This is a genomic window from Streptomyces sp. NPDC054975 (assembly GCF_053609105.1).
Map to the genome: position 1 here is coordinate 190,618 of NZ_JBSGWV010000002.1, position 111,303 is coordinate 301,920.

105 protein-coding genes and 2 pseudogenes (2 of these 107 cut by a window edge) are annotated in these 111,303 nt (G+C 72.5%); 53 read left to right on the top strand and 54 right to left on the bottom strand.

Going from position 1 to position 111,303, the window contains the following annotated elements; all coding sequences use genetic code 11:
• Together ACWF79_RS03295 and ACWF79_RS03300 are read right to left on the bottom strand one after the other, a co-directional pair.
• Positions 1-393, bottom strand: the beginning of a protein-coding gene (locus tag ACWF79_RS03295) for an aldo/keto reductase (RefSeq protein ID WP_453726336.1). The gene continues 597 nt to the left of window position 1, outside the view; the window shows 393 of its 990 coding nt (coding positions 1-393); its start codon is at positions 391-393; its stop codon lies off the left edge, out of view.
• An 86-nt stretch (positions 394-479) separates the two neighbouring features.
• Positions 480-1,052: a MarR family winged helix-turn-helix transcriptional regulator gene (locus ACWF79_RS03300; protein WP_453726337.1), complete on the bottom strand. Its 573-nt coding sequence runs from the start codon at positions 1,050-1,052 to the stop codon at positions 480-482.
• A gap of 34 nt (positions 1,053-1,086) precedes the next feature.
• On the opposite strand from ACWF79_RS03300, the gene ACWF79_RS03305 reads away from it, so the two are divergent.
• Positions 1,087-1,557, top strand: coding sequence for a carboxymuconolactone decarboxylase family protein (locus ACWF79_RS03305; protein ID WP_453726338.1), 471 nt, complete (start codon positions 1,087-1,089; stop codon positions 1,555-1,557).
• Between the two features lie 18 nt (positions 1,558-1,575).
• Here ACWF79_RS03305 and ACWF79_RS03310 read toward each other — a convergent pair whose 3' ends face one another.
• The gene (locus tag ACWF79_RS03310) at positions 1,576-2,271 is read right to left on the bottom strand and encodes a GDSL-type esterase/lipase family protein (RefSeq protein WP_453726339.1); all 696 of its coding nucleotides are present in this window, start codon (positions 2,269-2,271) and stop codon (positions 1,576-1,578) included.
• 77 nt (positions 2,272-2,348) lie between these two features.
• Here ACWF79_RS03310 and ACWF79_RS03315 point away from each other — a divergent pair, with 77 nt between their 5' ends.
• Complete coding sequence (locus ACWF79_RS03315) at positions 2,349-3,332, top strand: WD40 repeat domain-containing protein (protein ID WP_453726340.1); 984 nt, start codon at positions 2,349-2,351, stop codon at positions 3,330-3,332.
• On the opposite strand, the gene ACWF79_RS03320 is transcribed toward ACWF79_RS03315, so the two are convergent.
• Positions 3,298-4,101: a TetR/AcrR family transcriptional regulator gene (locus ACWF79_RS03320; RefSeq protein WP_453726341.1), complete on the bottom strand. Its 804-nt coding sequence runs from the start codon at positions 4,099-4,101 to the stop codon at positions 3,298-3,300. The genes ACWF79_RS03315 and ACWF79_RS03320 overlap by 35 nt on opposite strands.
• Before the next feature lie 75 nt (positions 4,102-4,176).
• On the opposite strand from ACWF79_RS03320, the gene ACWF79_RS03325 reads away from it, so the two are divergent.
• From ACWF79_RS03325 to ACWF79_RS03335, 3 genes are all read left to right on the top strand, one after another.
• Entirely contained in the window at positions 4,177-5,208 is a 1,032-nt protein-coding gene (locus ACWF79_RS03325; protein ID WP_453726342.1) for an ATP-binding cassette domain-containing protein, read from the top strand.
• Entirely contained in the window at positions 5,205-6,071 is an 867-nt protein-coding gene (locus tag ACWF79_RS03330) for an ABC transporter permease (RefSeq protein ID WP_453726343.1), read from the top strand. Before ACWF79_RS03325 ends, ACWF79_RS03330 begins: the two co-directional genes overlap by 4 nt.
• Positions 6,072-6,150: 79 nt before the next feature.
• Positions 6,151-6,516 (top strand): hypothetical protein, encoded by a 366-nt coding sequence (locus ACWF79_RS03335; protein WP_453726344.1) that lies wholly within the window; start codon positions 6,151-6,153, stop codon positions 6,514-6,516.
• Between the two features lie 66 nt (positions 6,517-6,582).
• Here ACWF79_RS03335 and serC read toward each other — a convergent pair whose 3' ends face one another.
• Positions 6,583-7,701, bottom strand: coding sequence for a phosphoserine transaminase (gene serC / locus ACWF79_RS03340; protein ID WP_453726345.1), 1,119 nt, complete (start codon positions 7,699-7,701; stop codon positions 6,583-6,585).
• Between the two features lie 50 nt (positions 7,702-7,751).
• Between serC and ACWF79_RS03345 the strand changes: the two genes are divergently transcribed.
• From ACWF79_RS03345 to ACWF79_RS03355, 3 genes are read left to right on the top strand one after another with little or no spacing between them, the layout of a single operon-like run.
• Positions 7,752-10,565 carry an FAD-binding and (Fe-S)-binding domain-containing protein gene (locus ACWF79_RS03345; RefSeq protein ID WP_453726346.1) on the top strand — a complete coding sequence of 938 codons (2,814 nt, stop codon included), beginning with the start codon at positions 7,752-7,754 and terminating at the stop codon, positions 10,563-10,565.
• 9 nt (positions 10,566-10,574) lie between these two features.
• Positions 10,575-11,306 carry a TetR/AcrR family transcriptional regulator gene (locus ACWF79_RS03350; protein WP_453726347.1) on the top strand — a complete coding sequence of 244 codons (732 nt, stop codon included), beginning with the start codon at positions 10,575-10,577 and terminating at the stop codon, positions 11,304-11,306.
• On the top strand, positions 11,245-11,832 hold the full coding sequence (locus ACWF79_RS03355) for a DUF2867 domain-containing protein (protein ID WP_453726348.1): 588 nt from the start codon (positions 11,245-11,247) through the stop codon (positions 11,830-11,832). Before ACWF79_RS03350 ends, ACWF79_RS03355 begins: the two co-directional genes overlap by 62 nt.
• 58 nt (positions 11,833-11,890) lie before the next feature.
• Here ACWF79_RS03355 and ACWF79_RS03360 read toward each other — a convergent pair whose 3' ends face one another.
• Positions 11,891-12,874: a GlxA family transcriptional regulator gene (locus ACWF79_RS03360; protein ID WP_453726349.1), complete on the bottom strand. Its 984-nt coding sequence runs from the start codon at positions 12,872-12,874 to the stop codon at positions 11,891-11,893.
• An 82-nt stretch (positions 12,875-12,956) separates the two neighbouring features.
• Between ACWF79_RS03360 and ACWF79_RS03365 the strand changes: the two genes are divergently transcribed.
• Entirely contained in the window at positions 12,957-13,550 is a 594-nt protein-coding gene (locus ACWF79_RS03365) for an MBL fold metallo-hydrolase (RefSeq protein ID WP_453726350.1), read from the top strand.
• 34 nt (positions 13,551-13,584) lie between these two features.
• On the opposite strand, the gene ACWF79_RS03370 is transcribed toward ACWF79_RS03365, so the two are convergent.
• Positions 13,585-14,460, bottom strand: a complete 876-nt coding sequence (locus tag ACWF79_RS03370) for a LysR family transcriptional regulator (protein WP_453726351.1) — start codon at positions 14,458-14,460, stop codon at positions 13,585-13,587.
• A 164-nt stretch (positions 14,461-14,624) separates the two neighbouring features.
• On the opposite strand from ACWF79_RS03370, the gene ACWF79_RS03375 reads away from it, so the two are divergent.
• From ACWF79_RS03375 to ACWF79_RS03415, 9 genes are all read left to right on the top strand, one after another.
• Complete coding sequence (locus ACWF79_RS03375; RefSeq protein ID WP_453726585.1) at positions 14,625-15,587, top strand: EamA family transporter; 963 nt, start codon at positions 14,625-14,627, stop codon at positions 15,585-15,587.
• Positions 15,588-15,768: 181 nt separating this feature from the next.
• Positions 15,769-16,560 (top strand): TIGR03084 family metal-binding protein, encoded by a 792-nt coding sequence (locus tag ACWF79_RS03380; protein ID WP_453726352.1) that lies wholly within the window; start codon positions 15,769-15,771, stop codon positions 16,558-16,560.
• Positions 16,557-18,251 carry an acyclic terpene utilization AtuA family protein gene (locus ACWF79_RS03385; RefSeq protein ID WP_453726353.1) on the top strand — a complete coding sequence of 565 codons (1,695 nt, stop codon included), beginning with the start codon at positions 16,557-16,559 and terminating at the stop codon, positions 18,249-18,251. The genes ACWF79_RS03380 and ACWF79_RS03385 overlap by 4 nt, the downstream gene beginning before the upstream one ends.
• Positions 18,248-19,846 carry an acyl-CoA carboxylase subunit beta gene (locus ACWF79_RS03390; protein ID WP_453726354.1) on the top strand — a complete coding sequence of 533 codons (1,599 nt, stop codon included), beginning with the start codon at positions 18,248-18,250 and terminating at the stop codon, positions 19,844-19,846. The genes ACWF79_RS03385 and ACWF79_RS03390 overlap by 4 nt, the downstream gene beginning before the upstream one ends.
• An 11-nt stretch (positions 19,847-19,857) precedes the next feature.
• Positions 19,858-21,768: an acetyl/propionyl/methylcrotonyl-CoA carboxylase subunit alpha gene (locus ACWF79_RS03395; RefSeq protein WP_453726355.1), complete on the top strand. Its 1,911-nt coding sequence runs from the start codon at positions 19,858-19,860 to the stop codon at positions 21,766-21,768.
• Positions 21,765-22,916, top strand: coding sequence for an acyl-CoA dehydrogenase family protein (locus ACWF79_RS03400; RefSeq protein ID WP_453726356.1), 1,152 nt, complete (start codon positions 21,765-21,767; stop codon positions 22,914-22,916). The genes ACWF79_RS03395 and ACWF79_RS03400 overlap by 4 nt, the downstream gene beginning before the upstream one ends.
• A 57-nt stretch (positions 22,917-22,973) precedes the next feature.
• Positions 22,974-24,545 carry a 4-coumarate--CoA ligase family protein gene (locus ACWF79_RS03405; RefSeq protein WP_453726357.1) on the top strand — a complete coding sequence of 524 codons (1,572 nt, stop codon included), beginning with the start codon at positions 22,974-22,976 and terminating at the stop codon, positions 24,543-24,545.
• 10 nt (positions 24,546-24,555) lie between these two features.
• Positions 24,556-25,263, top strand: a complete 708-nt coding sequence (locus tag ACWF79_RS03410) for an enoyl-CoA hydratase family protein (RefSeq protein ID WP_453726358.1) — start codon at positions 24,556-24,558, stop codon at positions 25,261-25,263.
• A complete protein-coding gene (locus ACWF79_RS03415) occupies positions 25,251-25,910 on the top strand; it encodes a TetR/AcrR family transcriptional regulator (protein ID WP_453726359.1) in 660 nt (219 codons plus the stop codon). The genes ACWF79_RS03410 and ACWF79_RS03415 overlap by 13 nt, the downstream gene beginning before the upstream one ends.
• Here the strand turns inward: ACWF79_RS03415 and ACWF79_RS03420 are convergent.
• Positions 25,877-27,532 carry an FAD-dependent monooxygenase gene (locus tag ACWF79_RS03420; protein ID WP_453726360.1) on the bottom strand — a complete coding sequence of 552 codons (1,656 nt, stop codon included), beginning with the start codon at positions 27,530-27,532 and terminating at the stop codon, positions 25,877-25,879. The genes ACWF79_RS03415 and ACWF79_RS03420 overlap by 34 nt on opposite strands.
• A 275-nt stretch (positions 27,533-27,807) precedes the next feature.
• On the opposite strand from ACWF79_RS03420, the gene ACWF79_RS03425 reads away from it, so the two are divergent.
• Positions 27,808-28,905: an isopenicillin N synthase family dioxygenase gene (locus tag ACWF79_RS03425; protein WP_453726361.1), complete on the top strand. Its 1,098-nt coding sequence runs from the start codon at positions 27,808-27,810 to the stop codon at positions 28,903-28,905.
• A 19-nt stretch (positions 28,906-28,924) separates the two neighbouring features.
• Here the strand turns inward: ACWF79_RS03425 and ACWF79_RS03430 are convergent, their stop codons facing one another.
• A complete protein-coding gene (locus ACWF79_RS03430; protein ID WP_453726362.1) occupies positions 28,925-30,034 on the bottom strand; it encodes a citrate synthase 2 in 1,110 nt (369 codons plus the stop codon).
• A gap of 287 nt (positions 30,035-30,321) precedes the next feature.
• Between ACWF79_RS03430 and pdxH the strand changes: the two genes are divergently transcribed.
• Positions 30,322-30,948 carry a pyridoxamine 5'-phosphate oxidase gene (gene pdxH, locus ACWF79_RS03435; protein ID WP_453726586.1) on the top strand — a complete coding sequence of 209 codons (627 nt, stop codon included), beginning with the start codon at positions 30,322-30,324 and terminating at the stop codon, positions 30,946-30,948.
• Here pdxH and ACWF79_RS03440 read toward each other — a convergent pair.
• Positions 30,940-31,818, bottom strand: a complete 879-nt coding sequence (locus ACWF79_RS03440) for a winged helix-turn-helix transcriptional regulator (RefSeq protein ID WP_453726363.1) — start codon at positions 31,816-31,818, stop codon at positions 30,940-30,942. The genes pdxH and ACWF79_RS03440 overlap by 9 nt on opposite strands.
• A 146-nt stretch (positions 31,819-31,964) precedes the next feature.
• On the opposite strand from ACWF79_RS03440, the gene ACWF79_RS03445 reads away from it, so the two are divergent.
• The 4 genes from ACWF79_RS03445 (at position 31,965) to ACWF79_RS03460 (ending at position 36,320) form a co-directional block, all read left to right on the top strand.
• Positions 31,965-32,768: an ABC transporter permease gene (locus ACWF79_RS03445; RefSeq protein ID WP_453726364.1), complete on the top strand. Its 804-nt coding sequence runs from the start codon at positions 31,965-31,967 to the stop codon at positions 32,766-32,768.
• A 1-nt stretch (position 32,769) separates the two neighbouring features.
• Positions 32,770-33,744: an ABC transporter ATP-binding protein gene (locus tag ACWF79_RS03450; protein WP_453726365.1), complete on the top strand. Its 975-nt coding sequence runs from the start codon at positions 32,770-32,772 to the stop codon at positions 33,742-33,744.
• Complete coding sequence (locus tag ACWF79_RS03455) at positions 33,741-34,574, top strand: ABC transporter permease (protein WP_453726366.1); 834 nt, start codon at positions 33,741-33,743, stop codon at positions 34,572-34,574. The genes ACWF79_RS03450 and ACWF79_RS03455 overlap by 4 nt, the downstream gene beginning before the upstream one ends.
• 423 nt (positions 34,575-34,997) lie before the next feature.
• Positions 34,998-36,320 (top strand): PAS domain-containing protein, encoded by a 1,323-nt coding sequence (locus tag ACWF79_RS03460; RefSeq protein WP_453726367.1) that lies wholly within the window; start codon positions 34,998-35,000, stop codon positions 36,318-36,320.
• Between the two features lie 24 nt (positions 36,321-36,344).
• Here ACWF79_RS03460 and ACWF79_RS03465 read toward each other — a convergent pair whose 3' ends face one another.
• From ACWF79_RS03465 to ACWF79_RS03480, 4 genes are all read right to left on the bottom strand, one after another.
• Positions 36,345-37,526 carry an ABC transporter permease gene (locus ACWF79_RS03465; RefSeq protein WP_453726587.1) on the bottom strand — a complete coding sequence of 394 codons (1,182 nt, stop codon included), beginning with the start codon at positions 37,524-37,526 and terminating at the stop codon, positions 36,345-36,347.
• 248 nt (positions 37,527-37,774) lie between these two features.
• Positions 37,775-38,470 carry an ABC transporter ATP-binding protein gene (locus tag ACWF79_RS03470; RefSeq protein ID WP_453726368.1) on the bottom strand — a complete coding sequence of 232 codons (696 nt, stop codon included), beginning with the start codon at positions 38,468-38,470 and terminating at the stop codon, positions 37,775-37,777.
• A complete protein-coding gene (locus ACWF79_RS03475) occupies positions 38,467-39,528 on the bottom strand; it encodes an efflux RND transporter periplasmic adaptor subunit (protein ID WP_453726369.1) in 1,062 nt (353 codons plus the stop codon). Before ACWF79_RS03475 ends, ACWF79_RS03470 begins: the two co-directional genes overlap by 4 nt.
• On the bottom strand, positions 39,525-40,055 hold the full coding sequence (locus tag ACWF79_RS03480) for a hypothetical protein (RefSeq protein WP_453726370.1): 531 nt from the start codon (positions 40,053-40,055) through the stop codon (positions 39,525-39,527). The genes ACWF79_RS03475 and ACWF79_RS03480 overlap by 4 nt, the downstream gene beginning before the upstream one ends.
• 89 nt (positions 40,056-40,144) lie before the next feature.
• Here ACWF79_RS03480 and ACWF79_RS03485 point away from each other — a divergent pair, with 89 nt between their 5' ends.
• Together ACWF79_RS03485 and ACWF79_RS03490 are read left to right on the top strand one after the other, a co-directional pair.
• Complete coding sequence (locus ACWF79_RS03485; RefSeq protein WP_453726371.1) at positions 40,145-40,804, top strand: response regulator transcription factor; 660 nt, start codon at positions 40,145-40,147, stop codon at positions 40,802-40,804.
• A gap of 35 nt (positions 40,805-40,839) precedes the next feature.
• Positions 40,840-42,024, top strand: a complete 1,185-nt coding sequence (locus ACWF79_RS03490; RefSeq protein WP_453726588.1) for a sensor histidine kinase — start codon at positions 40,840-40,842, stop codon at positions 42,022-42,024.
• 127 nt (positions 42,025-42,151) lie between these two features.
• On the opposite strand, the gene ACWF79_RS03495 is transcribed toward ACWF79_RS03490, so the two are convergent.
• Positions 42,152-42,919, bottom strand: a complete 768-nt coding sequence (locus ACWF79_RS03495; protein WP_453726372.1) for an SIS domain-containing protein — start codon at positions 42,917-42,919, stop codon at positions 42,152-42,154.
• Between the two features lie 160 nt (positions 42,920-43,079).
• Here ACWF79_RS03495 and ACWF79_RS03500 point away from each other — a divergent pair, with 160 nt between their 5' ends.
• Both ACWF79_RS03500 and ACWF79_RS03505 read left to right on the top strand, forming a co-directional pair.
• A complete protein-coding gene (locus ACWF79_RS03500) occupies positions 43,080-43,772 on the top strand; it encodes a metal-dependent transcriptional regulator (protein ID WP_453726373.1) in 693 nt (230 codons plus the stop codon).
• 574 nt (positions 43,773-44,346) lie between these two features.
• Entirely contained in the window at positions 44,347-45,207 is an 861-nt protein-coding gene (locus ACWF79_RS03505; RefSeq protein ID WP_453726374.1) for an alpha/beta fold hydrolase, read from the top strand.
• Positions 45,208-45,210: 3 nt separating this feature from the next.
• Here the strand turns inward: ACWF79_RS03505 and ACWF79_RS03510 are convergent, their stop codons facing one another.
• Together ACWF79_RS03510 and ACWF79_RS03515 are read right to left on the bottom strand one after the other, a co-directional pair.
• On the bottom strand, positions 45,211-46,467 hold the full coding sequence (locus tag ACWF79_RS03510) for a serine hydrolase domain-containing protein (protein WP_453726375.1): 1,257 nt from the start codon (positions 46,465-46,467) through the stop codon (positions 45,211-45,213).
• A 223-nt stretch (positions 46,468-46,690) separates the two neighbouring features.
• The gene (locus tag ACWF79_RS03515; protein ID WP_453726376.1) at positions 46,691-47,074 is read right to left on the bottom strand and encodes an SH3 domain-containing protein; all 384 of its coding nucleotides are present in this window, start codon (positions 47,072-47,074) and stop codon (positions 46,691-46,693) included.
• 245 nt (positions 47,075-47,319) lie between these two features.
• Here ACWF79_RS03515 and ACWF79_RS03520 point away from each other — a divergent pair, with 245 nt between their 5' ends.
• Positions 47,320-47,847 (top strand): NUDIX hydrolase family protein, encoded by a 528-nt coding sequence (locus tag ACWF79_RS03520; protein WP_453726589.1) that lies wholly within the window; start codon positions 47,320-47,322, stop codon positions 47,845-47,847.
• Here the strand turns inward: ACWF79_RS03520 and map are convergent.
• From map to ACWF79_RS03545, 5 genes and pseudogenes are all read right to left on the bottom strand, one after another.
• The gene (gene map, locus ACWF79_RS03525; RefSeq protein WP_453726377.1) at positions 47,844-48,623 is read right to left on the bottom strand and encodes a type I methionyl aminopeptidase; all 780 of its coding nucleotides are present in this window, start codon (positions 48,621-48,623) and stop codon (positions 47,844-47,846) included. The genes ACWF79_RS03520 and map overlap by 4 nt on opposite strands.
• 72 nt (positions 48,624-48,695) lie before the next feature.
• Positions 48,696-49,571: an arginase family protein gene (locus ACWF79_RS03530; protein ID WP_453726378.1), complete on the bottom strand. Its 876-nt coding sequence runs from the start codon at positions 49,569-49,571 to the stop codon at positions 48,696-48,698.
• 88 nt (positions 49,572-49,659) lie between these two features.
• A complete protein-coding gene (bla, locus tag ACWF79_RS03535) occupies positions 49,660-50,592 on the bottom strand; it encodes a class A beta-lactamase (RefSeq protein WP_453726379.1) in 933 nt (310 codons plus the stop codon).
• 234 nt (positions 50,593-50,826) lie between these two features.
• A pseudogene (locus tag ACWF79_RS03540) lies at positions 50,827-51,264 on the bottom strand (pyridoxamine 5'-phosphate oxidase family protein); the annotation flags it as partial.
• Between the two features lie 24 nt (positions 51,265-51,288).
• Positions 51,289-51,642 (bottom strand): annotated as a pseudogene (locus ACWF79_RS03545) (VOC family protein); the annotation flags it as partial.
• A gap of 157 nt (positions 51,643-51,799) precedes the next feature.
• Between ACWF79_RS03545 and ACWF79_RS03550 the strand changes: the two are divergent.
• On the top strand, positions 51,800-54,673 hold the full coding sequence (locus tag ACWF79_RS03550; RefSeq protein ID WP_453726380.1) for a LuxR C-terminal-related transcriptional regulator: 2,874 nt from the start codon (positions 51,800-51,802) through the stop codon (positions 54,671-54,673).
• 101 nt (positions 54,674-54,774) lie between these two features.
• On the opposite strand, the gene ACWF79_RS03555 is transcribed toward ACWF79_RS03550, so the two are convergent.
• Together ACWF79_RS03555 and ACWF79_RS03560 are read right to left on the bottom strand one after the other, a co-directional pair.
• A complete protein-coding gene (locus tag ACWF79_RS03555; protein ID WP_453726590.1) occupies positions 54,775-55,836 on the bottom strand; it encodes a methyltransferase in 1,062 nt (353 codons plus the stop codon).
• A 62-nt stretch (positions 55,837-55,898) separates the two neighbouring features.
• Positions 55,899-56,747, bottom strand: a complete 849-nt coding sequence (locus ACWF79_RS03560; protein WP_453726381.1) for a helix-turn-helix domain-containing protein — start codon at positions 56,745-56,747, stop codon at positions 55,899-55,901.
• 186 nt (positions 56,748-56,933) lie between these two features.
• Here ACWF79_RS03560 and ACWF79_RS03565 point away from each other — a divergent pair, with 186 nt between their 5' ends.
• Together ACWF79_RS03565 and ACWF79_RS03570 are read left to right on the top strand one after the other, a co-directional pair.
• Positions 56,934-57,368: a VOC family protein gene (locus ACWF79_RS03565; protein ID WP_453726382.1), complete on the top strand. Its 435-nt coding sequence runs from the start codon at positions 56,934-56,936 to the stop codon at positions 57,366-57,368.
• Between the two features lie 154 nt (positions 57,369-57,522).
• On the top strand, positions 57,523-58,743 hold the full coding sequence (locus ACWF79_RS03570; RefSeq protein WP_453726383.1) for an FG-GAP-like repeat-containing protein: 1,221 nt from the start codon (positions 57,523-57,525) through the stop codon (positions 58,741-58,743).
• A gap of 104 nt (positions 58,744-58,847) precedes the next feature.
• Here ACWF79_RS03570 and ACWF79_RS03575 read toward each other — a convergent pair whose 3' ends face one another.
• The 4 genes from ACWF79_RS03575 to ACWF79_RS03590 form a co-directional block, all read right to left on the bottom strand.
• Positions 58,848-59,291 (bottom strand): subtilase-type protease inhibitor, encoded by a 444-nt coding sequence (locus ACWF79_RS03575; protein ID WP_453726384.1) that lies wholly within the window; start codon positions 59,289-59,291, stop codon positions 58,848-58,850.
• 281 nt (positions 59,292-59,572) lie between these two features.
• Positions 59,573-61,213 (bottom strand): transporter, encoded by a 1,641-nt coding sequence (locus ACWF79_RS03580; protein ID WP_453726385.1) that lies wholly within the window; start codon positions 61,211-61,213, stop codon positions 59,573-59,575.
• Complete coding sequence (locus ACWF79_RS03585; protein WP_453726386.1) at positions 61,210-62,058, bottom strand: ABC transporter ATP-binding protein; 849 nt, start codon at positions 62,056-62,058, stop codon at positions 61,210-61,212. Before ACWF79_RS03585 ends, ACWF79_RS03580 begins: the two co-directional genes overlap by 4 nt.
• A 61-nt stretch (positions 62,059-62,119) precedes the next feature.
• Entirely contained in the window at positions 62,120-62,797 is a 678-nt protein-coding gene (locus ACWF79_RS03590; protein ID WP_453726387.1) for a bifunctional DNA primase/polymerase, read from the bottom strand.
• Between the two features lie 292 nt (positions 62,798-63,089).
• On the opposite strand from ACWF79_RS03590, the gene ACWF79_RS03595 reads away from it, so the two are divergent.
• On the top strand, positions 63,090-64,472 hold the full coding sequence (locus tag ACWF79_RS03595) for a transcriptional regulator (RefSeq protein ID WP_453726388.1): 1,383 nt from the start codon (positions 63,090-63,092) through the stop codon (positions 64,470-64,472).
• Between the two features lie 30 nt (positions 64,473-64,502).
• Here ACWF79_RS03595 and ACWF79_RS03600 read toward each other — a convergent pair whose 3' ends face one another.
• Positions 64,503-65,264, bottom strand: coding sequence for a helix-turn-helix domain-containing protein (locus ACWF79_RS03600; RefSeq protein WP_453726389.1), 762 nt, complete (start codon positions 65,262-65,264; stop codon positions 64,503-64,505).
• Positions 65,265-65,498: 234 nt separating this feature from the next.
• Here ACWF79_RS03600 and ACWF79_RS03605 point away from each other — a divergent pair, with 234 nt between their 5' ends.
• The 3 genes from ACWF79_RS03605 (at position 65,499) to ACWF79_RS03615 (ending at position 68,626) form a co-directional block, all read left to right on the top strand.
• Complete coding sequence (locus tag ACWF79_RS03605; protein WP_453726390.1) at positions 65,499-66,170, top strand: DUF4097 family beta strand repeat-containing protein; 672 nt, start codon at positions 65,499-65,501, stop codon at positions 66,168-66,170.
• 444 nt (positions 66,171-66,614) lie between these two features.
• Positions 66,615-66,887 (top strand): hypothetical protein, encoded by a 273-nt coding sequence (locus ACWF79_RS03610; RefSeq protein ID WP_453726391.1) that lies wholly within the window; start codon positions 66,615-66,617, stop codon positions 66,885-66,887.
• Positions 66,888-67,084: 197 nt separating this feature from the next.
• The gene (locus ACWF79_RS03615; RefSeq protein WP_453726392.1) at positions 67,085-68,626 is read left to right on the top strand and encodes a hypothetical protein; all 1,542 of its coding nucleotides are present in this window, start codon (positions 67,085-67,087) and stop codon (positions 68,624-68,626) included.
• Positions 68,627-68,677: 51 nt separating this feature from the next.
• On the opposite strand, the gene ACWF79_RS03620 is transcribed toward ACWF79_RS03615, so the two are convergent.
• Positions 68,678-70,000, bottom strand: a complete 1,323-nt coding sequence (locus tag ACWF79_RS03620) for an ABC transporter substrate-binding protein (protein WP_453726393.1) — start codon at positions 69,998-70,000, stop codon at positions 68,678-68,680.
• 203 nt (positions 70,001-70,203) lie between these two features.
• Between ACWF79_RS03620 and ACWF79_RS03625 the strand changes: the two genes are divergently transcribed.
• Positions 70,204-70,650, top strand: coding sequence for an SCO4402 family protein (locus ACWF79_RS03625; protein ID WP_453726591.1), 447 nt, complete (start codon positions 70,204-70,206; stop codon positions 70,648-70,650).
• Positions 70,651-70,696: 46 nt separating this feature from the next.
• A complete protein-coding gene (gene purU / locus ACWF79_RS03630; RefSeq protein ID WP_453726394.1) occupies positions 70,697-71,548 on the top strand; it encodes a formyltetrahydrofolate deformylase in 852 nt (283 codons plus the stop codon).
• A gap of 3 nt (positions 71,549-71,551) precedes the next feature.
• Here the strand turns inward: purU and ACWF79_RS03635 are convergent, their stop codons facing one another.
• Both ACWF79_RS03635 and ACWF79_RS03640 read right to left on the bottom strand, forming a co-directional pair.
• On the bottom strand, positions 71,552-72,811 hold the full coding sequence (locus ACWF79_RS03635; RefSeq protein WP_453726395.1) for a maleylpyruvate isomerase N-terminal domain-containing protein: 1,260 nt from the start codon (positions 72,809-72,811) through the stop codon (positions 71,552-71,554).
• Positions 72,808-73,389: a sigma-70 family RNA polymerase sigma factor gene (locus ACWF79_RS03640; RefSeq protein ID WP_453726396.1), complete on the bottom strand. Its 582-nt coding sequence runs from the start codon at positions 73,387-73,389 to the stop codon at positions 72,808-72,810. Before ACWF79_RS03640 ends, ACWF79_RS03635 begins: the two co-directional genes overlap by 4 nt.
• A gap of 219 nt (positions 73,390-73,608) precedes the next feature.
• Between ACWF79_RS03640 and ACWF79_RS03645 the strand changes: the two genes are divergently transcribed.
• Positions 73,609-73,983: an STAS domain-containing protein gene (locus tag ACWF79_RS03645; RefSeq protein ID WP_453726397.1), complete on the top strand. Its 375-nt coding sequence runs from the start codon at positions 73,609-73,611 to the stop codon at positions 73,981-73,983.
• A gap of 51 nt (positions 73,984-74,034) precedes the next feature.
• A complete protein-coding gene (locus ACWF79_RS03650) occupies positions 74,035-74,547 on the top strand; it encodes an EF-hand domain-containing protein (RefSeq protein ID WP_453726398.1) in 513 nt (170 codons plus the stop codon).
• On the opposite strand, the gene ACWF79_RS03655 is transcribed toward ACWF79_RS03650, so the two are convergent.
• The gene (locus tag ACWF79_RS03655) at positions 74,534-76,069 is read right to left on the bottom strand and encodes a class I adenylate-forming enzyme family protein (RefSeq protein WP_453726399.1); all 1,536 of its coding nucleotides are present in this window, start codon (positions 76,067-76,069) and stop codon (positions 74,534-74,536) included. The genes ACWF79_RS03650 and ACWF79_RS03655 overlap by 14 nt on opposite strands.
• Positions 76,070-76,218: 149 nt before the next feature.
• Here ACWF79_RS03655 and ACWF79_RS03660 point away from each other — a divergent pair, with 149 nt between their 5' ends.
• The 4 genes from ACWF79_RS03660 to ACWF79_RS03675 all read left to right on the top strand — a co-directional run bounded on the left by ACWF79_RS03660 (position 76,219) and on the right by ACWF79_RS03675 (position 80,352).
• Positions 76,219-77,409 (top strand): amidohydrolase family protein, encoded by a 1,191-nt coding sequence (locus ACWF79_RS03660; RefSeq protein ID WP_453726400.1) that lies wholly within the window; start codon positions 76,219-76,221, stop codon positions 77,407-77,409.
• The gene (locus tag ACWF79_RS03665; protein ID WP_453726401.1) at positions 77,409-78,551 is read left to right on the top strand and encodes an acyl-CoA dehydrogenase family protein; all 1,143 of its coding nucleotides are present in this window, start codon (positions 77,409-77,411) and stop codon (positions 78,549-78,551) included. The genes ACWF79_RS03660 and ACWF79_RS03665 overlap by 1 nt, the downstream gene beginning before the upstream one ends.
• Before the next feature lie 5 nt (positions 78,552-78,556).
• Positions 78,557-79,414, top strand: a complete 858-nt coding sequence (locus ACWF79_RS03670) for an acyl-CoA dehydrogenase family protein (RefSeq protein ID WP_453726402.1) — start codon at positions 78,557-78,559, stop codon at positions 79,412-79,414.
• 482 nt (positions 79,415-79,896) lie between these two features.
• Positions 79,897-80,352 carry an ATP-binding protein gene (locus ACWF79_RS03675; RefSeq protein WP_453726403.1) on the top strand — a complete coding sequence of 152 codons (456 nt, stop codon included), beginning with the start codon at positions 79,897-79,899 and terminating at the stop codon, positions 80,350-80,352.
• Between the two features lie 170 nt (positions 80,353-80,522).
• Here the strand turns inward: ACWF79_RS03675 and ACWF79_RS03680 are convergent, their stop codons facing one another.
• On the bottom strand, positions 80,523-81,449 hold the full coding sequence (locus ACWF79_RS03680) for a cyclase family protein (RefSeq protein WP_453726404.1): 927 nt from the start codon (positions 81,447-81,449) through the stop codon (positions 80,523-80,525).
• A 101-nt stretch (positions 81,450-81,550) separates the two neighbouring features.
• On the opposite strand from ACWF79_RS03680, the gene ACWF79_RS03685 reads away from it, so the two are divergent.
• From ACWF79_RS03685 to ACWF79_RS03695, 3 genes are read left to right on the top strand one after another with little or no spacing between them, the layout of a single operon-like run.
• Complete coding sequence (locus ACWF79_RS03685) at positions 81,551-82,492, top strand: SDR family NAD(P)-dependent oxidoreductase (protein ID WP_453726405.1); 942 nt, start codon at positions 81,551-81,553, stop codon at positions 82,490-82,492.
• Entirely contained in the window at positions 82,489-83,544 is a 1,056-nt protein-coding gene (locus ACWF79_RS03690; RefSeq protein ID WP_453726406.1) for a Zn-dependent alcohol dehydrogenase, read from the top strand. Before ACWF79_RS03685 ends, ACWF79_RS03690 begins: the two co-directional genes overlap by 4 nt.
• Before the next feature lie 60 nt (positions 83,545-83,604).
• The gene (locus ACWF79_RS03695; RefSeq protein ID WP_453726407.1) at positions 83,605-84,927 is read left to right on the top strand and encodes an MFS transporter; all 1,323 of its coding nucleotides are present in this window, start codon (positions 83,605-83,607) and stop codon (positions 84,925-84,927) included.
• A gap of 144 nt (positions 84,928-85,071) precedes the next feature.
• Here ACWF79_RS03695 and ACWF79_RS03700 read toward each other — a convergent pair whose 3' ends face one another.
• The 15 genes from ACWF79_RS03700 to ACWF79_RS03770 form a co-directional block, all read right to left on the bottom strand.
• Positions 85,072-86,376, bottom strand: coding sequence for an MFS transporter (locus tag ACWF79_RS03700; protein ID WP_453726408.1), 1,305 nt, complete (start codon positions 86,374-86,376; stop codon positions 85,072-85,074).
• 44 nt (positions 86,377-86,420) lie between these two features.
• Positions 86,421-86,981, bottom strand: coding sequence for a DUF3291 domain-containing protein (locus tag ACWF79_RS03705; protein ID WP_453726409.1), 561 nt, complete (start codon positions 86,979-86,981; stop codon positions 86,421-86,423).
• 80 nt (positions 86,982-87,061) lie between these two features.
• A complete protein-coding gene (locus ACWF79_RS03710) occupies positions 87,062-87,475 on the bottom strand; it encodes a hypothetical protein (protein WP_453726410.1) in 414 nt (137 codons plus the stop codon).
• A 166-nt stretch (positions 87,476-87,641) separates the two neighbouring features.
• A complete protein-coding gene (gene ectB / locus ACWF79_RS03715; RefSeq protein WP_453726592.1) occupies positions 87,642-88,913 on the bottom strand; it encodes a diaminobutyrate--2-oxoglutarate transaminase in 1,272 nt (423 codons plus the stop codon).
• A 218-nt stretch (positions 88,914-89,131) separates the two neighbouring features.
• The gene (locus ACWF79_RS03720; RefSeq protein ID WP_453726411.1) at positions 89,132-89,338 is read right to left on the bottom strand and encodes a hypothetical protein; all 207 of its coding nucleotides are present in this window, start codon (positions 89,336-89,338) and stop codon (positions 89,132-89,134) included.
• 186 nt (positions 89,339-89,524) lie between these two features.
• Positions 89,525-89,791: a hypothetical protein gene (locus ACWF79_RS03725; protein WP_453726412.1), complete on the bottom strand. Its 267-nt coding sequence runs from the start codon at positions 89,789-89,791 to the stop codon at positions 89,525-89,527.
• A 137-nt stretch (positions 89,792-89,928) separates the two neighbouring features.
• Entirely contained in the window at positions 89,929-91,050 is a 1,122-nt protein-coding gene (locus ACWF79_RS03730) for a hypothetical protein (protein ID WP_453726413.1), read from the bottom strand.
• Positions 91,047-92,714: a methionine--tRNA ligase gene (locus ACWF79_RS03735; RefSeq protein WP_453726414.1), complete on the bottom strand. Its 1,668-nt coding sequence runs from the start codon at positions 92,712-92,714 to the stop codon at positions 91,047-91,049. Before ACWF79_RS03735 ends, ACWF79_RS03730 begins: the two co-directional genes overlap by 4 nt.
• Positions 92,715-92,792: 78 nt before the next feature.
• Complete coding sequence (gene epsC, locus ACWF79_RS03740; RefSeq protein WP_453726415.1) at positions 92,793-93,638, bottom strand: serine O-acetyltransferase EpsC; 846 nt, start codon at positions 93,636-93,638, stop codon at positions 92,793-92,795.
• The gene (locus ACWF79_RS03745) at positions 93,625-94,836 is read right to left on the bottom strand and encodes an NAD(P)/FAD-dependent oxidoreductase (RefSeq protein ID WP_453726416.1); all 1,212 of its coding nucleotides are present in this window, start codon (positions 94,834-94,836) and stop codon (positions 93,625-93,627) included. The genes epsC and ACWF79_RS03745 overlap by 14 nt, the downstream gene beginning before the upstream one ends.
• Entirely contained in the window at positions 94,833-95,276 is a 444-nt protein-coding gene (locus ACWF79_RS03750) for a cupin domain-containing protein (protein WP_453726417.1), read from the bottom strand. Before ACWF79_RS03750 ends, ACWF79_RS03745 begins: the two co-directional genes overlap by 4 nt.
• 94 nt (positions 95,277-95,370) lie before the next feature.
• On the bottom strand, positions 95,371-96,714 hold the full coding sequence (locus tag ACWF79_RS03755) for a SidA/IucD/PvdA family monooxygenase (RefSeq protein ID WP_453726418.1): 1,344 nt from the start codon (positions 96,712-96,714) through the stop codon (positions 95,371-95,373).
• Positions 96,715-96,779: 65 nt separating this feature from the next.
• Positions 96,780-98,147 (bottom strand): lysine N(6)-hydroxylase/L-ornithine N(5)-oxygenase family protein, encoded by a 1,368-nt coding sequence (locus tag ACWF79_RS03760; protein ID WP_453726419.1) that lies wholly within the window; start codon positions 98,145-98,147, stop codon positions 96,780-96,782.
• A gap of 444 nt (positions 98,148-98,591) precedes the next feature.
• On the bottom strand, positions 98,592-99,593 hold the full coding sequence (locus tag ACWF79_RS03765) for a helix-turn-helix transcriptional regulator (RefSeq protein WP_453726420.1): 1,002 nt from the start codon (positions 99,591-99,593) through the stop codon (positions 98,592-98,594).
• 21 nt (positions 99,594-99,614) lie between these two features.
• On the bottom strand, positions 99,615-100,409 hold the full coding sequence (locus ACWF79_RS03770) for a hypothetical protein (RefSeq protein WP_453726421.1): 795 nt from the start codon (positions 100,407-100,409) through the stop codon (positions 99,615-99,617).
• 886 nt (positions 100,410-101,295) lie between these two features.
• Here ACWF79_RS03770 and ACWF79_RS03775 point away from each other — a divergent pair.
• From ACWF79_RS03775 to ACWF79_RS03790, 4 genes are all read left to right on the top strand, one after another.
• Complete coding sequence (locus ACWF79_RS03775) at positions 101,296-101,781, top strand: hypothetical protein (RefSeq protein ID WP_453726422.1); 486 nt, start codon at positions 101,296-101,298, stop codon at positions 101,779-101,781.
• Positions 101,782-101,809: 28 nt separating this feature from the next.
• Positions 101,810-102,169 carry a hypothetical protein gene (locus ACWF79_RS03780; protein ID WP_453726423.1) on the top strand — a complete coding sequence of 120 codons (360 nt, stop codon included), beginning with the start codon at positions 101,810-101,812 and terminating at the stop codon, positions 102,167-102,169.
• Between the two features lie 67 nt (positions 102,170-102,236).
• A complete protein-coding gene (locus tag ACWF79_RS03785; protein ID WP_453726424.1) occupies positions 102,237-102,611 on the top strand; it encodes a hypothetical protein in 375 nt (124 codons plus the stop codon).
• A 47-nt stretch (positions 102,612-102,658) separates the two neighbouring features.
• Positions 102,659-103,030 carry a hypothetical protein gene (locus ACWF79_RS03790; protein ID WP_453726425.1) on the top strand — a complete coding sequence of 124 codons (372 nt, stop codon included), beginning with the start codon at positions 102,659-102,661 and terminating at the stop codon, positions 103,028-103,030.
• A 149-nt stretch (positions 103,031-103,179) separates the two neighbouring features.
• Here ACWF79_RS03790 and ACWF79_RS03795 read toward each other — a convergent pair whose 3' ends face one another.
• From ACWF79_RS03795 to ACWF79_RS03810, 4 genes are all read right to left on the bottom strand, one after another.
• Entirely contained in the window at positions 103,180-103,761 is a 582-nt protein-coding gene (locus tag ACWF79_RS03795) for a flavin reductase family protein (protein ID WP_453726593.1), read from the bottom strand.
• 196 nt (positions 103,762-103,957) lie between these two features.
• The gene (locus ACWF79_RS03800; RefSeq protein ID WP_453726426.1) at positions 103,958-104,746 is read right to left on the bottom strand and encodes an enoyl-CoA hydratase/isomerase family protein; all 789 of its coding nucleotides are present in this window, start codon (positions 104,744-104,746) and stop codon (positions 103,958-103,960) included.
• Positions 104,747-104,755: 9 nt separating this feature from the next.
• Entirely contained in the window at positions 104,756-106,987 is a 2,232-nt protein-coding gene (locus tag ACWF79_RS03805) for an acetate--CoA ligase family protein (RefSeq protein ID WP_453726427.1), read from the bottom strand.
• A 141-nt stretch (positions 106,988-107,128) separates the two neighbouring features.
• Entirely contained in the window at positions 107,129-108,283 is a 1,155-nt protein-coding gene (locus ACWF79_RS03810; protein WP_453726428.1) for a flavin-containing monooxygenase, read from the bottom strand.
• Positions 108,284-108,454: 171 nt separating this feature from the next.
• Here ACWF79_RS03810 and ACWF79_RS03815 point away from each other — a divergent pair, with 171 nt between their 5' ends.
• Both ACWF79_RS03815 and ACWF79_RS03820 read left to right on the top strand, forming a co-directional pair.
• A complete protein-coding gene (locus tag ACWF79_RS03815; RefSeq protein ID WP_453726429.1) occupies positions 108,455-108,907 on the top strand; it encodes a DoxX family membrane protein in 453 nt (150 codons plus the stop codon).
• A complete protein-coding gene (locus tag ACWF79_RS03820; protein WP_453726430.1) occupies positions 108,904-109,305 on the top strand; it encodes a Zn-ribbon domain-containing OB-fold protein in 402 nt (133 codons plus the stop codon). The genes ACWF79_RS03815 and ACWF79_RS03820 overlap by 4 nt, the downstream gene beginning before the upstream one ends.
• Positions 109,306-109,383: 78 nt before the next feature.
• Here ACWF79_RS03820 and ACWF79_RS03825 read toward each other — a convergent pair whose 3' ends face one another.
• Positions 109,384-111,303 carry the 3' portion of a serine/threonine-protein kinase gene (locus ACWF79_RS03825; protein ID WP_453726431.1) on the bottom strand. The gene runs 54 nt beyond the window's last position, so the window shows 1,920 of its 1,974 coding nt (coding positions 55-1,974); the start codon falls outside the window, past its right edge; its stop codon occupies positions 109,384-109,386.

The window sequence follows — 111,303 nt, forward strand, 5'->3', positions numbered from 1 at the left end:
GTGGTGGAACTGGTAGACGTCGATGTGGTCGGTGCCGAGCCGCTTGAGGGAGGCGTCGACGGCGCGGCGGATGTTCAGGGCGGAGAGCTTGTCCTCGTTGGGCCAGGTGTCGCCCTCGCGGGACATGGAGCCGTAGACCTTGGTGGCGAGGACGGTCTTCTCGCGCCGCCCCCCGCCCTGGGCGAACCAGCTGCCGATGATCTCCTCGGTGCGGCCCTTGTTCTCGCCCCAGCCGTAGACGTTGGCGGTGTCGAAGAAGTTGACGCCCGCGGCGAGCGCGGCGTCCATGATCGCGTGGCTGTCGGCCTCGTTCGTCTGCGGGCCGAAGTTCATCGTGCCGAGGACGAGTCGGCTGACCTTGAGTCCGGTGCGTCCGAGCTGCGTGTACTTCATGGTCCCCAAGCCAACGCCTTGGAGCGCGCTCCAGGCAAGGGGGTTCCTGGGAAGGCCCGTTGACCGCGCGCGGGTGCCTGCCGCCGTCACGCGCCGCCGAGCCAGCTGGTGGCGTCGAGGCGGTACGTGGTCTCCGGCGGGACGACCTGGCGGAGGGCGTTCTCGATGTCCCGTACGTGTGCGGCGCCCAGGGTGCTCGTCCACTCCGCGCGCAGCTCGTCGAAGATCGCGGCCGAGCGGGCGAGGGCGTCGAGGCCGTGCGGGGTGAGGCGGACGAGCTTGCGGCGGGCGTCGGCGGGGTCGTCGGCGCGTTCGGCGTACCCGAGGGCGAGGAGGCGGTCGACGGTCTTGCCGGCGGCCTGCTTGGAGACGCCGAGGTGGCGGCCGATGTCGCTGGCGGTCGCGCCCCGGGGCCCGCCCGCGGCGATGGCCTGGAGGGCGAAGCCGTGCGCGGGGCGGAGGTCGGGGTGGCCCTGGCGGGAGAGTTCGGCGTGGAGCCGGTCGATGAGGGTGCGGAAGCCGGCGAAGAGGAGGAGGGGGAGCTCGAATCCGGGCACGGCTTCGCCTGCGCGGGGCTCGCGGGCGTCCCTCCTGCGGGATTTCCCCTTGCCCTCATCGACAACCTGGTTTACGTTTCTCGCATCGAACTGGTCAACCATGTTGACGATTCTACTCTCTTCCTCAGGAGCCGCCTTGTTCACCGATCACACCGTGGAGACCGCGCCCGCCGCCTCCCGCCCCTCGATGGAGGGCGTGGCCGCCGCCTGGGGGCAGCTTCCGCAGGCCGTGGCCCGCATGGCCGAGTCCCCGCACGCGCTGGACGGCTTCTTGAAGATGAGCGCGCTGTTCGAGGACACGACCCTCGACCCGCACTCCCGCGAGACGGTCGTCCTGACGGTCGCCGAGCGCAACCAGTGCCATCTGTGCATCCGGCTGCACGAGGCGAAGCTCGCCAAGCTCGGCCCGGCCGAGAACCCCGAACGGCTCGACGCCGTACGGCGGTTCACGCACCAGGTCCTCGCCGCTGCCGGAGCTGTGAGCGACGAGGACCTGGAGGCGTTCTTCGGTTGGGGCTACACCCGCCGGAACGCTCTGGAGGTCGTCCTCGGCATCGGCGCGTACACGCTGTCGACCATGGCGAACCGGCTGACCCGGTCGGCCTGAGCCTCACCTGCCGCTCCGTCAGAGGCCGTCCGTGCGAGGGGTGTACGGGCCGCCGAGCCCCCACGCCTGATGCATCGCCGAGGCGAAGGCGGCCGCGAGTTTGTGCTCGCCGGAGGGGCCGGGGTGCGTGCCGTCGTACGTGTCCGTGTCGAGGTCGTACGTCGCCGGTGTCGTCGCGAGCAGCAGCGGCGACGCGCCCGTGTCCAGGTCGGCGACGGCCTTCGCGAGCAGCTCGTTGAAGCGCTCGCACTCGGCGGCGAAGGGCGCGTCGTACGTGGCGCGGACGTTCGGGATGACCGGCATGACGACGATCCGGACGTGCGGGTTGGCGGCACGGGCGGCGGCGACGAAGGCGCGCACGTTGTCGGCGGTCTGGGCGCTGTTGGTGTAGAAGCCGAGGTCTATCAGGCCCAGGGAGACCAGGAGTACGTCCGCCCCGGTCGCGGCGACCGTCTCGCCGATCAGCGGCGCCATGTGCAGCCACCCCTCGCCCCAGCCGGCCAGATGACGGCGGGCGGGCGCGGGGAAGTCCGGGTCGGCGTAGGCGTGCGAGAGGGGCGCGTCGGCGCCGGAGTCGTACAGCTCGGTGCGCGGTCCGACGATCTCGTACCGCCCGGGCAGCACGGTGTCGAGGTGCTGCCACATCCGGTAGCGCCAGGTGTGGTCGCCGGCCTGTCCGATGGTGCAGCTGTCGCCGACGAACATGAAACGCATGGCCCCATCATCCCGGAGCCCGGCCGTGGCCTGCGACGTGATCCCGGCCACCCCGCGCGCATGGCAGGCTTGAGGGCATGCGATCTCTCCTGGGCGCCGTCGGTGCCGCGACCGTGGTCCTGGCCCTGGCGGCCGCCCCCGCCATGGCCGCCGAGGGCGCGGACCAGGATTTCAGGATCAAGGACGCCCGGATCAAGGAGTCCAGCGGCATCGCCGCCAGCCGCGCCCACCCGGGCGTCTACTGGACGCACAACGACCAGGACGCCCCGCTGATCTACGGCATCGACTCCCGTACCGGCGAGACGGTCGCGACGCTCACCATGAAGGGCGTCGGCACGCCCCGCGACATGGAGGCCATCTCCGTCGGCCCGGACGGCGACATCTACGTCGGCGACATCGGCGACAACAGGGACGGCACCTGGGACCACGTCTGGATCTACCGCTTCCCCGAGCCCAAGCGGCTCGGGGACCAGACGGTCAAGGCGAAGCAGTACGACGTGAAGTACGCCGACGGGCCGCGCAACGCCGAGGCGCTGATGGTCCATCCGAAGACCGGCCGGGTCTACATCGCCAGCAAGAACGAGAACACCGGCGGCCTCTACGCGGGCCCGGAGCGGCTCTCGACCTCCGGTACGAACGTCTTCCGGCGCGTCGGCGACGTGCCGTGGGTGACCGACGGCGCGTTCTCGCCGGACGGCGAACGGCTTCTGCTGCGCGGCTACTTCAGCGCCAGGGAGTACGACTGGAAGGGCGGCCGCCTCGACGGCGACGGTACGAGCGTGGGGGCGCCCTTCCAGGGGCAGGCGGAGTCGGCGACCTACACGACGGACGGCTCGGCGATGATGTTCGGCTCCGAGGGCGTGAACAGCGGTGTCGTCCGGGTGGACCGGCCCGAGGTCGAGCGCCCGACCGGGAGGACCCCCGGCGCGACGCCGCCGAAGGAGTCGGGCAGCACGCCCGCGACCCCCGAGGAGCGGGGGAACTTCACCCTCGGCGTGATCGTCCTCGGCACCGCGACCGCTCTGGTCATCGGCGCGAAGCGCCTCCTGCGCCGCCGCTGACGCCTCCTGCGCCGTCGCTGGAGTCCTTGGCCGCCTCGACCCGGCCGACGAGGGTTTCGAAGCCGTCGAGGAGGCGGTCGAGGCCGAAGGTGAAGTGGTCGAAGTCGCGGGCGAAGGTGTCGTCGGCGAGGGCCGCCATGTGCGGGTAGTCGCCGGAGGCCATCGCCCTTTCCAGGAAGGGCTGTTGCCTCGTCCAGAACTCCTCGTCGCTCACGCCCGTCTCCTTGGCCGCCTCGACGGCCTGGATCTCCATCCGCGCGATGCCCGCGACATAGCTCTGCACGGTGATGACGACCCCGATGGTCTCGGGGTCGCTCAGCCCCATGCCGTGCGGCCCCTTCAGGCCCGAGAGGCAGAGTTCGAGACCGCGTAGCGCGCTCGGGCCGAGGACCGAGCGGGCCTGGTTGACGCGGAGCAGCCAGGGGTGGGCCTGGTAGAGCTCGCGGTAGGAGCGCGCGAGCTTCTCGACGGTGTCGCGCCAGTGGGTGGGGACCTGCGGCTCGTCCTCGAAGGACTCGCCCTGCACGCGGTCGAGCATCAGGTCGAGCAGCTCGGTCTTGCCGGGGACGTACCGGTAGAGGGACATCGTCCCGACGCCGAGCTCCGTCGCCACGCGCCGCATGGAGACGGCGTCGAGCCCCTCCGCGTCGGCGACGGCGACGGCGGCCGTGACGATCCGGTCGAGGGTGAGGCCCGGCTTGGGGCCGCGGCTGGGGCGTTCGCCCGTGCCCCAGAGGAGATCCAGGCTGCTCGTCGTCGCGTCCTTCATGGCCTCACCCTAAAACTGAGTACACCGTACTCTGAATCGGGTACGGTGTACTCAGTTTCGCTGAGCGGAGGTTCCATGCAGCAGCACGTGTACGAACACGCGGTCCTCACCGAGGGCCTGCGCAAGCAGTACCGAGGCAAGGGGAGGAGCAAGGGCGCCGGCACCCCCGCCCTCGACGGCCTCGATCTCGCCGTCCGCCCCGGCACGGTCCACGGCCTCCTCGGGCCCAACGGAGCCGGGAAGACCACCGCCGTACGGGTCCTCGCCACGCTCCTGACCTCCGACGGCGGCCGCGCCGAGGTCGCCGGGATCGACGTCGCCCGCGAACCGCGCGCCGTCCGCGCCCGTATCGGTCTCGCCGGGCAGTACGCCGCCGTGGACGAGGGCATCAGCGGCCGGCAGAACCTGGAGCTGTTCGGCCGCCTCTTCCACCTGGGCGCCCGCCGGGCCCGCGCCCGCGCCGTCGAACTCCTCGACCGCTTCCAGCTCACCGAGGCCGCCGACCGGAACGCGGACACCTACAGCGGCGGGATGCGCCGCCGCCTCGACCTGGCCGCCTCGATGATCCTGGCGCCCGACGTCCTCTTCCTGGACGAGCCGACCACCGGACTCGACCCGCGCGGCCGGGGCGAGGTCTGGGACGCCGTCCGCGCCCTGGTCGCGGGCGGGACGACCGTGCTGCTCACCACCCAGTACCTGGACGAGGCCGACCGGCTCGCCTCCCGGATCACCGTCATGGACCGGGGCCGCGCCATCGCCGACGACACCCCCGACGGGCTGAAGGACCGGGTCGGCGGCGACCGGATCGAGGTCGTCGCCGCGGACCCCGCCGACCTGCCCGCCGTACGCGAGGTCCTCGCCCGCGTGGCCACCGCCGAACCGGCCGTGGACGAGGGTGAACGGCGCGTCCACGCCCCCGTCACCGACCGGGTCGCCGCCCTGACGGAGGTCGCCCGAAGCCTTCAGGACGGACGGATCGCGGCCGAGGACATCGGCCTGCGCCGCCCCAGCCTGGACGACGTCTTCCTGACCCTGACGGGCCGCCCCACCACCGACGGGCCGGGAGAGGCGACCCGCCCCGACGACGAAGGAGCCGCAGCCGCATGACGACGACCGCCGCCACGAACCCGAACCCGACGCCCACCCTCACCCCGCGGCCCCCGGTTCCGGTCATGAGCCGGGGCCGCGCCTACTGGGCGCTGGCCGACTGCGCCACCCTCGTCCGCCGCACCCTGCTCAACTACCGTCGCCATCCCGTCGCCATCGTCTGGCAGCTCGGCTTCCCCATCGTCTCCGTCCTCCTCTACGGCTTCGTCTTCGGCAGCGCGATGGTGGTGCCCGGAGGCGGCGACTACAAGGACTTCCTCATGCCGGGGATGTTCACCATGACGATGGCCTTCGGTCTCATGAACACCGCCTCCGCCGTCGTCGCCGACTCCGGCAAGGGAGTCATGGACCGGTTCCGTTCCATGCCGATGGCCCCCTCCGCCGTCACCACCGGCCGTGGCGCCTCCGACCTGCTGATCGCCTCCGCCGAACTCGCCATCCTCGCCGCCACCGCGCTCGCCATCGGCTGGACCTCCGACGGCGGCGTCGGCGGCACGCTGCTCGGCTTCGCCCTGCTGCTCCTGCTGCGGTTCAGCCTGATCTGGGTGGGCGTGTGGTGCGGGCTCGTGCTGCCGAACACCGAGGCGGCCGGCGCGCTCTACGCGGTGATCTTCCCGGTCACGATGATCTCCAGCGTGTACGTGGCGCCCAGCCTGATGCCCTCGTGGCTGGCGCCCGTGGCGGCCTGGAACCCGATCTCCTCGACGGTCGCCGCCACCCGCGAACTCTTCGGCAACCCGGGCGCGGCCGGGGCGAGCTGGGTGGAGCAGCACGCGGCCTTGATGGCGTTCGTCTGGCCGCTGGCCATCACGGCCGTCTTCCTGCCGCTGGCGGTCCGCAGGTTCCAGCGGCTCAGCCGCTGACCTGCGGCTCCTCTCCCCGCGTCGACCCGGTGCGGCCGCGGGTCGAGACTGGAAGGAGACCATCGGCCGTGGAGGCATCATGACGGGATTCACTCGCGAGGACACGCCTGTCGCCATGGAGGGCGACGGCCTGGACTTCCGTATGCAGGAGGCCGGGGGCGACATGAGCGTCGCCTTCATCCACCTCCCGAAGGGCACCGACATGGCGCCGGCGCTCAAGGGCCTGGAGGGCGACCTGTGCCAGTGCCCCCACTGGGGGTACGTGCTCAAGGGCCGGATCAGGATGCGGACCGCTTCGGGCGAGGAGACGTACGAGGCCGGCCAGGCGTACTACTGGGGGCCCGGTCACGCCCCCGAGGCCCTGGAGGACGTCGACATCGTCGAGTTCTCGCCGACGGCCGAGTTCAACGCCGTGATCGACCACGTGAAGGCGCAGGCGGGGTGAGCGCACGGACGCACGAGGGCCCGGCATCGACCATGTTCCGATGCCGGGCCCTTCGTACGTGAATGGCTAGAGCTTGTCGATCACGTAGTCGATGCAGGCCGTCAGGGCCCGCACGTCCGCCGGGTCGATCGCCGGGAACATCGCGATCCGCAGTTGGTTGCGGCCCAGCTTGCGGTACGGCTCGGTGTCCACGATGCCGTTGGCGCGCAGCACCTTGGCGACCGCCGCCGCGTCGACGTCCTCGGAGAAGTCGATCGTGCCGATGACCTGCGAGCGCTTGGCCGCGTCGGTGACGAACGGCGTCGCGTGCTTGGACTCCTCGGCCCAGGTGTACAGCGCCTGCGAGGACTCCTTCGTCCGGGCCACGGCCCAGTCCAGACCGCCCTGGCCGTTGATCCACTTCAGCTGCTCGTTGAGCAGGAAGAGGGTCGACAGAGCCGGGGTGTTGTACGTCTGGTTCTTCAGCGAGTTGTCGATCGCCGTCGGCAGGGAGAAGAACTCCGGGATGTGCCGGCCCGACGCGTGGACGCGGGCCGCCCGCTCCAGGGCGGCGGGGGAGAAGGCCGCGAGCCACAGGCCGCCGTCGGCGGCGAAGGACTTCTGCGGGGCGAAGTAGTAGACGTCCGTCTCGGTGATGTCGACCGGCAGGCCGCCCGCGCCGGAGGTCGCGTCGACCAGGACGAGCGCGCCCTCGTCGGCGCCCGCGACCCGCTTGACCGGGGCCGCGACACCCGTGGAGGTCTCGTTGTGCGTGTACGCGTACACATCGACGCCCGCCTCGGCCACCGGCTCCGGGTGGGTGCCCGGGTCGGAGGAGATCACGGTCGGCTCGGCCAGCCAGGGGGCCAGCTTCGCGGCCTTCGCGAACTTGGAGGAGAACTCGCCGAAAGTGAGGTGCTGCGACTTCGACTCGATGAGCCCGTGGGTCGCGATGTCCCAGAAGGCGGTGGAGCCGCCGTTGCCCAGGATCACCTCGTAGCCCTCGGGCAGCGAGAAGAGGTCGCGCACGCCGGCCCGTACCTCGCCGACCAGGTTCTTGACCGGAGCCTGGCGGTGGGACGTGCCGAGCAGGGAAGTGCCGGTGGCGGCCAGGGCGTCCAGCGCCTCCGTACGCACCTTGGAGGGGCCCGCGCCGAAACGGCCGTCGGCGGGCTTGATGTCAGCGGGAATCTGGATCTCAGCCACGAGGCGGAGCGTATCGGGTCGGACCGCACACGGCCGACGATGTCCGCCGGATGAGACGCCAGGTGAGACATCCTGGCGTTGTGCGAAAACACCACGAGCGGTCCGAGCTGGAGGCGGCGCTGCGTGCGGCCGTGACGGGAGACGTCGACTTCGGCGCCAAGGCGAGGGCCCTGACGACGATGGACGCGTCCAACTACCGCCGGGTGCCGACGGGTGTGGTCGCGCCCCAGGACGCAGCCGACGTGGCGGCGGCGCTCGCGGTCTGCCGCGCGCGGGGCGTACCGGTCGTGGCGCGGGGCGGCGGCACGTCGATCGCGGGGCAGGCGACGGGTACGGGGGTGGTGCTCGACTTCACCCGCCACATGCGCTCCGTGGTGTCCGTGGACCACGAGGCGCGGACGGCGGTCGTGCAGCCGGGGGTGGTCCTGGACCGGTTGCGGGACAGGGTTCGCCCGTACGGGCTGACCTTCGGCCCCGATCCGTCCACCCACAGCCGGTGCACGCTCGGCGGCATGATCGGCAACAACGCGTGCGGCGCGCACTCGGTGGCGTGGGGCACGACCGCCGACAACGTGCTCGGCCTTGACGTCCTCACCTACGCAGGCGCCTCGCTCCGCCTCGGGCGGGACTGGCAGGGCGCGCCGGCGGGGCTGCGGGAGCTGGTGGACCGGAACCTGGCGCTGCTGCGGACCGGGTACCCGGAGGGGCTGCCGCGCAGGATCTCCGGGTACGCGCTGGACGCGCTGCTGCCGGAGCGGGGCGGGGACGTGGCCCGGCTGCTCTGCGGGAGTGAGGGGACGCTCGGGGTGGTGACGGAGGCGACGGTACGGCTGGTCCCGCTGCCGGCCGCGCCGGTCCTGGTGGTCCTCGGGTACGCGGACGAGAGCGCGGCGGCCGACGCGGCGGCGGGGCTGCTTCCATGGGGGTCCCCCCGCTCGAGCGAAGCCGGGAGTGGGGGAAGGCCGCTGACGGTGGAGGGGATGGCCGAGGACCTGGTGCGGGGCGCGGCGGGGGCCGCGCTGCTGCCGCGCGGGGGTGCGTGGCTGTTCGTGGAGGTCGACGGGGAGACGGCGGCGCGCGAGCTGGCGGGCGCGGCGGACGCGCTGGACTCCGTACTGGTCGTGGATCCGGCCCGGCAGCGGGCGCTGTGGCGGATCAGGGAGGACGCGGCGGGGACGGCGACGCGGATGCCCGGGGGCACCTCCCTGACGGGGTCTGGGGGAGGTGTCACGGAGGCCTGGCCGGGGTGGGAGGACTGCGCGGTGCCGCCGGCGCGGCTGGGTTCGTACCTGCGGGCGTTCCGTGCGCTGCTGGCGGAGTACGGCCTCCGGGGAACCCCGTACGGGCACTTCGGGGACGGCTGCATCCACGTCCGTATCGACTTCGACCTGTACACGTCGGCCGGGGTGGGCCGTTTCCGGGAGTTCTCGGGGGCGGTGGCGGAGCTGGTCGTGGCGCACGGAGGCTCGCTGTCGGGCGAGCACGGGGACGGCCGGGCGCGGGCGGAGCTCCTGCCGAAGATGTACGGCTCCGAGCTCGTGGGTCTCTTCGGCGCGGTGAAGGACCTGTGGGATCCGGAGGGGGGCCTGAATCCGGGGATGCTGGTGCGGCCGGGGCGGCTGGACGAAGGCCTGCGCTTCACGGGCCTGCCGGTCGAGGCGCGGGACGTCGCACGCTGTGTGGGGGTGGCGAAGTGCCGGGTGGAGGGGCCGACGTCGGGTCCGGGGGTGATGTGTCCTTCGTACCGTGCGACGGGGGAGGAGCAGCATTCGACGCGGGGCCGGGCGCGGCTGCTGCACGAGATGGCGCTGGGTGAGGTGATCACGGACGGCTGGCGCTCGGAGGAGGTGCGGGAGGCGCTCGACCTGTGTCTGTCGTGCAAGGGGTGCCGGAGCGACTGTCCGGTGGGCGTGGACATGGCCGCGTACAAGGCGCGGTTCCTGGACCGGCACTACGCGGGCCGGCGGCGGCCGTGGTCGCACGTGACGATGGGGCGGTTGCCGCAGTGGCTGCGGCTGTTCGGCCCGGCGCTGAACCTGGCGCGGATGCTGCCCCGCGGGGCGGCGGCCCGGCTGGCGGGGATCGCTCCGGAGCGGGAGCTGCCGAGGGTGGCGTCGCGGACGTTCGTGTCGTGGTTCGGGACGCGGCTGGAGACGGCCTCGGACGTGTGGCTCTGGCCGGACACGTTCACGAACCACATGGCGCCGCAGGTGGGCCGGTCGGCGGTCCGGGTCCTCGAGGCGGCGGGGGTACGGGTGGGGCTGCCGCCGGGGCGGGTGTGCTGCGGGCTCACGTACGTCTCGACGGGGCAGCTGGACCGGGCGCGGAAGGTGATGCGCGGGACGCTGGACGTGCTGGACGCGGCGCCGGAGCATCCGGTGGTGGTCCTGGAGCCGTCGTGCGCGGCGACGTTGCGGACGGACCTGCCGGAGCTGCTGCCGGAGGACCCGCGGGCGGAGCGCCTGGCGGCGTCGGTGCGCACGTTCGCCCAGGCCTTGGAGGAGTTCGCCCCGGCGTGGGAGCCGCCGCGCCTTGACCACCCGGTGGCCGGTCAGACCCACTGCCACCAGCACGCGGTCCTGGGCGACGCGGCCGAACGCCGTCTGCGGGAACGCGCGGGTCTGACGGGTGACCTGAGCGGCGGCTGCTGCGGCCTGGCGGGCAACTTCGGCTTCGAACCGGGCCATTACGAGGTCTCGGTGGCCTGCGCGGAGGACCAGCTGCTTCCGGCGGTGCGTGCGGCGGACGACAACGCGGTGCTCCTGGCGGACGGCTTCTCCTGCCGCACCCAGCTCGCCGAGCTGGCGGGGCGCCGGGCCCGTCAATTGGCGGAAGTCCTCGCGGAGGCGCTCCGCGAGCAGTAACATACATACATGAATGTACGTGAGCACTCCGGCTCACCCGGGCCTCGCCGTTCCACGCAGGCCGAGCGCCGGGAGCGCACGCGGGGGGCGCTCCTGGAGTCGGCGGCCCGGGGTCTCTCCCGGCACGGCTACAGCAACCTCGTCCTGGAGCAGGTGGCCAGGGACGCCGGGTACACCCGCGGCGCGCTCTACCACCAGTTCAAGGACAAGCAGGACCTGACCCTGGCCGTGTCCGCCTGGGTCTTCGAAGCCTGGGACCGGGAGGTCGGGCACCACGTCGAGCGGGAGTCGGAGCCGCTCGCGGCGCTGCTCACGCTCGCCCGCGCGCACACCGTCTTCTGCCGACGGGACATCGCGCGGGTGGCGGTGGCGCTCCGCCTGGAGTTCTCCGGGCAGGACCATCCGATCGGACACCGGGTGGAGGCGGGCTACCGCGCCCTCGTCGACCTCTGCACCGGCCATGTCGAGGCCGGGCGCGCGGCGGGAACCATCCCCGCCGGCCCGCCGGCCGGGGACGTCGCACTCGCCTACGTCGGCGCGCTCGAAGGCACCTCGATCGCCCTGGCCGGCCGCGTGCCCGACGACGCGTCGCTGGTCGTGGCCGCCGTCTCGGGGGCCCTGGGGCTCGACCCCCGCACCACGCACTCCTCTGTACGGACCGAACCGCAGGAGGCAACCCATGGAACTGCCCAAGTCCGCGCACACGTCCCGCCCGTGGCGGATCCACGAGCTGACGCCTGACTTCCGGCTCTACGACGTCTGGGCGCTGCCCACGCCCGGTGGACCCGACGACTTCCCGCGCCTGGTGCGGAACTTCGCCGGGGGCGACACGGACGACAACTCCTCGGGGGTCGCCCGCCTGCTCTTCGCGATCCGGTGGAAGCTCGGCAAGGTCCTCGGCTGGGACGACCAGGACAAGGGCCTCGGCTCCCGGGTGCCGACCCTGCGCGACCGGCTGCCGCAGGACCTCCGTGAGGGCCCGGCCGGACCGGAGTTCGACCTGCTGCCCTTCCGCTCCGTCTACCTGAGGGACGACGAGTGGGCGGCGGAGATGGCCAACCGGACCATGCACGGTGTGATGCACCTGAGCTGGGTCCCCGACGGCTCGGGCGGCCACCGCGGCCAGATGGCGGTCCTGGTGAAGCCCAACGGCGTGTTCGGCAAGGCCTACATGGCGGCGATATCCCCGTTCCGGCACCTGATCGTGTACCCGCCGCTGATGCGGGACATCGGACGCGAGTGGCGGGAGACGGCGGGGCGGGGGTGAGGGCCTGTCCGGGGCCGGCGCGGGCGTCGCGAGCCCGGCCTGATCCAGAAGACACTCCCTAGCCCCGCCGGGCCCCCGTGCCGTCGGCTTCCGTCCTGGTGAACGTACGGCGGTAGGTGCGGGGCGGTACGCCGCGGCGGCGGACGAACTGTTCGCGCAGGACGGCCGCGCTGCCGTAGCCGACGAGGCGGGCGATCTCCTCGACCGGGAGGTCGGTCGTCTCCAGGAGCTCCTCCGCCCGGCCGAGCCGCAGGCCGAGGAGCCAGGCGTGGGGCGTGGTCCCGGTCGCGGCGCCGAACCGGCGGGCGAAGGAGCGGCGGCTCATCAGGGCACGGCGGGCCAGTTCGGCCACGGGCAGCGGCTCGTGCAGGTGCTCGCGGGCCCAGGCGAGGACGCCGCTCAGCCGTTCGTCCTCGCAGTCCTCGGGGACGGGGGCGGTGACGTACTGCGCCTGGCCGCCGTCGCGGTGCGGCGGCAGGACCAGGTCGCGCGCGACGGCGTTGGCGGCGGCCGCTCCGTACTCGCGGCGCAGCAGATGCAGGCAGAGGTCGAATCCGGCGGCGGCCCCCGCGCCCGTGAGGATCCGGCCCTCGTCGACGTACAGGGCGTCCGGCTCGACGGTGACGGACGGGTGGCGCCGCGCGAGCAGGTCGGCGAACCGCCAGTGGGTGGTGGCCCGCAACCCGTCGAGCAGCCCGGCCGCGGCGAGCGCGAACGCGCCGACGCAGTGCGACCCGACGAGCGCGCCGCGCGCGTGGGCCGCGCGGAACGCGTCGAGCACGGGGGCGGGCGGTGGGGTGCGGAAGTCGGCCCAGGGGAGGGCGAGTACGAGATCGGCGGAGGCGAGCCGGTCGAGCCCGTGGGTGACGGCGAGCGGCACGCCGAGGTCGGTGGGGACCTGCCCGGGCCGGTCGGCGCAGAGGGCGAAGTCGAAGCGTGGCAGGCTCGCGGGCGGGGCGCTGAAGACCTCCGAGACGAGGCCGACGGCGAGCATGCCGACGCGGGGCGGGGTGTAGGCGGCGACGTTCAGGAACGGCGGCATGCCCGGGAGTGTGGCACGAAACCCGCGATGAGCGGCAGAAGGGCCACTCGTCGGCGGTCCTCCGCCCGGCGAAGCTGAGGACATGACAGACCAGCCGCGCGGAAACACCGCCACCTACACCGTCCTGACCACCGGTTACACCCTCTCGACGGGCCCGGGCGTCGCCGCCACCGTCTCGTACGTGACGGACGGCGACCGTCATGTGATCGTCGACCCCGGCATGGTGGCGAGCCGCGACCGCATCCTCGGCCCGCTGGCCGAACTCGGTCTGGGGCCCGACGACATCACCGACGTCGTGCTCAGCCACCACCACCCCGACAACACCATGAACGTGGGCCTGTTCGGCCGGGCGCGCGTCCATGACCACAAGGCGGAGTACCTGAACGACCAGTGGACGGACCGGGACGCCGAGGGCCACGAACTGACCCCTTCGCTACGCCTGATCCGCACCCCGGGCCACAGCCCGGAGGACATCACGCTCCTGGCCGGCACGGCCGAGGGCGTCGTCGCCTTCGTGGGCGACCTGTGGTGGCGCCCGGACGGCCCGGCCGACGACCCGGTCGCCCCCGACCGCACCCAGCTCCGCACCTCCCGGCTCCGGGTCCTGAAGACGTCCGCCGTCATCGTCCCGGGCCACGGGAGGCCGTTCCCCGCGGGGGACGAGGCGGTGCTCTAGAGGCGCCTGGGGGAGGTCCAGGTGGGCGAGGGGGTCACTCGCCCCGGACGATCTGTCGGGCCAGTGCCACCAGCAGGGGTGTCGCCGGGTGGGGCGAGGTGTCGCGCCAGGCCAGGAGGACGGGGACCTGGGGGGCGTCGGTGAGAGGGCGGTAGGTCACGCCTGGGTGGGGGTGCATGGCTGCCGTGGAGGCCGAGGAGACGCCCACGCCCCGGCCCGCCGCGATCGCCGTGAGCCAGTCGTCGGTGTTGCCGACGGTCAGGGTCGTCGCCGGGCGCAGGGCCGCGGGCCACAGGGACGGGGTGGTCGTGCCCGAGACCGTGTTGAGGACGATCGTCTCGCTCGCGAGGTCCGCCAGGGTCAGGGACGTACGGGACGCCGGCGCGCTGTCCGTCGCCACGGCGGCCACCCGGTCCTCCGTGGCCAGCTCCTCCGTCGCCAGGCCCGGCGCGTCCACCGGTCCCCGCAGCAGCGCCGCGTCCACCTCGCCCCGGACCAGGCCCGCCGTGCGGTCGTCGATGCGGAGGAGTTCGAGCGGGGTCTCGGGGTGCTCGCGCTGCCAGCGCCGTAGCAGCGGGGTGGTGTACGGGCCGAACGCCGACCACGCGTGCCCGAGCCGCAGCGGCCGGTGGCGCAGCCGCTCCGGGTCCAGGGCCGCGTCGAACGCGGCGACGGCCGCCGCCGCCCGGTCCCGGAAGGCGCTGCCCTCGGCCGTGAGCGCGAGGTGGTGCGTGGAGCGGTCCACGAGCCGGACGCCGAGGTGTTTCTCCAGGGCGGCGAGCGTGCGGGAGACCGCGGGCTGGGTGAGGTGGAGCCGCGCCGCCGCCCGCGTCACGTTCCCCTCCTCCGCGATGGCGAGAAAGCAGCGCAGGTGGCGGAGCTCGATGCCCGAGCGACTCCCTTGACTCATGCGCCCGGAGCATAACCGCAGCCCAATCGGCATTTCACGCGCCGCGCGCGGGCGCTTAGCGTGAATCTGGGAGCACGCTTGACGAGTCCAGTATTCTGGACTCGTAAGTGCAGTTGAGTGAACCATTCGCAGGGAGTGAGCCGGTGGACAGTCCGGTCAGGGACATCGCCGACGTCGGCGCACCGAGCGGCGAGTCGCCGGCCACGGCGCGCGCCACCGGCCTCGGGTCCGGCCGCCTCGGTTCCAGTCGGCTCGGTTCCGCCCGGCTCGGGCCCGTCGCGCTCGTCGTCGCCGGCGGTCTCTCCGTGCAGTTCGGCTCCGCCGTCGCCGTCCTGCTCATGCCCCGCGCGGGCGCCCTCGGCGTCGTGACCCTGCGGCTCGTCCTCGCCGCCGCCGTGCTGCTGATCGTCTGCCGCCCCAAGGTCCGCGGATACCACCGCGCCGACTGGGGCACGATCGTCGCGTTCGGCACCGCCATGGCCGGGATGAACATCTTCATCTACCAGGCCGTCGACCGGATTCCTCTCGGCGCCGCCGTGACCCTGGAGGTCCTCGGTCCGCTGCTGCTCTCCGTCATCGCCTCCCGCCGCCTGATGAACCTCCTCTGGGCCGGGCTCGCCCTCGGTGGCGTCCTCCTGCTCAGCGGCATGCTCGGCGGCGGCGGCTTCGACCGGCTCGACCCGGTCGGCGCCGGCTTCGCCCTCGCGGCGGGCGCGATGTGGGCGACGTACATCGTCTTCAGCGCCCGCACCGGCCGGCGCTTCCCGCAGGCGGACGGACTCGCGCTCGCGATGGCCTTCGGCGCCGTCCTGAGCCTGCCCTTCGGCCTCGCCGAGGCGGGCGGCAAGCTCCTCGTCCCCTCGACGATCGCGCTCGGCCTCGCCGTCGCCCTGATGTCCTCCGTACTGCCCTACACCCTCGAACTCCTCGCCCTGCGCCGCCTTCCCGCCCCCACCTTCGCCATCCTGATGAGCCTCGAACCGGCCATCGCCGCGGCCGCCGGCTTCCTCGTCCTCAGCCAGGGCCTCTCCCTCCTGGACGCGCTCGCGATCGCCCTCGTCATCGCGGCCAGCATGGGCGCCGTCCGCACCCAGGCGAAGCGGAGCCGCGCGATCCCGGAGGCCTGAGGCAGCGCGAGGGGGCCGATAGTCGGTGAGCCCGGAGGCCCGAGGCGGCCCGAGGCCGCCCACGGCCCCAGCCCGTGGCCGTCCGTGACTTTTCCCGGCCATACAAGCAAGCACGCTTGATTGTTTCTGTCGCCGCTGCCATGCTCCTCGGCACACGCCCGTGTCCCGAGGGGAGCGCACCGTGTCCGACCCCGCCGTCGTCCTCGCCGACCTACGTGGTGAGAGCGAGGAAGTGGACCAGCTCGTCGCCGGGTTGAGCGACGAGAGATGGGTCGCCCCCACCCCCGCCAGAGGCTGGACCATCGCCCACCAGGTCGCCCACCTCGCCTGGACCGACCGCGCCGCGCTCCTCGCCGCCACCGATCCCGAGGGGTTCGGAGCGGAGGCGGAGAAGGCCCTCGCGGCGCCGGAGTCGTTCGTCGACGACGGCGCGGCGGAGGGCGCCGCGCTCTCGCCCGCCGAACTCCTCGGCCGCTGGCGCGTCGGCCGCGAGCGGCTGTGGACGGCCCTGGACCAAGCCCCGCCCGGCGCCCGTTTCCCCTGGTACGGGCCGCCCATGAGCGCCACCTCGATGGCGACCGCCCGGCTCATGGAGACCTGGGCCCACGGGCAGGACATCGCCGACGCCCTCGGGGTCGTCCGCGTGCCCACCGCCCGGCTGCGCCACGTCGCCTTCATCGGCGTCCGCGCCCGCGACTACGCCTATCTCGTCCGGGGGGCCACCCCGCCCGCCGAGCCGTTCCGGGTCGAACTGACCGGCCCCGAGGGCGACGTGTGGGCGTTCGGGCCCGAGGACGCCGCCCAGCGGATCACCGGCCCCGCCCTCGACTTCTGCCTCCTGGTCACCCAACGCGTCCACCGCGACGACACCGCCCTCGCGGCGACCGGCGCGGACGCGGCGCACTGGCTCACCATCGCCCAGGCCTTCGCCGGGCCGCCCGGAACCGGTCGCGCCGCGCGGGAGCGGCCGTGATCCTCCGTATCGGCAACGCCTCCGGCTTCTACGGCGACCGCTTCGACGCCGTCCGCGAGATGCTCACCGGCGGCGAGCCCGGCTCCCTCGACGTCCTCACCGGCGACTACCTCGCCGAACTCACCATGCTCATCCTCGGCCGCGACCTCCTGAAGGACCCGAGGAGCGGGTACGCCAAGACCTTCCTGCGGCAGATGGAGGAGGGTCTCGGCCTCGCCCACGAACGGGGCGTGCGGATCGTCACCAACGCGGGCGGACTCAACCCCGCCGGACTCGCCGAAGCCCTCGACGGGCTAGCCGACCGGCTCGGTCTGCCCACGCGCGTCGCCTACGTCGAGGGCGACCGCCTCCCGCCCCGTGACGGAGTGCTGACGGCCAACGCCTACCTCGGCGGCGCCGGTATCGCCGCCTGCCTCACCGCCGGCGCCGACGTCGTCGTCACCGGCCGCGTCACCGACGCCGCCCTCGTCACGGGTCCCGCGCAGTGGCGGTTCGGGTGGGGGCCGGAGGAGTACGACAGGCTCGCGGGCGCGGTCGTCGTCGGGCACGTCCTGGAGTGCGGTACGCAGGCCACCGGCGGCAACTACGCCTTCTTCCGCGACCACGACCGGGAGACGCTCCGCCGCCCCGGCTTCCCGATCGCCGAACTCCACCCCGACGGCACCGCCGTCATCACCAAGCACCCCGGCACAGGCGGCCTCGTCGACGTCGGCACGGTCACCGCCCAGCTCCTGTACGAGACGGGCGGCGCCCGCTACGCCGGACCCGACGTGACCGCCCGCCTCGACACCGTACGGCTCACCCAGGAGGCCCCCGACCGGGTCAGGATCGACGGCGTACGGGGCGAGGCGCCGCCGCCCACCCTCAAGGCCGGGCTCACCCGGATCGGCGGCTACCGCAACGAGGTCGTCTTCGTCCTCACCGGCCTCGACGTCGAGGCCAAGGCCCAGCTCGTGCGAGACCAGGTCGAGGACGCCTTCGAGCGGACCAAGTGTCGCCCCACCGAGGTCCGCTGGGAACTGGCGCGGACGGACCGGAGCGACGCCGACACCGAGGAGACCGCGAGCGCGCTCCTCCGGCTCGTGGTCCGCGACCCCGCCCCCGAGCCCGTCGGCCGCACCCTCAGCGGCGCCGCGATCGAGCTCGCCCTCGCCAGCTACCCCGGCTTCCACGTCACCGCCCCACCCGGCAAGGGCGCCCCCTACGGGGTCTTCGAGGCCGTGTACGTCCCCGCCGCCGACGTCCCGCACGTCGCCGTCCTGCCGGACGGCAGCCGCGTCCACCTCTCCGCGCCCGTCCACACCCGGGAACTGGAGCCGGTCGCCGAACCCCCGCTGCCCGAGCCTCCCCCGCAGGGGCCGACGCGACGGGCGCCCCTCGGGCTCGTCGCCGGGGCCCGGAGCGGGGACAAGGGGGGCGACGCCAACATCGGCGTCTGGGTCCGTGACGACGAGGCATGGCGGTGGCTCGTCCACACCCTCACGGCCGAACGACTGAAGCAGCTCCTTCCGGAGACCGCCGGTCTGGACGTCGTACGGCACGTCCTGCCGAACCTGCGCGCGGTGAACTTCGTCGTCACCGGAATCCTCGGCGAAGGCGTCGCCTCCCAGGCCCGCTTCGACCCTCAGGCCAAGGCCCTCGGCGAGTGGCTCCGCGCCCGCGAACTCGACGTACCGGAGGAACTCCTGTGACCGTCCTCGCCTCCGCCCTCGACACGGGCGGCCCCGACCACAAGGTCAACCGCTCCGCCATGCTCGACAAGCTCGCCGCCCTCGACGGCGAGCACGCCAAGGCGCTCGCGGGCGGCGGTGAGAAGTACGTCCAACGCCACCGCAAGCGCGGCAAGTTGCTCGCCCGCGAACGCATCGAGCTGCTCCTCGACCCCGACACGCCGTTCCTCGAACTCTCCCCGCTCGCCGCCTGGGGCAGCGACTACCCGGTCGGCGCGTCGATCGTCACCGGCATCGGCGTGGTCGAGGGCGTCGAGTGCCTGATCACCGCCAACGACCCGACCGTGCGCGGCGGCGCCTCCAACCCGTGGACGCTGAAGAAGGCCCTGCGGGCCAACGAGATCGCGTACGCCAACCGGCTCCCGGTCGTCTCGCTGGTCGAATCGGGCGGCGCCGACCTGCCGTCGCAGAAGGAGATCTTCATCCCCGGCGGGGCGCTCTTCCGCGACCTGACGCGGCTGTCGGCGGCCGGGATCCCGACGATCGCGGTCGTCTTCGGCAACTCGACGGCCGGTGGGGCGTACGTCCCCGGCATGTCCGACCACACCGTGATGATCAAGGAGCGGTCGAAGGTCTTCCTCGGCGGCCCGCCGCTGGTCAAGATGGCGACGGGGGAGGAGAGCGACGACGAGTCGCTCGGCGGAGCGGAGATGCACGCCCGTACCTCCGGTCTCGCCGACCACTACGCCGTGGACGAGGTCGACGCCCTGCGCCAGGCGCGCCGGATCGTCGCCCGCCTCAACCACCGCAAGGCGCACGCCGACCCGGGGCCCGTGGAGGAGCCGAAGTACGACGAGGACGAGCTGCTCGGGATCGTGCCGGGGGACCTGAAGACGCCGTTCGACCCGCGTGAGGTGATCGCCCGGATCGTCGACGGCTCGGACTTCGACGAGTTCAAGCCGCTGTACGGGCCGAGCCTGGTGACCGGCTGGGCGCGGCTGCACGGCTACCCGGTGGGGATCCTGGCCAACGCCCAGGGCGTGCTGTTCAGCGCGGAGTCACAGAAGGCGGCGCAGTTCATCCAGTTGGCGAACCAGCGTGACATCCCGCTGGTCTTCCTGCACAACACCACCGGCTACATGGTCGGCAAGGAGTACGAGCAGGGCGGGATCATCAAGCACGGCGCGATGATGATCAACGCGGTGTCGAACAGCAAGGTCCCGCATCTGTCCGTGCTGATGGGCGCGTCGTACGGCGCCGGGCACTACGGCATGTGCGGCCGGGCCTACGACCCGCGCTTCCTCTTCGCCTGGCCGAGCGCCAAGTCGGCCGTCATGGGCCCGCAGCAGCTCGCGGGCGTCCTGTCGATCGTGGCGCGGGCGTCGGCCGCCGCGAAGGGCCAGCCGTACGACGACGAGGCGGACGCCGGGCTGCGCGCGATGGTCGAGGCGCAGATCGAGTCGGAGTCGCTGCCGATGTTCCTGTCCGGGCGGCTGTACGACGACGGCGTCATCGACCCCCGCGACACCCGCACGGTCCTCGGGCTGTGCCTGTCCGCGATCCACACGGCACCGGTCGAGGGCGCGCGCGGCGGCTTCGGCGTCTTCCGAATGTGAGGCGTGATCCCATGATCCGTTCAGTCCTCGTCGCCAACCGGGGCGAGATCGCCTGCCGGGTGTTCCGTACGTGCCGGGAGCTGGGCATCGGGACCGTCGCCGTGTACGCGGACGCGGACGCCGGCGCGCTGCACGTACGGGAGGCGGACGCGGCGGTACGCCTGCCGGGGGCGGCGCCCTCGGAGACGTACCTGCGGGGCGACCTGGTGGTGAAGGCGGCGCTCGCGGCGGGCGCCGACGCGGTGCACCCGGGGTACGGCTTCCTTTCGGAGAACGCGGAGTTCGCGCGGGCGGTGCTCGACGCGGGCCTGGTGTGGATCGGGCCGCCGCCGGAGGCGATCGAGGCGATGGCCTCGAAGACCCGGGCCAAGGAGCTCCTCGGGATCGCCCCGCTGGCCGCCGCCGACGTCACCGAGGCGGACCTGCCGGTCCTGGTGAAGGCGGCGGCGGGCGGGGGCGGGCGCGGCATGCGCGTGGTCCGTGAGCTCGGCGCGCTGGAGGACGAGCTGACGGCGGCCTCGGCGGAGGCGGCGAGCGCGTTCGGGGACGGCGAGGTGTTCGTCGAGCCGTACGTGGAGAACGGCCGCCATGTCGAGGTGCAGATCATGGCGGACCCCTACGGGACGGTGTGGGCGCTCGGTACGCGCGACTGCTCGCTCCAGCGCCGCCACCAGAAGGTCGTCGAGGAGTCCCCGGCGCCGGGGCTCGCGGAGGAGCTGTTGGAGTCCCTGTACGTCCGGTCGGTCGCCGCCGCGAAGTCCGTCGGGTACGTGGGCGCGGGGACGGTGGAGTTCCTGGTCGCGGACGGGCGGGCGCACTTTCTGGAGATGAACACGCGGCTGCAGGTGGAGCATCCGGTGACGGAGGAGGTGCACGGGGTGGACCTCGTGGCCCTCCAGATCGCCGTCGCCGAGGGGAGGCCCCTGCCGCAGGAGCCGCCCGCCGCCCAGGGCCACGCGATCGAGGCCCGTCTCTACGCGGAGGACCCGGGGTCGGGGTGGACGCCTCAGGCGGGGGTTCTGCACACGCTGGAGTTGGCGGAGGCGGCCTCGGCGGAACGACTGCCCACAAGGGTGCGGGTGGATACCGGATATGTCTCCGGGGACGCCATCGGCGTCCACTACGACTCCATGCTCGCCAAGGTCGTCGTCCATGCCCCCACCCGTGCCGAGGCCGTCCGCAAGCTCGCGCACACGCTCCACGGCGCTCGGATCCATGGGCCGGTCACCAACCGCGATCTGCTCGTCGCCTCGCTGCGGCATCCCGAGTTCCAGGACCCCGCGCGGCTCGACACCGGGTTCTACGAGCGGAACCTCGACGCGCTCACCCAGGCTTCCGCCGCCGGTGAGGCGTACGCCGCGGTCGCCGCCGCGCTCGCGGACGCCGTGGCCCGGCAGGGCCGGTTCGGCGGGGGATGGCGGAACCTCGCCTCGCAGGACCAGGTCAAGGTGTACGGCGACCACGAGGTCCGGTACCGGCCCGCCCGGGGCGGCGGGTACACCGTCACGGCCCCCGAGGGCGTCCGGGTCGTCTCCGCCGCCCCCGACCGCGTACGCCTCGAAGTCGGCGGGGTCGTCAGGGACTTCGACGTCGCCCGGCACGGCGATGTCGTGTACGTCGGCCCCCATCGGCTGAACGTCCGGCCCCGCTTCCCCGACCCCACCGAGCAGCGCGAGCCCGGGTCGCTGCTCGCGCCCATGCCCGGCACCGTCGTCCGTGTCGCCGACGGGCTCGCCGTCGGCGCGCAGGTCACCGCCGGGCAGCCGCTCCTCTGGCTGGAGGCCATGAAGATGGAGCACCGCGTCACCGCCCCCGCCTCCGGCACGCTCACCGCGCTCCACGCCGCCCCCGGCCGCCAGGTCGAGGTCGGCGCCCTGCTCGCCGTCGTACAGACCGATGCACAGGAGGACCAGCCCGCATGAACAGCGTGACAAGCACCGTCGTCGAACCCGCCGAGCACACCGCCCTCCGTTCCGCCGTCTCCGCGCTCGGCCACCGTCACGGAGGCACCGGCGCCGAGGCCCACGACGCCCTCTGGGCCGAGGCCGGAAAGCTCGGCTACCTGGGCGTGAACCTCCCCGAGAGCCACGGCGGCGGGGGCGGCGGCATGGCCGAACTCTCCATCGTCCTGGAGGAGTTGGGAGCGGCCGGCGCGCCGCTGCTCATGATGGTCGTCTCGCCCGCCATCTGCGGCACGGTCATCGCCCGTTTCGGCACGGAGGCGCAGAAGCAGGCCTGGCTCCCCGGGCTCGCCGACGGCTCCCGCACCATGGCCTTCGGGATCACCGAGCCCGACGCCGGTTCCAACTCCCACCGCATCACCACCACGGCCACCAAGACCGAGGAGGGCTGGGTCCTCAACGGGCGCAAGGTCTTCGTCTCCGGCGTCGACATCGCCGACGCCACCCTCATCGTGGGCCGCACCTCCGACGCCCGTACGGGCAACCTGAAGCCCTGCCTCTTCGTCGTCCCCCGCGACACCCCGGGCTTCGGTCGCCGCCAGATCGACATGGAACTCGACGCGTACGAGAAGCAGTTCGAGCTGACACTCGACGACGTCCACCTCCCCGCCGACGCCCTCGTCGGCGACGAGGACGCGGGCCTGCTCCAGCTCTTCGCCGGGCTCAACCCGGAGCGGATCATGACCGCCGCCTTCGCGATCGGCATGGGCCGGTACGCGCTGGGCAAGGCCGTCGCGTACGCCAAGGAGCGCCAGGTCTGGAAGTCCCCGATCGGCGCCCACCAGGCCATCGCGCACCCCCTCGCCCAGGCCCACATCGAGCTGGAGCTGGCCCGCCTGATGATGCAGAAGGCCGCCCACCTCTACGACGCCGGTGACGACATCGGCGCGGGCGAGGCCGCCAACATGGCCAAGTACGCGGCCGGGGAGGCCTGCGTGAAGGCCGTCGACCAGTCGGTGCACACCCTCGGCGGCAACGGCCTCACCCGCGAGTTCGGCCTCGCCCGGCTCATCACGGCCTCCCGGGTGGCCCGTATCGCGCCCGTCAGCCGGGAAATGATCCTCAACTACGTGTCCCACCAATCCCTGGGTCTCCCCAAGTCGTACTGAGCCGGTCCATCCTGTCGCCACGTCCAGCGCCACCGTCCGACACCCAAAGGGGCACGCATGGTGTTTCACAGCGAGTACGCGGATGTTCCGGCCGTCTCCCTCCCCATCCACGAGGCCGTCCTCGGCCGCGCCGCCGAGTACGGCGACACCCCGGCCCTGATCGACGGGGCGGGCGGCGGAACGACGCTCACGTACGCGCAGGTCGACGCGTTCCACCGGCGCGTGGCCGCCGGTCTGGCCGAGGCGGGCGTCCGCAAGGGCGACGTCCTCGCCCTGCACAGCCCCAACACCGTCCTGTACCCCGTCGCGTTCTACGCGGCCACCCGGGCCGGCGCGTCCGTCACCACCGTCCACCCGCTGTCCACGCCGGAGGAGTTCGCCAAGCAGCTCCGCGACTCCTCCGCGCGCTGGATCGTCACCGTCTCCCCGCTCCTCGCCCAGGCCCGCCGGGCCGCCGAACTCGCGGGCGGGATCAGGGAGATCTTCGTCTGCGACACGAGCGAGGACTGCCGCTCGCTCCAGTCCTTCCTGGCATCCACCGCGCCCGAGCCGGACGTCGAGATCGACCCCGACGAGGACGTCGCCACCCTCCCGTACTCCTCCGGCACCACCGGTGTCCCCAAGGGCGTGATGCTCACCCACACGTCCATCGCCACCAACCTCACCCAGCTCGCCCCTCTCCTCCCCATGGGCCCGGGCGACCGGATTCTGGCGGTCCTGCCGTTCTTCCACATCTACGGGCTCACCGCCCTGATGAACGCGCCCCTCCGCCACGGCGCCACCGTCGTCGTCCTGCCGCGCTTCGAGCTCGACACCTTCCTCACCGCCATCCAGGACCACCGCATCACCGGCCTGTACGTCGCCCCGCCCATCGTCCTCGCGCTCGCCAAGCACCCGGCCGTCGCCGCGTACGACCTCTCCTCCCTGGAGTACATCGTCAGCGCCGCCGCCCCGCTCGACGCCTCCCTCGCCGAGGCGTGCTCGGCGCGGCTGAAGCTGCCGCCGGTCCGGCAGGCGTACGGGATGACGGAGCTGTCGCCTGGCACGCACGTCGTCCCGCTCACCGCCCAGGACCCCCCGCCCGGCGCCGTCGGGAAGCTGCTGCCCTCCAGCGAGATGCGGATCCTCTCCCTCGACGACCCGTCGAAGGACGCCGAGCCGGGCGCGGAGGGCGAGGTCGCCATCCGGGGGCCGCAGGTCATGAAGGGGTACCTCGGCCGCCCCGACGCCACCGCCGACATGATCGACGCGGACGGCTGGGTGCACACCGGCGACATCGGCCGCGTCGACGAGGACGGCTGGCTGTTCGTCGTCGACCGGGTCAAGGAACTCATCAAGTACAAGGGTTTCCAGGTCGCCCCCGCCGAACTCGAAGCTCTCCTCCTCACCCACGAGTCCGTCGCCGACGCGGCCGTCATCGGCGTGACCGACGAGGACGGCACCGAGATCCCCAAGGCGTACGTGGTCCGCCAGCCGAACGCGGCCGATCTCACCGCCGATGAGGTCATGGCGTACGTGGCGGGGAAGGTGTCCCCGTACAAGAAGATCAGGCGGGTGGAGTTCATCGACGGAGTGCCGCGCGCCGCGTCGGGGAAGATCCTCCGCCGTGAACTGAGGGACCGCGAATGAAGGGGGACTCGTGAAGCTCGACCGAGGCATCGCCACGCTGACGCTCGACTGTCCGGAGAACCGCAACGCCCTCTCGGCGGCCCTGGTCGCCGAGCTGGCGGCGGGGCTCGCGGAGTGCGGGCAGGACCCCGCGGTACGGGCGGTGGTCCTCACGCACACCGGCTCGACGTTCAGCGCGGGCGCGGACCTGAAGGCGCCGGCGAGTCCGTACGCCTTCGTGGACCTGCTCCGGCGGATCGTCCAGCTGCCGAAGCCGGTGGTGGGCGTCGTCGACGGCCACGTACGGGCCGGGGGTCTCGGGCTGCTGGGGGCCTGCGACATCGTGGTGGCCTCGGAGGCCTCCGACTTCGCGCTGACCGAGGCACGGATCGGGGTCGCGCCCGCCGTCGTCTCCCTGACGCTGCTGCCGAAGCTGGAGCCGCGGGCGGCGGCGCGGTACTACGTGACGGGGGAGCGGTTCGGCACGGCCGAGGCGGTCGCGATGGGCCTCGTCACCGCCACCGGCGACGCGCTCGACTCGATCCTGGACGGGCTGCGCAGGGGCTCGCCGCAGGGGCTGGCCGAGTCGAAGCGGCTGGTCACGGCTAGAGTCCTGGAGACCTTCGAGCGTGACGCGGAGGACCTGGTGCAGAGGTCGGCCTCGCTCTTCGCCTCCCCTGAGGCGCGCGAAGGGATGACGGCCTTCCTCGAACGACGGGACCCCGAATGGCGGTTGTGACCGGCCCGAAGCAGGGACCCCGGCAGGGCCCGCAGCAGGGCTCCAAGCAAGGACCCCAGCAGGACAGGAGCCGCGCCACCCGGCAGCGACTCCTGGAGGCGGCGGTGTCCTGCCTGGCCGAACACGGCTGGGCGGGCTCCACCGTCGCCGTCGTCGCCGAGCGCGCCGGGGTCTCGCGGGGCGCGGCACAGCACCACTTCCCGACCCGCGAGGACCTCTTCACGGCGGCTGTCGAGTACGTCGCCGAGGAGCGTTCCCAGGCCCTGCGGGGTCTCCCGGCCCGCGACCGCCGCGAGGCCGTCGCCGCTCTGGTCGACCTGTTCACCGGGCCGCTCTTCCGCGCCGCGCTCCACCTCTGGGTGGCGGCCGCCCACGAGCCCCCGCTGCACGCCCGCGTCACGGAACTGGAGGCCCGCGTCGGCCGCGAGTCCCACCGCATGGCGGTGACCCTGCTGGGGGCGGACGAGTCCGTGCCCGGGGTACGGGAGACGGTTCAGGGGTTCCTGGACATGGCCCGGGGCCTGGGCCTCGCGACCCTCCTGACGGACGACGCGGCCCGCCGCGAGCGGGTGGTGGCCCAGTGGTCGGTCCTCCTGGACGAGGCGCTGGGCGCTCAGGGCACCGGTACGGAGAGCGCCGCGAGGTAGCCGGTGAGCGCCGCCGCCGTGCCGGCGAGCGGGAAGCGGGCGCCGAGCTGGCCGTCGGGGCGCACGAGGAACCCGGTCGGCCCGTCGGGACGGTAGATCCGGGCGAACTCCCCGGCCGCGTCCAGATATCCGGGCAGGCCCGCGGGCATCGCGTCCTCCGCGCGGCCTCCGTCGCGCGAGAGCACGGCGACGGCCGGCGGATGGTCCCCGCCCACCGCCGTGGCGACCACCGCGCCCGCCTCCGCCGCCCGGGCCAGGTCGGTGGCCTGGTCCGCGTACAGCAGCAGGACGTGCCCGGTGCGGCCGCGCAGGACGTCGAGCAGCCGCAGCGGGTAGGTGGCGAGGGGGACGGTGAGCCCGGCGCAGTCCGGGGCCCGGTCACCGGGCTGGGGTGCGTCCTCGGGGCCGTACGGGTGGCCGGCGAGCGGCCCGTCCCGGTAGGCGACAAGGAGCTGGGCCTCGCGCCGCATCAGGGTGCCGGGGTCCTCGGGGTCGGCCTCCATGCCCTCGGTCGCGTGCCGGACCGTCCGCCCCACGACCTCCTCGCCGACCGGGCGCCGCTCGGCGTCGTAACTGCCGAGGAGCGCGGGCCCGGCCTCCCCGCGGACCACGAGGGCGAGCTTCCAGGCCAGGTTGCAGGCGTCCTGGATGCCGGTGTTCATGCCCTGGGCGCCGGTGGGCGGGTGGATGTGGGCGGCGTCGCCCGCGACGAACACCCGGCCCTCGCCGTACCGGTCGACGATCCGGTGGCTGATCCGGAACACGGACGACCAGCGCAGCCGCGAGACGCGCGCAGGCGTCGGGGAGAGCCGGTCGACGACGGCCTGGATGTGGGACAGCTCAGGGGCCCGGTCGCTCTCCAGCCCGTGCGCCACGCCGTCGCCCGGCTCCCGGCGCCGCGCGGACAGCTCCGGCGGGACGCTCATGGACAGGCGGTAGCGGTGCGTGCCGGGCAGGGGGATGCCGACCAGGACCTCGTCGGGAGCGCCGTCCTCGCCGCGGTGCGTGGACCGCAGCCCGTACCCGTACGGCAGGTCCCAGTCGGCCTCGACGTCGCCGAGCATGAACTCCGACGGGAACGCCTCGCCCTCGTAGCTGAGCCCGAGCCCTTTGCGGACGGTGCTGTGGGCGCCGTCGCAGCCGATCAGGTAGCCGGCCCTCAGCTCCTCCTCCGCGCCGGACGCGGTCCGCAGCCGGGCGGTCACCCCGTCCGCGTCCTGGGCGAACGACAGCAGCTCGGTGCCGCGTTCGATCACCGTGCCCAGACCGGCGACGCACTCCTCCAGCAGGCGTTCGGTCTCGTACTGCGGCAGCGCGGCGAAGCCGTAGGGCACCTCGGGCGGCAGGGCGAGGTCGATCCGTGCCCGCTCCCGCCCGTCGACGTAGATCAGCTGGCCGCGCATCGGCACGGCGGCCTCCAGGACGGCGCGCGCCAGGCCCATCCGGTCCCAGAGCTCCAGGGTGCGCGGCTGGATGCCGACCGCCTTGGCGTACGGCAGCCGGGCGGGCAGCCGGTCGACGAGCCGGCACCGCACCCGGTGGCGGCGCAGTTCGGCGGCGGCGCTCAGCCCGACGGGCCCGGCGCCCACGACAAGCACGTCGGTCGTACGGCTCTCTGCCACGGGTGCCTCCTCGTGCACGGGGCCGCCCCCGCACCGGTCCGTGTCCCATGGTCACCCGGCGGCGTGACCGGCGCCACATACGTCCCGGCCGCCCCGCAGTACGCTGGTCGCATGCTTTCGCTCGTACGCCGCCGCCACGTGGACTTCGTCCGCGTCACGAGCATGGGCTGTCGGCGCTCCGCCTGACCTCGAAGCCCCTTTCTCCTCAGGCACCCGCGCCCCCGCCCCACCCCTGGCGGCGCGCCCGGGCCCCGTACACCCAGCGGACGCACACCATGACGCACAGCGCGCAGACCCAGCCGTTCACCTCCCCGTCGCAGGCCTCCCAGACGTACGCCTCCCGGCCGTACGCCTCCCAGCTGCCGATCGTCGATCTCTCCGCCGCCGACCGCGGCCCCCAGGCCCGGCGGCTCCTCCATGCCCAGCTGCACTCCGCCGCCCACGACGTCGGCTTCTTCCAGCTCGTCGGGCACGGTGTCACCGAGGCCGAGACGGCGGCCCTGACCTCGGCGATGAGAGCCTTCTTCGCCCTCCCCGAGGCCGACCGGCTGGCGCTCGACACCACGAACTCGCCGCACTTCCGCGGCTACACCCGCATCGGCGACGAACGCACCGGCGGCTCCCGCGACTGGCGCGACCAGCTCGACATCGGCGCCGAACGCCCCGCGCACGTCCCGGGCCCCGGCGAGGCCCCGTACTGGTGGCTCCAGGGCCCCAACCAGTGGCCCGCGGCCCTCCCCGAGCTGCGGCTCGCCGCGCTGAACTGGGTCGAGCGGCTCAGCGGCGTCGCGGAGCGGCTGCTGCACGAGCTGCTCGCCTCCATCGGCGCCGATCCGGGCTTCTACGACGACGCCTTCGGCCCCCGCGCCCACCCGCACCTCAAGCTGGTGCGCTACCCCGGCAGCGCGGGCGACGGCGCCGACCAGGGCGTCGGCGCGCACAAGGACTACGGCTTCCTGACGCTGCTCCTCCAGGACCAGGTCGGCGGCCTGCAGGTGGAGAGGGAGGACGGCGTCTTCCACGACGTGCCGCCGCTGCCGGGCGCCTTCGTCGTCAACCTGGGCGAGCTGCTCGAAGTGGCGACCAACGGCTACCTGCTCGCCACCAACCACCGGGTGGTCTCCCCGCCCGGGGCGACGGAACGCTTCTCCGTCCCGTTCTTCTACAACCCGCGGCTGGACGCCCGGATAGCCCCGCTGTCCTTCCCGTACGCCTCGACGGCGCCCGGTGTCACGACCGACCCGGCGAACCCGCTGTTCGCCGAGTACGGCCGCAACGAACTGAAGGGCAAGCTGCGCGCCCACCCGCTGGCGGCGGCCCGCCACCACGCGGACCTGCTGCTCGGCCAGGCGCGCCCGCTCACCACGGCGTAGGCGCCGTCAGGCGCCGGGCTCAGCCCGCGTACGACGCCAGGTCGGCGTAGCCCGTGATCTCACGCGGGTCACGCTGACCCGGGCCCGTGTACCGGGCGGAGGGCCGGACCAGGCGGCCGGTGCGCTTCTGCTCCAGGATGTGCGCCGACCAGCCGGCCGTACGGGCGCAGCTGAACATCGACGTGAACATGTGCGCCGGGACCTCGGCGAAGTCCAGGACGATCGCCGCCCAGAACTCGACGTTCGTGGCGAGGACGCGGTCGGGGCGGCGGTTGTGCAGCTCTTCCAGGGCCGCCTTCTCCAGCGCCTCGGCGACCTCGAAGCGCGGTGCGGCCAGCTCCTTGGCCGTACGGCGCAGGACGCGGGCGCGCGGGTCCTCGGCGCGGTAGACGCGGTGGCCGAAGCCCATCAGCCGCTCGCCCTGGTCCAGGGCCTTCTTCACGTACGCGGTGGCGTCACCGGTCCGCTCGATCTCCTCGATCATGCCGAGGACGCGGGACGGGGCGCCGCCGTGCAGCGGGCCGGACATGGCGCCGACGGCGCCCGAGAGAGCCGCCGCGACGTCGGCGCCGGTGGAGGCGATGACGCGGGCGGTGAAGGTGGAGGCGTTCATGCCGTGCTCGGCGGCCGAGGTCCAGTACGCGTCGACGGCCTTGACGTGCTTCGGGTCGGGCTCGCCGCGCCAGCGGATCATGAACCGCTCGACGACCGACTGCGCCTTGTCGATCTCGCTCTGCGGCACCATCGGCAGGCCCTGGCCGCGCGCCGACTGCGCGACGTACGACAGGGCCATGACGGCGGCGCGGGCGAGGTCGTCGCGGGCCTGCTCGGCGGAGATGTCCAGGAGCGGTTTGAGGCCCCAGACGGGCGCGAGCATGGCGAGCGCGGACTGCACGTCGACGCGGATGTCACCGGAGTGGACCGGGATCGGGAAGGGCTCGGCCGGCGGCAGACCGGGGTCGAAGGCGCCGTCGACCAGCAGGCCCCAGACGTTTCCGAACGAGACGTGACCGACCAGATCCTCGATGTCGACGCCGCGGTACCGAAGAGCGCCGCCCTCCTTGTCGGGTTCGGCGATCTCCGTCTCGAACGCGACGACTCCCTCAAGCCCGGGAACGAAGTCGGACATCAGGCGGCTCCTCTATCGATGATCAATCATCCAGTGGTTGGCGGGACCTGTCGGTCGGACGGACCTGTCGGTCGAGGGCGACTCGCGACCCCGATCGGTGGGCACCCTTGGTCGGGAAGCAACAGTCATCCAGCGGAAGAGTCTGTACGGTTCCGATGATGCGGGGAAGCGTGACATCCGGCACACTCCGCCGATTCGGCGACGAAGGATTAGTGGCACGCGATGCCGGGCAGACTGCGCCTCTGCGGCAGGATGAACCTGTGACCGACGCTCTCGATCCCGCCGACATGCGCGAGCAGTACCGCACCACGGAGCTGACTGTGGCCGACCTCGCCCCCGAACCGATCGAACAGTTCACGCGCTGGTTCAAGGCCGTCGCCACGAGCCCGGCGATCCACGAGCCGAACGCCATGGTCGTCTCGACCGCGACGCCCGACGGCCGCCCCTCCTCGCGCACGGTGCTCCTGAAGCACTACGACGAGGCGGGCTTCGTCTTCTACACGAACTACGCCTCCCGCAAGGGTGGCGAGCTGGCGGCCAATCCGTACGTCTCGCTGCTCTTCCCGTGGCACCCGCTGGCCCGGCAGGTCATCGTCACGGGCCGGGCGGTCCGCACCGGCCGCGACGAGACCGTCGCGTACTTCCGCACCCGCCCGCACGGCTCCCAGCTGGGCGCCTGGGCGAGCCACCAGTCGTCGGTGATCCCGTCCCGCGAGGAGCTGCTCGCCCGCTACGAGGAGCTGGCGGCCCGCTACCCGGAGGACGAGCAGGTGCCGGTGCCGCCGGAGTGGGGCGGCTTCCGGGTCGTCCCGGAGACGGTGGAGTTCTGGCAGGGCCACGAGAACCGGCTGCACGACCGGCTGCGGTACGTACGGGTGGACGAGGACTGGCAGGTGGAGCGCCTGTCACCCTGACAGCCTCCCCGCTTGCCGCAGCGCCGTCTCCACGGCATGGGGGATGTCGGTGACGGGGAACTGGACGTGCCGTACGGTCCGCTCCCGGTCCAGGACGAGCACCGCGCGCTTGAGCCGGAGCGTCTGGCCGGCGCGGAAGGTCGGCAGCCGGAGCGCCGCCGCGAGCCGGGCGTCCATGTCGGAGAGCAGCGGGAAGGGGATCTCCTCGGCGGCGGCGAAGGCCCGCTGCTCGTCGGGGCGCTGGGTCGAGACGCCGTGGACGGCGATCTCGGCGGCAGTGAACTTCCCGTACGCGTCCCTGAAGAGCCGGTTCTCCAGCGTGCAGCCGACCGCGCCGGGGATCGCGTCCCACCCCTCGGGCAGCGGGGTCGGCCGCCCGGTCGCGGGGTAGCTGAAGAGCACGGTGGCGGCGGCGTCCGGGTCCACCGGGTCGCGCTCGTCGCCGGTGTGCGCGGGCAGGGTCAGGCGCGGCAGCCGGGTGCCGGGCAGCTCCTGGACGCGGAGGGCCTCGGCGCTGTGCTCGTCGGCGGAGGCAGTGAGGCTTCCGTCGCCGAGCAGCCAGCGGTCGGACCAGTCCTGCATCGCGACGAGCACGGGCAGCAGGGCGCGCCCGGCCGGGCTGAGCCGGTACTCGTACCGCACCGGCCCTTCCTGGTAGGGAACGCGGTCGAGCACGCCGCTGTCGACGAGGTGGCCCAGGCGCTCGGTGAGGACCTTGCGGGAGATCCCCAGCTCGGCCTGGAGCTCGTCGAAGCGGTGCCGGCCGCGCGCGGTCTCCCGGACGAGCAGCAGGCTCCACCAGTCGCCGACGACGGCGGCGGCCTGGGCGATCGCGCACGCGGCGTCGCGCTCGGGCACGGCTCGGACCATGCGCTCCTCCTCGGATTTCGTCTCGGTCCATCTTGCGCCACCAAGTGAGTTCCCGATAGAAACTCAGTGTAAGTTCCTAAAAGAGACTCACGGGTCGGCGCGCCCTGATCGGCGACCGCACGTGGCTCCCGGGGAGGGGAATCCGCATGTCCACAGCCTGGGCGACCGCCTGGCGCACCTGGCAGACGACCCGTCGTGCCTATCCATGGACCTACGCCGTCGGCACGGTCCTGCCCGCCGCGCTCGCCATCGGGCTCGCGTACCTCGGCTACCACGCCATCGGCGGCGGAGCCGTGGCCGAGGACTTCACCGAGGGCAGCGGCACCACCGCCTACCTCGCCTACATCGTGGTCGGTGCGACGGCCTTCCAGTTCACCGTCCGGCTCATCCTCTGGTCCGCGAAGGCGCTCATCACCGAGCAGCGGCAGGGCACCCTCGGCGCGCTCCTCGTCGCCCCCGCGAGCCGCTTCCCGTACCTCGCCGGATTCACCGCCTTCGCCGTCCTCAGCAGCCTGGCCGAGTTCCTCGCGCTCGGCGTCCTCGTCGCCCTGCTCGGCATCACCGTCCCCGTGGCCTCCGCGCCCGGCCTGCTGCTCGGCGCCCTCGCCCTCGTCGGCGCCGTCTTCGCCCTCTCGGTCGGACTCGGCGGCCTGATGATCGCGGCCGGTGAGGCGCACATCTCGCAGAACACCGTGTTCATCGTCCTCGGCCTGGTCGGCGGCTTCACCTTCCCGCGCGCCTATCTGCCCGAGCCCCTCCAGTGGTTCGCCGAACTGCTGCCGACGACCGCCGCGACCGACGTCCTGCACGCCTCGACCACGGGGGCCGGATCGCTGTCCGAGCTGCTCCCGCGCCTGGCCGTGTGCGGGCTGCTGAGCGTCGCGTACCTGCTGGCCGGCCTGAAGTACCTGCCGCGGGCCGAGGCCCGCGCCGTAGAACGGAGTTACTGACATGACGGGCATCCAGGTCCGGTCCCTGCGCAAGGAATTCCCCGCCCGCGACAAGGGGATCTTCGGCCCCAAGGTCCTCAAGCGGGCCGTCGACGGGCTCGACCTCGACATCCCGCGCGGCCGGATCACCGGCCTCCTCGGCCTCAACGGCGCGGGCAAGACCACCACCATCAAGATCCTCGCCACCCTGCTGCGCCCCACCTCCGGATCGGTCACGGTCGACGGCCTCGACACCGTCGCGGGCGCCCGCGAGGTCCGCCGCCGCATCAACCTCATCGCGGGCGGCGAGCGCATGGTCTACACGCGGATGACCGGCCGGGAGAACCTCTGGTACTTCGGCCAGCTCTACGACGTCCCGAAGCGCGAACTGCGCACGCGCACGGATGAGTTGCTGAGCATGGTCGGCCTTGCGGACGCGGCGGACACCATGGTCGAGCGGTACTCGCGGGGCATGACCCAGCGCCTGGCCATCGCCCGCGGCCTGATCAACCGCCCCGCGTACCTCCTCCTCGACGAGCCCACCCTCGGCCTGGACGCCCCGATCGCCCGCGACCTGCGCCGCGTCGTCGCACGGCTCGCGGAGCAGGGCACCGGCGTCCTCCTCACCTCCCACTACCTCGCCGAGGTCGAGGAGCTGTGCGGCCATGTGTACGTGATCTCCGCCGGCCGCCACCTCGCGGAGGGCAGCCCGGCGGAGCTGAAGGCGGCCACCGGCAGCCACCGCACGATCCGCCTCACGGTGACGAACCCGGGCGAGGCGACGGCGAGGGTGGCGACGGACTTCGGCGCGACGCGTCAACCCCTGCCCGGGGGCGGCGAGTTGCTCACCCTGCGCCACCCGGACGACATGGCGGGCCCGCTGGCGGCGGCGGTCGTCGGGGCGGGCGGCTCGATCGGCGGCCTGGAGATCGCCGAGGCGAGCCTGGAGGACGCGATCCTGGCGCTGGCGGAGCGGGACGAGGAGGCGTACGCATGAGCAACGCCCTGAGCCACGCGCTGCGGATCTTCGCGGCGGAGACCCTGAAGCAGCACCGCCGCCTCTTCGGCCAGCCGCTCGTGGTCTTCTCGATGCTGGTCTGGCCGGTGCTCCAACTGGCCACCACCTACTACACCTTGCGCCCGGTGGCCACGGCGTCCCCGGCCGCCGCGAACTGGCCGCTGGCCGCCGACCCGGAGCGGCTCCTCGCGTTCCTGGCCACCGGAACGCTCGCGTACGCCTTCTTCTTCTCGCTCGTCCAGAGCGCCTGGCACTTCTCCTTCGAGCGCTCCACCGGCACCCTGGAGCTCCTCTTCCTGTCGCCGGCCGGCCGCCTCACCCTCATGATCGCCAACGGCGCGGGAGCCCTCCTCCAGAACGCCTGGCTGCTCACCTGCTTCACCGTCGCCGCGCTCACCGGCTTCGGCACGCTGTCGGTGTCGGCCTGGTGGATGTACGGGATCGTCCTCCTGGCCCTGCTGATCCCGGCGGTCGCGTGGGGCGCGTTCCTCAACAGCCTGCTGGTCTTCTCGCGCGACTCGGCGTTCCTGTACACGATCCTGGACGAGCCGCTCTGGTTCGTCTCGGGCGTCCGCCTCCCGCACTTCGCCCTGCCGACGGCGATCCAGCTGGTCGGCGCGGTCTTCCCGCTCACGGGCAGCCTGGTCGCGGTCCGCGGCGCCCTCCTGGAGCAGCGCACCCTGTCGGAGCTGGCCCCGACCCTCCTGGGCCTCGGTGCGCTGAGCGCGGCGCTGCTGGGGGCGGCGGCGGTGATCCTCCGCGTCGGCGAGGCACGCGCCCAGCGGACGGGCAAGCTGTCCCTGGCCTGAGGGGCAGGGCCCGAGAACGCAGACGACCCGTGGGCCTTGGTCCCGTCCGCTCGAGTTCGGACGAGAGCCGGCCGGACTTACCGGCGGCCCACGGGTCGGGTGACTGCTTGGGTGTCGGCAGCTGGCCTGCCGAGGTGCACAGAGTGCGACGGCAGGCCTTAGCCCGCAGTCACCTCACGAGTCCGAAAAGAAACCATTTTTTCGGATCACCTCCTTTCGCGTGTACCCCCACACTAGGAAGCCCGCCGCGGAGGCTCAAGCGATTTATCGCCCGACTTCCCGTCGGCTCGCCGCACGCACCCCGTGTTGGTTTCCGGGGCGTATCGAATTCATCGAACCGGGTGTGTTCTGCGTCACGTTCGAGTTGAATGATCGGAGGCGTGCGGATGCACGCGCGTACACCGTCCTGCAGGGGGTGCCGGGATGAGTGCTGCCAGGGGTGGGACCACGTCTGTGCCGGGGGCTGATCTGCTCGCCGCGCTCCTGGACGGGATGGACGCGGCGCTCTGTGCCTTCGACGCCGACGGGACCGTCACGCACTGGAACAAGGAGGCCGAGCGGATCCTCGGCTGGTCGGCCGGCGAGGCCGTCGGGCGGCGCGGGTTCGAGGGGTGGGCGGCGCGGCCCGCCGACGCCGCCGAGGCGCTCGCGCGCCTGATGGCGGCGATGGACGCGCCGGGCCGGCTGGTGCACGAGTTCGCGCTGCTGCGGAAGGACGGCGGCCGGGTCCTCGTGCGGACCCAGTCCGCCGGGGTGCGCGGCGCGGACGGCACGGCCGCCGGGGTGTACTGCGCGTTCAGCGAGGTGCACGCCCAGATCGACCTGGAGCGTTCGATCGCGCTGAGCGAGGCGCTCTTCGAGGACGCCTCCTGGGGCGTCGTCCTCATCGACGTGGACCTGCGCCCGGCCGTCGTCAACGGGTACGCGGCCCGGACGATGGGCGCCGGGCGGACGACGCTGCTCGGGCGGCCGCTCGGGGAGGTGGTCACGCAGGGCCTGGAGGAGCTGGAGTCCGCCCTGGAGCACGTGCTCGCGGAGGGCGCGCCGAAGGCTCCCGCCGACGTGTGGGTGACGCTGAGGACGCCGGACGGGGAGCGGCGCCGGTGCTGGCGCAGCGGCTTCGTGCGGCTGGCGTCGCCGCTCGCGGAGGAGCCGGTGCCGCTGGGCGTGGGGTGGCTGTTCCGGGACGTCACCGAGGAGCGGCTCGCCGCGCAGGAGGCGGACCGGCTGCGGTTCCGGTACAGCCAGCTGCACCGGGCGGGCGCGGTCGCCGCCGAGTGCGAGGACCCGAGGGAGGCCGCGACGGTCCTCCTCGACTTCGCCCTCGCGGGCTTCGCCGATCACGCCCTGGTCGACGTCGCGGCGGGCGAGGGGCGGCTCGTGCGGGTGGCGGCGACACCGGCGGGCGAGCCGGGACCCGTGGCGCCCGTCGCGGGCGGCGGCATCCCGCTGCGCTACCCGTCGGGCCACCCGGTCCTCCAGGCCCTCTCCCGTACGGGCCCGGTGCGGGCGTCCGCGACCGCCGCCCCCGGCTCCCCGGCCGCCGAGGACTGGGCGACCGAGCGCCTCTGGCCGCGCGACGCCGTCCACGCGCTGTGCCTGCCCCTGCGCAGCCGGGGACGGACGGTCGGCGCCGTGACGTTCCTCCGCGCCGCCTGCCGCACCTCCTTCGAACGCCCGGACGCCGTCTTCGCGGAGACCGTGGCGGCCAGGGTCGCGGCCTTCCTCGACCTGGCGTCCGCCTGAGGACCCCCCGCCGCCCCGCGCCCCCTACGCCTGCAGCGCCAGCGTGGGGGACAGGCGGGAGGCTCGTACCGCCGGGTACAGGCCCGCCACCGTCCCGATCACCAGCGTCGCGCCGAAGCCGCCGCCCACCGCCCACGGCGGCACCACCCACGGCAGCCCGCCCGTGTACGCGTACACGCCCGTCGCCGCGCCGCCCAGGGCCACGCCCGCCAGGCCGCCGAGGCCCGACAGCATCAGGGACTCCGTCACGAACTGGATCCTGATCTGGCCCCTCGTCGCGCCCAGCGAGCGGCGCAGGCCGATCTCGTGGCGGCGTTCGAGCACCGAGATGATCATGGTGTTGGCGACCCCGACACCGCCCACGAGCAGGGCGATCCCGCCGAGCCCGAGCAGCAGCGTGGAGAAGGCCCCCTCGGTGGCCGCCTTCGCCTGGAGCGCCGCCGACGGGTCGCCGACCGACACGTTCTGCGGGTTCTCCGGGTCGATCGTCGGGGCGAGCAGCTGCTGGACGGTCCGTACGGGCGCGTCGGTGGACCGCTCGTACACCGCCGTCGGGTGCCCGTCGAAGCCGAGCAGCTTCTGCGCGCCCTCCCAGCCGACCAGCGCCGCTCGTTCGATCTCGGGCGCGAGCGGCAGCGGGTCGAGGATGCCGACGACGGTGAAGTACCGGTCGTCGATCCAGACCTGCCGGCCCGGCTCGGTGATGCCGAGCCGTTCGGCCGCGACATGGCCCAACACCACGGACGGATAGCGGCCGTTGGCGGCGTTCAGCCACGTACCGGACGCCGTCCCGCCGCGCAGGACCGCGAGCAGCCGTTCCGTGGCGGCCTTGACGGCGATGCCGCCCGTCTCGCCCTCGGGGATCTTCTCGGAGCGCCGGACCGTGTGGTCGAGGTCGGCGGTCGCACCGACCTCCTCGACGCCGTCGATCCGGCCGACCATGCCGACCGCGTCCTTGGGCAGCTTGACCTGCTGGCCGCTGAACATCCCCTCGCCGGGTTTGGCGACCAGCATGTTCGTGCCGAGCGCGTCGAGCTGCCGCATCAACTGGGCCTGGCTGGACGCCGATATGCCCACCACCGCGATCATGGTGGCGATCCCGATGGCGATACCCAGCGCCGAGAGCACCACCCGCACGGGCCGGCTGCGCAGCCCGGCCGAACCGACGTGCAGGACGTCCCGGGGCCCGAGCCGAGCGGCCTTCAACGCCCGACGCGCACCCCGGCCACGGCCCGCGTCCCGCGCGTCGCCGTCGCCGTGCGCGCCACGGCCCGCGTCCCGCGCGTCGCCGTCGCCGTGCGCGCCACGGCCCGCGTCCCGCGCGTCGCCGTTGCCCTGCGCGCCACCGACCGCGTCCGGCGCGACGGCGTCCGGCGCGACCACGTTCCGCGCGACCACGTCCCGCGCGTCGCCGTCCTCCGGAGGACCGCCCGCGTCCCGCCTCGTACGCGCCCTCACGCCGCGACCTTTCCACGTGACGTGTCCGCCACGACCCGGCCGTCGCGGATCCGGACCTGGCGGGGGAGCCGGCCGGCGATCTCCGTGTCGTGGGTGATGACCGCGATCGTCGCGCCCTGCTCGTTGAGGGTGTGGAGCAGGTCCATCACCGCCTCGCCGGACGCCGAGTCCAGCGCGCCCGTCGGCTCGTCGGCGAGCAGCAGGTCGGGTTCGCCGACCACCGCGCGGGCGATGGCGACGCGCTGCTTCTGACCGCCGGACAGCTCGTGCGGGCGGTGCTTCATCCGGTCGGCGAGCCCGACGCGGGCGAGCGCCTCCGCCGCCATCGTGCGCCGCCGCGCCCGGGAGAGCCCGGAGTACAGCAGCCCCTCGGCGACGTTCTCCAACGCCCCCACCCCCGGCACGAGGTGGAAGGCCTGGAACACGAAGCCGATGTGGCGCGAGCGCAGGGCGGACAGCCGGCGGTCCGCCAGCGCGGCCACGTCGTGACCGGCGATCTCCACCGTCCCGGCGCTGGGCCGGTCCAGGGTGCCGACGATGTGCAGCAGGGTGGACTTGCCGGACCCGGACGGGCCGACGATGCCGAGCAGTTCGCCCGCGTCGACCACGAGGTCCACGCCGTCGAGGGCCCGGACGCCACCCGCGTACTCCTTGGTGACCCCGCGGAGCCTGACGACCGTACGCGTACTCATACGGACGGCACCCCGACCTTCATGCCCTCGCGCAGCCCGGTGCCGCTGATCTCCACCCGGCCCTGGCCGAACATGCCCAGCTCGACCGCCACGTCCCGCGTCCGCCCGCCGTTCTCCACGATCTGGACGCCGAAGCCGCCGCCCGGCAGGGCGAGCAGCGCGTTGACGGGCACGGAGAGCACGTCCTTCCTCGTCTCCCCGGCGAGTTCGACGGTGACGGGGGACTGGTCCACGCCCGTGACCTTCCCCGGCGCGTCGAAGGAGACCGTGATGTCGATCTTCGGGGTCCGGTCCTGCGGGTCGTCGCCCGACGAGGCCGTCTTCCCCACCGAGGACACCTTGCCCGGAGCCGTCGTCCCGTCCGGCAGCCGGACGGTGACCCGGGTCCCGGTCTTCGCCGAACCGGCGTTCGCGACCGGCACCTTGAACCGTACGACCCGCTCGGAGCCGGTCACGGTGAGCACCGGCCGCCCCGGCCCCACCTGGTCACCGGTCGCGGCGCCCGCCTCCTTGACGCGTACGGCACTTCCGGCGAAGGCGATCGTGTCGGGGCCGACGGTGCCCGTCTGCTTCATGTCGTGGGACTTCTGCCAGCGCTTGACGGCGGCGGCGGTCTTCGCCGAGAACTCCTCGTCCACGGTGAAGCCGGTGTAGCCGAGCGCGGCGAGGTTCTCCTCCAGCTGCCGGACGTCGTTGCCCTTGTCGCCGGTCTTCAGGGTCCGGTACATGGGCTCGGCGCCGTACATGAGGCGGACGGGCCTGCCGTCGACCTCGTAGAGCCGCTCGTCGCGCTCGACGGTCGAGCCGGTCGGGGCGATCCGGGTGAGGATCCCGGACGGCCCCGCGTTGATCTTCCGCTCGCCCAGGTGGCCGAGGGTGCCGTCCTGCTGGGAGCTGTCGCTCAGGTCGCCCCGGGTGATCGGGGCCGTGGCCGGCGGCCGCCCCGCGTCCGCGACGGGCTCGCGTTCCTCGGGGGCGGCGAGCGCGGTCACCGCCACCCCGGCGCCCGCGACGACGACGATCGTCGCGAGGGCGACCACGAGCGTGCGCCGGCTCATCGGCTCACGCTTTCGCAGGCCTTGTTCGCCTTCTCGAACTTCTTGGCCTCCTCGCCCTGCGGTATCGGCCGCGCCGCCGTCATGCCGCCACCGCCGAACGTCGGGTCGGGCATGTCGAAGCCGTTCTTCCGCATGCACTGGGCGTACTTGATCATCTTGTCCTTCTCGGCCTGGGTCGGCTCCTTGCCCATGCCGGCGCCGCCCTTGCCCTGACAGGCCTTGAACGCCTTCTCCATCTTCTCCTTCGACATGCCGTCGCCGCCGATGGTCAGCCCGACACCCTCCTCGCCCGGCTTGGGCTCGGGGACGTCGAGGCCCTGCTCGCGCAGGCACTTGCGGTGCTCCAGGGCCTGGTCGGCCTTCTTGCCCTCCTCGCTCACGCTCTGGCCCGCCCCCTTGTCCTCACCACCTGAGGAACACGCGGTGATGGTCAGGAGGCAGAGGGCGGCGAGCGAGGCGGCGGCGGCCAGCTGGACGGCCTCGCGGGAACGGGTGCGTCGAGTGGTCGTGCTCGTGGTGGTCGTCATGGGCGGCAGCGTGCGCGTACGAGGTGTTTCGTTTCTCTCAGCGGATCGGTTTACGGAGACGAAAGCCCCGGTCGGATAGACAGGGGGCCATGCGCGTACTGGTGGTGGAGGACGAGGCGTTTCTCGCCGAGATGATCGCCGAAGGGCTGCGCCGCGACGCGCTCGCCGTGGACGTCGCCGGCGACGGCCTGGAGGCCATGCGGAAGCTCCAGTTCGGGGAGTACGACGTCATGGTCCTCGACCGCGACCTGCCGGGGATCCACGGCGACGACGTCTGCCGCCGCGTGGTCGAGCAGCGGCTGATGACCCGGGTCCTGATGCTGACGGCCGCCGGAACGGTACGGGACCGGGTCGACGGCCTCGGCCTCGGCGCCGACGACTACCTGGCCAAGCCCTTCGCGTACGACGAGCTGCTCGCGCGCGTCCTCGCCCTGGGCCGCCGCGCCCGGCCCGCGCTGCCGCCCGTCCTCGAACGGGCCGGGATCGTCCTGGACACCGCCCGCCGCCAGGCCGGCCGCGACGGCCGGCACCTGCACCTGTCACGGAAGGAGTTCGCGGTCCTGGAGGCGCTGCTGCGCGCCGAGGGGGCCGTCGTCAGCGGTGAGGACCTGATCGAGCAGGTGTGGGAGGAGCACACCAGCTACCGCACGAACGCGGTCCGGGTGACCCTGAGCAAGCTCCGCGCGAAGCTCGGTGAGCCACCGGTCGTGGAGACGGTGCCCGGCGTGGGCTACCGGATCGCGTCATGAAGACGGCGGACGCGCGGACCGCGGTACGCAACGCCATGGGCGGCGAACGGGCCCGCCTGACGGCCCTCTACGGCGGGCTCCTGCTCCTCGCGGGCGCGCTGCTCACCGGAGTGGTGTACGTCCTGGTGAAGGAGGGCCTGTACTCGTCCATCAGCATCGCCATGACGACGGCCGTGCCCGCCCAGCGCCTCGACGCGCCCTCCGTCACGCCCAGCCCCCTGTGGAGGGAGGCCGTACCCGCGAGCGCAGGACCCCTGCCACCGGGGGTGACCCCGGGCATGGCGGTCACGCGGACGCTGAGCGACGCCGCCGAGAGCGCCGCCCTTGAGCGGCTCCTCACGGTCTCCCTGCTGGTCCTCGCCGCGTACGCGGTCCTCTCGGTCGCGCTCGCCTGGTGGATGGCGGGCCGCGTCCTGAGGCCCGTCGCCGTGATCACCGACACGGCCCGCAGGCTCTCGGGGGAGAACCTGCACGAGCGGATCGCCCTCGGCGGGCCGCCGGGGGAGCTGAAGCGCCTCGCGGACACCTTCGACGGGATGCTCGGGCGCATGGAACGGCTGGTGTCGGCGCAGCAGCGGTTCGCGGCGAACGCGGCGCACGAGCTGCGGACCCCGGTCGCCGTGCAGCGGGCGGCCGCCGAGATCGGTCTCGCGGGGGAGCCTGGGCCGGAGCGGGTGGCCCGGATCCGGGAGAAGCTGATCGCGGTCGCCGACGCCAGTGAACGGACCATCGAGGGGCTGCTGTTGCTCGCCTCCTGCGACCAGGGGCTCCGGGAGCGGCGCCCGGTGGCGCTGCACGAGGTCGCCGGGCGGGCGGCGGAGGCGCTGGCGGCCGAGGCGGCCGAGCGCGGGATCGACGTCTCGGTGGACGCCCGGCCCCTGACGGTACGCGGCGACGCGGTGCTCCTGGACCGGCTGGCGCACAACCTGGTCGCGAACGCGGTACGGCACAACGTCCCGGGCGGGCGCGTGGAGGTCCGTACGGGGCCGGACCTCGGCATCGAGGTGGCGAACACCGGCCCCGACGTCCCGCCGGACACGGTCCCGTTCCTCTTCGAACCCTTCCGCCGCCTGACGGAACGCACCCACGCGCCCGGCGAGGGCGCCGGCCTCGGCCTCTCGATCGTCGACTCCATCGCCCGCGCCCACGGCGCGACGGCGGAGGCGTTCCCGAACGAGGAGGGCGGCGGCCTGACGGTCCGGGTGCGGTTCGGCCGGTAGCCGGGCCGCGGGGCCCGGTCGGCGTACCAGGGGGCGCTCGGGCCGGCCGGGCCCGAGCTGGAGTCATACACCTGCCCAGAGCTCCAGGTCACCACCTTGCTCCTGGTCCTCTGGTTCGAGGAGCGGCTCAGTGCCGGTAGAAGATCCGGTCCGCGTACTGCTCCATCACCCGGCCGTTCCACTCGTGCCCGCCGTCGACGTTCCCCGAGCGCAGCAGCGGCGGCTCGATGCCGAGGCGGACCATCTCCTCCGCCGCCGCGGCCATCGTGGCCTGCATCAGGGCGCTGGTGACGACCGTCGAGGCCGGGGCGAACGGCGCATCGATGCCCTCGTGGGTCAGCTCGGCGTCGCCGATCGCGATGTGCGAGTCGAGGACGATGTCGCAGTGGTCCTTCAGGTACGTCCCCGAGACGTGCCGGGACTTCGTCTCCGTCGCGTACGCCACCGAGGTCACGCCGATGACCGTCAGGCCCAGGGCGCGGGCGTTCATCGCCATCTCGACGGGCAGGGCGTTGCGGCCGGAGAGGGAGATGATGATCAGGACGTCGCCGGCCTTGGCGGGCGAGGAGTCGAGCACCGCGCCGGCGAGCCCGTCCACGCGCTCCAGGGCGGAGCCGAGGGTCGCGGGCATGACGTCGACGCCGACGACCCCGGGGACGGCCAGCAGGTTCATCAGGGCGAGGCCGCCCGCCCGGTAGACGACGTCCTGGGCGGCCAGCGAGGAGTGGCCGGCGCCGAACGCGAAGAGCCGGCCGCCGGCGGCGACGGCCTCGGCGATCGCGGTTCCGGCGGCGGCGATCTCCTCGGAGTCCTGGTCACGGACCTGCTGCAGCAGGCCGATCGCGGCATCGAAGAACTGCCCTGCCAGCTTGGACTCGCGCGCGCTGTCGCCCATCGCAGAAGCTCCTTGTCGTCGTGTCGCGGATCACCGTGCGGTCTGGACCATTGCTCTGTCAATACCGTCTTTGCCCGGCGTTTCCCCCGCACGGCACGGTTGTCGGTGGGATGCGTCAGAATTGGTGCAGGGCCAGCGCACGACTCATCGAGGGGCACGTATGTCCGGACTGATCGACACCACGGAGATGTATCTCCGCACCATCCTCGAACTGGAAGAGGAAGGCGTGGTCCCCATGCGCGCCCGGATCGCGGAGCGGCTCGACCAGAGCGGCCCCACGGTCAGCCAGACGGTGGCCCGTATGGAGCGGGACGGCCTGGTGGCGGTCGCGAGCGACCGGCACCTGGAGCTGACGGACGAGGGCCGCATGCTCGCGACGCGCGTGATGCGCAAGCACCGCCTCGCCGAGTGCCTGCTGGTGGACGTGATCGGCCTGGAGTGGGAGCAGGTGCACGCGGAGGCCTGTCGCTGGGAGCACGTGATGAGCGAGGCCGTGGAGCGGCGCGTTCTGGAGCTGCTGCGCCACCCGACGGAGTCGCCGTACGGCAACCCGATCCCGGGCCTGGAGGAGCTGGGCGAGAAGGCCGAGGCGGAGTCCTTCCTGGACGACTCGATGGTCTCGCTGGCCGACCTCGACCCCGGCTCGGACGGCAAGACGGTGATCGTGCGCCGGATCGGCGAGCCGATCCAGACGGACGCCCAGCTGATGTACACGCTGCGGCGGGCGGGCGTGCAGCCCGGCTCCGTGGTGAGCGTGACGGAGTCGGCGGGCGGCATCCTGGTCGGCAGCAGCGGCGAGGCGGCCGAACTGGACTCCGAGGTCGCGGCCCACGTCTTCGTGGCGAAGCGCTGACACCGACGGCGCGGTCACAACCGCCGGGCCTGGGCTGACCGCGCCGCTCCAAGTGGCGAGACCTGGGACGACCGCGCCGCCCCGGTCGCTCGCCCCGGTGTCGACCGCGCCGCCCTGTCGCTCGCCTTGGTGCCAACCGCGCCGTCACAGACCCGCCCGCGGGGCCGAATGCGCCCCCGAAGCGCGCCCCCGGCCCGTTTTACGGCGGAATCGCCACGCCCGCGCCCCTCGGCGTGCCACGCTGGGTTCGGTTCGTACGGCCGGGAGGGGTGGGTGCGATGGAGTCGTCGGGGGCGGTGCGTCATCGGACGGAGAACCCCGGCGCCCATGGGCGCCGGGGCCTGTCCTCCCCTGTGCTGACCCGGAGCCCCGAGCTCCCAGGGTCATTCCCCTCGGACCGTTTTCCCCGAGCGATCCGCCTCCCGCTGAAGATCTCCCCTGAGCGGCGCGCGTCAATCCTTGAGCGTCGTCACTCGAACGAGGGGTGTTACGCGGCAGGACCCCATTTTCGAATATGGGTTCGATAGTCTGGCGGAGCTCGACACGCTCGATGGAAAGAGGGGGTGCCAGGAACATGGTGCGACGTCTCGACGTCACCGGGGCCGACGGCGTACGCCTGGCTGCCTGGGAGTTCACGGAGGAGCAGACACCACCGGCCGGGACGGCCGGTTGCGGAGTCTTACTGCTGCACGGCCTGATGGGGAGCGCCGCGCACTGGGCCCCCACCGCCCGCTGGCTGGCCGAGCGCCACCGGGTCGTCGCGCTGGACCAGCGCGGTCACGGCCGTAGCGACAAGCCCGCCGGAGGCCCCTTCACGCGCGAGGCGTACGTCGCCGACGCGGCCGCCGCCGTCGAGCAACTCGGCCTCGGGCCCGTCACCCTCGTCGGGCACTCCATGGGCGCCCTCACCGCCTGGCAGCTCGCTGCCGAGCACCCCGACCTCGTCCGCGCCCTGGTCATCTGCGACATGCGGGCCTCGGCCCTCGGGGCCGCCTCCCAGCGCGAGTGGACGGACTGGTTCCGCCGCTGGCCGATGCCCTTCGCCTCGCTCGACGGCGTGCGGCAGTGGTTCGGCGTGGACGACCCCTGGGTCGAGCGTCCGAACCCGGCGCGCGGCGAGTTCTTCGCCGAGGTGATGACCGAGCGCCCCGACGGCTGGTACCCGGTCTTCGACCCGGCGCAGATGCTGACCTCGCGCGAGACCTGGGTCCACGACGCCCACTGGGACTCGCTCGCCCAGGTCCGCTGCCCCACGCTCGTGGTCCGCGGCCTGGACGGCGAGCTGGGCCGCGCCGAGGCCCAGGAGATGGTCCGCGTCCTCCCCCGCGGGGCGTACGCGGAGATCCCGGACGCCGGCCACCTCCTGCACTACGACCACCCGGACGCCTGGCGCACGGCGATCGAGCCGTTCCTGGAAGGCGTCCTCACCTCATAGCGCTCAGCTCGTAGCGGCGTCGATCGCGCGGGACGGCCCCGCCTCGCGCGGCGGCACCGGCCGGTCGTAGACGTTGCCCGGCGTCACGATCTGGGTGATCGCCCGGCCGACCAGTGAGCTCGGCTCCTGGCCCTGGGTCGTGATGTCGGTGTTGAGCATCAGCACCATGGTGGCCTTCAGCTTGGGCAGGTAGACGGTCACCGTCTCGTACCCCGGGATCGAGCCGTTGTGCCCGATCCAGCCGCCGCTCTCGAAGATGCCGAGGCCGTAGCTGGTGCCGGGGTAGCCGGTCGGCAGCATCTTCAACCGCTGGGCCTGCGTCTCCGGGCTGAGCAGCTCGCCGGTGGCGAGGATCTTCGCCCAGCGGCGCAGGTCCTCCAGGTTCGAGATCATCGCCCCGGCAGCCCAGGCCCAACTGGGGTTCCAGTCCGTGGAGTCGGCGACCTCGCCGGTCAGCGTCTGGTTGGTGTAGCCGCGCGGGTGCGGCTCGGGGAACTCGGGGCCCTCCGGCAGCAGTGTGCGGCGCAGCTTGGCCGGGCGCAGCACCCGCTTCTCCAGGACGTCGACCAGACGCTGACCGGTGACCTTCTCGATCACGAGGCCGAGCAGGATCAGATTGCTGTTGGAGTACTGGAACTGCGTCCCCGGGGCGAAGGTGTTCGGGTGCTTGTAGCCGTACGCGAGGACCTCGTGCGGGGTGAAGTAGCGGCTCGGGTTGCTCAGCAGGTCGCGCTGGAAGTCCGCGTCGTCGGTGTACGGGAAGAGGCCGCTGCGCATCTCGGCGAGGTGGCGCAGCGTGATGTTCCCGCCGTTCGGGACCCCGGCGATGTACTTCGAGATCGGGTCGTCGAGGCCGATCTTGCCGTCGTCGACGAGCTTCAGGAGCGCGGTGACCGTGAAGGTCTTGGTCTCGCTGCCGATCCGCACGAAGAGGTCGGTGGTCATCGGCCGGCCGGTGACCTTGTCGGCGACGCCGGTCGCCCGGACGTAGCGCCCCTTGCCGGGGATCCACAGCCCGGTGACGAGGCCGGGGATCCCGGCCTGCTTCCGTACGTCCTCGATGGCCTTGTCCAGGCGGGCGGTCAGCTCGGGCCCGAAGCCGTCGGGCGGGCAGTCCTCCCCGCCGTGGTCGAGGACGGCGGCAGGGGTGGCGGCTGCGGGGACGGCCGTGGCGGGGGAGGTGACGACGGGGGCGAGGACGGACGCCACGAGCAGTGCTGCGGCGAACAGTCGGCGTCGACGGGCGGGGGTACGGCGCATGGCGGGCGTCTCTTCCAGTTCAGGACTCGGGATGAGGATCCGGAACGTCTACGTGACCCGCGAGCCTCCACCCGTACCCCTCCCTCACCCGTCCGCCCCGACGACTCACTCGTTCGGTCCCGACGGGCCACCACCGTGAGCCCCCCGCTGATCACAGTGGATCACGGCACGTCGGGGCGGCGGGGAGGGTGTCCCCGCCGCCGTGGTGGGCGCGGTGGGCGGATCAGCAGCGGTTGGGCACACCGCCGGTGCTGTCGCCGCTGAGGGCGATCGCCGTGACGTAGCCGTTCTGCTTGGGCCAGGTCCGGTCGATGAGCACCCACTTGCTGCTCGTGTACCCGGCGAGGGTCACGGTCTGGCCGTACGTCCAGCAGATCGCGCTGTAGGTGTTGCCGGGGGACACGTAGCTGAGGATCTCGCTACTGGTGTTCGGCTCCGCCCGGACGTTGGCCTGCAGCCAGGCGTGCACCTGGGTGTTCAGGACCTTCGGCGGGGCCGCCGGGGCCTGCGTCCTCTCGGGCTCGGCGGCGTGGGCGGCGGTGCCGGTCAGGGCGAGCAGAACGGCCGATCCGGCGACGGCGGCCGTCGCTGTCCATCGGGTGCGCATGGCTTTCCTTTCCGTGGTGGTGGAACGGGAACGCGCATCCGCATCCTCATCGGGGCGGCCGGTCAGCCGGAAGCCGATTCCCCGTCACTCTGGTGCGACAACGCGTCATGCTGCGCCGCTGTCGCGCGGCGGGCGGTGGCCGGACTTCGCCGGGGAGATGTCATGGCGGACGCCACCACTCGGCCGGGGGTACGGAGTTCCGGGACGGAACCGCCCCCGGAAAGTATGATCAAGCGATGTCTGACATGACCGAAACCACGCCCGGCTGGCTGACCACGGACGAGCTGGGCAGCGCTCGGGCGCGGATGCCGATCCTGTACGTCGAGGCCGTTCCCGTGCGCGTGGACGACAGCGGCGAAGTGACCAGCATCGGGCTGCTGCTGCGTATCGGGGCGGACGGAACGATCAGCCGCACCCTGGTGTCCGGCCGCGTCATGCACCACGAGCGGATCCGTGACGCGCTGCTCCGCCACTTGGAGAAGGACCTCGGGCCGGTGGCACTCCCGCGTGTCCCGTCCTCCTTGCAGCCCTTCACGATCGCCGAGTACTTCCCCACGGCCGGCGTCACCGCCTACCACGACCCACGTCAGCACGCCGTGGCCCTCGCGTACGTCGTCCCGGTGACCGGCGACTGCCGGCCACGGCAGGACGCCCTGGACCTGGTGTGGTTCAGCCCCGAGGAGGCCGCGTCCCCGTCCGTGCAGAACGAGATGCCGGGCGGCCAGGGCCTCCTGCTGAAGCAGGCCCTCGCCTACGTCGGGCACGCGTACTAGGACGCCCGCTTCGGCAGGGTGAGGATCTCGGCGCCGTCTTCGGTGATGGCGATCGTGTGTTCGCTGTGCGCCGTCCGGCAGCCGGTCGCGCTGCGGAGCGTCCATCCGTCGGCGTCGGTGACCAGTTGCGCGGTGTCCGCCATGACCCACGGCTCCAGGGCCAGCAGCAGCCCGGGGCGCAGGGTGTAACCGCGGCCGGGCCGCCCGTTGTTCGGCACGTGCGGGTCCTGGTGCATCGTCGTTCCGATGCCATGACCGCCGAACTCGGTGTTGATCGGATACCCCGCCTCGCGGAGGACCGTCCCGATGGCGTGGGAGATGTCGCCGATGCGCGCCCCGGGCCCCGCGGCGGCGATCCCCGCGGCCAGTGCGCGTTCGGTCGCGCCGATCAACGCGACGCTCGCCGGGGGCCGTGCGTCGCCCACGAGGAAGCTGATGGCGGCGTCCGCCGCGACTCCGCCCTTGGAGACGGCGAGGTCGAGTGTCAGCAGATCGCCGTCGGCCAGCGTGTAGTCGTACGGCCGCCCATGGAGCACGGCGTCGTTGACGCCCGTACAGATGTAGTGGCCGAAGGGGCCGCGTCCGAAGGACGGCGCGTAGTCGACGTAGCAGGACTGCGCTCCCGCCTCGACGATCATCGCCTTGGTCCACCGGTCGATGTCCAGAAGGTTCGTGCCGACCGTGCTACGGCTCCGGAGCGCCTGCAGGATGTCGGCGACCAGGGCGCCTGTGTCCTTCGCTCGGGCCAGCAGGGTGGAATTCAGGATCTCGATCACGCGGCGCCCTTCTCACCGAACCAATAACTATACCGTCCATACTGTACCGGTACGAGAATTGGTTTTTGGTCCTCAGGCCGCCGCCAGCGCCCGCCGCAGGCACTCCGCCAGGCGGACCGCGATGGTGCCGTCCGGGTCGAGCCGGGGGTTGAAGATCGTGACGTCGAGGCCGACGGCACGGTCGTCGGCCAGCGCCGTGGCGAGGACGTCCTCCAGCTCCGACCAGCTCAGACCGCCGGGCTGGCGGTAGTCGACGGCCGGCATGACCGCGTCGTCCAGGACGTCGACGTCCAGGTGCACCCAGAAGCCGTCCGCCCCGCCCCCGGTGAGCCGCTCGACGGCCCCCCGGGCGGTCGCGGCGACCCCGGCGGCGCGGACGTCGTCCAGATCGAGTGCGTACAGCTCCGGCGGCAGCGGCTGCATCCCGGCGGCGGCGGACTCGTCGGCGTCGCGGAACCCGAACACGACGACGTCCTCGTCCCGGACCAACGGCCCCCGCCCTTCGAGGTCGGCCAGGACCGTGGGCCCCCGGCCGGTGACGAGGGCGAGCTCCATCGAGGCGGCCTCGCCGGCCGGCTCGGCGGACGGCTGGTAGAAGTCCGTGTGCCCGTCCAGGAACAACAGCCCGTACCGCCCCTTGCGGCGCAGCGCGAGCAGGTTCCCGAGCAGGATGCTGCAGTCCCCGCCCAGCACGAGCGGGAAACGCCCCTCGTCGAGCACCGCGCCCACGGCGTCCGCCAGCAGTACGGAGTACCGCGCGATGCCGCCCGGGTTCAGCACCCCCGTCGCGGCGTCCCGCCGCGGGTCGTACGGCGGCGGCTCGACCCTCCCGCCCTGCTGGACCCCGGCAAGCCCGGCGTCCAGCAGGGCCTGGGGCAGCTCCTGCACCCCGGACGGCCGCAGCCCGAGCACGGACGGCGCTTCGACAACCGCCACGTCGATGGCCATACGTCCATGGTGACGCGGATACGACGAGCCCGCCGAGCTGTCCAAGCTCCTGATCTTTACGTCCAGGGCCTGCGGAGGCGGACGCCCCTCAACGCACGAGTTCCGCTGCCAGCAGCGCGGCCGTCCCGGCCACCAGCGGATGGTCGGCGGGCGCGTCCTGTTCCTGCTTGGTCGTCAGGACGGCCATCAGGATCGGTGAGCCGTCCGGCGTCCATGCGATGCCCACGTCGTTGTTGCCCCCGTAGCTCCCGCCCCCGGTCTTGTCCGCGAGGGTCCAGTCGGCGGGCAGGCCGGCGCGGAATCGCTCTTCGCTGGTCGTGTTGGCCAGCAGCCAGCCGGTGAGTTGTTCCCGGTCCGCAGGGGGAAGCACGTCACCGAGTACCAGGCGCGCGTAGGTCCCGCCGATGGCGCGGGGAGTGGTGGTGTCGGTCACCCGCCAGGGTTCTGCCGAGTTGAGCTCGGGCTCCCACCGGTCGAGCCGGGTCCTGCCGTCGCCGATCGAGCGGCAGAAACGGGTGATGGCGGTCGGCCCGCCCAACTCCCGCAGCAGCAGGTTCCCCGCGGTGTTGTCGCTGTGGCAGATGGTGGCCTCGCACAGCTCGGCGACCGTCATCCCGTTCTTGATGTGGGAGGCCTTCTCGGTGCACGGCGAGTATCCCGACCTCTCGACGTATTTCGCCGTGTACCGGATGCGCTCGGCCAGGAACTCGCCGTCGCGGTCGAGGTCGCGCAGGACCGCCGCTGCGGCGACCGTCTTGAACAGGGAACACATGGGGAAGCGCTCGTCCGCACGGTACGCCGCCGTCTCGCCGGTACGCATGTTGCGTGCGAACACTCCCAGCCGGGCGGAGTGCCGCTGCTCCAGCTCCCTCAGCCGTGAAATGAGGCCCTCCGCGCCGGCCGAGGCCGAGCCGGAGGCGTGCGCCTGCGCGCCGAGCGGCAGAACGGCGGACGATGCGGCGCCGGCTCCGAGGGCGAGCGCGGTACGGCGGGACAGGTGCGATCGGGGTGCGGTGGGCAAGGTCTCCCCTTTTCTCGACGTCTGGTGATACTGCGTCAACAGTGGTGCTGTCAGGTCGATTTGGGCAGTCGGCACGGGTGCGTCCGAGCTGGGTGTCCGGTCGCCGGCTCCCTGCCACCTTCACCCACCTCGTGCACGGCGGCATGAGTACCCGTACTCAGAAACTGCTCCCGAGCGAGCCCTCCGCGCCACCGGCGAAAAGGCGGTACGGGCGGCTCACCCGCCGGTGTCCGTTCAGGCGAGCCAGCGGCCCTCGCGCATCAGGTCGCGTTCGGCCAGCTCGTTCTCCTCCCGCCACGCCTGGATTCGGTGCGGCGTGACACGGAACCAGCGGTAGACCGTGGTGAGTGCGCGCGGGTCGAAGCCGGTGCGCTCGGCGAAGCGGTCACCCTGCTCCCTGGGGAGGGCATCGATGGCGTGGACCTCGACCGCGCCGTCGATCATGGTGACGTCGCGGGTGGAACCGAGTGCGAGGCGGACGGTCCCGGCGGCAGCCAGGTTCCTGCCGGTCGGGCTGTCCGCCGGGGTGGCCACCCACAACGCCCGGCCGTCCCAGTCGAAGGACAGCGGCACCAGGTACGGCGCCCCGTCGACGGAGGCGGTGGCCACCCAGACGTCGACGTCATGGGCGAGCCGGTGCTCGGTGTCGAGACGGCGCCGGGCGCGGGAGCGAGCAGTGGTGCCCGCCTGGTCCTGCCGGTCCTGGAGGAGGCCGAGGACGTTGCCGTCGGGATCGGCGACCGTGGCCACCAGGCGGCCGCCGCCGACCTCGTGCGCGGGCTCGGTCACGGCCGCGCCTGCCGCGACCGCCGCGACGAGCGTCGCCTCGATGTCCGGCACGTGCCAGTACGCCACCGGCGAGGTCATCGCCTGCGGCCCGCCACCCGGCACCAGCCCGATGTGCTGTCCCGCGGCCTCGAAGCCGACGTAGTACGGCGCGTCGTGGCGCGGGGACACGCCGAGCAGGGCCGCGTACACCGCCTTGGCCCGGCCCAGATCGGACACCGGGTGGAGCACGGTCTTGATTCCCGAGGTGGACGAGCCGGGCATGGGCGCTCCTGAAGTCATGTCGAAGTCGTGTGCCGTCACAGCGTCCCGCCCGGCACGACCGGCCCACATCCGTGGTGACCACGGAGACGACCACGGAGAGGACCGGAGACGCTCACGGAGGCAGGAGCGCGAACGAGCGTGCGACAGAATGGGGGCCATGGCACAGGCAGCGGACATCTCGCCTCGCGAGAGTGAGGTGCTGGAGCTGGTCGGAGACCATTTCAGCAACGCCGAGATCGGAGCACGGCTGTACATCTCGGTGCGCACGGTGGAGACCCATGTCTCCTCGCTGCTGCGCAAGTTGGGGGTACCGGACCGGCGGGCGCTGGCCCGCCGCGCGTCCGAACGCTCGCGCACCGAGGGCTCGCGCTCCGACCGTTCCCGCCCGGCACCCGCGCTGCCGACGCGGCTGACCTCGTTCATCGGCCGGGCGGGCGAGCGGGCCGCCCTGACCGCGATGCTGGGCGAGCACCGACAGGTGACCGCCCTCGGCCCCGGCGGGGTCGGCAAGACCCGGCTCGCGCTGGCAGTGGCCTCGGACGCGGCCGACGAGTTCGCCGACGGGGTGTGGTTCGTCGACCTGGTCCCCGTCACCGACCCCGCCATGATCGCAACCGCGGTCGCCGAAGCCCTCGGCCTCGGCGAGCAACTGGGCCACGACATGGCCCAGTCCGTGACCGCCGCGCTGGCCGACCGCCACGCCCTGCTGGTACTGGACAACTGCGAGCACGTCATCGACGGGGCCGCACTGTTCCTCGAACGCCTGCTGGCCGCCTGCCCCCGGCTGAGGGTGCTGGTGACCAGCCGGTCACGGCTGATGGTGCCGTTCGAGCGGGTGTACCCGGTCCCGCCGCTGTCTCTCTCCCCGGCCCTGTCGCCGGCCGGCGACGGCGGGTCGGACGCGGTCGCACTGTTCACGGACAGGGCGCAGTCGACGGGTCGGCCACTGGATCCTTCCCTGCACGATCAAATCGCCGAAATCTGCGCCCGGTTGGACGGCATGGCGCTGGCGATCGAGCTGGCCGCCGCCCGCTACCCCACGCTCGGTCTGGACGGGATCACCGCCGCCCTGGCCCACCCGCTGCGCATGCTCACCGGCGGCTCCCGGGCGGAGGACCGGCACCGCTCCGTACGGGCGGCGCTGGACTGGAGCCACAACCTGCTGGACTCGGCCGACCGGGCGCTGCTGCGCCGGGTGTCGGTGTTCGTGACACCGTTCACCGCCCGGGCTGCGGCACAGGTCGCCGCCCTCGACGTGGCAACCGCCGCCGACGGGCTGGCCCGTCTCGCCGAACAGAGCCTGCTCACCGCCACCCTCTCCCCGGACGGCACCCGCTACCGCGCGCTGGAAACGTTGCGCCAGTACGGCGCCGACCGCCTCACAGAGGCCGGCGAACTCGACGACACCCGGGCCCGGCACCTGCACTGGTGCCTCGACCGAAGCGCCGACCTCCAGGTGCCGGGAGCGGACTGGAGGGCCCGGTTCGACGAGGTGGCCGACGAACTGCGCGCCGCCCTCGCCTGGGCGCAGAGCCGTCCGGAGCAGCGCGCCGACGCCTACCGCCTCGCCCGCGGCACGGCCGAGCTGGCTTTCACCCGCCATCTGATCGGGGAATCCCAGCAGCGCTACGAGCAGGCTGCCGCCCTCGCCGTCGCCCCGGCCGACACCGCGTCGATGCTCCGGCACGCGGCGGCCGTCGCCGCCTGCCGCCTGCACGGTGACGACATGTACCGCCTCCACCGCGCGGCCGCGGACGTCGCACGCCGAGCGGGCGACGACGCCTCGGCCGCCCGTGACCTGGCCGCCGCCGCCAGCAACGCCTACCGGTTCTCCAGCAAGTTCGTACGCACGCTCCCGCCGCAGGAAGCCGACGCGCTCATCACCGAGGCGCGGGACCGGGCGGGCACCGACCCCTCCGCCCGGGCGGCGGTCGCACTGGCCGAGGCCGGACGCGCCCTCACCCAGGCGATCGGCGCCGCGCAGAGCGCGGGCGACACCGACGCCGCTTCCGCTGAAGCGGCGAGCACGGCCGGCGGCTCCGGCGGTACGACCGTCCAGGAGGCGATCGCCTCCGCCGAACGAGCGGTCGAACTCGCCCACCTCGCCGCGGATCCGCTCGCGGCGCCCGCCGCCCTCGACACCCTGGCCGGGGCGTTGAGCTGGGCCGGGGACGCCTTCGCGGCGGCGGCGACGGCGCGGCGCCGGGTCGAGCTGGTCTCGTCCGCACCCCACGGCCCGGCCGGTACGCACGAGCTGATCGAGGCGCTCGGCGAGGCCGCCGAGGCCGCCCTCGGCGTGGGAGACCTGCCGGGCGCCCGCCATTGGGCGCGGCAACTGGCGGAACACCCCCAACTGGCCGAGGTCGGCCACCGCGCCACGGGCCGGCTCCTCGTCGCCGCCGCCCTGGCGGGCGATGCGGAGGAGGCACTCACCGCCGGCCTCCGCTTCCGCGACGCCTGGCAGCGGGCCGGCAGCCCCGCCCGGGCGGTCCTCGGTCCGCCCGCGGCAGCGATGGCGACGATCCACGGACTGCGCGACGACCAGGAAGCCCACCGCGACTGGAGCGCGCTGCTCGCACAGGTCGACCCCTCGCCGTGGAACACCTCCGGGTACGGGGCGGTCTTCGACGCGATCCTCATGCTCCACCAGGGGCGGCCCCGGGCAGCGCTGGAACGCACGGCCCCCGAACCCGCACAGGTACGGCAGTGGACCACGTGGATCTGGCTCCACTGGTACGTGGCACTCCGCGCCGAGGCCGCCGTGCTCGCCGCCGCTCCCGACGCCGCCGCCCGCCTGGCGGAAGCCCGGACCGCCGTGGCCGGCAACCCCGTCGCCACCGGCCTCGTGGAGCGCGCGGCGGCTCTGCTCGACGGCGACGGGGACCGGCTGATCGCCGCCGCGGGCGCGTTCGACGCCGCCGGCTGCCGCTACCAGTCCGCGCGCACCCTGATCCTCGCGGGCGGGGAGCACGCCGCCCGCGGCGCGCGTGCGCTCGCCGACCTCGGCCTCGCTCCGACGGCCCTCCGCTAGCCGCGCCACGCCGCGACGGCCGCGCCGCGGCCGTCGCGAACGACAGCGGCGACACAGCGGCCCCGGTTCGCGTCGGCCCCCGGCCCGGTGCGCGCTCGTGGTCAGCAGGCCATGGCCTCGATCAGGGAGAAGGGAGCCGCCTCCACAAGCGGGGTCACCGACACGACGGACAGTCCCGCACGGTGGCACACCTCTTCGAAATCCTTGCGGGTACGTTCCCTCCCGCCCAGGTTCACCAGCATGTTGAGGTCGCTGAGGTAGGTGATACCGCCGTCTGCGGCGTGCGCGGCGGCGCCGGTACCGACGACTTCGGGAAGCACCGGCTCCACGATCAGGACGCGGCCGCCGGGCGGCAGTACCTCGCGGCAGTGGCCGAGGATGGTGACCGCTTGATCGTCCGACCAGTCGTGCAGGACGCTCTTGAGCAGGTACAGCTCCGAGCCGCCGGGCACGGAGCGGAAGAAGTCGCCTGGGGCCAGGGAGCAGCGGTGCGCCACCCCGTGCCGGTCCAGTGTCTTCGGTGCCTGGGCCAGGCCGTCCTTGGTGTCGTGGAGGACGCCGGTGAGCGCCGGGTGCGCGGCGAGTACGCCGGCCAGGACGCTCCCGTCGCCGCCGCCGACGTCAGTGACCGAGGTGAAGCGTCCGAAGTCGTAGGCGTGCGGCAGCGCGGCGGCCGTCTCCTCGGAGGCCTGGCTCATCGCCGCGTTGAAGTCGGCGGACAGTTCGGGGTGTCGGCCGAGATGGCTGAAGAAGTCGGTGCCGAAGACGGCGTCGAACGCGATGCCGCCGGTGCGGACGCTGCTGTCCAGGCCGTCCCAGGCCCGCACGATCGCCGGGTCGGTGAACATCCGGGCGAACGAGACGAGCGAGTCGGGGCGGCCGGAGTCGAGAAGGGCGCCGGCGGTGGTCACACGGAACGCGTCGGGTTCGTGCTCCTCCATCAGGCCCAGGCCGGCGAGGGCGCGCAGCAGCCTTGTCATGGGCTGGTGCTCGGCTCCTGCGTCGGCGGCCACCTCGGCGGCCGGCCGCCGGCTGTCGCCGATCAGGTCGAAGACTCCGAGCCGCAATGCGGCGCGCAGAGTCTGCGAGGCCATGCTGCCGAAGGCGAGCTGGACGATCAGACCTCGGTCGGCCATGGCCTCTTGGGGAGCAGCTGTGTCCATGGTGCTCACGGATGACTTCCTTCGTGGTCGGGATGGGTGGCTGTGATGTTCGGTGGTGAGGGTCAGAGGCCGGCCAGGGCAGCGGGTGTGCACCCGGCGAAGGCGAGGACGTCGCGGTGGAGGTGGGACTGGTCGGCGTATCCGTGCGCCAGGGCGATGTCCGCGGCGTTGCCACCCGCGCGCAGGGCCCGGGCGGCCTGGTCGAAGCGGACGAGCATGGCGGCGCGCTTGGGGGTGAGGCCGATCTGGGCACTGAACCGGGACCACAGCCGCTTGCGGCTCCACCCGCAGGACGCGGCGAGGTCGTCGACCCGTACCCGACCCCCGTGCGCCACGATCGTGTCCCACACACCGGCGACCTCGGGTGTCATCGCCGGGCCCCGGGCCGCCCGGCGGGCGAGGAACTCGCCGACCAGCATGAAACGTTCCTGCCAGGCGGTGGCGGCGGCCACCCGTTCCCGGAGCTGCCGTTCCTGTCGCCCCCACAGCTCCTCCAGGCCGACGACCGTCCCCTCCAGTTCGTGCGGCGACGCACCCAGCAGCGCGTAAGCGGCGCCGGGCGACAGGCACATCTCGATGCACTCGACGTCCTGGCCGCGGATCCGCGCGGGACCGGGCGACAACGAGGCGACCAGGCTCGGATGAGCGTCCGGGCTCGTCGAGGACCGTAGCGCGGTGCCGCCTTCGACCGTGAACGGGTCGTTCCCCAGACCAATGACGACGACCACGGCAGGCTGGGGCAGCACCCGCAGGTCCAGTGCCCGCCCGACGCGATTTCGGAAGCCGGCCATCTGGACACCGGTAACGGCGTACGCGCCGCTGGGCCGCGCTACTTCCCACTCGCTGTCGGCTGTGACGCCGCCCTCGGAACCAGGGTCCACGGCCTCGGCATCCACTTCGTCGCTGTGCATGCCTCTACCCTGACGAACCCGGGCTGCTCCGTCTTGGAAAAAAGTTCCTTGGGCAGCGGTAGCCAACTCCCCGCCCACGCCGTCCGGATTGTCGGCGGGCAGAAGGTGGTGCCCGACCTGAGTACGGCGCTGCGCGGCGTCAAAAAAGGACGACGTGGGGAACCGGTCCCTTGCTAGGGTGCGCCGATGTCGTCGATCAGGCAGTTCCAAGTCACCTTCGACTGCGCGGAACCCGAGCGCGTCGCTCGTTTCTGGTGCGAGGTGTTGGGCTACGTCGTGCCGCCGCCGCCGACGGGGTTCGGCACGTGGGACGCGTACGAGCGCTCCCTGCCTCCTGAGGAGCAGGGTGCGTGGTTCGCGTGCCTGGACCCCTCCGGTGTGGGCCCCCGGCTGTACTTCCAGCGCGTTCCCGAGGGCAAGGTCGTCAAGAACCGGGTGCATCTCGACGTGCGCGTCGGCACCGGGCTCGTGGGGGACGAGCGCCTGGCCACACTGGAGGCCGAATGCGCCCGCCTGGTCGCGCTCGGCGCGGTGTGCGTACAGGTGCTGCGTGCCGACGGCGTCAACGAGTCGTGCATCGCCATGCAGGACGTCGAGGGCAACGAGTTCTGTCTCGACTGAAGCGCCGGCTCACCCGCCGAGGGGACGCGGGGCGGCGGCTGCCGGAACTTCGACGCCGGCGGTGCCCCGCCTGACCGACTGTCCGTGGCACCCTGTACCGTCCCCTCGCCGCGCGCCGAGCACGTCCGCGCGCCGCATCTCGGAGGGAAAAGCAATGCGTACATCCTGGCGAAGACGCCTGACCACCGCGGCCACCGCTCTGGGGCTCACCTCGCTCGGGCTCCTGGGGGCGAGCACGCCCGCGCAGGCGGCGATCAGCGACTGTCCGAAGGGCTACTTCTGCGCCTGGGAGACGACCTGGGGCACGGGCGCGATGTTCAAGACGAACGTGAGCAAGGCGACGCTCGGGTCCTGGGACAACAAGTTCGACGCGGTCGTCAACCACACGTCCAAGTACGCCTGCCTCTACGACGAGCCCAACTACAGCAACGCAGGCGGCACCAGCATCTGGGAGCCCGACCCCGCGGGTACCGAATGGGGCTACGCCTCCTGGAAGGCCGTGAGCTCGGTCAAGCTCGTCCCCACGAAGCGGGAGTGTTACCAGTCGGCCTACCCCGAGTGGTACTCCGCGGTGGCCCCCACGGCAGCCGGCTTCGGTGACATGAACGGCGACCGGCGGGCGGACGTCCTCGTCCGGGACGAGGCGGGCCGACTGTGGTTCCTGCCCGGAGACCTGTCCGGCCGGATGGTCGGCACGGGCGGCTGGAACGCGATGAACGCGCTCGTCCGGCACGGCGACTTCAGCGGTGACGGCCGTGAGGACGTGATCGCACGTGAGGCCTCGACCGGGACACTGTGGCTGTATCCGGGTACGGGGTCCGGTGCCCTGGGCACGCGGAAGCTGCTCGGCAGCGGCGGCTGGAACGGCATGACCCGCCTGACGGCGTTCGGTGATCTCTCGGGCGACGGTCGCAGCGATGTGGTCGCGGTGGAGAAGTCCACAGGGAAGCTGTGGCTCTACCCGGGCACGAGCTCCGGTGGACTCGGTGCGCGCAAGCTGCTCGGCAGCGGCGGCTGGAACGCCATGAACGCCCTGGTCGGCGCCGGTGACATGAACAAGGACGGCGTCTCCGACCTGGTCGTCCGCGAGGCGTCCACCGGCAAGCTCTGGCTCTACCCGGGCAGGACCGGCTCCTTCGGGCCCCGTGAGCTGATGGGCTCCGGCGGCTGGAACGGCATGACCACGATCCTGGCTGTGGGCGACTACGGGGCGGACGGCGCCCCGGACCTGGCCGCCGTCACCAACAGCGCGTTCGTCAGCGCCGAATGCCGGGGGGTCGGCTGCATGGTCCTCTACCCGGGAACCGGCACCGGCCGCCTGGGGCAGAGCCAGCCGCAGGGCTGGGACTGGGCCCACCTCAACGGCGTCTTCTGACCCGGTAGGCAGGATTCCTCCCGATCCGGTGAGGGCGGGGTCGCCCCCGCCCTCACCGGCCGACGTGCTCGGGTCGGTTTGCCCGGGACGGCGTCGCGCGTCGGTCAGAACGCGAACACCGTGTTCCTGGACATGCCGACGTTCATCTCGCACGTGTTGCCGTACGTGGCCGACCAGGCGACCCGCTTGCCCTGCCAGATGCCCTCGCCGGTGACTGTGACCGGGTCCCAGATGCGGGTGCACGGGGTGCTGGTGTTCAGACGGATCAGCAGGCCGAAGTCGCCGTCGACGGCGCTCAGTTCCTCGCAGGCCTGCTCGGGCGCGGGGTGGGTGCCGCCGGGCGTCGGGGCGCAGCTCAGGGTCACGGCCCGGTCGACCTGCGCCGTCGTCGCGGAGTCGCCCTTGGCGACGGCGAGGACGAGTGCCGACGGTGCGTACAGGCCCGTGGGTTCGGCCTGCGCGGGCGCCGGTGTCGCCGCGACGCCGACGAGGGCGAGGCCGGTGGCGAGGGCGGTGGTGAAGGCGGTGTCACGGAGCGGGTGACGCATTGGGGTGTCCCTTCGAGACGGGTGAAACCTGATTGCGCCCCGGAGTCTTGTCGACGCGTAGGGTGATCGCACATCCGTCGCACCTTTCCGGTCACGACCGAACGTTCGGCCTGCTGAGGCGGGGTATGCCCCCCCGGCGAGAGCGCTCCACACGCGAGTGGTCCAACCTCGAACGACCAACTGACCTGCGACTATGGAAAATTGGTTCGACTTTGCAGGACTCCGGACGAGGGTGCTTCGTCCGGAAGCCCGCGTGCGGCCCTCGAAGTCCCGCGCCGTGCCTACCCCTTGCTGACCGCCGTCAGGATCTCCGGCAGTCGGCGCGCCGTGCGCGGGGCCGCCAGCTTGAGGCCGCCCCACAGCAGCAGCGCGCCGTACAGCGTCCCGATCGGCAGCAGGATCCAGCCCAGGGACGTCTCGTCCGCGGTGTTGAGGTAGATCACCGCCGCGATCACGGGGGCGCACAGGGCCCCCGCCGCGAGCATCCCGCCGAAGATCGAGATCCACGCGATGCCGCCCTGCCCCGGCGCCACGTTCTTGTACGCGCTGTCCTGCGGGATCGAGTACGGGAAGAGGGCCGAGGCCAGTGCGCCGACCGCGAGCATCGCGCCGAGCAGCGCGAAGGCCAGGCCCAGCGCGGCCGGCAGCGAGGACCAGGCACCCGACACGACCGCCGTGCCCGTGGTCACCAGGACCGTGAACGGAACGGTGATCAGCAGCAGCGTCAGTGCCCGCGCCCGCAGTTCGGCGTACGCGTCCGCCGCTGTGGAGATCGTCTGCGCGACCATCCAGAACGCCGAGGTGTCCTGCCCGAACTGGTTGTACATCAGCATGCCGAGCATCCCCGAGGCGAAGCAGGCCCAGTAGACCGAGCCGGCGCCCTGAAGCGCGTTGAACAGCGGCACGATCGCGCCGATCGCGAGCGAGGTGATCCAGCTCGCCTTCGTCTTCGGGTCGCGCCAGATGTAACGCAGGCTGCGCTCCATCACCGTTCCCGTACGCCCGGCCGGCAGCAGCCGCCCGAGCAGTCCCGTACTCTCCCGGCCGCTGCCGGAGTCCGAGGCCGCGCCGATCGTCGAGCCGTCCGGTGCCGTCATCAGCTTCACCAGGCTCCGCTGCCACCAGTACAGCAGCGCCCCCAGCGCGAGCGCCGTCAGCAGCAACTGGCCCACCGCGCGCACGTGGTCGCCCCTGCTCGCCGACTCGACCGCGGCGACCGCCGAGGCGGGCGGCAGCCAGCTCACGACCGCCGTCGCCGGTTCGAGCGCCGACAGGCCTCCGGAGCGGCTGAGCCGCTGCGCGCCGAAGTTCACCACCTGGATGCCGAGCGCGATCACCAGACCGCTCAGCACCGCCAGGTCACGCCCCTTGCGCGAGGTCAGCAGCCGTACGTTGGCGGCGGCGACGGCCCGCGAGAGCGCCACGCACACCAGGACCAGCAGCGGCACGGCGAGGACCGCCACCACCACTCCCGCCGCGCCCCGCGCGAGCGCGAGGGCCGTGCCCAGGCCGACGAGCAGGGTGAACCCGGGGCCGATGCCCACCAGCGAGGCCACCAGGAGCGACCGCACCAGCGGGCGGGGGCGCAGCGGCAGCATGACGAGCCGCGACGGGTCGAGCGTCTCGTCGCCGCCGTCCACGAACAGCGGCATCACGGTCCACGACAGCGCGAGGAAACCGGTCAGCAGGATCGCGATCGAGGCGGCGTCCGCGAAGCCGCGCAGCAGGACGAAGCCCAGCAGCAGCGCGGCCCCGAAGAGGGCGGAGAAGACGATCGACGTCACATAGACGGCGGTCCGTCCGGCCGACTGCCGCAGCCCGTTGCGCAGCAACGACAGCTTGAGCCGTACGAAGACGGAGGTCAGGGAGTCGGGTGCGGCGGCGGTGGTCATCGGGCCGCCCACCCGCCGAGCCGTGGTCATCGGGCCGTCCCCCCGCCGAGCCAGTCCAGGGAGTCCCCGGCGGCGTCCCGCCCGTTCGCGCCCACCAGCTCCAGGAACGCGGCCTGCAACGACGGAGCGTCGCCCCGTACGTCCGCGAGCGGGCCCTGCGCGCGGATCTGGCCGGCGGCCATCACCGCGACCCAGTCGCACAGCGACTCCACCAGCTCCATGACGTGGCTGGAGAAGACGACGGTCGCGCCCGAGGCGGTGTACCGCTCAAGGACGCCCCGGATCGTCTGCGCGGACACCGGGTCGACGCCCTCGAACGGCTCGTCCAGGAAGAGGACGTCCGGGTTGTGCAGCAGGGCCGCGGCCAGGCCGATCTTCTTGCGCATACCGGTGGAGTAGTCCACGACCAGCTTGTTCTGCGCGCCCGCCAGGTCCAGCACGTCGAGCAGCTGCGCGGCCCGCTTGTCGACCTCGGCAGCGGGCAGCCCCCGCAGCCGCCCGCTGTACGCGAGGAGTTCACGGCCCGAGAGCCGCTCGAAGAGCCGCAGGCCCTCGGGCAGGATCCCGATCCGGGCCTTGACCTCGGCGACCGACTCCGGGTCGCGCCACACGTCGTGCCCGGCGACGAGAACGCGCCCCGCGTCCGGCCGGAGCAGGCCGGTGATCATGGAGAGCGTGGTGGTCTTGCCGGCGCCGTTGGGCCCGACGAGCCCGATGAACCTGCCGGCGGGCAGTTCGAGATCGACGCCGTTCACGGCGATCTGCTGCCCGAAGCGCTTCCACAGCCCCTCGACGCGAACGGCGGGCACCGTTCCCGGTCCCCCGGGGGCGGTGCCCGCCTCTGCGTAGTATCCGTCAGATGCCTGGTCAGGCATGGTGCGTCAGCCCTTCGGTCGTCCCCGTACTGCGTACGAGCACACCCTAAAGGGCCACCTCTCACGAGCGCCGGGCCCGCGCTGCCGCCGCTTCCCGTCCGCAGGCGTACGCCAGCGGGCTGATCAGCTCCTCGGCGTCCGGCAGCCAGCGGTTGGCGGGGGTCGGCCGCCGCGCCCACTGCACCGCGCCGTGCCCGCCGACCCGGGTGGGCGGCGCCGCCACGTAGAAACCCTCGCCGCGCGTGGTCAGATCGATCGAGGCAGGGGTCCAGCCCAGCTTCCGTACGAGATCGGGGACCTTGGTCGCGGCGCCCGGCAGGACGAAGAAGAACATCCGGCGCTCCGGCGTACAGGTCACCGGGCCGAGCGAGAGCTCCATGCGCTCCATCCGGGCGAGCGCGAGGAAGCCCGCCGATTCCGGCACCTCGATCGCGTCGAAGGTACGGCCCGTCGGCAGCAGGATCGACGCCTTGGGCTGCTTCGACCACATGCGCCGCGCCCCGACCGCGCTGCCGGTCGCCTGGGTCGACCAGTCGGGCCTGGCCGGATGCGCGCCGGGGGAGACGCACGCCTCCGCCCCGCAGGAGCACCGCTCCCGGCCCTCGACCGCCTCCAGCCAGGTCCCCGGGAACACGTCCCAGTGCCGCTCTTCCGCATACCGCACGGCGCTGTCCAGCAGCTGCTCGCCTCGCTGCTTGGGGATCTGTGCGGCTTCCGTGACTCCGATGGTCTCTTCCACGGTGAACTCAACTCCCGCCGTCACCTGGGGTTACGGGCGGCGGGTCGCGCGGTGTGGAGCATCGATCCTGCACGACGGGGCGCATGGGTGCACGGACGGGGGCGCGCGTGGGGCCGGGGAGCGGTGGTGGGGTAGCCAGGGGTGGGGGTGTCGGCCGCGCCCCGCACCAAGGGTCCCTGAAAGGGGCCCGTGGCCGATGCGTCCGGTTTCGCGTGTTCACATCGGCATTGACCGGATATCCGCCGGGCAGTGATCAGTTCTCATCGATCACTCACGGCCTCAGGGGGTAGTCATGTCAGCCAGGCCACTCGTCGCCCGTCAGCCGAACGAACGGCTGCAGGCGCTCATTCAGGAGGCCGCGTGTTCCAACGCGGGCCTCGCCCGCAGGGTGAACATGGTCGGGGCCGAGCGCGGTCTCGACCTGCGGTACGACAAGACGTCGGTGGCGCGCTGGCTGCGCGGACAGCAGCCGCGCGGGCGGGCGCCGGGGATCATCGCGGAGGCGCTGGGCAGGAAGTTGGGGCGCACGGTCACGATCGACGAGATCGGGATGGCGAACGGCAAGAACCTGGCGGCCGGTGTCGGGCTGCAGTTCGCGCCGACGGTGCTGGGCGCCATCGAGCAGGTCTGCGAGTTGTGGCGCAGCGACGTGGGGCGCAGGGACTTCCTCTCCGGGTCGACGGTGGCGGCCTCCGCGCTGGTGGAGCCGAGCCGGGACTGGCTGATCACGGGCGCGGACGCGCACGTGGCCCGGTCGGCGGGGGCGCGGGTCGGCGTCTCGGACGTGGAGGCGGTCCGGGCGATGACGGCGGCTTTGGTCGACCTGGACCGGCGGTTCGGCAGCGGGCATGTGCGGCCGGTGGTCGTGCACTATCTGAACAGCGTGGTGGCGGGGCTGCTCTCGGGTTCGTACCGGGAGGCGGTCGGCCGGCAGTTGTTCGCGGCGGTCGCGCGGCTCACGGAGCTGGCCGGGTACATGGCGGTGGACACCGGGCAGCCGGGGCTCGCCCAGCGGTACTACATCCAGGCGCTGCGGCTCGCGCAGGCCGCGGGGGACCGGGCGTACGGGGGGTATGTGCTGGCCGCGTCGATGAGTCATCTGGCGGCCGAGCTCGGCAACCCCCGGGAGATCGCGCAGTTGGCGCGGGCGGCGCAGGAGGGCGCGCGGGGGAGGGTGACGCCGAGGGCGGAGGCGATGTTCTTCGCGGCGGAGGCCCGGGGACACGCGCTGCTCGGGGACGCCCACTCCTTCGAGGCGGTCGCGGGGCGTGCCGTACGGGCCCTGGAGCGGGCGGACCCGGAGTCGGGCGACGACCCGTCGTGGATCGCGCACTTCGACCACGCGTACCTCGCGGACGAACTGGCCCACTGCCACCGGGACCTGGGGCAGGCGGAGGCGGCGGCGCGGGCGGCCGAGGAGTCGCTCGACGGCCATCCCGAGACACGGGCGCGGCGGCGGGCGATCGGTCTGGTGCTGCTCGCCTCGGCGCAGGTGCAGCGGCGGGAGGTCGAGCAGGCCTGCCACACGGGCACGCGGGCGCTCGAACTCCTCGCGACGCTGCGGTCCTCGCGGGGGGCGGAGTACCTGGACGACCTGAAGGAGCGGCTGGAGCCGTTCGAAGGCGAGCCGGTGGTACGCGAGTTCGGGTCGAGGCTCGCGTTGCACGCGGCGTGACGGCCCCCGCGAGGGCGGGGGCCGGGTAGGTCAGGCGCGATCCGTGGGCGGCGGTGTGTCGTCGTCGCCGCCCGAGGCCGGTGCGGGCGTGGCGTAGAGGATCTCGCGGGCCTGCTCGGCGGCGCGGGAGAGGCTCTCGCCGACGAAGTCGATGAAGCGGGCGATGTTCTCCATGCGGATGGCGGCCGGGGTGTCGGGGCCGAGGACGCCGACGCCCTGCCGGGCCGTCTCGGCGAACAGGGCGTGGCCCCGGGCGGCGGCGGCCATCGACTGGTACCAGACGTCGTTGTCGACGATGTAGCGCTCGCGGCGGCGTTCGTCGCGTTCCCGGCGGACGAGGCCCTGGCCTTCGAGGAAGGCGATCGCCTTGGAGATGGACGCGGGGCTGACCTGGAGGCGCTGGACGAGTTCGGACGCGGTGAGGCTGCCCGAGTCGGTGGTGTAGAGGCAGGTCAGGACCCCGGCCATCATCTTGGGCAGGCCTTGCTGCATGAGGAGGGTCGTGAACTGCTCCTCGTACGCGCGCACGGCCTCGGGGTCGCGGCCGTAGGGCTGCGGGGGCGCCTGTGTGCCCCGGGGTGTGGCCGGCCTGCGCCGGTGGGCGCGCTGCTCGGTGGCGCGGTGGGCCAGGTCGGCACGGTAGGCGGTGGGGCCGCCGTTGCGCATCACCTCGCGTGTGACCGTCGAGGTCGGACGGTCGAGGCGCCGTGCGATCTCCGCGTAGGCGAGGCCGTCGGCCAGGCCCAGCGCGATCTGCTGGCGTTCCTGCTGGGTGAGTCTGCCTCCCGGCATCGCGTTCTCCTTCGTTCTTCCTCGCTGCGGCCAGCATAGCGTTCATTCCCGATCCAATGCAACGCTTGATGGTGAGAGCGTTGCATTAAAGTCGGCCTCGTTGCAATGAAATAGTGCCATCTACCTGCACTGATGCCCGTCGCGTGCAACGAGCTTGTTGCGCGAAGTGTGAACACAACGTAGCGTTTGCGTTGTCAGAAACACGAAGGCAAGAACGCAAACCAGGAGAGCATCATGCAGAAGTTCGCCACCACCGCCCCGATCGCCGCCGTCCTCGACATCACCGCCGGCCGCGTCCAGGTCATCGCCGCCGACCGGGCCGACGCCACGGTCGAGGTCCGGCCCGCGAACGCCGCGAAGGGCCGCGACGTGAAGACCGCCGAGCAGACCACCGTCACCTGCACCGACGGCGTCCTGCGCATCGAGACCCCGGCCGCGACGAACCGGCTGATCGGCAACACCGGAGCCGTCGAGGTGACCGTCCAGGTGCCCGCCGGCTCCCGCGTCGAGGCGAAGGCGGCCGCCGCCGAGTTTCGGGGCGTCGGGCGGCTCGGGGACGTCGTCTTCGACGGCGCGCGCGGCGCGGTCAAGATCGATGAGGCGGCGAGCGTCCGCCTCACCGCCCTCGACGGTGACGTCACGGTCGGCCGCCTGGGCGGTTCGGCGGAGATCAGCACCCAGCAGGGCGACATCCGGATCAACGAGGCCATGGGCGGCACGGTCGTCCTGAGCACCCAGTCCGGCGACCTGTCGATCGACGCCGCGCGCGGAGTCTCCGCCTCTCTGGACGCCGGCACCACCCTCGGCCGGATCAGCAACGCCCTCAAGAACGCCGACGGCGCCGCCGCCGCGCTCACCATCCGCGCGACCACCACCCAGGGCGACATCACCGCGCGCAGCCTCTGAGCGGCACGCTCCGCCCCACCCCGGCACCACCGTCGTCTCATCCGCCCAGCACCGGCACCCGGGTAAGGACAAGAGGAATGAGCACCACGCAGGACGACCAGGCCGCGGAGCAGCTCCTCCGCCGAGCGGCCTGCCCCGGCGAGCTCGTCGTCGGCGGCAAGGTCAGGCCCCGGTGGAGCGACGAAGGACGCCGGTTCTGGTGCGCGGTGAGCAACGGCACCGGCAAGCGGTTCGTACGGGTCGACCCGGCGGCGGGCCCCCGCGTGCCGGCCTTCGACCACACCCTGCTCGCCGCCGCGCCGGCCACCGCCTCCGGGCAGCAGGTCGACCCCGAGACCCTCCCGTTCCCGACCGTCGAACTGACCGGCGACGCCGTGGAGTTCAGTGCCTTCGGCACCTACTGGCGCTGCCGCCTGGACACCTACACGTGCCCGTTCCTCCCACGTGGGGCTCGCCGAACGTCCGGCAGGCAAGCTGCTGCTCGTCCACGGTGGCATGGACGACCAGGTCCACCCGGACCACACGCTTGTCGCCGCCGACAAGGACGTCGCGCTGCTCATCGTGCCCGGTGCCGAGCCCACGCTGATCGACTGTCTGTCGTACGTCCGCGCGCGCTGCCGGGACTTCCTCGTCCGCGAGCTGACCGGCACGCGCCCGCCCGCCTACCGGCCCGGAACTGCGCGCCGAGCTCTTCGCCTGAGCGCCCTCCCCCGCTGACGCGGTGACCGTGTGACAGCGGTCACCGCGTCAGCGGCATTGCAGAGGTGATCGGGCCCTGGAGGTACGGGAGTTGGTGGTGGGGCCGGTATGGGTTCGTTGTGGGTCTGTTACCGGTCTCACACGCGTGTGCGCTGCCCTGGACGCACCCGGTAGCGTGAGCCGACGATTCCGTAGGTCCATCAGTAGGAGTCCCGGTGACGCAGAGCGGACAGGGTCCGGAGCCGCAGTATCCGGCGGTACGGCCCACGCACGAAGGTGTCGTGCTGCCCGCGGAGGGCGGCGTGGAGACCGGCCAGGGCGCGGGCCCGGCCGGTGGCCTGCCCTGGGGCGGCGCCTGGGGCCCCGGTGGGGGACCGCAGGGACAGCAGCCGCCCCAGCCGTCCGCGCAGCCGCTGCCCCCGGCCCAGCCGCTCCCGCCGGAGGCCGTGCCCGGCGGGGCGTCGGACATGCAGGCGACGCAGTTCATCGCGCCCGTCCCCCCGCAGGGCGCGCCGCCCGCCGCCGGACCGGGGCCGATGCCCGGACCCATGCCAGGACCGATGCCGGGGACGCAGGGGTCCATACCCTCCGACACCCCGCCGCCGGGCGGCTACGGCTACCCGGCGAACGCCCAGCCGCAGGGTGGGCCCGGGTACGGCTATCCCCCGGCGGCGCCCGCACAGCCCGGCATGCGCCCCGGCTACGGCTACCCGCCGGCCGCCCCCGCGCCGTCCGTCGCCGACATGCAGGCCACCCAGCACATCCCGCCCGTCGCGGCCCAGGGCGACGGCTCGGCCACCCAGTTCCTCGGCACCGGCCCGCTCGGCCCGCCGCAGTCGCAGGCGCCGCAGCAGCCCGCGGGGGCGTCCGACGCGACCCAGTACATCGCCCCCGTGCCGGGGCAGACGCCCGGCGAGCGGCAGCCGCCCGCCGAGTTCGACAACCTCTTCCGCAGCGACGCCACGCAGCACCTGCCGCAGCCGCCCCGCCCGCACGCCCCGCAGCAGCAGTTCCAGCAGGCGCCGTACACCCCGCCGCAGCAGTTCCAGCAGCAGCCGCCCGTTCCGCCCGCCTTCCAGGGCGCGTACCAGGACGACTACGACGACGAGCCCGAGCCGCGCCGTAAGTCGCCCGTCGCCCTGATCGCCGCCGTCGTCGTCGGCTGCGCGGTCGTCGGCCTCGGCGCCGGCGCGCTGCTCAGCGGCGGGGACGACGACCCGAAGGACAAGGGCCCCGGCCAGAACGTGGCCGCCAGCTCCGGCGCCCCGTCGGCCGCGACGACCGGGAAGGCGGCCGACCCCGCCGAGCCGCAGGCGCAGGCGCTCGACAAGCTCCTCGCCGACAGCAACAACAGCCGCGACGCGGTGATCCGTTCGGTCGAGGCCATCAAGCAGTGCAAGAACCTCGACCAGGCCGCCACCGACCTTCGGGACGCCGCCGGGCAGCGGCGCGCCCTGGTGACCCGGCTGCAGGGCCTGAGCGTCGACAAGCTCCCCGACCACGCCGCCCTGAACACCGCCCTCACCAAGGCGTGGCAGGCGTCGGCGTCCGCCGACGACCACTACGCGGCCTGGGCGGACCAGGTGAAGGGCAACAAGAAGCTCTGCAAGGGCGGCAAGGCCAAGGGCACCACGCACACCGTCGAGGCGGGCAAGAAGAGCTCCGACGCCACGATCGCCAAGCGTCAGGCGGCGGAGCTGTGGAACCCGACCGCGGAGAAGTTCGGCCTGTCGAAGCGGGCCCCCACCCAGCTGTAGGGGGCCCGGCGGGCGGCGCGCGCTACCGGCGTACGCGCGCCGTCGGCGCCGTCACGGGGCGCTGAGGACGGTCTCGCCGACGTCGACGAAGCCGGGCTTCTGCGCCACGAGCTGCCCCTTGCGGACCACCTGGAACGTCACCTCGTGGTTGACGATCCGGGGGAAGCTGGGGGCGCCGAGCATGTCCTCGTAGCGCCAGCGCAGCGCCGGGGTGAGGCCACCGGTGTCGACCCGCACCCCGCGGTCCAGGGCGTGCGCGACGGCGGCCGCCGAGATCGATTCGCTGTCGAGCGACTCGATCACCTTCTTCAGGACCGTGTACGCGATCCAGGTCGTCTGGACGCCCGCGTCGGTCGGGTCGACCCGGTTGTCGACGAACGCGTGCTCCTTGATCACCTTGCGCATCGGCGCCCAGCGCTCGTCGTTCGCCTCCGGGTACCAGCCGGTGACGTACGCGCCCTCGAAGGGGCTGTGCGCGCCTCCGGTGCGGTCGATGACGGGCTGGCTGACGCTGCCGAGGACGGAGGAGATCCGCACGCTCTCGGCGTTCTTGGAGTCGTCCGCGTCGGACTCGCCGTCGCTCCGGCCCTCGCTCCGGCCCTCGCTCCCGCCGTCCTCGTCCGCCGGGAGGCGACGGAAGGAGTCGAAGAAGGTCTGGGTGCGCTCGCCGAGGACGGCGGCGACGCAGCCGTCCTCGGCACCGGCCTTGGAGCGGGCGCGCTCGGCCGGCGCCGTGTACTCGGCGGCGTCCTCGACGGCCGGGATGTCGGTGGCGCCGTCGTGGCTGCTCTTGCGCAGCCCGGAGTTGAGAAGGTTGGGCAGCTTGTCGCCGGAGAGGGTGTCGGGCCGGACGAGGGAGACCTTGCGGCAGGACTCGGCGAGCTGCATCCCGTGGCCGGCCATGAGCGAGGCGAGGCCGCCGTTCACGGGGTACGAGAGTGGGCTGGTGAACTCGTCCTCGGAGACGCCGTAGCCGCCGATGTACGGGATCTCGGCGGCCTCCAGGGGGGCCATGAAGGCCCGACCGTTCTGGCTGTACGAGCCGACGACGGCGACGACGTCCTCACGGACGGCCCGGCGGGCACAGGCGGCCGCGCCGGCGGAGGTGTTCTGCTCGTTGCAGGTGAGGATCTTGAGCTCGTGGCCGTCGATGCCGCCGGAGGCGTTGACCCAGCGGGCGAAGGCCTGGGCCATGGCGGGCATGCCGGGCTGGTTCGTGGCGCGGGTCCCGTCAGGCGCCCAGGTCATGACGGTGACGGGCTCCCTGGATCCCCCCGTGGTCCCAGGGATCACGCCACAGCCGGTGAGCAATGACGCCCCGGCAGCTGCCGTCGTGACATGTGCGAGGAGTGAGGTCAGTCGCCTACCGGTCATGGGCACGCACAATTCCACCTCAGGGGTAACGCAGAAGTGAGCATGGTTCAACGAGGGGTGACGTGGAGGTGAATTGCCGGGGTCACGCGTCGGGCGGAGGGGGATGGTCGGCCGATCTTGGCGGGGGAACGTACGATCGAACGGTGTCCAGTCCAGTCTCAGGTTCGGTGAACTCTTCCCGTCGCGGCCGTCGCTCCTCCACCATGGGCGGCATGCCGCTCAATGACATGCCGTGGTGGCGCTGGCGCAGCAACGTGCGCTCGGCGCTGCACATGCTCTCCGACCCCGGGTTCCACGAGACCACCTGGCTGGCCGGTCAGGAGGGGTACGGCGACGTGACCGACGCCGTCTACCGCCTGGTCGAGGACACGTGGATGGACAACTGGTCCGCCGAGAAGTACGTCGGGACGATCTTCCGGGACTCGGGCGAGGCCGCGCTGGTGGACGTGGCCGTGCTGCGGGTGCTGCGGATCATGCACCAGGTGGGGCCCGACGCGCCGTTCTCGGCGTACATGGAGCACCACGGGTGGCCGGAGGCCGTGCGGGCCGCCCGCGAGGCACACATACGGATGGCGTCGTCGGACGGCGAGGACCCGGACACACCGCCGCGCTCCCTGGACGTGCTCCGTATCATGACGGGGTCCGCCTGACGGACGGCGGCCCTGCCGTGACGGCGGGGTGTGAAAAGCTACGGGGATGACCGACCAGTACGTCCTCACGCTCTCCTGCCCGGACAAACAGGGCATCGTGCACGCCGTGTCGAGCTACCTCTTCATCACGGGCTGCAACATCGAGGACAGCCAGCAGTTCAAGGACCGGGACACGGGCCTGTTCTTCATGCGCGTCCACTTCTCCGCGGAGGAGCCGGTGACCGTGGAGAAGCTCCGGGCGAGCTTCGCGGCGGTGGGCGACTCGTTCACGATGGACTGGCACATCAACCGGGCCGACGAGCGGATGCGCGTCGTGCTGATGGTGTCGAAGTTCGGCCACTGCCTGAACGACCTGCTCTTCCGCTCGCGCATCGGGGCGCTGCCGGTGGAGATCGTCGCGGTGGTCTCGAACCACACGGACTTCGCGGAGCTGGTCGGCTCGTACGGGATCCCGTTCCGGCACATTCCGGTCACGAAGGAGAACAAGCCGGAGGCGGAGGCGGAACTCCTCGACCTGGTCCGCACCGAGAACGTGGAGCTGGTGGTCCTCGCGCGCTACATGCAGGTCCTCTCGGACGACCTGTGCAAGCAGCTGTCGGGCCGGATCATCAACATCCACCACTCCTTCCTCCCGAGCTTCAAGGGCGCCAAGCCGTACCACCAGGCGCACGCGCGTGGCGTGAAGCTGATCGGCGCGACGGCCCACTACGTGACGGCCGACCTCGACGAGGGCCCGATCATCGAGCAGGAGGTCGAGCGCGTCGGCCACGAGGTCACCCCGGACCAGCTGGTGGCGGTCGGCCGCGACGTCGAATGCCAGGCCCTGGCCCGCGCGGTCAAGTGGCACGCCGAACGCCGCATCCTGTTGAACGGCCGCCGCACCGTCGTCTTCGCGTAACCCTCACAGCCTGCTGAGCGAGGCCGCCGCGAAGAGGACGTCGCGGATGGCCTCGCGGTCGCCGTCCTGGCCTGCCGCCGCCTCTTCCGGAGGGACGTGGCCGGCCAGGAGCTGGCAGAACTCGACGCCGTCCATCGCCACCTGGGCCACCGCGTGGTCCGGGGAGCCGACGGCCGCAGGGGAGTCCAGGGCGATGTACCAGTGGCCGCCGCCCGAGCCCTCGACCTCCAGGTGGAGCGAGCGGCCGGGCGCGCCCGCCGTGACCAGGTGGCGCGGCGGGGAGGCCAGGCCCGCGCGGCGCCGGTCGGCCAGGGCCGCCGGCAGCAGCCGGGCCGCCAGGTCGATCATGCTGTGCAGGTGCGTCCCGCTCGGCGGCTCGTACGGATACGCCACCGCGTTCGCGATGTCGTCCGCGTGCAGCCAGCACTCGAACGCCCGCTCAAGCAGCGAGTCCCGCATCGGCAGAGCGAAGTCGCCGTAGGTCACCGTCAGGTCCGCGACGCCCCGCCCCGCGAACGACACCGTGCGGATCAGGGCGTGGCTCTGCTCGCGCCACGGCTCGCGCACCCCGCGCGTCGGCGGGTGGTACGAGCCCCGCCAGTACGCCTCCGTACGCTCCGTCGGCGTGACCTCCGTCGCCTTCGGCCCCAGCGGGTCGTCCAGACCGAGCGCCGTCGACACCAGGCCGTCCACGGTCAGCAGATGACCGATCACCCCGGCCACCGTCGTCTTGCGCGTCACCGGACGCTCGCCGTCGAACCACTTCAGCCGCACCGGCGCGTGCCACTCCGACTCGCCGATGTCCCGCAGCAGGGCGTCCAGCCGGGCCGTCTCCGCGTCGTACGGAGTCGCCCAGCTCGGCACCGGGATACGGGCGGGGCGGCGGCCCAGGCAGTTCTCCAGGACCCGGGAGCGCAGCAGCGGGTCGAGGTCCAGGTCCCGCTCGGAGTGCAGCAGCCCGACCGCGTCCCGCAGCCGCAGCGCCTCGTCGGCGCACGGAGCGCATACGGTCAGATGGTCCTCGACCGCCTGGGTCTCCTCCGGGGAGCACGCCGAGAGCGCCCACGCGCCGAGGAGCGACTTCAGGACACCGTGCGGCGGGGGAGGGAGGGGCCGCGGCTCCTCCGGCGGCTCCGTCAGGCTTCCCACCGGCACTCCCACCGGCCCTCCCGCCAGGTCCGCGTGGTCGTCCGCCGCCGCGCGCGGGCCCGGTATCCGGGGAGCGCGCGCCACGTCGTCGGGCGTGTCGTCCGGCCCGTTCACAGCGAGCGTCCGTACCCGGGCGGCGAGGACCCCTCCAGCGGGCGGGTGTTCGCCGTCGACAGGAGCTGCAGCCCGAGCCGTAGCCGGCGCCGCGCCTCGTCCTCCGTGACCCCGAGGTCGGCCGCCGTCTGGCGGTAGTCGCGGCGCTGGAAATACGCCAGTTCCAGCGCCGCCCGCAGCGGCGCCGGCATCGAGGTCACGATGTAGTCGGCGCGGGCGGCGACGGAGGCCCGGCGCACCTTCTGCTCCAGCTCCTCCGCCGAGCCCTCGCCGGTCTCCGCGTACGCCGTCGCCTCCGTCTGCCGCAGCCGGTACACGGCCTGGCGCTGGGTCAGCTTCGCGACCCAGGAGCGCATGTTTCCCTGCTTGGGGTCGTAGGCGTCGGGGTTCTCCCAGATGTAGCCGAAGACCTCGCGGGTGACCTGGTCGGCGGCGCCGTCGTCGTCGAGGACACGGTGGGCGAGGCTGTGCACCAGGGAGGCGAACCGGTCGTAGAGCTCACCGAGCGCGGCGGCCTCACCGCGCGCCAGCCGCTGCTGCATCCTGCGGTCCCAGCGCGGTGGTGTGTCCTTCGCCATGCGTCGACCTCCCGACCGAGTTCCCCTCCAAAGTAATGGGCCGTCCGGCAGCGCACTCCCCTTTGTGACAAGTAAGCCCCCAGCGCCGGGAGGGATGGTAAGGAAAGCGCCATCCACGGGCCAGGGGGTTTCGAGTCGCGACAGCGGGGCAGCGGGAGGGGACGGGAACGACCGCCTCCGCTTGAACCCACCGCTTCCTCCCCCCGAAGGGCGCGACGCGTGAACCTCCACGTCGACGTAGAAGAGCAGGGCCCCTGGACCGTACTGCGGATCCGAGGCGAAATGGATCTGCTGAGCTCCCCTCTGGTCAGGAGACGCGTCCACGACGCGGTCGCGGGCGGCCGGCACGACGTCGTCCTCGACCTGTCCGGCGTGATCTTCTGCGACTCCAGCGGGGTGGGCGTGCTGATCGCCACGCGCCGGCTGATGCGCTCCTGCCAGGGCCGACTGCACGTCGTCCTGCCCGCGCGGGGCTCGGAGGACGCCTCCCACGTCAACCGCGTCCTGGCCGCGCTCGGCGTGCGCCGCCTCTTCGACGTGTACGGGGACGCGGCCGACGCCGTCGACGACGCGGCGGTCCCGCTCTCCGCGTGACGCCCGCCCGTCCTCTCGGCACGACGGCGCGGATCGTCGTACCCTCCCTGGATGGAGCCCATGGAAACCGAGCAGGACCCCGGACAGCTCTACGAGCACCGGATCGCCCGCCGTTTCGCCGCCTTCGACCAGGACGGCGACGGGACGATCTCGCGCGAGGACTTCAGTACGGCGGCGAAACGGATCCTGACGGAGTTCGAGGTCCCCTTCCGCTCCGACCGGGGCCAGGCGCTGTGCGACGGCGCCGAGGCGTTCTGGCAGGGCATGGCGGGCATGGCCGACGTCGACGGCGACCAGAAGGTCAGCCGTGAGGAGTTCCTCGGCGGCGCGGTGAAGCGGCTGCACGACCACCCGGAGCGGTTCGCCGAGATCGCCCGGCCCTTCCTGCACGCCGTCCTCACCATCGCCAGGACCCCCGCCGACGTGGAGCGCGCTCTTCTCGCCCTCGGCATCCCGCCGGTGCCGGCCGCGCTGAGCGCCCGTACGCTCCCGACCGTCGGCGCGGGCACGGTCGACGAGCAGGCGGCGGTGGACGCCTTCGCCCACTACTTCATGACGGAGTAGCCGAGCCGTAGCGTTCGCGCAGCTTGTACTTCAGGACCTTCCGCAGCGTCTCGTTGCGCGGCAGGGCCTCCACCACCTCCAACTGCTCCGGCAGCTTGTGGACGGAGAGGCCCTGCGCGCGCAGGAACTCCGTGACGGCCGCCAGGGTCAGCGGCGCCGCTCCCGGGGGCTGCTCGATCACCGCGCAGACGCGTTCCCCGCGATCGGCGTCCGGGAGGCCGACGACGGCCGCGTCGCCGACGGCCGGGTGCTCGTGGAGGAGGTCCTCGATCTCCTTGGCCGAGATGTTCTCGCCCTTGCGGATGATGATGTCCTTGATCCGTCCGGTGAGGACGAGATGCCCGCTCGGGGTCAGCCGGCCCACGTCCCCGGTGATCAGGAAGCCGTCCTCGTCGAAGGCGGCGGCGCTCTGTGCCGGGTCCAGATAGCCCTGGCAGACGGCCTCGCCGCGCAGCCGGACCTCCCCGTTCCCCGAACCGTCGTCGGCGATCCGTATCTCCATGCCCTGCGGCGGCCGCCCCTCGGTGGTCGCCAGGTTCTCCGCCGTGTCGTCCGGCGAGCCCATCGTGATCATGGGGACCTCGGTCATGCCGTACCCGTGGGTGAGCTGGCAGCCCATCTCCCGTACGACCGCGTGGTAGACCTCCGGCGGCTTGGGCGCCCCGCCGCCCGCGAGCAGCCGCAGGCTCGGTATCAGCTTCTCGCCGGGCGGCAGTTTGCGCTGCTCGGCGAGGAACATCGAGTAGAAGGCGGTGGATCCGCCGGCCACGGTCACCCCGTGCCTGCGGTACTCCGCGAGCGCGTCGGGCAGTGCGAACTGTTCGAACATCACCGCCGGGAATCCGTACAGGAGGAGCATCACCGTGTAGTCGGGCCCGGCGATATGGGCGTACGGGAAGGCCATCGAGCCGATGTCGTCCTCGGTGAGGCGCAGCGCGTGGGCGAGGCAGGAGCCGCCCGCGATCAGGGAGCGGTCGGTGTGCAGGACGCCCTTGGGGTCGGAGGTCGTGCCGGAGGTCCAGTAGATCCACCGGACGTCGGTGCCGTTCGCCGGCGGGGACGGCAGGACGGCCGGGTCGCCGTCGGGCAGTGACGCGGGGCCGTACGCCTCGAAGACCCCGCGCGCGCCCAGACGGCGCGCCATCTCCGTGTGGTCGAAGCCGCGCCACACGCCCGGTACGGCGAAGAACTCGGCCTTCGACTCGCGCAGCGCGAAGCCGACCTCGCGGTCCCGGTAGAACGGGATGACCGGGGACTGCACGGCGCCGAGGCGGGCGAGCGCGAAGGAGAGGACGGCGGTCTCGATCCGCGTGGGCAGCTGCCAGGCCACGACGGTGCCGGGCCGCACCCCCATGCCGTGAAGACCGGCGGCGCACCGCTCGGCGCGGTCGCGGAGTCCGCCGAAGGTCAGCGTCCTGTCCTCCTGGAGCAGGACGGGCCGGTCGGGGGTGAGGGCGGCGCGGCGGGCGACCAGCTCCCAGAGAGTGCGGGAGGCGCCCAGGGTGTGTGCGGTGTCGGTCACGACGATCCCCTCCGCTTCCGAAGCTGACGGCTAGTCAGATTGGGTCGAGAGCGTAGAGGTCCGCCGCTTGTCGGTCCAGGGGTCCGGGGCTAGCCTGAGACCGATCGGTATCTGACGGGCCATCAGAAATGGAAGAGGGTCTCAGTCTCATGGCGGAACTTCCACGGATCATCAGCGTCGACGACCACGTGATCGAACCGGCCCACCTCTTCAAGACCTGGCTGCCGGCCAGGTACCGCGACCGCGGACCCCAGCCGCTCACCGCCGGGATCGGGGAGCTGGCGTACATCGGCGGCAAGTACCAGATCACGATGGACCCGGACGGACCGCCGACCGACTGGTGGATCTACGAGGACCTCAAGTTCCCGTACAAGCGGAACATCGCCGCCGTCGGCTTCGACCGGGACGACATGACCCTGGAGGGCATCACCCGCGAGGAGATGCGACGCGGCTGCTGGGACCCGGTCGCGCGGCTGAAGGACATGGACCTCAACCACGTCGAGGCGAGCCTCTGCTTCCCCACCTTCCCCCGCTTCTGCGGCCAGACCTTCGCCGAGGCCCAGGACAAGGAGGTCGCCCTCGCCTGCGTCCGCGCCTACAACGACTGGATGGTCGAGGAGTGGTGCGGCGACAGCGGCGGCCGGCTCATCCCGCTCTGCATCATCCCCCTCTGGGACATCGACCTCGCGGTCGCCGAGATCCGGCGGAACGCGGCGAGAGGCGTCAAGGCGGTCACCTTCTCCGAGATCCCGACGTACCTCGGCCTCCCCTCGATCCACTCCGGCTACTGGGACCCGTTCTTCGCCGTCTGCCAGGAGACCGGCACGGTCGTCAACATGCACATCGGCTCCAGCAGCCAGATGCCGGCCGCCTCCCCGGACGCCCCGCCCGCCGTCCAGGCCTCGCTGAGCTTCAACAACGCGATGGCCTCGATGATGGACTTCCTGTTCAGCGGAGTGCTGGTCAAGTTCCCGACGCTGAAGCTGGCCTACAGCGAGGGCCAGATGGGCTGGATCCCGTACGCCCTGGAGCGCGCCGACGACGTGTGGGAGGAGCACCGGGCGTGGGGCGGGGTGCGGGACCTGATCCCGGAGCCCCCGTCGACGTACTACTACCGGCAGATGTTCTGCTGCTTCTTCCGCGACAAGCACGGCATCGCCTCGCTGGACGTGGTGGGCCGGGACAACGCCACCTTCGAGACCGACTACCCGCACGTCGACTCGACCTTCCCGCACACCAAGGACGTCGCCCTCGACCACGTCCAGGGGCTCGACGACGAGACGATCTACAAGCTGATGCGCGGCAACGCCATCCGCATGCTGGACCTGGGCATCGTCTGATGGACCTCGCGGACGGTGCGCAGGAGGCGGAGTTCCGGGCGCGGCTGAGGTCGTGGCTCGCGGGCGTCCTGCCGACGCTGCCGCCGAAGCCCGACCCGCTGGACTGGCCGGGGCGGCGCGCGTACGACTGCGGCTGGCAGCGGCGGCTGTACGACGCGGGGTACGCGGACGTCCACTGGGACGCCTCGCCGACCCAGCGGCTCATCTTCCTGGAGGAGACCGAGCGGGCCGGCGCCCCGTACGTCGGCGCGAACTTCGTCGGGCTGCTGCACGCCGGGCCGACGATCGCCGCCGAGGGCACGGCCGAGCAGCGCGAGCGCTGGCTGCCACCGGTGCTGCGCGGCGACGAGGTGTGGTGCCAGGGCTTCAGCGAGCCGGACGCGGGCTCGGACCTGGCGTCGCTGCGGACGCGGGCGGTACGGGACGGCGACCACTACGTGGTGAGCGGCTCGAAGATCTGGACCTCGCACGCGGAGGTCGCCGACTGGTGCGAGCTGCTCGTACGGACGGACGCGGGCGCGTCGTCGAAGCACCGGGGGATCACGTGGCTCGCGATGCCGATGGACGCGCCCGGGATCACCGTACGGCCACTGCGGACGCTGGCCGGGTCGACGGAGTTCGCGGAGATGTTCCTCGACGAGGTCCGGGTGCCGGTCGCCAACCGGGTCGGGGACGAGAACGACGGCTGGCGCGTGACGATGGTGACCCTGTCGTTCGAGCGCGGCACCGCGTTCGTGGGCGAGGTCGTCGCCTGCCGGCGGGTCCTCGGCGAACTCGCGGCTGCGGCGAGGAAGAACGGCACCTGGGACGACTCGGGCCTGCGGCGACGGCTCGGACGGCTGAGCGCCGAGTTCCGGGCGCTGTGGCGGCTGACCCAGTGGAACGTGAGCGAGGCGGAGGGGACGGGGGCGGGCGGGGTGCCGGGGATCGGGGGCTCGATCTTCAAGCTGCGGTACTCGCACGCGCGCCAGGAGCTGTACGAGGCGGCGGCGGAGGTCCTGGGGCCGGACGCGCTGGACCTGGGGCGGGACTGGACGCTCGACCGGCTGTCGTCGCTCTCGTACACGATCGCCGCCGGTACCTCGCAGATCCAGCGGAGCATCGTCGCCGAGCGGATACTCGGCCTGCCGAAGGGGCGGTGAGTCTTGTGGACTTTCGGCTGACGGGCGACCAGAGGGCGTTGCAGGCGGGGCTACGGGAGCTGCTGGAAGGGCGCTTCGACCGGGACGCGCTGCGGGCCGCGGTGGACTCCCCGGGCCTCGACCGTGCGCTGTGGCGGGAGCTCGGAGCGGCCGGGTTCTTCGCCCTGCGGGTGCCGGAGGCGGAGGGGGGTGTGGGGTTGGGCCTGCCGGAGGCGGTGCTCGTCTTCGAGGAGGCGGGGCGGGCTCTGCTGCCGGGGCCGTTGATCGCCACGCATGTGGCCGCCGGGTCCGTGGACGGGGCCGCGGAGGGGGAGGTGGTGGTGACGGGGGTCGATGGGGGGCTTGTCGAGTGGTTGGACGAGGCGGACGTGGTGCTGGGCGATGTCGCCGGGGCCGTGCCTGTGCGGTCGGTCGATCCGCTCACGCCCTTGCATCGGGTGCCGGGTCGCGTGGGTGCGGGTGCGGTGGTCGCTCTCCTCAGCGCCGCCGAGCAGCTTGGGAGTGCTGGGCGGACTACCGGGATGGCCGTCTCGTATGCCCGTACGCGGGAGCAGTTCGGGCAGGTGATCGGGGGGTTTCAGGCCGTCAAGCATCTGTGTGCGGAGATGCTCGTACGGACCGAGGTCGCCAGGGCGGCTGTCTACGGGGCTGCCGTGACCGGCGACCCCGTCGAGATCGCCGGGGCCAAGTTGCTCGCCGACGAGGCCGCCGTGGCGTGCGCGCGGGACTGCCTGCAGGTGCACGGCGGGATGGGGTTCACCTGGGAGGCGGACGTGCACCTCCATCTCAAGCGGGCGTGGGTGCGGGCCGGGAGGGGGCTCACGAAGGCGGCGGCCGAGGAGGCGGAGGCGGCCGCGCTCTAGGGTCTTTCGTTTGGATCAGGCCGGATCAGGGCGCGGTGCCAGACCGCGCGAGCCCGGCCTGATCCAAACGAGAGGCCCTGGGCGCCCGGTGTGCGGGCGCTCACGCAGCGTCGATATCGGGTTGTGTCCTTCGGGCGGGCCGTCACGGCCCGGAGTCGGGGTCCCGCTCCGGTACTCTCCGTGGGATGCGAGTGGTTGTGAGCCCGGATCGTCCCGGTGTCGCCGAAGCGGTGACCCCGGATCGGGCGATGCCCACCGCTCGTACCCCGTGGAGGCGCAGGACGCCCTCCTGTTCGACTCCCCGCAGCGTGCGTCGCACAGTATGGACCATGCGTACTCCTTCGCGCTGGAATATGCCCGAAGCGCTTGTTGCGGTGACTGTACGTCAACCATGCTGTCTCACAAGGGAATCACGTTCCGTAAGGGCGTCGATGGCTGTGAGGCGCGAGGCGATGTGTCCGCCGGTTCGGATGGTGTGAGCGGTGCAGGTGCTTCAGGTTCAGTTGGAGGTCGGGCCGGACCCGGCGGAGGTGGGGCGGGCCCGGCGATGGGCGCGTTCGAGGCTCGCCGGATCGGGCATAGGGGATGACGAGCCGCTGGCCGAGACGCTGGTGCTGCTCATCTCCGAGCTCGTGACCAACGCGGTCGTGCACACGGGCTGTCCGGCCGTGCTGCGGATGCTGTTCGGCGCCGGCTGTCCGGAGGCCGGGACCGTACGGGTGGAGGTCGCCGATTCGAGCGACCGGCCCCCGCGGCCCCGGCACGCGCACGGCGATGACACCAACGGGCGCGGGCTCGAGCTGGTGGACGGCCTGGCCGACCGGTGGGGATGGCAGCGCGAGGGCGCGGGCAAGAGCATCTGGTGCGAGGTGGACCGGGGCGCGCCCAAGCCGTCCGAGGCACCGGCGGCCACCCCGACCGCGTCGGTGCCCTGTTGACGGTTCGTGCCGTTTTGTTCACCCTGGGATGAGCGATTCGACGTGAGGGGACGACGAGGGCGCCATGCTGCCCTCGACGAGTGCGGGTCGTGTCCGGGGTGGCGGCGGGCCGTGCCGTGCTCGGGGCGCGCGCGAGTGCGTCGCCACCCCCGCGTATGCCTTCCCCCGATTCAGAGAATCGCGACCGGGGCCACCGGTGTGCCCGTACCGCCGACGAAGGGCTCGGGCATCGCGGAGAGCAGGAAGGCGTACTGCTCGCGCTGTGCACAGGCTGTGGACAGACTTTCCAGATTCCAGTTCTGCCCCTGGAGCATCCCCATCTCGACAAGGTCGAGGGCGTGCACCGGCAGCCAGAGGTTCTCGACCTCGGGCGGGAAGATCTCGAACGTGAGCGTGTCGTTGGCGACGGCTGCGACGTCGCGGGCGTGGAACCACTCGGGCGTACGCAGGGAGAGGCCGGGGGAGGGGAACGCGTAGGCGTGCTTGTCCCCGGCGAGGTACTGCTGGATCTGCCCTGTCCGTACGAGGACCACGTCGCCGGCCCGGACGTCCACGCGGCCGAATTCCGCCGCCTCGTCGAGGTCTTCGGGGGTGACCGCGTGGTCGCCGGGAAGCCGGTCGAGCCCCTTGGCGGCGGCCACGTCCAGCAGGACACCGCGGCTGACGATGTGGCGTGCGGTGTGGATGCCGCTGTACGCGGAGCGGCCGTGCGGGGTGATGGTGGCGGCGGGGCGGCCGTTGTAGATCTTGCCCGAGTGCGAGACGTGGGTGAGGGCGTCCCAGTGGGTACCGGCCTGGAGCCCGAACGTCACGGCGTCGTCGCTGGTGGCGACGGTGCCGGGGCCGAAGAGCTCCTGGTTGATCTGGACCATGACATGGAGCGGGTTGACCCGGCCGGGGATCATGCCGGTCTGCACGCCGTCCTGCTGGAGGTCGAGGGCGAGAGGGACCCGGTGGCCGGAGCGGACGGTGGCGACGGCGTCGCGTACGACGTCGTCGGTGATCAGGTTGAGCGTCCCTATCTCGTCGTCCTGGCCCCAACGCCCCCAGTTGTTCACGCGCTTGGCGATGTCGTGGAACTCGGCGGAAAGTGACATCGGGACCTCCGGGGTCTTGTTTTCCGGTATCTGACGGACCGTAGAATCCAGCTGACGAACGAACCTAATGGACCGTCAGAAAATGCGGGAAGGGGCCGGGCGTGGGGAACTTCTTGGCAGGCAAGGTCGTGGCGGTGACGGGCGCGGGGCGCGGGATCGGGCGCGCGGTCGCCCTCGCCTGCGCGGCGGAGGGTGCGAAGGTCGTCGTCAACGACTACGGCGTCTCCGTCGAGGGCGGGGAGCCGACGTCGGAGGTCGCGCAGTCGGTGGTGAAGGAGATCGAGGCGGCCGGGGGCTCGGCCGTCGCCGTCGCCGACGACATCTCCACGATGGCGGGCGGACAGCGGATCGTCGACGTCGCGCTGGCCGAGTACGGGCGGATCGACGGGGTCGTGTGCGTGGCGGGGATCCTGCGCGAGCGCATGCTCTTCAACATGTCCGAGGAGGAGTGGGACCCGGTCGTCGCGACCCATCTGAAGGGGACGTTCACGGTCTTCCGGGCGGCGTCCGCGGTGATGCGGAAGCAGGGCGCCGGGACCCTGATCGGCTTCACGAGCGGCAACCACCAGGGGTCCGTCGCGCAGGCGAACTACTCGGCGGCCAAGGGCGGGATCATCTCGCTCGTACGGTCGGCGGCGCTCGGGCTGCACAAGTACGGGGTCACGGCGAACGCCGTGGCACCGGTGGCACGGACCCGGATGTCGGCGAACGTACCGATGGAGCTGAAGGAGATCGGCGAGCCGGAGGACGTGGCGGCGCTGGTCGTCTACCTGCTGTCGGAGCGGGCACGGGCGGAGAGGATCACCGGCCAGGTGTACACGATCGCCGGCCCGAAGATCGCGGTGTGGGCCCAGCCGAGGGAGTTGCGGGCCGGCTACGCGGAGTCGGGCGCGTGGACTCCGGAGCGGATCGCGGACTTCCTGCCGGGGACGGTGGGGACGGACCCGATGCCGATGCTGGCGCGGCTGGAGGAGATGGCCCGCGCCGCCGCGGAGGGCTCGCGCCCGAACGCGGCCAACTCACCCAAGGGGGAGGGGCGATGAGAGGCGTCGTCTACGACGGCAAGCACGTCCAGGTCGTCGACGACCTGGTGGTACGGGACCCCGGGCCCGGCGAAGTCCTCGTCGGCGTCCGCGCCGCCGGGCTCTGTCACAGCGATCTCGCCGTCATCGACGGCACGATCCCCTTCCCCGCGCCCGTGGTCCTCGGACACGAAGGTGCCGGGGTGGTCGAGGCCGTCGGGCCGGGTGTCGGTCACGTGGTCCCCGGCGACCACGTCGCGCTCTCCACGCTCGCCAACTGCGGCGCCTGCCCGGACTGCGACCGCGGCCGGCCCACCATGTGCCGTAAGGCCATCGGAATGCCCAAGCAGCCGTTCTCCAGGAGCGGTTCGGGACAGGCGCTGTTCCAGTTCGCCTCGAACTCCTCATTCGCCGAACGGACCGTCGTCAAGGCCGTCCAGGCCGTGAAGATCCCCTCGGACATCCCCCTCACCTCCGCCGCCCTCATGGGCTGCGGCGTCCTCACCGGCGTCGGCGCCGTCCTCAACCGCGCCAAGGTCGACCGCGGCGAGACCGTCGTCGTCATCGGCACCGGCGGCATCGGGCTCAACGTCCTCCAGGGCGCCCGTATCGCCGGCGCGCTCACCATCGTGGCCGTCGACACCAACCCCGCGAAGGAGGAGACCGCCCGCCGGTTCGGCGCCACCCACTTCCTGGACTCCACCGAGCACGTCCGCGACATCCTGCCCACCGGCGCGGACCACGTCTTCGAGTGCGTCGGGCACGTGGGCCTCGTCCGGCAGGCGATCGACCTCCTCGACCGGCACGGCCAGGCGATCCTCCTCGGCATGACCGCGCCCACCGCCGAGGCGACCTTCCCGCCCGCCGCGATGTTCCTCGACAAGTCCATCCTCGGTTGCCGCTACGGCTCCTCACGCCCCCAGAAGGACATCGCCCTCTACGCCGACCTCTACCGCGAAGGCCGCCTCCTCCTGGACGAACTCGTCACCGCCACCTATCCGGTGGAGGAGTTCGCCCGCGCGGCGGAGGACGCCGAGCGGGGCAAGGTCGCACGGGGCGTGCTGACCTTCTAGCGCCACGGCGGTGAAAAACCCGTGGTGGTCCAGACCTCTTCGCTGATAGACCTCGCGTCCGTGACGGACAAGCGAGCGGACCACTACGCGGACTCGACGGACAAGGTCGGGGCGCCGGCAGGCGGGGCTTCGGACGGCGTTCACGCGGCGCCTTCCGGGGCCACGACCGGCGTTCCCGCGGCACCTTCGGGGGCCTCGACGCTGTGGAACCGTAACTTCCGGCTCTTCTTCGTCGCCCGGGCCGCCGCCGTCTTCGGCGAAGGCATGGTGCCCGTCGCCCTCGCCGCCGGTCTGCTCGGGGCCGGCCACCCCGACTCGTCCGTCGGATACGCGCTCGGCGCCTGGATCGGCCCCTTCGCGCTCCTCGTCATCTTCGGCGGCGTCCTCGCGGACCGCTTCACGGCCCGCCGGATGATGATCCTCGCGGATCTGCTGCGGCTGCCCGGCGCGGCCGTCCTCGCCGTCTCCTTCACCGTCGGCAGCCCGCCCGTCTGGCTCGTGTACGCGCTCAGCGCCGTCAGCGGAGTGTGCGCCGCCCTCTTTCAGCCCGGCGTCGCCTCCACGATCCCGCGCATCGCCCCCGACGTGCAGCGCGCCAACGCCGTCCTGCGGGTCGTCGAGTCCCTGATGACGATGGCCGGGCCCGCCGTGGCGGGTGTCCTCGTCGCCCTCTCGGGCGCGGGGGCCGCCTTCTCCGCCAACGGCGCGACGTTCGCCGTCAGCGCCCTCTGCCTCGCCCTGACGCGGATCCCCGCGGTGCCCGGCGACACGGTCGTACGGGGCTCTCTGGGTGCCGAACTGGTCGTCGGCTGGCGGGAGTTCCGTGCCCGGAGCTGGCTGTGGGGGGTCATCGCGATCTGGACGGTGTACGGCCTGACGGTCGCCGGTCCGATGGTGCCGCTGACCGCGACCCTGGTGACCGGCGACCACGGCTCCGCCACGTACGGCGCGCTGATGGCGGTGAGCGGCGCGGGCAGCGCGGCCGGCGGCCTGCTCGCCCTGCGGCTGCGCCCGCGCCGCCCGCTCGCCTCGGGCGCGGTGGCGCTGCTCGGCCTGCCGGTGAACCTCGTGCTGCTCGGTTCCGGCGCGCCGGTGGCGCTGCTGTGCCTCGGCCAGTTCGTGGGCGGGGCGGCGTTCGCGTACTGGCTCGTGATGTGGTCCACGTCCGTCCAGACGCACGTGCCCCAGGAGGCCCTCAACCGGATGCACGCGTACGACGTGGCCGGATCGCTGCTGATGATGGCGGCGGGCCGGGCGCTCGCGGGCCCGGTGGCGGAGGCGGTGGGGACGGAGGAGGTCCTGCTGGCGGGGGCGGGGATCGCGGTGCTCGTGGTGGTGGCGCTGCTGCTGGTCCGGCCGATCAGGACTCTGCCACGGGCGTAGGCGCGCGACGACCGGGGCGTCCTGACGACCGAGCCGTCCGGCCGCCGCGCTGCGGGGCGCGGCGACCGGACGGGTCAGGACTTCCGACGGGTCCTTTCCGACGGGTCACCTCCGAAGGTCAGGACTTCTCCCGGCGGGGACGGCTCAGATCTTGTCCGTCCTGGGCGCCGGCGTGATGCTCACCAGCAGGCAGGCGCAGGCGGCGAGGGCCGCGCTGGCCAGCGTGGCCACGGTGTAGCTGCCGGTCAGGTCGGCGAGGGTCGCCCCGGCCTGGCTGCCGATGGCGGTGCCCGCCGCGTGCACGGCCCACACCAGGCCCATGCCCGTACCGCGCACCCGCTCGGGCAGGGCGCTGGCCGCCCACATCGTGGTGGCGACCACGGTGGCCAGGTAGCTGATGCCGAAGATGACGCCGAAGACCATCACCGACACCGACTGCTCGGCGACGCTCACCAGCACCATGGCCGCCCCGCGCAGGACGTACGCACCGACGAGGACCGCCTTGATCAGGCCACGGTCGCACAGCCAGCCGGCGAGCAGACCGCCCGCGACCTCGAAGATGCCCAGCAGCATGATCGCCGTCGAACTGGTCGTCTCACCCATGCCGTGGTCGTGCATCATCGGCATGAAGTGCACGTCGATGAAGGCCATGGTCACGCCGCAGGAGAAGAACGCCAGGGCCAGCACCCGCAGTTCGCGCACCGCGACGGCGGCGCGGAGCCGCTGACCGAAGGTGAGCTTGCGCAGCGCGGCCTGCTGCACCTTCTCCGCGGCCTCGGCCTCGGCGCCGAGCTCGGTCGCGGTGGCCTCCTCCTGCGCGTCCTGGCCGGTGATACGGGCGGAGCGGCGGGCCGTCAGCACGGCGAGCGGGGTGAGCCCGAAGAGGAAGACCACGCCGGTGGCGAGCAGCACGGACTGCCAGGAGACCTCGGTGCCCAGCCAGGTCCACAGCGGCACCAGGACGATGAAGCCGACGGCCGCGCCGTTGGTGAGCAGCGCGTACATCAGGCCCTTGCGGCCGTGCCGGAAGAGTTCGTCGACGAGCACGCCGAGCGGCACGAACGACAGCATCGCGAAGGCGAAGGCCGCGACAAGGCCGTAGACGACGACGAACAGCCACAGCTGCCCCGCCAGCGCGCAGCCGACGAAGGAGACACCGGCCAAGGCGGTGCCGATCGCCAGGGTGGCGGCGCCGCCGAGCCGGTCGGCGAGACCGCCGACGAGGGGCGAGGCCACCGCGGTCGCGACGGCGAACAGGGTGGTGGCCGTGGCGACGGCGCCGCGGGAGCTGTCGAAGGTGTCGGCTATGGGCAGGAAGTACACCTGGATGGTGTTCTTCAGCGACGAGCCGGCCAGCGTGAGCAGGAAGGCGGAGGCGGCGAGCAGCGGCAGCAGCAGGCGGCCGGCGGTGGGGCGCGGGGCGTGGGGACGCAGTCCCGTGGAGGTCATGTCGGGGGTTCCTGTCGCAGTGGGGACGGGCAGGGCGGGAGCCCTCAGGCGGAGACCGCCGGAGCGGCGATCGGGCGGCGCACGCGGTAGGGGGCGCCTGCGGCGTCGAAGGCGTCCCGGAAGTCGAAGGCGTGCGGCGTGGAGCCGTGGGTGTCGATGTGGTCCAGGCGATCGCAGGCATCCTGCCAGGTGGGCACGGTCCCCTCGGGCACCCACCAGGCCGCGTAGAGCCGGTTCGGCAGGTGGACGAACCATTCGCGACGATTACGCAGCGCGTGCAGGTGGATGTCGGAGTACGCGTAGGCGAAGACGGACTCCAGGTCCTCCCACAGCGAGAGGGTCGAGGCGCGGGTGTCGGTGTCGTCCTCGCGGCCGCCGGTGTAGAAGGAGGGCGCCTGGAAGGTGCCCCAGTCGCCGTAGTCCCGGCCGAAGTTGGTCCATCGCGTGGTGACGGTGTCCACGGCGGTGGCGCGGGATATGAAGCCCGGGCTGGTCTCGGAGGCGCCGAAGACGAGCGGCTCCAGTTCGTTGAAGGAGTCGTTGTCCGCGTGGGCGTAGGGCTTCTTGAGCACGGCGAACGTGGTGAAGGCGACGGCGTGAGCCACAGCGAGTACCTCGGATGGGGAAGGGGCGGGACAGCGACGGGGGACAGGCAGGCGTACGGGAGGGGAGAGGCGCGGACGTTCTAGCGGAGGGCCGGCCCGTCCGTGGGGCCGTGGGAGAGCAGCGCCGTCAGCGGGTCGCTCAGGCACCGTGAGGCGAGGGTCAGGCGGGAGCGGGCCAGGCGGTGGGGCAGCCGCACATCCGGCCGGTCGAGCAGGACGACGAGCTTCCAGGAGTCCAGCGACCGGCACTGGCCCCGCGGCAGTCCACCGGCAAGCGGCAGCAGGCTCACAGCCCGCCATCGCTCCTCGAAGCTGCGCGCCGTGACACGGGCGCCGGTGTCCGGCGCACACAGGTCGGGCCGCAGGTGGAACGACCAGCGCCGGGCGCCGGCGTCGCACTCCCAGTGCCAGGCGGCCTCCGGCACGAGCGCACCGTGGGCGTCCGACCTCAGCAGGCCGCGGAACTCCGGCGACGGCGCTTCGTGGGCGTACATGCGGACCTCCTCCTCTGCCTTCCTGGCCCCCGCACCGGCGGTGGTGCGCCCCGCGGGGCGGGCGGCAGAAGGAGTGTGTCGGTTCGGGAGCCGCCATGTCAGCAGGTCAGGGCGGCACAAACGAGCGGTGGCATCTTTGTGCCGCCTGCCCGCCGCGGCGGGACGCTCAGAGGCACTCGCGCACCGACCGGGCCAGCAGCCGCAGCCCTTCGTCGAGTTCGGCCGGGGAGATGGTCAGCGCGGGGAGCAGCTTGACGACCTCGTCGTGCGCGCCGGACGTCTCGACGAGCAGGCGGTGGTCGAAGGCACGGCGGGCGATGCGGCCCGCCGCGGCCTTGTCGCGCATCTCCATGCCCCAGGCCAGGCCGCGCCCCCGGACGGAGACGACGGCGCCGGGGTGCTCGGCGGCGATCTGCTCGAGGCCCGCGCGTACCTGCTCGCCCCGCAGACGGGTCTGCTGCTCGAGCCCGCCGTCGGCCCAGTAGGTCGTCAGGGCGGCCGTGGCGGTGACGAAGGCGGGGTTGTTGCCGCGGAAGGTGCCGTTGTGCTCGCCGGGCTCCCAGATGTCGAGTTCCTCACGGAAGAGGCAGAGCGACATGGGCAGTCCGTAACCGGAGATGGACTTGGAGAGGGTGACGATGTCCGGAACGACGCCGGCGTCCTCGAAGGAGAAGAAGGCGCCCGTGCGGCCGCAGCCCATCTGGACGTCGTCGACGATCAGAAGCATGTCGTGGCGCCGGCACAGCGCGGCGAGCGCGCGCAGCCACTCGGGGCGGGCGACGTTGATGCCGCCCTCGCCCTGGACCGTCTCCACGATGACCGCCGCCGGGTGGTCCAGACCCGAACTCGGGTCGGCCAGCATCCGGTCGAAGGCGGCGAACGGATCGTCGGTGTCCGTGTATCCGTCGAAGGGGATGTGCGCGGTGTGGACGAGCGGCACGCCCGCTCCGGCCCGCTTGCGCGCGTTGCCGGTCACGGCGAGAGACCCCAGCGACATGCCGTGGAAGCCACCGGTGAACGAGACGATCTGCGACCGCCTCTTCACCTTGCGGGCCAGCTTGAGCGCGGCCTCGACGGTGTTGGTGCCCGTGGGGCCCGGGAACATCACCTTGTACGGCAGGCCGCGCGGTTCGAGGATCAGGTCCCGGAAGGTCTCGAGGAAGCGGCGCTTGGCGGTCGTCGACATGTCCAGGCCATGGGTGACACCGTCACGCTCCAGGTGATCCAGGAGAGCGCGCTTGAGGACGGGGTTGTTGTGGCCGTAATTGAGTGCTCCCGCGCCGGAGAAGAAGTCGAGGTAATCGTGGCCGTCTTCGTCCGTCAGCCGGTTGCCGCGGGCCCGGTCGAAGACGGTGGGCCAGCCGCGGCAGTAGCCGCGGACCTCGGACTCCAGCGTCTCGAAGACGTTCGCCGCCGGCACGAAGGCGCGGGGGGTCAGGGTCGTGACCTCGCGGGCGGCCGAGGCGGGAGCGGGATAGGTGATGCTCACGGAAAGCTCCTGAGAGGCGATGCGAGTGATGAAGGCGGAAAGACAGGCGGTGAGAAAAGGCGGTGAGGAAGGCCGGGACGCATCGGTCGGCCGGACGCACCGGTCGGCCGGGAGACCGCCGGGATCGGAGACGGCGACCGATCAGGAGACGGCGCGAGGTGCGTGGGTCAGGACCAACCCTGGTCGGGAGCCGGGCCGTCGGCGAGGATCCGCACCGTGCCGTCCTTCGGGACCGAGGACCAACCCTGGTCGTCGGGGCGGGGGGTGACGGAGGACCAGCCCTGGTCCGTGCCCACCGCCGACACGACGGAGGCGCCCGGGCCGAGCGACAGCGTGGCGAGCAGGAGCGCGGGGACGGCGGCGTAGCGAAGCATGACCAACTCCTGTGACGTGAAGGGAGGTTCAGCGCGAGATCCCGACGGAATCCGCGGTGTCGCCGGACCGTCGTTCCCGTGCGGCGATGTCCTTCAGCTTTCACCAGCCGAGGGCCCGCGTCACCGTCTGCGGGCTGGCACAAACCTTCGCTGACACGACTGTGTCAAGGCGGTCGATCCTGCCGCTCAGGCCTCGACGACGCGCCACCCGGACAGCTCCGCCTCACCGGCCAGCGCCTCGGCGCACAGCGACAGGCAGTGTGCGCGCGCCGCCGCGGGATCGGGCGCGAGAAGGAACAGCACGCCGACGGCGCCGCCGCGTGAGGTGTGGACGCGGACGTGTTCGGCGCTGTGGTGGGTGGTGACCGCCCGCTGCAGAGCGGTGCGCAGCAGCTGTGCCTCGTCCGGGGTGACCGGCCTCGGAGCGGCGATGCGGAAGGCTACGAGTTGCATGGTGCATCGATGCTGGCACGGTGCGGCCGGTGTCCACCGGTACGCCGAGGTGGCGCCTTCGTGCCATGGCTAGAAGATGACACGGTGTCGCTCCGTCTCCGCCCATGAACTGGGCATATTCAGTGGCTGATAACCGCTCACGGCCGGCCAGGCTCCTGCGTGGCCGAGGCCACGGGGCCGGTCCTGGCACGGAGGTGCCGCCGACGCACCGCCGCGGCTGCCGGGAGGGCGAGGACGGCCGCGGTCGCCGCTCCGGGGAGCAGCAGCAGAGTGGCGGCCGGTACGTCGGCGAGGCGGGCGACGGACAGGACGGCGGCGGCGATCGCGGCCGCGGCCCAGACGCCGGTACGCGCGGCGCCGGGAGTTCCGTCCCGTCGCGCCAGGAGCGCCCAACGGGCTCCGCAAGCGGCCAAGTTGGTGGCGCAGTAGGTGGTGAGGACGAGCGCGGCGGCCGCACCGGCCACGGGGGCCGCCCAGGCGGCGTCGGGTCCCGGACGCGGGGAGGCGAGGAGCAGCGCGAGCAGCGCGGCGGCCACCGCCGGGCCCCGTAGCAGGCGTATCAGCGCCGTCCGGCCGGGCGGCAACGGCGGTACGTCACCCTCGGCGCCGACCCAGGCGAAGAGCACGACCAGCGTGGCCGCCGCGTCCCAAGCCGCGCCCCACGCGGTACCCCACGCCGTACCCCACGCTCCACCGTCCGGCAGTCGTCCGTCGAGGCTCAGCAGGCCGGGCAGGGTCCACCAGCCTGCTGTCAGCAGCAGTACGGCGGCCAGCCGCAGACGGCGGCCGCGCGGACCGGGCAGCCGTCCGGCCGCGGCCGCCCCGGCGCCCACCGCGAGCACCCCGGCCGCCACCGCGCCCGCCGCCGGCCCGTCGGCGGCGAACTCGCCGGCCGCCCCCGCCACCGCAGCCTGACCGCAGGCGATCCCCGCGAAGTAGCAGGCGTGGACGGCCCGTCCGGCGCGCGGCCCGTACACGTCGGTGACGAGTCCGGCGGCGCCCCGGCCGCGTGTGCCGCCCGCCCGCGCGATCAGTACGTGCCAGGCGAGCAGCACGACCGCCACCACCAGCGCGGCGGCCTGCGTGCCGGGCCGGCCCGCGAGGGCGGCCGGGACCAGCAGGGTCCCGGCGCCCGCGACGGCGAGCAGGGTACGGCGTGGCGCCAGGTCGTGTCCGGAGAGCCCGGCCCGGCTCGCGGTGTCCGCCCCGGGCGCCGCGCCGGCCGAGGGCGCGGCGGGGTGTGCGGGCGGCGCGCTCATGCGATGTCGTGGAAGAACGCCGGGAGGCCGGCGGGCAGGACCGTTCCGGGCGCCACCAGGCGGGCGTCGCCCTCGGGCCAGGCCGGCATGCGGGTCGCCGGGTCGACCGCGAGACCCAGGTGCTTGGCCAGGTACGCCGACCAGCCCGGCATGATCGCCGCCGAGGAGGTGGCGACGGCCGCGAGCGCCTCGGTGTGGGCGACGAGCCGGCGCGCGTACGCCTCGCCGTCGCCACGGAGCCGCTTCAGCTCCGGCAGGTCCGCGACCGCCAGGCCGATCGCCGCGGCCAGGTCGGTGGCCGCCTGCTGCGGGGAGAACGCGGCGGCGTCCAGGGAGGTGCCCAGTGCGGCGGACAGCTCGGCGGGCACCGCGGCGAGGGGCCCGTCGGCCGCCGTGGGCACCGCGTCGGGGACCTCACCGGCGAAGTCCTCGGCGGTGGCGGCCAGGAGGGCCTGCGTCCACGCTTCGACGCCCTGCACGAGGACCGTCTCGACGGTGGCGGCGAACTCCTTGGCCGCGAAGTTGGTCTGCCGGCGCTCCGGACCGGTCAGGCACAGGTGGAACCGGAGGGCGTCCGCGGAGACCTGCCGCAGGAACTCCCCGCCCCAGACGGCGTGGTCGCGGCTGGTGGAGAACTTCTCGCCCTCCAGGCGGTAGAACTCGTTGATGACGACCTGGCTCGGCAGCGTCAGCCCGCCGTGCGCCATCAGCAGCGCGGGCCACAGCACGGCGTGGGAGAACGAGCAGTCGAAGCCGAGGAAGTGGACGATCCGCGTGGCCGGGTCCGACCACAGGCGCTCCCACTCCTCCGGCTCGCCCTGCGCGGCGGTGAGGCAGGCGGTCGCGGCGACGTAGCCGAAGATGCCGGAGAACCAGGTGTCGAGGATGTGCCCGTCCCAGCCTTCGAGCGGCACGGGGATGCCGTAGCCGGAGCGGCGGGAGATGGGGGTCAGGGGCAGCTCGCTCGCGAACAGGGTGTCGAGGTAGGCGCGCAGCCGGGGCCGCCACTCGGCGTCCTGCTGCGCCTGCTCGTAGTAGGCGAGCAGCTGGTCGCGGTAGTCGGCCAACGGGAAGCAGATGCGTTCCAGTTCGCGGATCTCCGGTGTCTGCCAGCAGGCGGTGCAGCGCGGGGCGGCGAGACCGGCCGGGTCCTGGGGCAGCCCGCAGGCCTCGCAGTAGATGCCGTCGGAGGGCTCGGCGCAGAACTGGCACTCGCCGCGCACCTCGGCCTCGTAGAGTTCGCGGTCGCAGGGCGCGCACCAGAAGACGGGCAGCGTACGGACCTCCAGGCGGCCCTGCTCCCACAGGTCGGTGAAGAACCGCTGGACGATCTCGTCGTGGCGCGGGGTGGTCAGGGGGCGGGTGAACCAGTCGTGGTGCATGGCGCCCAGGGAGAGGGTCTCCTCCATGCGGTCGCCGAAGGTCAGCGCGGCGCGGTGCGCGGTGGAGCCGATCTCGGCGGCCCGGCGCGGCACGTAGCAGGAGTGCTCGTCGGAGTAGCCGACGTAGTGGACGGCGCGTCCGCGCTGGCGCAGGTGGCGGGAGAGGACGTCGGCGCCGAGGAACGGCCCGGAGAGGTGACCCAGGTGGAGGTCGCCGTTGGGGTTGGGCGGGGCGCTCGTGACGATGTAGGCGGGCGTGGCGGCGTTCTGCGGCTGGCTCATGGGGTCCTCGTGACGAGAGAGGGCGGGCGGTTGGCGGGGCCGCGCGGCGGAGCGCGGCAGAGCTGGGGGTGACAGGCCCTAGGAGGCGGCCGTCGGCGGGACGTTGCGGCGGACGGCCCGCAGGGCGGACGGCAGTGCGGCGCGGCCCCGTACCGGGCGGATCCGTACGGGCCGGACGCGGGTCGGTGTGTGCGTGGCCGAGGACTCGGGAGCGGACTCCGGGCCGGACGGACGGACGGCGAGCGGCGAGGACACGGCGGCCGGCCGGTGGACCTCGGCGGTGGGCCGTGGGATGTCGGCGGTCGGCCGTGGGACCTCGGCCACGGGCCGCGTGATCTCGGCGGTGGTCCGGTGGAGTTCGGCAGCAGGGCGGTGGATCTCGGACGGCGGCGCGGTCACCCGGGTGCCCGGCGCGAGGTCGGTGAGGACCACGGAGTGGGCGCCGATCCGCGCGCCCGCTCCGACCGTCACCGAACCGAGGACGCTGGCCCCGGTGCCGATGATCACGCCGTCCTCGACCACGGGGTGCCGGCGCGCCCCCGCGGACCGCCGGAGGTCCTTCCACCAGCCGGCGGAGCCCAGCGTGACCTGGTGGTACAGCATCACGTCGTCGCCGATGCGTACCGTCGCGCCGATGACGACGGCCGTCCCGTGGTCGATGAAGAAGCGGCGGCCGATGACCGCGGCCGGATGGATCTCGATGCCGGTGACGGCGCGCGCGCCCAGGGACAGGGCGCGGGCGGTCAGCCGGTGGCCGCGGGACCACAGCCAGTGCGCGACGCGGTACGTCCACAGCGCCTGGATGTGGGGGTAGAGCAGGACCTCGCGGCGGCTGCCGGCGGCCGGGTCCTTCGCCAGTACGGTCGCGACGTCCTCCCGCATCCGGCCGGCCGCGGCGCGCAGGGCACGGTCACATCTGCGCATACGGCGCCTCCGGAACGATTCCGCGTCCACCGTCGGCGAACCGCTCCAGCCGGTACGGCGCGAGCAGCGGCTGCTCGGCCTTGCCGGCCACGGCCTGCCCGTCGAGGATCTCGGCGGCGGCGAGTTCGGCGACGGCGGGCGCCATCTTGAAGCCTCCGCCGCTGAAGCCGAGGGCCAGGTAGAGCCCGTCGGGCCCGGCCGGGCCGATCACCGGACGCTTGTCGGGGGTGTAGCCGTCGAGCCCGGCGCGGGTGCCGGTGAGCGGCGCGGACGAGACGGCGGGCACCCGGCGGGAGATGGCGGCGAGCGCCGAGGAGAGTTCGTCCTGCGTGAGGGGCGCGACGTCGTGCCCGAGCACGACGTCCGGCTGGGAGGGCACGCCGAAGAAGAGCCGGTCGGTGCCCTCGGGACGGAAGTAGCTGCCCGTGGTGTCGTCGATGCAGGTGGGCACGGAGGTGTCCGCGCCGCGCCGGCCGACGCCGGGCAGGTGCACCTGGGCCAGGCCGATACGACGGGCCGTCACCGGCACGTGCACCCCCAGGCTCGCCGTGGGCTCGTCCCCCCAGGCGCCGCCCGCGAGGACGACGAGCGGGGTGGAGAACCGCCCGGTCGTGGTCTCCACGCCCGTGACACGCTCCCCGGAGCCGTCGGTGAGGACCTCGTGGACGCGGACGCCCTCGTGGATCTCCACCCCGCGAGCCCGGGCGGCGTTCGCCAGGGCGGTGGCCGTGCGGGCCGGGTCGGCGTAGCCGCCGTCGGGCTCGTACGCGGCCGCCGCCACGCCGTCCAGCGTCAGGCCCGGGTAGAGCCGATGTATCTCGGCCGGGTCGATCACCTCGGTGCGGCGTGGCCCGGCCGCCGCGGCGGCGGCCGCGGTGTTGACGGCCAGGGCCTCGGTGTACCGGGGGCCCACGAGCTGGAGGAAGCCGGTGCGCCGGTAGCCGCAGTCGCCGCCGACGATGTCGGCCCACTGCTCGAAGACGGGCAGGCTGCGGGCGGTGAGCTCGGTGTCGCTGTGCACCGTGTGGTGGAGCCGGATGAGGCCGCCGGACCGGGAGGTGGCGCCGTGGGCGGCCACCCGGGCCTGCTCGCACAGCACGACGCGCTCCAGTCCGGCCCCTGCCAGCCGGTGGGCGAGGGCTGCGCCGACGACGCCACCGCCCACCACGACGGCGTCCACGGCCGCTGACCGGCTCACCGGCCCGTCACACCCTCGGCGGCGGACAGGGCGGACGGGGTGGCGCCCGGGTCCTCGATGCCGAACTGTGCTGCCCAGTAGGCGCGTTCGGCGGCGATCGCCTCGGCGCTGCCCCACCAGATGGCGATGAAGCGCAGACGGGAGTCCGTGTCGTTGGTGACGTCGTGGTCCTCGTAGTTGGTGATGAAGACCGCTTCGCCCGCGGAGACCCGGCGCTTCTCGTCGCCGATGCGGATGATCCCGCTGCCCTCCGTGAAGAAGAAGATCTCGTTCTCGTCGTGGGAGTGGGCGGTGGACGTGGCTCCGGGCGCGACGTCGATCCAGGCGCCGCCCCAGAACGGCTCGGCCACGGCCTCCTTCCACGGGAAGATGCGGCGGCCGGCGACGTTGAACTGCTCCTCGAAGGTCATGTCGTCGGGGCCGGTCGAAAAAGTGTGCACGGTGGAACCTCTCGAAGGGTGGGGAGCGAAGGGGTCGGGAGCGAAGAGCCGGGAACGGAAGGTCGGGCGGCGGGCGCGAGAAGGTCCGGGCCGGTCAGACGGCGGCGGGTACGGCCACGGGGGCCGGCGCGGCCGCCCGCTGGCGGGCCAGCTGCTCGCGCAGGTCCCGGTGGACGGCATCGGCCTTCACGGCCATCTGGCTGAAGGAGGTGGCGCTGGCGATGCCGTGCCGCCACTCGGTGAGGCCGTCCAGATAGATCCCCACCTGGCAGGCGTCGGTCGTCACGGCACGGTGGCCGCGGGTGACGACGGGCAGGCCGTCGTCCTCGTACGCGAGCAGCGACGCGAACGGCGCGAGCGGCTCGGGCAGACGCGGCTCGGTGTAGCCCGTGCACAGCACGACGGCGTCCACCTCCAGCTGCTGCTTGACGCCCGTGAACACCTCGGAGGTCTCCAGGACCACGCCGTCGGCGCGCACGTCGACGCCGGTGACCTCGGTGCGGCGGTGCATCGACAGGCGGTGCGCCCCCGTGAGCCGGTCCTGGTAGCTCGCCGTGTACAGGGCGGTGGAGACGTCCGGATCGACGGCGGAGTAGTTGGTCGCCCGCGCCTGGGCGAGGACCTTCTCGCGGGCCTCGCGCTCCAGGCCGTAGACGTACTCGGTCTCCTGGGGGAAGTAGACCTCGTTGCTGAAGTGCCCGAGCTCGTACATGCGGAAGCCGGCGTGGCGCACCAGCGAGTGCACCTCGGCGTTCGGGTCGGAGCCGTGCAGGTGGAGCACGATCTCGCCGGCGGTCTGACCGGCGCCGATCACCGCCCAGCGGACCGGTCCGCCGTGGGCGGGCGCGGGCAGCGCCGCCTTCCGCAGCAGGAACTCGCTCGCGTGGAAGACCCGCTCGCCCGCCGCGTCGCGGAACACCTCGGGGACGTACGGGCGGTGCCCGGTGGCGATCACGACGTTGCGGCCGAGGTCCTCGGAGAGGCTGCCGTCGCGCGGGTCGCGGCTGACGACCCGGGCGGTGCGCACCACTCCGTCGGCGTCGGTGACCGGCTCCACCGCGACGACCTCGCGGTGGTAGGCGGGCCGGCGGCGGACCTGTTCGGCCGCCCACTGCACGTACGCGGACCACTCCAGGCGGCTGACGTATCCGCCGAGCAGGGTGAACTCGTAGAAGCGGCCGCTCTGTTGGAGGAACGGCACGAAGCCGAAGCGGGAGGCGGCGTTCCGCGGGGTGGCCAGGTCACGCAAGAAGTGGTGCTGGATGTCCGTGCCGGGCAGCACCTGCTGGGGCTGCCAGGCCGAGTCGGCGGCGCGCTCCAGGTAGGCGGCGGTGAGCGGCGCCTGCCCGGGGTGGGCGTCGTCGTGGTCCTCGATGGCCGCGGCCAGCGCGATGCCGGACGGGCCGAACCCGGCCACCACCAGGTCGTTGACGTGCACAGTGTCTCCTCTCCCATCGTTGGTGCGCCGGCCTGCGGGCCGGGCGCGTGTCGCGAGGACGTCGGTCACACGGCGACCGCGGCGGGCGTGGCCGGGACCAGCTCGCGGTCGGTGGCGGTCCGCAGCGGTTCGGTACGCGGGGTGCGCCGTGCCAGGACGGCGGTGAGCGAGTCGGCGAGCGTGCCGGCGCGCAGCGACAGGAGGCTGAAGGAGCCGGCGTCGCCGATGCCGTGGCTGGACTCGCACAGGCCGTTCAGGAACAGCGGGGGCAGGGCGTCGGTGGTGTCGGCGGGCAGCAGCCGGTAGTCGGACGCGACCTCCAGGCGGCCGTCCGGCTCGGTGGCCAGGCGGGACACGAGCGGCGCCAGCATCGGCGGGTGCAGCTCCTCGTGGGCGCCGGGGCCCATGTTGCGGAAGCCGGTCGCGAGCACCGCGAAGTCGACGGTGTCGCGTACCCGCTCGCCGGTGTGCAGCTCGCGGAAGTCGATGGTCACGCCGTGGTCGTCGGCGGTGACCGCGGTGGCCTCGTGGTTGCCGCGCACGAACAGCTTCTGCTCGCCGTCGAGTTCCTGCTCGTACATGGCGAGGTACAGCTCCTTGAGCACGTCGCCGTCGGCCGAGGAGTAGTTCGTCGGCTGCATGTACGCGTCGAGCTTGCGCCGGCTCGCCGGGGAGGCCTGGTGGTAGTACGAGGTGAACTCGGGGAAGTACCCCTCCTCGCTGAACGGGCTGGTGTCCTTCAGCCGCAGCGAGTGGGAGCGGGTGTACGTGACGACGCGGGTCTTCGGGAAGCGCCGGGACAGGTCGAGGGCGAGCTCCACGGCGCTCTGGCTGCCGCCGATCACGGCGACCGCCTCCGGGGCGCCGTCCGCCGTCAGGGCGGCCACCTGCGGCAGGTAGCGCGTCAGGTGGAAGACCCGGGAGCTGTGCACCGAGTCGTAGGGGCGGGGGATGTACGGGGTGCGGCCCGGGGCCATCACGAGGGTGCGGCTCAGGTAGCGACGCCCGGACTCCGTGACCACCTCGTACAGCGTCTCGCCGTCCTGCTCGACGGTGCCGACGGAGGCGGCGCGCTGCCCGTAGTCCACGACGTGGGTGAAGTGGTCGGCGGCCCAGCGGATGTAGCCCGCGTACTCCTTGCGCAGCGGGAACTCGCTGGGGAGGTTCAGGTGGCGCAGGAGCCGGCCGTTCTCGTGCAGGTAGTTGAGGAAGCTGTAGCGGCTGCGCGGGTTGCGCAGGGTGACCAGGTCGCGGCTGGGGTGGTTCTGGATGTCCGATCCGTCGAGCAGCATGCCCGGCTGCCAGTCGGGGGCCGGACGCGCCTCCAGGAAGCGGGCGTCGAGCTCCGGGTGCTTCTCCTCCAGCACGATGGCGAGAGCGAGGTTGGCGGGACCGAAGCCGATGCCGAGGATGTCGTGCACCGGTGCAGACACGTACAAAGCGGTCTCCTTTGAATCGAGCGGGACCACGCGGTGGTGTGCGGGGTGTGGGCGCGGAACGGTGGGCCGGGTGACGGGGCGGATGCCGCGACCTGCCCTGGCCGCCTGCCTCGGCGCCCGTGCGCGGCGGCGTGAGCCGTGGGGTGATACCGAGAAGTCTTGCTCGGGCCCGGCTCTCCTGTCACGGCCTGCCGGTGGCACATACCGCCCCTGGCACCGTCGTGCCGTCATCACGGAGCCGCAGCTCAACGTGGGGTGGGGGAGGGCCTGTTGTGTCCGCGCCAGGCGTCGCGGCGCGGGGCGACACGCAGAAGCGCGGCGGTGCCGTGGCAACCGCCGCGCTCTTCTTGCGGGTGACCGCGTCACCCCGCGTTCTTGTCAGGGGTGGCCGCGCCCACCCCGACCTCTTCTTACGGGTGACCGCGTCACCCCGCTCCTCTACAGGTAGCCGCGCTCCATCGCCTTGTGGCCGAGCTGGAAGCGGCTGCGGACGTCGAGCTCCGTCATCAGCTCCGATATGAGGCGGCGTTCGGTGCGCAGCGACACCCCGAGACGGCGTGCCGCGGCCCCGTCCGTGCACCCCTGGGCGAGCAGCCGCAGCAGCTCGCGGTGGATCGACGCCGGGTCGGCGAGGCTGCGGCTCGGCGGATCGCCGAGCGGCCGCGCGCTCTCCCAGACCGCTTCGTACAGGGCCATGCACACGGCCACCGCGCCTCGTTCGCGGATCACGGCGGCCCCCCGGGAGCTGTCCTCGGGGTCGAGCGGGACGAGGGCGACGGCACCGTCCACGATGTGCATGCGCATCGGCATCGCGGCCGCCGTGCGGATCTGGTTGCCGTGCGCCACGTGCCACTCGGCGTGCTGCACGCTGGCGGGGTCGTTGCGGATGCTGTCGTGATAGACGGTCCTGGCCTTGATGCCGCGGTCGATGAGCTGTTGTGCGATGGGCAGGCTGGCGGCCCGGTTGTCGGCCGGCTGCCCGCCGCCGGGAGCGAGCGAGGCCGTCTCCCGTTCGGCCTGGTCCGCCAGCTCGGCGATCTTGCGGCGGACCGCCTCCACGCCGACGAGCCTCTCCACCCCGTCACGGTCGAGCCGGTCGTCCTGCCCGCCCGACGCCGCGCCGTAGCCGGTGATGAGCGCGGCCGCGGCCGCCCGGCTCTCGGCGAGCTGCTGCTGCTGACGCGCCAGCTCGGCGGCCTGCCGGCTGAGCAGCAGGTCCATGGCGATCTGCGGACTGACGACGCGCACTCCGCCGGACTCGCCGGGCGGCGGCGAGCACAGGAGCGACAGGTCGGCCAGCTCGTCGAGGCCTTTACGTATGCGCTCCTCCGGCCAGTCGAGGTCGACCGCGAGCGCGGCCACCCCGAGATCCGGCCGGGCGAGCATGGTGCGGTACAGGGTGTCCGATTCCTCGGTGAGGCCAAGTGTGGTGAGAGCCACGAATTCCCCCGGTCTGAGCGGTCAGCGTGCCGTAAATATAGGAGTCCAGCGGCCTTCGTAGCGGAGCTCGGGTTTCCGGAAGCCGGAGAGAGGGGTCAGACTCTTCCCGTCCAGGCCGACCAGGACCAGCTGGTTACGGAACTCGCCCTTCCCGGGGTCGCACTGCGCGGGGTCGCACCGCCAGGCGATGAGCGCGTCGTCGTCGGCCCAGGCGAGCAGTTGCTGCCCCGGGACGACCGCGGCCCGCTTCCCGCTCTTCGCGTCCCGTACCTCGGAGACGATCTGGCCGTTCTCGCCCACGAACTCACCCGTGGCCAGCTTGCCGTCGGGAGAGAGGACCGCACCCGGGAAGCCGAGGTCCGCCTCCAGCTTCGGGGTGGGCGCCTCCTTGCCGTCCACGCCGTAGAAGACCTTGCGGGCCTTGTTGTTCCAGGGCTCCCACAGCAGCGCGCCGTCACGGCTCCACATGAGGTCCTGCCGGCCGCCGCCGACGCTGAACCCGTGCTCGTTCTTCCTCGTCGGGCGCTCGGCGAACGTGGCCTGTCCTGAGGCGACATCGATGACGTAGAAGCCGGAACGGCTGGGCTTGGGGCCCGGCACCATCTTGTCGTTGAGCTGGTACGACGCGTCCTTGAACAGGCCGTCCGGACTGAGGCCGTACGTGGTGGCCACGAGCCGCCTGCCGTCCGGTGCGAACTGCACGCTGCCGACGGCCTTGTCGACCTTGATCCAGCGCTCCACCTTGTCCGTGGCGAGGTTCAGCAGTCCGATGCGGCGGACGGGCAGATCACGCTCGAGCACCGCGGCGGTCTTCATACCCGGAGCGACATCCAACCAGGCCCAGTCCGTTTTCTTGTACTGGCCGGTGGCGGTGTTCAGCAGGCTCCATCGATAGGTGACGACCCCGTTTCCGTCGGGCCGCTTTTCCGCACTTGCCGAGAAGTACGCCGAGACCGCGACATTCCCCGCGGCGATGAGTTCCCGCGGGGGAGACTGATCCGGATGTGCCTTCACATCGGAGGCGGGAAATGCGCTCGGGCGCTGCTTCTGCGTATCACCGTCGTCGACGACCAGCGATAGGGCGACGGTTGCCGCGACCACGGCCGCGACAATGCCGGCCAACCCGAGATTACGCGCCTTACGGGAGCGACCTGCCGGAGGAAACTGCTCGCCGTTCATGTCGGGAGAGGGCACCTCTCGTGCTTCCTCCTCGCGATTCTCGGGGACCAGCTGTTCGGACTTCATGGCCGTGCCTCCATCGACAAGGGAATGGAGCGACCCTAGGGCAGGGCGCTCGGCCGGTACACGTATTTGAGGTTGCTCTGAGGTTGCTCCGGGCACGGGAGGGCTCTCACGGTAAGTGACCGGAATGGTTCCTTCACAGTGGGGCGCAAGTTGCTGATGGTGCAATAAAGGACACAAGAGTGCGCGCAGTTGAACACCCTGGGCGCATGTCAGGCATCGAATCCACGCCATTGTGACGTGCGTCACATGGTCGACCCGGGCTCGTGACGGCCCCCATCGCCCCCGACTCGTCTTCCTCAACTCGAAGAACGCCAGGCGGAGTTGAGAGTGGTGTGATCCAGCTCACATTTTGAGCGTGCTTGTGGCGGAGCGTTTCCGCCAGCGTCCGATTCCGCTCGATTCTGTGCCCCTTTATCGCGTCATCGGCTCTCGGAATTTTCTATTCCGGTAACTCTCCGTGAAAATCAACAAAGCTCAGGCCATCCTCAAATCCATTTTCCAATCCACCGGGCTGCCTTATGGTCATGGCGATCAAGGTCCGGATTTCGGGCTGTGCCTCAGCCCTGCAGTGGAAGAGGAATCAATGGTCAAAGCACTTACCCGTGTGGCAGTTGCCGGTGCGGCTGTCGCCGCTGTGGTCGCCGGAACGGCGACGCCCGCACTCGCCGACACGAACAAGAGCATCTATTACCCCAGCGGCCGGGGATCGATGACTTACATCGATGACGGCGACATGTTCCAGGTCTGCGACACCAAGGCAGACGGGCACGGCATGGTCGGCATGGTGGAGAACCTCAACCACACGCTTATCACCATCACCGACGGCGGCGACGCCGGCTGCGACAAGAAGGGCTACAACGTCGGTCAGATGGAATCGGTCCGCATGGCCCTCAGCTGGAACGGCGGCGGCGGAACCATCACGTCCGGCTATTTCAACGAGTAGTCCCCCCACAAGAGACACGAGGAATCAGATGAATTCGTTCACTCGCATCGCAGTGGCCGGTGCGGCCGTGGTCGCCGTGGTCGGCGGCACGGCGACGGCGGCCCAGGCCATCGAGAACAAGACCATCAGCAACAGTCACGGCAAGATGACCTTCATCGACGACGGTGACATGTTCCAGGTCTGCGACACCAAGGCCGACGGCTACGGCATGACCGGCCAGGTCATCGAGATGGGTCTGGCGGAGCGCGTCAAGCTCACCGTCACCGACGGCGGCGACGCCGGCTGCGACAAGGGCGGCTACGACATCGGCGTCATGTGGTCGGTCAAGATGGCGCTCGTCTGGGACGGCGGCGGCGACTGGACCTACTCGGCGCACTTCAAGGAGTAGTCCGAACGCCACCTTCGGGCCGCCCCCTTGGGCTGCCCCCCACCTGCGGAGAACAAGGGGAATCACGATGGGTAAGACCTTCACGCGCATGGCTGTGGCCGGTACGGCCGCCGTCGCGGCGCTCGCCGGCACGGCGACGACGGCTCAGGCCGCCGCCCTCGACACCAACATCACGATCAAGCTCCCGGACGGCCGGGGGTCGATGACCTACATCGACGACGGTGACATGTTCCAGGTCTGCGACACCAGGGCCGACGGCCATGGCGTCGAGGGCACTGTGATCGACGACGAGAACCGCCGCATGCTCACCGTCGACGACGGCGGCGACGCCGGCTGTGACAAGGGCGGCTGGAACGTCCCCAACGGGTGGGACTACTACCAGATGACGCTCGCCTGGGGTGGCGGTGGCGGCACCGTCTTCTCCAGGAAGTTCAACGAGTAGCACCCCGTAGTCCGTAGCCCGCACTCCTGTAGTGAGAGAGGAAAACCATGGGTAAGACGTTCAAGCGTGTGGTCGTGGCCGGCGCGGCCGTGGCAGCGGTGTTCGCCGGTACGGCGACGACGGCTCAGGCCGCCGCCCTCGACGAGAACAAGGTCATCAAGCTCCCCGAGGGTCGGGGTTCGATGACCTTCATCGACGACGGTGACATGTTCCAGGTCTGCGACACCAAGGCGGACGGCCACGGTGTGGTGGGTCACCTGGTGCGCAGCGGCGGCGCGACGGTCATGGTCGTCGACGACGGCGGCGACGCCGGCTGTGACAAGAAGGGCTACAACGTCCCCAACTCCGGTGAGTACCAGATGCAGCTCTGGTGGGACGGTGGCGGCCCGGCCGTCTACTCGCACTGGTTCAACGAGTAGACCGGCCCACGCCCGCAGGGAGCTCCCGTCACCGGAAGCTCCCTGCGTGCCGCTACCGGGTGCGTCGGGGCTCAAGGCGCCAGGGGGAATGACGCCAGGGAAAGACGCCAGGGGGAAGGCGCCAGGGGGAAGGCGCCCGGGGAAAGGCGTCAGGGGGTGAAGCGGCCGAACCGCCCGCGGTGGAACAGCAGCGGTTCGCCGCCGTCCTCCACGCCGAGGGCCTCTACCCGCCCCACCACGATCAGGTGGTCGCCGCCCGTGTGGACGGTGGCGATCGTGCAGTCGACCCAGGCGGGGGCGCCGGTCAGGCGGGGGGAGCCCGTCGCCGGGGCCGCGTCGTAGGGCACCCCCGCGAACTTGTCCGCGCCGCTCTTCGCGAAGCCCAGGCACAACTCCCGCTGGTCCGCGCCCAAGACGTTCACGCAGAAGACGCCGGCCCGGGCGAGCCGGGGCCAGGTCGTCGACGTACGGGCGACCATGAAGGCGACCAGAGGCGGGTCCAGGGAGAGCGAGGCGAACGACTGGCAGGCGAAGCCGGTCGGCCCGTCCGGATCGAGGGCCGTCACGACGGTGACGCCACTCGCGAAGTGGCCCAGCACGCGCCGGAACTCGGCGGGGTCGACGGGCAGCCGCTCGTCCTCCCCGACCGCCCGCAGCCGGGGGCGCGGGAGCGGTTCGACGGCCGTCGGCGACCCGGCCGACCTGAGGTATCGGACGGCGGTGGCCGCCATCCCAGCGTGTCCCATCACATCTCCCATTGAAGCTGACGGTTCGTCAGATGAGAAGGGGCGGGTACGAGCCGTCTCACCGCCCTCGTGTGAAGCCGTCTCACCGCCCTCGTACGGAGGCGACTCAACGCCCGTCGTGCGGAGGCGGCTCAGCGCCCGTCGTACGGAGGCGGCTCAGCGCCCCTCGTACGGAGGCGACTCAACGCCCCTCGTACCGAGCCGTCCGTCGTTCAATGAAGCTCGCGACGCCCTCGTTCGCGTCCCGCGTGGTCATGTTGATCTCCTGGGCCGCCGCCTCCGCCGCGAACGCGCTCGCACGGTCGGCGTCCAGGGAGGCGTTCACCAGTTGCTTCGTCAGGGCGAGCGCCCGTGTCGGGCCCTGGGCCAGGCGTTCGGCCCACTCCCGGGCGGTCTTCTCCAGCTCCTCCGCCGGCACCACCCGGTTCACCAGGCCCAGCTCCCTGGCGTCGTGCGCCGTCACCGCGTCGCCGAAGAACATCAGCTCCTTCGCCCGCTGCGGCCCGATCAGCCGGGGCAGCAGATACGCCCCGCCCCCGTCCGGCACCAGGCCCCGCCGCACGAACACCTCGATGAACTTCGCCGGCTCGGCCGCCAGGACCAGATCGCACGCGAACGCCAGATGCGCGCCGATCCCGGCCGCCGTCCCGTTCACCGCCGCGATCACCGGCTTCTCGCAGTCCATGACGGCACCGATGAACCGCTGCGCCCCGAGCCGGATGGTCCGCGCCACATCGCCGGCCACGGGTTCGCCACCGGAGGCCGGCGCGCCCCGCAGGTCCGCCCCCGCACAGAAGCCACGGCCGTTGGCGGTGAGGACCACGCACCGTACACCCGGGTCGGCCGAGGCCTGCCCGAGCAGCGCGATGATCCGCTCCCGCTGGTCCCAGGTGACGGCGTTCATCGCCTCGGGCCGGTTGAGTGTGATCCACGAGACGCCGTTCTCGACGGTGTGGAGGACGTCGGTCATCCGTGACTCCTATCGGCACACCGCGAGCGCGTCGAGCGCCACCGCGCCCTGCCCCCGAGGCAGCACCATGAGCGGGTTGATGTCGAGTTCGGCGAGGTCGCCGTCCAGCTCCAGGGCCATCCGCTGCACCCGCAGGACGACCTCCACCAGCGCGTCCACGTCCGCCGGCGGGGCTCCCCGTACGCCCTTCAGCAGAGCCTGCCCACGCAGTTCGCCGAGCATGTCCCTGGCCTGGGCCTCGCCGAACGGCGGCACGCGCACGGCCGCGTCGTTCAGGACCTCCACCAGCACGCCCCCGAGGCCGACCGTGACCGTCGGCCCGAAGAGCGGGTCGCGGGTCACGCCCACCACCATCTCGACGCCGCGCCCGACCATCTGGCAGACCAGGATCCCGTCCAGGTCGACGCCTTCGTAGCGCGCGATGTCGGTGAGTTCCCGGTACGCGTCCCGAACCTGGCTGGCGGAGGTCAGCCCCACCTTCACCAGCCCCAGTTCCGTCTTGTGGGCAAGCTGCGCACCCGAGGCCTTCATCACCACGGGGTACCCGACGAGCCCGGCCGCCCGGACCGCCGCCGCCGCGCTCGTGACCAGCTGCTCGCGCGGGACCCGGATCCCGTACGCCCGCAGGAGCTGCTTCGCGGCGTGCTCGCTGAGCTGCCGGCCCGGCCGCATCAGGGCCTGCGCCTTGCGGAAGGAGGGGGACGGGGTGCGCGGGGCCTCGTCGAAGGGGGAGCGGTAGGCGGTGGTGAAGCGGTGGTGGTCGAGGTAGGCCTTCACGGCCCCGATGCAGTTGGAGAACGTACGGAAGGTGGCGACGCGCGAGGAGCCGAGCAGGGTCTCGCGGTAGGCCGCCTCGGTCCCGACCGGTGACCCCCACACCACGCACACCAGCTTGTCCGTCGCCTCCGCCGCGTCCACGAGGTCCTGGGCCAGCTTGTCGCTCATGGGAGGGAAGGGCCCGGTGATGGGGCAGATCAGCACACCCACGGAGGGATCGTCGAGGATGGCGTCGATGATCTTCCGCCCGCGCCAGTCGCCCACGGGGTGACCGCCGTTGTCGACGGGATTGGCGACATTGAGATAGCCGGGGATCCACTGATGGAGCTCGTCCTGCTTGCCCTGGGGGAGGGTGGGCAGGTGGAGCCCGGCGGCGGTGGCGAGGTCGGAGAAGTGGGCGCCGGTGCCGCCGGAGATCGAGTAGACGACGACCCCGTCCGCGACCGGCTTGCGCGCGCGGGCCAACAGGGCTGCGGTGTCCTGGAGTTGGTCGAGCCCGTCGACCCGGATGACTCCGTACTGCCGCATGGCGGCGTCCACGACCTGGTCCGCGCCGGTCAGCTTCCCGGTGTGCGAGGCGGCCATCCGCGCGCCGGTCTCCGTGCGACCGACCTTCACGGCGACGACGGGTACGCCCTCGCGGGCGGCGCGGTCGGCGGCGAGCAGGAAGGAACGGCCGTCCTTGAGGCCCTCGACGTAACAGGCGATTGCCCCGACCTCGGGCCGGGTGGCGAAGTACGAGATGAAGTCGGCGGTCTCCAGATCGGCCTCGTTGCCGGTGGGTGCCCAGTGGGAGAGCCGTATGCCGAGTTCCTGGAGGGTGTGGACGGGGCGGCCCTGGTGCCCGGACTGGGTGATGAGCGCGATGGCGGGCCCGTCCAGGTCGTCGCGGAACCGCTCGAAGGCGTTCAGGTTGGTGTTGGGCCCCAGGAGCCGGACCCCGGAGCGCCGTACCGCCTCGGCGAGCCGCTCCTGCGCGGCGACCCCCTCGCCACCGGTCTCGGCGAACCCGGAGGCGAAGGCGACGGCGAACTTGACCTTGGCCTCGGCGAGTTCCTCGATGACGGGCAGCGGATCGGCGACGAGCAGAACGGCAAGGTCGACGGACTCGGGAAGGTCTTTCAGGGACGGCACGCAGTCGATCCCGAAAACGGCCGTACGGGTCGGGTGCACCGGCACGAGCCGGGCCCCGACCCGCTCGGCCCAGGCGATCAGCTGCCGAGTGATCCCGGTGTTGGGCCGCCCCTCGGCGTCGGAGGCCCCGACGACGGCGACGGACCCGGGCCGGAAGAACCGGTCGAGGTCCGGCACGGCCGCGTGCAGCGCCCGCCCGCTGACGTCCACGTCGCCCTCGACGTCGGTGACGCCGTGCACGACGGCGGTGGCCGGCCCACGGTGCTCGCCGCAGGCGACCACGCGGGCGCGGAGATCGGTGGTGAAGGTGCCGTGAGTCGATCCGAGCATCGTTCCGCTCCACCCTTCCGCCCATGACAACGTAACTGACGCCTAGTCAGATTACAGACCTGACGGCAAGTCAGGAATGGGCGTGCGTGGACGGGATCGCGGGGGCGGGGTCCGCCGGGGCCGTCGGCGGACCCCCGCGCGTCAGCGCGCAGCCGCCTTCCCGATCGCCCGAGCGATCCGCTCCGCGTCGAGCGCCATCTCCCGGAGCATCCCGCTGATCGGGTTCGTGAACCCCGTGAAGTACAGCCCCGGCGCCTCGCGCGGAGTACGGCCCCCATGGGCCACCGGCCGCCCCCGCTCGTCCAGCACCCCGAGGTGCCCGAGCAGCGGCTCAAGTCCGCGCCCGTAGCCCGTCGCCGCGATCACCGCGTCCGGGGTGATCGCCGAGCCGTCCGCGAGGACGACCTTGTCGCCGTCGAAGGAGGCGACCGCACCCACGATCTCCACCTTCCCCAGCCGCACGGCGTCGATCAGGCCCACGTCCTGCACCGGGATCGCCCCCTCCCGCACTCGGGAGTACAGCCCCGCGTCCGGCCGCGGCAGCCCGTGCTCCGACAGGTCCGGTACGGCGATCCGGGCCATCAGCTCGCCCGCCTTGTCCACCAGGCGCACCGGCAGTCGCCGCACCAGGATGCCCGTGCGCTGCGCCGGCCACCCGGCCGTCGAGCGGCGCACGATGTGCGGCACCGTGCGTACCGCGAGCCGTACCCGCGCCGCCCCGCCCTCGACCAGGTCCGTGGCGATCTCGGCGCCCGTGTTCCCGGCGCCGACGACGAGCACGTCCCGCCCGGCGTACGGAGCGGGGTTTTGGTACGCGCTGGCGTGGGCGAACTCGCCGCCGTACCCCTCAAGGCCCGGCCACTCGGGCACCCTCGGCGTGTGGTTGTACCCGGTCGCGACGACGACGGCGCGCCCGGTCAGCCGTCGCCCGCCGGTGGCGTGCAGCAGCCAGTCGTCCCCGGCCCGCTCGACGCGGGATACCTCGACCCCGGTCACGATCTCCAGCTCGTGCACCTCGGCGTACTTCTCCAGGTACCGCACCACGTCCGCGCGGGCGACCCAGCGGCCGAAGGAGCGGGGTATCGGCAGGCCTGGGAGCGCCGACAGCCGACGCGTCGTGTGCAGCCGCAGCCGGTCGTAGTGGGAGCGCCACGAGGCGCCCACCGCGTCGGACTTCTCCAGGACGACGGCCCGGACGCCCTTCGCGCGCAGCGAGGCGGCGACGGCGAGACCGCCGGGCCCGCCCCCGATGACGTATACCGGGTGATCGGGTCTGGAATGGGGGGTGTTGACCATGAGTGCTCAGCGTAACGAGCCGCTCACTTGTTGGGTCTCGGTCAAGAGGGGGTTCGGTTGCGAAACGGTCACGGGTGGGTGGGGCGCATGGAGGCGTGCGGGGGTCTTGCGCAGGCGCGGCCCCATCCGCTGAACTGACATACCGTCAGATCAGTCGCAGGGAGGGGCACGATGCAGACCGTCTGGCTCACCGGCGCCGAATGGCTCGCCGTCCTCCGCATCGGCCTCGGCCTGTGGTGGCTGGAGAGCTGGCGCCACAAGGACAAGAAGGGCTGGTTCGAGCGCGGCACCGGCATCGCGTGGGCGGCGGACGTCGCCGGCAAGCACCGCTGGCCGTTCGTGAGGCGCGGCTTCGACACGGTCGTGGCCCCACGCCCGCAACTGATGGCGTACGTCGTCGTCTACGCCGAACTGGCCCTGGGCCTGGGCCTGATACTCGGCCTCCTCACCCCCGTCGCCCTGATCGCCGGCCTGCTCCTCAACCTCCTCTACCTCGTGCTGATGATCCACGACTGGGCCGAGCAGGGGCAGAACGCGATGATGGCGCTGATCTCCCTCGTCGCCCTCTTCGCCATGTCCTGGCAGACCTGGTCCCTCGACCACGCGATCGGACTCTTCCGATGACGGCCGCCGACCCCGACATCGACGCCTTCACCCGCCCCTTCTGGGAGGCGGCGAGCGAGGGCCGCCTCCTGCTCCGCCGCTGCGCGAGCTGCGCCCGCGCGCACCATTACCCGCGCGAGTTCTGCCCGCACTGCTGGAGCGAGGACGTCACCTGGGAGCCCGCGAGCGGCCGGGCCACGCTCTACACCTGGTCGGTCGTCCACCGCAACGACCTCCCCCCGTTCGGCGACCGCGTCCCCTACGTGGCAGCGGTCGTCGACCTCGCCGAGGGTCCCCGAATGATGACCCAGCTCGTCGACGTCCCGGAGGCCGACCTCCGCATCGGCATGCCCCTCCGCCTCACCTTCCGCCCGGAGGGCGACGTCCAGGTCCCCGTGTTCGGCCGTCCCCAGAGCTAGCGGCAGGGCTGGCGGCAGAGGACCCCCTGGCGCCTCACGGTCGCCACCGACCCCCGGTGGGGGCGGCCTCATGAGGGCTCACAGCGGCGGGATGTTCCGCCAGAGCTGAGCGCGGTCGCCGGGGTTGCAGGCGTACGTGGTCAGGAACGGCGGTCCGACGATCATGCACTCCCGGTTGCTCACGTTCATGATCGTCCGGCCGGAGGACGTCGTGGCGTGCACCTTCCATGCCTGTGTACTGGAGCCGTTGCAGGCGGCGACGCCGACGCCGCCGGGGTTTCCGCCCGACTGCAGGCAATGGCCGGTCTTCTTGTTGACCAGCCGGAAGGTGCCGTCCGCACCCGCCGAGTAGGTCCACGCGAAGTGGATCGGGTTGCCGGCGCCGTCGTGGGCACCGCAGGTGTGCGTGTTGGCGAAGTCGCCGTAGCCCGGGTTGTACTCGCCCACGCAGTCGCCGTTCGCCACGTTCTCCAGGGAGTACGTCCCCGAGGGCGCGGAGCCGCCGCCGGGCGGGGGCGCCGGTTGCGTGGTCCTCGGGGAGGAGGGCTGGGAGCCCCCGCCGCCCGAACCGCCACCGGACGCGGCGCCCCCTCCGCCGCCGGGCCCGGAGCCGGTGCCGCCGACCGCCGCACCGCCACCGACCGCCCCACCCCCGCCCGCACCGCCACCGACCGCCGCACCGGCACCAGCCGGGCCGGCGCCGGACGGCTGCCCCGAGGGCGACCCCGGCGCGGACGACCCCGGCGCGGCGGAGGCCGACGCGGAGGAGGACGGGTTCGCGGTCGTCGGCACGGACGTGCCGGGTGCCGGTTGCGAGGAGGAGGCGGACGGCCGCGCCGCCGAGTCGGGGCCCGCGCCCTGCCGTCCGATCTCGTACGGACCGAGGGCGACCGTCAGCGTGGTGCCGGTCGCCACGACCACGGGCACGACGAGCATGACGAACCGGTTGCGCCGACCCTGCCGCGGTGCCTTGGCGCCCGGCCCGGTGGCCGCGGCCGCGTCGGGGCCCGCGGTCGAGGGCTCGTTCGACCCGCGCTGTACGAGCGCGATGGTCCCGATGTCCTCGACGGAGTCGGCCGTTTCGCTCTCGTCGCCCGCGAGATCCGCGAGCTGTTCGGCCGTCGGCGCCGTCGCGGCGAACGCGGCCCGCTCCTCGACCCGGGCCATCACGGCCGCCGGCCACGGGGTGTCGTCCGCGTAGTCCTCCGTGAGTTCGACGACCTGGGCGGCGGTCGGCCGGTCGGCGGGGTCCTTCGAGAGGCAGGACCGTACGAGATGTGCCAGAGCGGGGGCGGTCTCGGTGAGCCGCCCGAAGTCGGGCTCCCCGTGGACGACGCGGTAGAGCAGCCCGGGCCCGGAGCCGTCGCCGAAGGGAGGACGGCCGGTCGCCGCGTACAGCAGCAGACTGCCGAGCGCGAACACGTCCGCCTGGCCCGTCACCTGCGGGTCCGCGACGGCCTGTTCGGGCGCCATGTACGCGGGCGTTCCGATGACCATGCCGGTCCTGGTCAGCCGGCTCTGGTCCGCCGCGCGCGCCACCCCGAAGTCGATGAGTGACAGGCCGTCGGAGGTGAGCATCACGTTGGACGGCTTGAGGTCACGGTGCACCATGTCGGCGGCGTGCACCGCCCGCAGCCCTGCCGCCGCCTCCCGCAACAGCCGCCACAGGGCCGCGGTGGGCAGCGGGCCGCCGTGGAGCCGGAGCGCCTCGTTGAGCGTGACCCCGGCGATGTACTCGGTCGCGAACCACGGCGGCTTCGCGGTGCGGTCGCTCGCGAGCAGCCGCACACTGGCCCCACCGGGCAGCCGGGCCAGGTTGTCGAGTTCGTGCCCGAAGTGGTTCAGGAAGTCGGCGTCCTCGGCGAGCACGGGCAGCACGCGCTTGACCGCCGCGAACTTCCCCGGCACGGCGCCGAGATAGACCCGCCCCATGCCCCCCGAGCCGAGTACGCCGAGTAGCTTGAACGCTCCGATCTGCCGGGGATCCCCCGGCTCGAG

Coding starts and splice junctions, on each gene's coding strand:
- ACWF79_RS03300 (WP_453726337.1), bottom strand. CDS start 1,052: ATGGTTGACCAGTTCGATGCGAGAAACGTAAACCAGGTTGTCGATGAG.
- ACWF79_RS03310 (WP_453726339.1), bottom strand. CDS start 2,271: ATGCGTTTCATGTTCGTCGGCGACAGCTGCACCATCGGACAGGCCGGC.
- ACWF79_RS03315 (WP_453726340.1), top strand. CDS start 2,349: ATGCGATCTCTCCTGGGCGCCGTCGGTGCCGCGACCGTGGTCCTGGCC.
- ACWF79_RS03320 (WP_453726341.1), bottom strand. CDS start 4,101: ATGAAGGACGCGACGACGAGCAGCCTGGATCTCCTCTGGGGCACGGGC.
- ACWF79_RS03325 (WP_453726342.1), top strand. CDS start 4,177: ATGCAGCAGCACGTGTACGAACACGCGGTCCTCACCGAGGGCCTGCGC.
- ACWF79_RS03330 (WP_453726343.1), top strand. CDS start 5,205: ATGACGACGACCGCCGCCACGAACCCGAACCCGACGCCCACCCTCACC.
- ACWF79_RS03335 (WP_453726344.1), top strand. CDS start 6,151: ATGACGGGATTCACTCGCGAGGACACGCCTGTCGCCATGGAGGGCGAC.
- ACWF79_RS03345 (WP_453726346.1), top strand. CDS start 7,752: ATGAGACGCCAGGTGAGACATCCTGGCGTTGTGCGAAAACACCACGAG.
- ACWF79_RS03350 (WP_453726347.1), top strand. CDS start 10,575: ATGAATGTACGTGAGCACTCCGGCTCACCCGGGCCTCGCCGTTCCACG.
- ACWF79_RS03355 (WP_453726348.1), top strand. CDS start 11,245: ATGGAACTGCCCAAGTCCGCGCACACGTCCCGCCCGTGGCGGATCCAC.
- ACWF79_RS03360 (WP_453726349.1), bottom strand. CDS start 12,874: ATGCCGCCGTTCCTGAACGTCGCCGCCTACACCCCGCCCCGCGTCGGC.
- ACWF79_RS03365 (WP_453726350.1), top strand. CDS start 12,957: ATGACAGACCAGCCGCGCGGAAACACCGCCACCTACACCGTCCTGACC.
- ACWF79_RS03370 (WP_453726351.1), bottom strand. CDS start 14,460: ATGAGTCAAGGGAGTCGCTCGGGCATCGAGCTCCGCCACCTGCGCTGC.
- ACWF79_RS03395 (WP_453726355.1), top strand. CDS start 19,858: ATGATCCGTTCAGTCCTCGTCGCCAACCGGGGCGAGATCGCCTGCCGG.
- ACWF79_RS03400 (WP_453726356.1), top strand. CDS start 21,765: ATGAACAGCGTGACAAGCACCGTCGTCGAACCCGCCGAGCACACCGCC.
- ACWF79_RS03405 (WP_453726357.1), top strand. CDS start 22,974: ATGGTGTTTCACAGCGAGTACGCGGATGTTCCGGCCGTCTCCCTCCCC.
- ACWF79_RS03415 (WP_453726359.1), top strand. CDS start 25,251: ATGGCGGTTGTGACCGGCCCGAAGCAGGGACCCCGGCAGGGCCCGCAG.
- ACWF79_RS03425 (WP_453726361.1), top strand. CDS start 27,808: ATGACGCACAGCGCGCAGACCCAGCCGTTCACCTCCCCGTCGCAGGCC.
- ACWF79_RS03430 (WP_453726362.1), bottom strand. CDS start 30,034: ATGTCCGACTTCGTTCCCGGGCTTGAGGGAGTCGTCGCGTTCGAGACG.
- pdxH (WP_453726586.1), top strand. CDS start 30,322: ATGCGCGAGCAGTACCGCACCACGGAGCTGACTGTGGCCGACCTCGCC.
- ACWF79_RS03440 (WP_453726363.1), bottom strand. CDS start 31,818: ATGGTCCGAGCCGTGCCCGAGCGCGACGCCGCGTGCGCGATCGCCCAG.
- ACWF79_RS03445 (WP_453726364.1), top strand. CDS start 31,965: ATGTCCACAGCCTGGGCGACCGCCTGGCGCACCTGGCAGACGACCCGT.
- ACWF79_RS03450 (WP_453726365.1), top strand. CDS start 32,770: ATGACGGGCATCCAGGTCCGGTCCCTGCGCAAGGAATTCCCCGCCCGC.
- ACWF79_RS03455 (WP_453726366.1), top strand. CDS start 33,741: ATGAGCAACGCCCTGAGCCACGCGCTGCGGATCTTCGCGGCGGAGACC.
- ACWF79_RS03460 (WP_453726367.1), top strand. CDS start 34,998: ATGAGTGCTGCCAGGGGTGGGACCACGTCTGTGCCGGGGGCTGATCTG.
- ACWF79_RS03470 (WP_453726368.1), bottom strand. CDS start 38,470: ATGAGTACGCGTACGGTCGTCAGGCTCCGCGGGGTCACCAAGGAGTAC.
- ACWF79_RS03475 (WP_453726369.1), bottom strand. CDS start 39,528: ATGAGCCGGCGCACGCTCGTGGTCGCCCTCGCGACGATCGTCGTCGTC.
- ACWF79_RS03480 (WP_453726370.1), bottom strand. CDS start 40,055: ATGACGACCACCACGAGCACGACCACTCGACGCACCCGTTCCCGCGAG.
- ACWF79_RS03485 (WP_453726371.1), top strand. CDS start 40,145: ATGCGCGTACTGGTGGTGGAGGACGAGGCGTTTCTCGCCGAGATGATC.
- ACWF79_RS03490 (WP_453726588.1), top strand. CDS start 40,840: ATGGGCGGCGAACGGGCCCGCCTGACGGCCCTCTACGGCGGGCTCCTG.
- ACWF79_RS03495 (WP_453726372.1), bottom strand. CDS start 42,919: ATGGGCGACAGCGCGCGCGAGTCCAAGCTGGCAGGGCAGTTCTTCGAT.
- ACWF79_RS03500 (WP_453726373.1), top strand. CDS start 43,080: ATGTCCGGACTGATCGACACCACGGAGATGTATCTCCGCACCATCCTC.
- ACWF79_RS03505 (WP_453726374.1), top strand. CDS start 44,347: ATGGTGCGACGTCTCGACGTCACCGGGGCCGACGGCGTACGCCTGGCT.
- ACWF79_RS03510 (WP_453726375.1), bottom strand. CDS start 46,467: ATGCGCCGTACCCCCGCCCGTCGACGCCGACTGTTCGCCGCAGCACTG.
- ACWF79_RS03515 (WP_453726376.1), bottom strand. CDS start 47,074: ATGCGCACCCGATGGACAGCGACGGCCGCCGTCGCCGGATCGGCCGTT.
- ACWF79_RS03520 (WP_453726589.1), top strand. CDS start 47,320: ATGACCGAAACCACGCCCGGCTGGCTGACCACGGACGAGCTGGGCAGC.
- ACWF79_RS03530 (WP_453726378.1), bottom strand. CDS start 49,571: ATGGCCATCGACGTGGCGGTTGTCGAAGCGCCGTCCGTGCTCGGGCTG.
- ACWF79_RS03550 (WP_453726380.1), top strand. CDS start 51,800: ATGGCACAGGCAGCGGACATCTCGCCTCGCGAGAGTGAGGTGCTGGAG.
- ACWF79_RS03555 (WP_453726590.1), bottom strand. CDS start 55,836: ATGGACACAGCTGCTCCCCAAGAGGCCATGGCCGACCGAGGTCTGATC.
- ACWF79_RS03560 (WP_453726381.1), bottom strand. CDS start 56,747: ATGCACAGCGACGAAGTGGATGCCGAGGCCGTGGACCCTGGTTCCGAG.
- ACWF79_RS03565 (WP_453726382.1), top strand. CDS start 56,934: ATGTCGTCGATCAGGCAGTTCCAAGTCACCTTCGACTGCGCGGAACCC.
- ACWF79_RS03570 (WP_453726383.1), top strand. CDS start 57,523: ATGCGTACATCCTGGCGAAGACGCCTGACCACCGCGGCCACCGCTCTG.
- ACWF79_RS03575 (WP_453726384.1), bottom strand. CDS start 59,291: ATGCGTCACCCGCTCCGTGACACCGCCTTCACCACCGCCCTCGCCACC.
- ACWF79_RS03580 (WP_453726385.1), bottom strand. CDS start 61,213: ATGACCACGGCTCGGCGGGTGGGCGGCCCGATGACCACCGCCGCCGCA.
- ACWF79_RS03585 (WP_453726386.1), bottom strand. CDS start 62,058: ATGCCTGACCAGGCATCTGACGGATACTACGCAGAGGCGGGCACCGCC.
- ACWF79_RS03595 (WP_453726388.1), top strand. CDS start 63,090: ATGTCAGCCAGGCCACTCGTCGCCCGTCAGCCGAACGAACGGCTGCAG.
- ACWF79_RS03600 (WP_453726389.1), bottom strand. CDS start 65,264: ATGCCGGGAGGCAGACTCACCCAGCAGGAACGCCAGCAGATCGCGCTG.
- ACWF79_RS03605 (WP_453726390.1), top strand. CDS start 65,499: ATGCAGAAGTTCGCCACCACCGCCCCGATCGCCGCCGTCCTCGACATC.
- ACWF79_RS03620 (WP_453726393.1), bottom strand. CDS start 70,000: ATGACCGGTAGGCGACTGACCTCACTCCTCGCACATGTCACGACGGCA.
- ACWF79_RS03625 (WP_453726591.1), top strand. CDS start 70,204: ATGGGCGGCATGCCGCTCAATGACATGCCGTGGTGGCGCTGGCGCAGC.
- purU (WP_453726394.1), top strand. CDS start 70,697: ATGACCGACCAGTACGTCCTCACGCTCTCCTGCCCGGACAAACAGGGC.
- ACWF79_RS03640 (WP_453726396.1), bottom strand. CDS start 73,389: ATGGCGAAGGACACACCACCGCGCTGGGACCGCAGGATGCAGCAGCGG.
- ACWF79_RS03650 (WP_453726398.1), top strand. CDS start 74,035: ATGGAGCCCATGGAAACCGAGCAGGACCCCGGACAGCTCTACGAGCAC.
- ACWF79_RS03660 (WP_453726400.1), top strand. CDS start 76,219: ATGGCGGAACTTCCACGGATCATCAGCGTCGACGACCACGTGATCGAA.
- ACWF79_RS03665 (WP_453726401.1), top strand. CDS start 77,409: ATGGACCTCGCGGACGGTGCGCAGGAGGCGGAGTTCCGGGCGCGGCTG.
- ACWF79_RS03680 (WP_453726404.1), bottom strand. CDS start 81,449: ATGTCACTTTCCGCCGAGTTCCACGACATCGCCAAGCGCGTGAACAAC.
- ACWF79_RS03690 (WP_453726406.1), top strand. CDS start 82,489: ATGAGAGGCGTCGTCTACGACGGCAAGCACGTCCAGGTCGTCGACGAC.
- ACWF79_RS03700 (WP_453726408.1), bottom strand. CDS start 86,376: ATGACCTCCACGGGACTGCGTCCCCACGCCCCGCGCCCCACCGCCGGC.
- ACWF79_RS03710 (WP_453726410.1), bottom strand. CDS start 87,475: ATGTACGCCCACGAAGCGCCGTCGCCGGAGTTCCGCGGCCTGCTGAGG.
- ACWF79_RS03720 (WP_453726411.1), bottom strand. CDS start 89,338: ATGCTTCGCTACGCCGCCGTCCCCGCGCTCCTGCTCGCCACGCTGTCG.
- ACWF79_RS03725 (WP_453726412.1), bottom strand. CDS start 89,791: ATGCAACTCGTAGCCTTCCGCATCGCCGCTCCGAGGCCGGTCACCCCG.
- ACWF79_RS03730 (WP_453726413.1), bottom strand. CDS start 91,050: ATGAGCGCGCCGCCCGCACACCCCGCCGCGCCCTCGGCCGGCGCGGCG.
- ACWF79_RS03735 (WP_453726414.1), bottom strand. CDS start 92,714: ATGAGCCAGCCGCAGAACGCCGCCACGCCCGCCTACATCGTCACGAGC.
- epsC (WP_453726415.1), bottom strand. CDS start 93,638: ATGCGCAGATGTGACCGTGCCCTGCGCGCCGCGGCCGGCCGGATGCGG.
- ACWF79_RS03770 (WP_453726421.1), bottom strand. CDS start 100,409: ATGAAGACCGCCGCGGTGCTCGAGCGTGATCTGCCCGTCCGCCGCATC.
- ACWF79_RS03780 (WP_453726423.1), top strand. CDS start 101,810: ATGAATTCGTTCACTCGCATCGCAGTGGCCGGTGCGGCCGTGGTCGCC.
- ACWF79_RS03785 (WP_453726424.1), top strand. CDS start 102,237: ATGGGTAAGACCTTCACGCGCATGGCTGTGGCCGGTACGGCCGCCGTC.
- ACWF79_RS03790 (WP_453726425.1), top strand. CDS start 102,659: ATGGGTAAGACGTTCAAGCGTGTGGTCGTGGCCGGCGCGGCCGTGGCA.
- ACWF79_RS03795 (WP_453726593.1), bottom strand. CDS start 103,761: ATGGCGGCCACCGCCGTCCGATACCTCAGGTCGGCCGGGTCGCCGACG.
- ACWF79_RS03800 (WP_453726426.1), bottom strand. CDS start 104,746: ATGACCGACGTCCTCCACACCGTCGAGAACGGCGTCTCGTGGATCACA.
- ACWF79_RS03805 (WP_453726427.1), bottom strand. CDS start 106,987: ATGCTCGGATCGACTCACGGCACCTTCACCACCGATCTCCGCGCCCGC.
- ACWF79_RS03810 (WP_453726428.1), bottom strand. CDS start 108,283: ATGGTCAACACCCCCCATTCCAGACCCGATCACCCGGTATACGTCATC.
- ACWF79_RS03815 (WP_453726429.1), top strand. CDS start 108,455: ATGCAGACCGTCTGGCTCACCGGCGCCGAATGGCTCGCCGTCCTCCGC.
- ACWF79_RS03820 (WP_453726430.1), top strand. CDS start 108,904: ATGACGGCCGCCGACCCCGACATCGACGCCTTCACCCGCCCCTTCTGG.